This is a genomic window from Corynebacterium marquesiae, from assembly GCF_030229635.1.
Classification (GTDB): domain Bacteria; phylum Actinomycetota; class Actinomycetes; order Mycobacteriales; family Mycobacteriaceae; genus Corynebacterium; species Corynebacterium marquesiae.
The window spans coordinates 1-115,343 of the sequence record NZ_JASPII010000003.1 but is presented as its reverse complement, the minus strand read 5'-3'; the positions used below and the strand labels follow the sequence as shown (position 1 = coordinate 115,343).

Genomic DNA, 115,343 nt, shown 5'->3' with positions numbered 1-115,343 from the left:
GGCGTCGCGGTTGTTCCTGCGGCAGAGCCACCATACTGTCACCAGCCCAATGAGCATGCAGCCCATTGCGATGCTACGCAGGACGGCCAAGATGGCGTTATAGGACGCATCCGGCATAAATATTTGTACCGCCGGGAAGATAACATCGGTGGCCAAGGTGGGACCTGCCAGCGGGTTAATCACCTTGGAATTGCCGCTTACCTGCGATAGCCAGCCCCACGATGTGCCGGAAACCCACGTGATGAGGGCTACTGCGGCGATGATTTCTGCCACTGCGGCGATGCCAGATAGCACAAAGACAGCAAGTTGTCGCCACTTACTGGAGCCCTTGGGGGCATAGTGGTGGAGCATCATCCATACGATAAACGGTGCCGCAATAACCGCAGTTGCCTTCATGGCCACGGCCGTGCCCACGAGGATGAGGGCGGCGTGGAAGCGCTTATGCAATGCCGCTAGCAGTCCGATCGATACGAGCCCCACCATGAGTGATTCATTATGCATGCCGCCGATAAGGTGCAAGATAATAACTGGATTAGCTACACCAAGCCACAGTGCTACCGCTGGATCCGCACTGAGTTTGCGGGCGATGCGGGGGATTGACCAAGCGATGGTAATAAACCCGAGCAGAGAAAGAATCTTATAGAGCACCACGCCTGCAGTGACGTTATCGCCTACCAGGCTGGTGACCAGTTCTCCTATCCACAGGTGAAGGGGACCATAAGGTGTGGTGGTATTGCGCCAATCTTGTGATACCTCAAGGAGGAAGGGTCCGGGGTTAACGGCGGCACCTTCGGTATACGGATCAAAGCCATCGCGCACCATAGCACCTTGCATGAGGTAGGAATACACATCGCGTGAGGCCAATGGCCCGGCTAATAAAAGGGGAGCTACCCAGGCGATGAGGATGCGCTGGATGTCACGCAAGCCGCCCTCGGGCAGAGGATTTTTGAGCTGCGGGCGAATGATGGTGCGCCCAGCTAGCACCCACGCCGCGGCTAAGAGGAAAATACCCACCCAGTACAGCGCGAGGCCGAGATTGCGCCCATGCCCATAGGACAAGAATCCGATATTTAAGGCTTCGAGGAGTCCTCCACGGTTGCGGGTGGCGCCGCCAGAGAAGGACGCGAGCAGCAAAATGCAGGAGGCAGATAGCCCTAGCGGCAGCGCGCGCGGAATGGGAAAAGAGTACGTCTTTGCCACGGCACAACCTACTTGCGGCGAGCAGTAGCCTTGATAGCCAACTGCTCTAGGGTTTCGGTGACTGTGGGATCCACCTTCGCGGCGTGCAGGTGCTGCAGGCCCGATTGCGTTAGGGAATCGATGCGGCGCTCAATTTCTTCTGGTGCGCCCGAATCAGCGATGATCTGAGCCAGGCGCGATAGCTCCTGGGGATCTGAGGTGTGGCCAACGAGCTTGCGCAAGGTAGCAGCAGCGTGTGGATCGGACTCATCCGCGCGCTGGAGCGCTAGCGCTAAAAGTTCGGTTCGCTTGCCTTCGCGCAGATCATCACCGGCAGGTTTGCCGGTCACCGCGGGATCGCCAAAAACACCCAGCTGATCGTCGCGCAACTGGTAGGCAATGCCTATATCGTGCCCATAGCCGCGGAAGGCCGCGATAAGTTCCTCGCTCGCACCGGCGATGGCGGCGCCCAAGTGCAGCGGGCGTTCAATGGTATAAGCGGCCGTCTTATAGCGGTTGACGGAATTGGCAAGCTCTACTGATTCGGACCCTGCTGCCTCCAAAGAGATGTCCAAGAGCTGTCCACCGATAACCTCAGTGCGCATGCCGCGCCACGGGCTGCGGGCACGGTGCAGAGCGGCCGCACTCAGGCCGGAATCTTGGAACATGTCTTCTGCATAAACAAGCGCTAAATCACCCACCAAGATTGCTACGGAGGTGCCGAAGAATTCTGGATCCCCCAAGTATTCCGATTCGCGGTGTAGCTTTTCGACGCCCCGGTGCACCGTAGGATTGCCGCGACGGGTATTTGAAGCATCGATAATGTCATCGTGGATAAGAGCGCAGGCCTGGATAAATTCCAAAGAGGCGGCCGCGCGGAGCATAGCCGTGGGATCTTCTTCTCCTCGACCTGCAGCAAGGTAGCCCGCCCAAGCATAGGTAGGGCGCACTCGCTTGCCGCCGTCAAGCACGAAGGATTCCAAAAAGCTCACGGCCTTGGTTACCGGGGCACCAATTTCCGCCACCTGCTCTCGGCGTTGATCAAGGAAGGTGGCGAGTTCCTCGCGCACTGCACCGGGGATTTCCGCAAGCTCAGGAATATTCTGCATAGTCACACCCCACACGATACCGGCTAGGCTGCGCAAGAAATAACAGAGGTTTACAGCGGCAGGCTCGCGCCCAATATGGCAAAGGGGCGGGCATCGGCGGGGTAGAGATGATCACGGAGTACATCGAAGAAGCCGGCGGCTCTATAGAGACGGAAGGCACCGTTATCCTCGTTCGGCACCTCGGGTGTGGACAACAGTGCGTAGCGCGCCGGGGCATTCCATAGCAATCCCTCTAATAGTTTTCTGCCTAGGCCGTGCCCCTGGTACTGCGGCAAGACGTGAATCTCTGCCAACTCAAAGTAGTTGCGCACAATGTCCCATTGCTCTTCGGTGGGCCCGCCTTGTAGTCGGAGCCCCCGGCGAAGCTCAGCGTCCCACCAGCTATCTGGGGAGCCTAAGAACCCATAGGCCACGCCGACGATGCCATTGTCATGGGTGACAATCTGCGCGCTGAATCCGGGGCGGGTCACGTCATTTCGCCAGCTTGAGATGCGGCTATGCAAGATCGCGGGATTGTAGTGCATTGCCTCGATGTAGATTTCCACCAACTGCGGGGCTAGCAGGGAGAATTCCGGCGGGGTTAGGCGGCGAATTTCAAAGCTCACACTTCCTATGACACCAGATGTCTGTAGCGGAAGGAAAGCGAGGCCCACTTTGTTCTTTGAAAGTCACAAGAGCGAATCGAACAAGAGGGCTGCAGTTAACTTGTGGCCTGCAATTAGCGTTGATCGAATCGAACACGTGAACTATTCTTAACAGTGAAATGTCTGGCGGCTTGCTTAGGGTCGGGGACAGTTCAACGACGTTATTTATTTAGCTAAGGACAAAACAATGGCACAGATTATTTCGGCAACGCGTACTCGTTCTCTTGGGCGAGAAAGTGGCAAGCGGGCACGATTTCTCTTCCAAGCACGAGAATTATTAGACGCTGCGCGCGGTTATGCGGCTGAGGGGCGATTCGATCAAGCCTTAGAGGTGGCGTACCAATCGGCTCTACGTACTGCTGGCGCACGAGTAGCTGTATCTGTAGTGGCTCGGCGCCGCCGCCTTCCCTCCAGTGCATGGGATCGGTTAGCGCTCGTTGGTGTGGAAGACAAGCGGTGGGCTGAATCCTTTAAGGGATATTCGCGGACTCGTGCGCGCGTGTCTTCGGGGCTGGATGAAGCGCCGAGCGAGGAATATGTTTATGGCCTCATGCAGCATGCCGCACAATTTTTGGATGAAAGTGAGGCAGCGACTACTTTCGGCTCTTTTGCTGCGTAGTCACTCCGTGGGGGCGCTCACTACCTTTTGGGGAACATACTGATTATTCTGGGCGTTAGTATAGATAGAACTATTACCGCCCGAAGCTCAATCCCTAGTTGGAGGAACAGTGTCTCTTTCCGAGCAGGAGCAGCGCACGCTCCGTGAAATTGAGGAATCGTTACTTGCTGACGATCCTAAGTTTGGCGCTTCCGTTTCTGAGCCTACGTCGTTCGGCGGATCTGGCGGTGCGGTAACCCTCCGAGGTGTAGCGCTCGTCGTCGTTGGGCTGTGCATGCTTGTTGGTGGAGTTGCTCTCGCGCAGCAAAGCCTGTGGTTTATTGCGCTTTCTATCGCGGGCTTTTTGGTGATGTTTGCCGCTGGTGTGTGGATGCTGCGTGGAGACAGTTCCGGTCACTCTGTACAGAGTCATTACTCCGGTGCCCGTGCAAAGAAGCCCGCGTCTCGCAGTGGTGGAGTCAGCGGCAAGTTGGAGGAAAACTTCCGTCGCCGCTTTGAGGAGCGTTAACGCTTTATTGATGTGGTTCACCCCGGTTGGCCCAGTGAGGGCCAACCGGGGATTTTTGTGCCGCGCCAAAATTCCCCACTTTGCCCCACGGAAGGGGTGCTAGGCGGGAACTGGTGGGGTAACTATCCCGTGGGCTTAGTTAAAAGTCCTCGATAACACAGTATATGGGGTTGGTGTGTGGATTGAGGCTCATTATGTTGGTGTTGCGGGTGGGGTGAGTGGGGTGATTGTAGTGGGCTGTCAAGGCCTTTCGTGGGATTTCTTCCCACTGGAAAAACCATTATCTAGCTGCGAGTAATCGAGAGCAATCCGAGGGACACGCCGCTTTAAGTGGGTTAGGTGGGAGAAAGTGGGGTAGAGTGGGGCGCAGCGGAGGAAAGAGGGGCTCAAGGGTCTCGATTCTGAAGTAAGAGAATCCGGAGTTTTCGAGTAAGGAAGGTGGACGCCGGGATGTTTCTCGGAACCTACACTCCGAAGCTCGATGACAAGGGACGTCTTACGCTTCCGGCAAAGTTTCGCGATGAACTCGCGGGTGGCCTCATGGTCACCAAGGGGCAGGACCACTCGCTGGCCGTGTACCCGCGGGAGGAATTTGCGGCACGCGCACGGAAGGCTGCGGCGGTTTCTCGAACCAACCCAGAAGCACGTGCTTTTATCCGTAACTTGGCAGCAAGTGCGGACGAACAACGGCCGGACGGGCATGGGCGCATTACGTTGTCCGCGGGACATCGGGAATATGCCAACTTGTCCAAGGAGTGCGTTGTGGTTGGCTCTGTGGACTTTCTCGAAATTTGGGACGCAGCCGCGTGGGCTGAGTACCAGTCGCAAACTGAAGATGCTTATTCGGCAGCAGATGCCGATGACGTACTGGCGGGCTTGCTCTAAGCCTGTACAAGAGTGCGTGTAAGGACTCTGTCTGAGGCGGATGATTCTGGTGTACTTCCCCGATATCAGAAACCTGCCTCGGACAGGGCCCTATACGCACTCGCATGCTTTCCACCACTGGAAGTCAGGAATTTGAGAAAGGGGGTTGCGGGGAGACATGGCTACCAAAGACCTAAATTATGATGTGACCGAAAACCACGGCCACGTGCCAGTCATGCGCGAGCGCATGGCCGATCTCCTTCGCCCCCAAGTTGAAGCGGCGGGGGATAAGGCCGTGCTTGTTGACGCCACTCTGGGCGCCGGCGGTCACACTCGCTACTTCCTGGAATCTTTCCCCGAGGCGCGAGTCATTGGCGTTGACCGCGATAAGCAGGCGTTGCGCAATGCATCCGAACGTCTTGCGCCCTACGGCGATCGCTTCGTCGGCGTTAACGCACGATTCGATGAGCTGGGCAGCGCCATCGCGGAAGGTGACGGCGACATCTTTGATTCGGCCCGCACCGTAGGCATTGCCGGCGCTCTCTTTGATCTTGGTGTTTCCTCGATGCAGCTAGACCAAGCTGACCGCGGGTTCGCTTATAAGGCGGATGCGCCGCTAGATATGCGCATGGATCCTTCGCAGGGGATTACTGCGGCGGATGTACTCAATACCTATTCGCACGGTGGCTTAGCGCGGGTCCTCAAGACCTATGGCGATGAGCGCTTCGCTGGGAAAATTGCCTCCGCCGTGTTGAGAGAGCGCGACAAGGAGCCTTTCGTCAACTCCGCGCGGCTCGTTGAGCTACTTTATGATGTCATTCCCGCTGCGACCCGCCGTACCGGAGGGCACCCCGCCAAGCGCACCTTCCAGGCGCTGCGGGTTGAGGTCAATCGCGAGTTGGAAGCTATCGAAAATGTCCTGCCGGTCATAACCCAGGCGCTATCGGAAGGCGGCCGTGCCGTATTCATGAGCTACCAATCTTTGGAAGACCGCATCGTTAAAGCAGCCTTCAAAGAACTGACCACTTCCAAGACGCCGGCTGGGTTGCCGATGGATCTGCCGGGCACCGCGCCGAAGTTCAAGATTGTTACGCGCGGGGCGGAAAAGGCCTCTGAAGAGGAAATCGCAGAAAATTCGCGAGCCGCGTCGGTACGTGTTCGTGCCATCGAAAGACTCGAGGGAATGCCAGAATTTCTACCGTCGGGAGGCAGGCAATGAGCACCATCCCACGCCGCAACCACCTAAAGACTGACAGCCGCGATAGAGAGGCCACTCGCACCATGGGCGCCAGCCGAGACTTCACCACCGGAATCGATACCGGAGCCCCGACGGCGCTGCGCGAGCGTCCCAGCACTAAGCGTGCCCCGAGCCGCACTCGGGTACCGCACCGCAGCACGAAGCGCCTGGGTTCGAAGCAGGTAGTGAGCTTCCGTGGCCGTCAGCTGCAGCCGCAGACGAAGAAGAACGGGCTCCTTACCCGGTTGGGCGTCATTTCCCTTACGCTGCTTATCGTCGGTGTGGCCTTGGCCATGTGGCTGTCCGGTCTGTCTACCAAGCAAACCTTTGCCATCCAGCAGCTGACCGTGCAGGATTCCCAACTGGATAACCAGATTGAGACCCTCAACCGCGATGCAGAGAATCTCAGCTCTTCTGCTGATATTGCGCGCCGCGCGGACGAAATGGGAATGGCTATTCCTAAGCAGCCGGGCATTGCGGAAGTTGGCGGCGATGGAAAGATCGTCGACAAGCGCGAAGGCACCCCGGATACTGAAAAGCTCATTGATGTCAACGGTGAACCAATCCGCCCGGGCCAGGCTTCCAGCGACCCAAAGGATACGGAGGGGATGTCGGATTCCCTCAATGCCGTGCCACAGGGACAGCAGCGCACCAGCAATGGTGGCGATGCCGACCGTAAATCGGATCGTGAGACCGGCGCTGCTGGTGCTGTCCAAGACAATGCGCGACCCAATCTTCCAGCCCGTGCGCCGTATGCCAGCCGCGCCGAATAGCTAGGGAAGAATTAACGGTGAAAAAGATGATGCTCGCGCGTGGTGGCGCGGGCATTCTCACTTTTGTAGGGCACAATCAATACACGCAAGAAATTGTGGCGGAAATAGGGAAGGTGACACTGGACTGTGACTACGCCAAGTAAGGCTAGGCGCCGCCCGCGCCGCTCTGCCAGCTCCGCGGTGCCGCAAAAGAAAATGATGCGCAAACGCCTGCGTATCATCGTATCCGTGGTGCTCGTGGCGATGGTCGTCCTCGCTGGCCGCTTAGCCTGGGTACAGCTTGTGTGGGGCCCAGACCTTTCCGCCAAAGCCGTCACCCAGCGTGAGCGCGTCTATATTGAGCCGGCCCGTAGGGGAGAGATCTTAGACCGCGATGGCCAGCGCTTGGCCTACACGATGAAGTCTCGTTCCTTGACCGTCTCACCGACCCGACTGCGCGATGAGCTAAAAGACAAGGCCGAGATCGAGGCCCAAAAAGATGGCTCGACGGAGGGCATGGATGATAAGAAGCTGGATAGCTTTCTCACCAAGAAGATGGAGCAGACCCTCAAGGACATGTCTGAGGGAATCCCGAAGCTGATTGAGGATTCCGGCGCCTCGACCTCCAAGGTGGATAAGGACGACATCCTCAATAAGCTCAAAGCCGATACCCAGTATGAGGTACTGGTGCGCAATGTCGATCCGGATGTTGCCGTAGAGATCGCCAATAAGTACCACGGAGTGGCAGCGGACCGCCAAGACATCCGCCAATACCCCAACGGCGCCATTGGTGAAAACGTTGTGGGCAAAGTGTCGATGGATGGCCATGGACAGTTCGGTTTCGAGGCCGCGCGCGATACGGAACTTACTGGCATTGACGGCCAGTCCACCGAGGACGTATCCGCAGATGGCCAGGTGATCCCGGGCACGCTGCGTGACGTCGTAGATACCGTTGATGGTCGCGACGTCACCCTCACTTTGGATCTGGACCTGCAGACCTACGTTCAGCAAAAGCTGGAAAAGGCTAAGGCCAACTCCAAGGCTTCCGGTGCAGAAGCAGTGGTCCTCGATGCTGCAACCGGCCAGGTCCTAGCCATGGCAAATACGGATACAGTGGATCCCAATAAGAATGTTGAGGATCAGCTCGATGAAGGCAAGGACTTTGAAAACCGCAGCGTCTCCCATCCATATGAGCCGGGTTCTGTAGCGAAGGTGGTTACCGCGGCTGCCGCACTGCAGGAGGGTGTGACCACTCCGGATGAGGTGCACCAGGTCCCCGGTTCCATCGATATGGCGGGCGTGACGGTGAATGATGCGTGGGAACACGGTACCGAGCCGTATACCACCACCGGCATCTTTGGTAAATCCTCTAACGTTGGCACCTTGATGATCGCCGATAAATTGGGCCAAGAAAAGTACGCCGATTACCTAAAGAAGTTTGGGTTGGGCAATACCACGGGCGTTGAGCTGCCGAACGAATCGGCCGGCAGCGTCCCGGATCTAGAGCAATGGTCCGGCGGCACCTTCGCCAACCTGCCCATTGGCCAAGGCCAGTCGTGGACCACCTTGCAGATGGCGAGTGTGTATCAAACACTGGCAAATGGCGGCGAGCGCATCGAGCCGCGCATCATTGATTCTGTGAAGGGGCCAGACGGTAAGGACGAAAAGCTGGAGGAACCGAAAAAGACTCAGGTGCTAAGCCCTGAAACCGCCAAGACAACGGTGGATATGTTCCGCGCCGTCTTCCAAGACGATGACGCCGGCCTGCAAAATGGCACGGCCGGTAATGCGCAGCTCAAGGGCTATCAGCTCTCCGGCAAAACCGGTACGGCTCAAAAAGTCGATCCGAATACCGGGGCGTATTCGAATTCCGCCTATTGGATCACCTTCGCCGGTATTGCCCCGGCCGATGATCCGCGCTTCGTCGTTGCCGTCATGTTGGATGAACCCAAAACCGGCGTGGAGGACAATGGAGGCGGCGGCCAATCGGCAGCGCCGATTTTCCGCGACATCGCCTCGTGGCTGCTTAACCGTGACAATATTCCGACTTCGAAACCAGCACCGCGGCTGACCCTGCGGGCACAATAGGAGCTTAGTATGACCGTTTCTTTGGATACTCTCGCCCAGCTTTCTGGTGGGCGCGTCATTGGTGATGCCTCCGTGGAGGTCTCCGCGTGCGGGCTGGATTCTTCCCAGCTGCCTGAGGGCGCGCTTTTCGCCGCCCTGCCGGGCACACGTGCACACGGCGCGCAGTTCGCCCGCGATACTAAGGCTGCAGCTGTGCTTACCGACGCCGCCGGGCTCGACCTGCTTACCGAGGCCCAAGAGACCCGCCCCATTGTGGTGGTGGACGATATTCGTGCCGTGCTCGGACCCATTTCCGCCGAGATTTATGGCCACCCCACCCGCGACCTGACGGTTATCGGCGTTACCGGAACTTCCGGCAAGACCACCACCAGTTACCTGCTGGAGGCCGGCCTGCTCCACACCGGGCATTCCGTGGGCCTAATCGGGACCACCGGTACTCGAATCAACCGCGATCCGGTCCCCACCTCGCTCACCACGCCTGAGGCGCCGACCCTGCAAGAGCTTTTCGCGCGCATGAAGAACGAGGGCGTTACCCATGTGGTGATGGAAGTGTCCTCGCATGCGCTGGAGTTGGGACGCGTGCGCGGAACTCGGTTTGCGGTAGGCGGGTTTACGAACCTGAGCCAGGACCACCTCGATTTTCACCCCACCATGGAGGACTATTTCCAAGCTAAGGCGAAGCTTTTCGCTGGGGAACAGGCGGCGGAGCGGGCCGTCCTCTGCATCGATGATGAGTGGGGCGAGCGCATGCGCGGCGTCGCCAAGGGCGCGGGCCACAAAGTGACTACGGTTGCCACCCAAGGCGCTTCGGCCACGATAAGCGCACGCCAAACCGCCACTGAGGCCACCGGTGCCCAGGAGGTAGCCCTGAATTATGACGGTGCCGATTTCACCTTCCGGCTACCGCTGCCTGGCGAGTTCAATATCGCCAATGCTTGCTTGGCGCTCGGCATGGCCGCCGCGGTAGGAGAGGATCCGGCGGAGTTTCTGTCGGGAGTGGAGAAGGTCGCAGTCCCTGGCCGTATGGAGCGCATCGACCGCGGCCAAGACTTTGTGGCCGTGGTGGACTACGCGCATAAGCCAGCGGCCATCGCTGCGGTGCTCGACACCTTGCGCGGCCAACTGGAGGGAACCAAGGGCCGCGTCGGCATTGTCGTCGGAGCCGGCGGAGACCGTGATAGCTCTAAGCGCCCCATCATGGGCGCAGCCGCAGCCAGCCGCGCTGACCTTACCGTGGTTACCGATGACAACCCGCGCTCCGAGGACCCCGCCACCATTCGCGCGGCGGTTATGGCGGGTGCGCGTGAGGCCGCCCCGCAGGGCGATATCCGCGAGGTAGGCTCCCGCGCCCGTGCCATCGATGAGGTCGTCGATTGGGCCGAGCCGGGCGATGCCGTCATCGTCGTGGGCAAGGGCCACGAGGTGGGACAGCTCGTGAACGGAAAGACCTTGCATTTTGATGACCGCGAGGAAATGGCCCGCGCGATCGAGGAAAAGCTGGCCGGAACCCCGCACCGCGATACCCTTGGGGATGCGAAGGAGTAGACATGATTCCACTTTCTATTGCCGATATTGCCGAAATCACCGGGGGCAGCCTCGATTGCGTGTCTGACCCAGACCAGCGCGTTACCGGGTTCATCGAATTCGATTCCCGCAAGGTAACTAAGGGCGGGCTCTTCCTTGCCTTGCCCGGCGCCCGTGTGGATGGCCACGATTATGCAGAAAAGGCCATCGAGCAGGGCGCAGTGGCGGTGTTGGCGGCGCGGCCGGTGGGGGTTCCGGCGGTCGTCGTCAAGCCCCAAGGCCGCGTTACCGGTGATGCCGCCAACGCGGATATCTATGCCCATGACGAGGACGGCTCGGCCGCCGCGGTGGTGCAGGCGCTATCCGATATTGCGCGGGAGGTCACCCGCCGCCTGACCGCCGAGCAGGGCCTAGACATTGTCGGCGTGACTGGCTCGGCCGGTAAGACCTCCACCAAGGACCTACTGGCCACGATTTTCCGCGCTGAGGGTGACACCGTCGCTCCTCCCGGCTCCTTTAATAACGAGGTCGGCTTGCCGTATACCGCTTTGCGCTGCGATGAGCACACTCGCTTCTTGGTTGCCGAAATGTCTGCCCGCGGCATCGGTCATATCCGCCACTTGACCACCATTACTGCCCCTACCGTCGGCGTGGTACTCAATGTTGGTACCGCGCACTTGGGCGAGTTTGGCTCACGCGAGAATATTGCCCAGGCCAAAGGCGAGCTCGTTGAAGCCTTGCCCTCGGCCGCTGAAGGCGGCGTCGCCGTGCTCAATGCCGATGATCCCTTCGTCGCCGGCATGGCGCCGCGCACCTCGGCCAAGGTCGTCTACTACTCGGCCAATAAGCCGCCGGTTTCCGACGCCCAGTATTACGCCAGCGATATCCAGCTCGATGACGTCGCCCGCCCCTCGTTTGTGCTGCATGCGCCGGGAACAGACCCGCTTCCGGTAAAGCTGCAGGTCTTTGGCAAGCACCAGGTCTCTAACGCTTTGGCTGCGGCCGCGGCTGCTATCGAATCGGGCATGGACCCGCAGGTAGTAGCTAACGCGCTTTCCGGGCATCAGAATGCCTCGGAACACCGCATGGACGTGCGTACCCGCCGCGATGGAGTAACCACCATCGATGATTCCTATAACGCCAACCCCGATTCCATGCACGCGGCCATTGCCGCGCTGGCCTATACCTCGGCCGCCCGACCGGATGCCCGCGCCATCGCCGTGCTCGGTGAGATGGGCGAGCTCGGCGGAGAAGCAGTGGCCGCACACCGCGCATTGGGCGAGGTGCTTTCCAAGTACCACGTTGACCACCTCGTGGCCGTGGGAGACAACGATAATATGAGGGCCATGGTTGAGGCCGCACGGGCGCGGGGTATAAATACTACTATCAGCCCAGATGTTGACGCCGCTGCGGCGGCGGTCGAAGACATCGTCAGGGTAGCGCCTGCCGGCATCGAAGATTGGACGGGGCGCGAGGCCAAAGATGTAGTCCTCATCAAGTCATCGAATGCCCAGCGCCTGTGGCGCGTGGCAGAACAGCTCAATCGCCGTTAGTCCTCAGTACAAGGAGAAAGACCTCTAGCAATGACTCAGATCATTATCGCGGGCATCCTCAGCTTCCTCGTCGCGATCTTTACCACTCCCATGTTGGTCCGCTACTTTTCCGGGGTAGGCAAGGGGCAAGAAATTCGCGAGGACGGGCCGCAGCTGCACTTGCGCAAGCGCGGCACCCCCACCATGGGCGGTCTGGCGATTTTGCTGGCCATCACCGTGGCTTATCTCGTGGTGGGAATTTATGCCCGTGTGACCGGTAACGGTGGCTTTAGCCCCTCCGGTCTCTTGGTCTACTTCCTCACGATGGGGCTTGGCGGTCTGGGGTTTGCCGATGACTTCATCAAGCTGTTCAAAAAGCGCAACCTCGGCCTGAACAAGACCGCCAAGCTGGTAGGTCAGCTGGCGGTGGCGCTCATCTTCGGCATCCTGGCGCTGCAGTTCCCAGATGCACACGGATTGACCCCAGCGTCTACCAATCTTTCCTTCGTTCGCGATTTTGAAACCTTCGACATCGCCGTGGGCGGCGCCATCATCGGCACCATTGTTTTTCTGGTCTTTCTCTATCTACTCATTGCTGCGTGGTCGAACGCCGTGAACCTCACCGATGGACTCGACGGCTTGGCCGCAGGCACCACCGCGATGGTGATGGGCGCCTATGCACTGATTTCCTTCTGGCAGTTCCGTAACTCTTGCGCCGTGTCGCCAGCGGCGGGGTGCTATGAGGTTCGCGATCCGCTCGACTTGGCCGTACTGGCTGCCGCTGGCCTGGGCGGTTGCTTGGGCTTTTTGTGGTGGAATGCTGCACCGGCAAAGATCTTCATGGGCGATACCGGTTCGCTTGCACTTGGCGGCCTCGTCGCCGGCCTATCGGTGACCACTCGCACCGAACTGCTCATGATCATCATCGGCGCCATCTTCGTAATTGAGACGGTCTCCGTGGTTATCCAGATCATCGTCTTCCGAAGCACCGGAAAGCGTTTCTTCCGCATGGCGCCCATCCACCATCACTTTGAAAATGGTGGCTGGGCTGAGACCGCCGTGGTCACCCGCTTCTGGCTGCTAAGCGCCATGGCCGCTATTGCCGGCGTATGCATCTTCTACGGCGACTGGCTGTCTGCGGTTGGCTTTGCTTCCTAAGACTCACGCCTTTTTAGCTTTATCGAGGAAAGAGGAATAGAGATGACCGAGTTGCCATCCTCGTTGCGCGGGCGAGTGCTCGTGGCCGGGGCGGGAGTATCGGGACGCGGTTGCGTTGCAATGCTGGCAAGCCTCGGGGTGGATACCACCGTGGCAGATTCCAAGGAGACCGCGCTGGCGGAATTGGCGGAGGAATACGGGGTAGCAACCGTCTCCGTCGATTCTGCCGCCCAAGGCGATTTTGACCTTGTGGTTACTTCGCCGGGCTGGCGTCCCGATTCGCCCTTGTTGGTCGCCCTCCAGGACGCTGGGGTAGAGGTCATCGGTGACGTGGAGCTCGCGTATCGCCTGGATCGTGCGGGCGTCTTCGGTGCGCCGCGTACCTGGCTGGTAGTTACCGGAACCAACGGCAAAACCACGACTACCGGTATGTTGGCCCAGATTATGCAGGCAGATGCAGAGCGCACCGGCAAGCGCGCACTGGCGGTGGGCAATATCGGCGTTTCGCTTTTCGACGCCCTCACTGCCACCCCCCGCGTCGACGTTCTCTGCGCCGAGCTATCTTCTTTCCAGTTGCATTGGTCCAGCCATGTGCGCCCGGATGTGGGCGTGCTACTGAATTTGGCTGATGACCACCTGGATTGGCACGGATCGTTTGATGCCTATGCCCGCGCGAAGGCCAAGGTGCTCTCCGGTGAAGTCGCTGTGGTGGGCAAGGATGACGCCGAGGCGGTCCACTACGCCGCGGATACCGCAGACCTCTTCGGCTTTACTGCTGCTGAACCTATACAGGGAGAGGTGGGCGTAAGTGCCGGCCGTCTTGTCTCGCGGCTTAGCGAGAAGCGCGAGGATCTCGCGTCCGCAGAGGGCATTGAGCCCGCCGGTCTGGCAGGAGTTCTAGACGCTGCGGCCGCAGCCAGCGTCGCGCGTCTGGCAGGCGCCACCCCAGAGTCCATTGCGCAGGGGCTGGCCGCATATACCGTCGCCGGGCACCGCGGCGCTGTGGTCCATGAGCATTCCGGCATCACGTTCATCGATAATTCCAAGGCCACCAACCCGCATGCGGCGGATGCGGCGCTCAAGGGGCTCAATTCCGTGGTCTGGATTGCCGGCGGGCAGTTGAAAGGTGCGGAGGTGGACGGGCTCGTCGCCAAGCACGCCGCCCACATCAAAGCCGCGGTAGTCCTGGGCGTGGATAGGGAAGCGGTTGCCCGGGCCCTCGCCGCCCACGCGCCGCATGCCCCGGTGGACATCATCGAAACGCAGGAGCCTTTCGCAGCCATGAATGCTGCGGTGGAGGCTGCACTGCAACACGCCGACGCCGGGGATACCGTTCTTTTGGCGCCGGCTGCGGCATCGTTAGACATGTATACCGGCATGGCTCAACGCGGTGATGTATTCGCCGCGGCCGCGCGGGAGCTTACCCGCAACTAGAGCTATAGATTTAAGGATCAGGAGAACATATGACGGCCACCTCCCAGCAGCGCCCGCGCTCCAAGAGTTTTGGCGACCGCGTTCGCGAGCTGCGCGAGCGAGCCCGCCAGGAAGCAGGCCTTGATTACCAGCTGCTGCGCTTTATCATCTTCTTCCTCGTGGGCATCGGCGTGCTCATGGTCTTTTCTTCCTCCATGGCTACTTCCCTAACCGAGGACGGCGGAGTATGGAACCAGGCATTGCGCCAGTGCGTGATGGTGTTCTTGGGTCTCGTTGCCTTTTGGTTTGGTCTCAAGGTGTCGCCGCATACCCTGCGCAAATGCGTGCCGTGGATTGTGGGCTTGTCCATCATTTTGCTCATCGCCGTGCTGATCCCTGGCGTCGGCACCGGCCGCGAGGAGGTAGGTTCCCAGTCCTGGATTTACTTGGGACCGTTCTCCCTGCAGCCCTCGGAGCTTGCCCGCGTCGCCGTAGGCATGTTTGGTGCGACCGTATTGGCGGATAAGGAGCACAAATCCATGAAGGTGACGGATCCCTTCATGATGTACTCCCTCATCGCCGGCGTTATGTTCTTGCTCATCGTCTTTCAGGGCGATTTGGGTATGGCTTTGTCCTTTGCCCTCGTGGTTGTCTTCACCCTGATTTTCGCGGGCGTCGACTGGCGGGTCCCCGCGACTATCGGCGTCGCAGCCGTGTGTGGTTTGCTGTTTATCTTCCTTTCCGGCGGCTTCCGCTCCAACCGCTTCCACACCTATTTTGACGCCCTAGTGGGCAATATCTCCGATACTCAAGGTACGGGTTTCCAGTCCTATCAGGGCTTTCTCTCGCTTGCCGACGGCGGCTTCTGGGGCGTTGGCATCGGCCAATCCCGTGCCAAGTGGTTCTACCTGCCCGAGGCAAAAAATGACTTTATTTTCGCCATCGTGGGTGAGGAACTCGGCTGGTGGGGCGGTGCGCTCGTCATCGTGCTATTCGCCGCGTTGGGCTATGTCGGCCTGCGCACCGCGATGCGCGCGCAGAACCAGTTCCAGTCCCTGCTCGCTGCCACGCTGACTATCGGTGTGGTCACGCAGGCCTTCGTGAATATTGGCTATGTCATTGGCCTGCTGCCGGTGACCGGTATTCAGCTGCCCATGATTTCTGCCGGCGGTACCGCGGCGATCATCACGATCGGCTCGATGGGCATCCTGTGCAACGTGGCGCGTCACGAGCCGATGCAAATTTCCGCCATGCAGAACTTTGGCCGCCCGCTGTTCGACCGCCTCTTGTTCATCGGCGAGCCGCAGCCGGTGCCGAAGCCGAAGAAAAAGCAGCAGGGCCGTCACGCTCGGCCGCAGGAGCCGCGGTCCCGCGTGCGCGAGGAGCGCTTTGGTCGCTCCGTGACCGGAAGCGGCCGCCGCTATCCGCGCGCCGAGCGCCGCTATCGATAGGTGGCGCTGGTAGCCTTTAGGCTATGAATTCCACGCCTATTTCCGTCGTCATCGCAGGTGGCGGCACCGCCGGACACATTGAACCCGCCCTCGCCGTAGGCGAAGCTTTGCGCGAGCGCCACGGCGCACGCATCACCGCCCTCGGTACCGAAAAGGGCCTCGAGCGCGATATCATTCCCGCCCGCGGCGTGGACCTTAGTCTGATTACCCCCGTGCCAATCCCGCGCAAGGTCAACGCGCAGCTCTTCAAGCTACCGTTTAACCTCTCTCGTGCGGTGGGGGAGGCCAAGCAGGTGCTCAAGGACGTCGAGGCGGATGTCGTCTTTGGTACCGGCGGCTACGTGGCCGGCCCGGCTTATATCGCTGCGCGTTCGCTCGGCATCCCGTTCTATGTTCTTGAAACCAATGCTTTGGCTGGAATGGCCAATAAGCTCGGCGTGAAGATGGGCGGCATTGGGCTCAACGCCCACCCGGATTCTGGCATGCCGGGCGAGGTCGTCGGCATTCCCGTTCGCCCGAGCCTAGCGGAGGACCCGAATGGCAACCTGGCCGCAGACGCGCGCACCAAGTGGAACTTGGCCGAACTTCCCACCGTCCTCATCACCGGTGGGTCCCAAGGCGCGGTCAGTATCAACCGCGCCGTCGCTGGAGCGGTAGAGGACCTCGCACAGGACTTCCAGCTCCTGCACGCCTATGGCAAGAAGAATGACCCGCCCGCAGAACACCCGAACTACGCCGCACTGCCGTATATCGAGGACATGGGCTCCGCCCTTGCGGTAGCCGACCTCGTCGTGTGCCGCTCCGGCGCGATGACCGTTGCCGAAGTATCCGCCGCAGGCCTGCCGGCCATCTACGTTCCGCTGCCGCACGGCAATGGCGAACAGGCGCTCAATTCCCGCGAAGTGGTCGAGGCAGGCGCCGCCATCCAGATTCCGGACGCGGAGCTGACCCCAGAGCGACTCATCTCTGAGGTGCGCGGCATTCTCGATGACCCGCAACGCCTCGAGTCGATGACGCACGCCGCCGCCCATGCCAGCGCCGGAGACGTGGCAAATACCATCGCAGACCGCATCGCCGCCCGCGTATCCGAGGCCGAAAACGCAGCTGGAAGGAAGGATAAGTAAATGACCGATCCCGCACACTACGATCTGCGCCGCGTCCACCTCATCGGCATTGGTGGTTCCGGAATGTCGGGGCTCGCGCGAATCCTCGCCGCTCGCGGCGGAGTGGTTACTGGTTCCGATGTCAAAGACTCCACCCCGGTTGAGGTGCTGCGCACCATGGGCGCCAAGGTCGCCATCGGCCATGCCGCGGAAAATCTGCGACTGTCAGGTGAGCTGCCCACCGTCGTAGTTACCTCATTTGCCGCCATCCCCCAAGACAACCCGGAGCTAGTAGCCGCAAAGGATAACGATATCCCGGTAATTCGCCGCTCCGATCTGCTCGCCGCCTTGATGGAAGGTCACCAGCAGGTGTTGCTGGCTGGCACCCATGGTAAAACCTCCACCACGTCGATGACCGTGAGCGCGATGCAACACGCGGGTCTTGATCCTTCCTTCGCCATCGGTGGCCAGCTCAACCGCGCGGGTACCAATGCCCACGGTGGCACCGGGGAAGCGTTCGTCGCCGAGGCCGATGAATCCGATGCCTCTCTGCTGCGCTATAGCCCCGATGTTGCGGTGCTCACGACCATCGAGCCCGACCACCTCGACTTCTTCCACAGCGAGGAAGCCTATTTCCAAGTCTTCGATGACTTTGCTGACTTGGTCACCCCGGAGACCGGCTACCTCGTTGTGTGCGCTGAAGACGAGCACGCTGCCCGGGCCGGCGAGCGGGCGCTGGAGCGCGGCATCAACGTCGTAGCCTACGGCTCGCAGGAGAAATCTTTTACCTCCACTGTGCCGTTGGCCGCCGAGCTGGTCCGCGAAGAGACCACCGCGGAAGGCATGGACACCACCGTCAAAGTCAACCTTCCTGGTGTTTCTGAAACCGTGCGCTACGAGCTGCAGATCCCAGGCCACCACATGGTGCTCAATTCCATGGGAGCCTTGATCGCCGGTGTGCTCTCCGGCGGCACTCCAGCCGCCATCGCCGAGGGATTGGCTGATTTTGGCGGTGTGCGGCGGCGCTTTGAGTACCGGGGGAGCGTCGACAAGCAGGGCAAACCCGTGCGCGTTTTTGATGATTATGCCCACCATCCCACCGAGGTTGCGGCAGTGCTACGCGCCGCACGCGCCAAGGTCGAGGCCGAAGGCCACGGCGGGCGCGTCATCGCGTGTTTCCAGCCGCACCTGTACTCGCGCACCATGGAATTCGACGCGGAATTTGCCCAGGCACTCTCGCTTGCCGACGCCGCCGTGGTACTCGACATCTACGGCGCTCGCGAACAGCCCGTGGAGGGAATTACCTCCCGCATCATTACCGATAAGATGCCCGCTGATATGCAGGTCATCTTCGAGCCGGATTTTTCCGCCGCTGCCCGCGACGTCGTGTCGGTGGTGGAGCCAGGAGATGTGGTGCTGACCATTGGTGCTGGCTCGGTAACCATGGTGGCGGCGGAAATCCTCGATGAATTGCGGGCAAGCTAGTGCGCGTATCCGCAAAGCTCATCGCTGGGGTCATCGCCGCAATTGTCGCCGTGGCCCTCATAGCGGCCGCTGTGATGTGGACGGTTCCCGTCCTGAAGGTACGCAATTTTCAGGTGGAGGGCGTCCACCAGCTCGATCCCACACAGGTGGAGGAAGCCTCTGGGGTTCCCAAGGGCGAAAATTTGCTCCGCGTTAATGCGCGCGAGGCAGCTTCCGGTGTTGCTGGATTGGACTGGGTCGATTCGGTGACAGTCTCTCGCGATTTCCCTTCGACCTTGACCATCAACGTGTCCGAGCACAAGGCTGTGGCGTTTGTAAAGCGCGATAATAAGCCCTACCTGATCGACGACAAAGGCGAGGAATTTACCTCCGCGGAACCTCCCGCGGGCGCGGTTGAGGTTACGGGCTCTGTCGATAGTGGCTCCCCGCAAACCCAGGATGCCGTGCGAGCGATTGCAGCGCTTTCCGACGACGTCCGCAACCAAGTAGCAAAGCTCGAAGTAACGGGCGAATACTCGCTGACTTTCACCACTAAAGATGACCGGCGCATCTTCTGGGGGGCCAGCGATTCCAACGATGAGGACAAGGCGCATGCCTTTGCCACAGTGTTGAAGATGGAAGGCCGCGAGTGGAATATTTCCAACCCTGAGTTGGTCACCACCCGCGGATAGGGCGACGGGTGCCCCCGCGAGTGCTTTTTATCGCTCTTGTGGGCCCGTGCAGCACCGCTTAGGCGTGTGCGCTGCATGGGCTCTTTTCATTGCCTGAACTATGGGGCGGATGATACGGGTGTGACTTGTAAAACCGCAGGTGAGAAACCCTAAAGTGGAACTTGAGGGTCTCGACACGCGGAAAATGTGCGTGAAAATTACACCGCTGTCGTTAAAGATGGAAAGGAACGCGATTCGCCTTCGGCGGACCGCATTACATTCCTCGTTTAATGCACGTGCAGACTTACAGTAGCGAAAGGTGAGACCTACTCACATGATCTCTTCCAATAACAATCTCGCGGATATCAAGGTCGTCGGCGTCGGCGGCGGCGGCGTCAACGCCGTCAACCGCATGATCGAAGAAGGCCTCAAGGGTGTTCAGTTCGTCGCCATCAACACCGACTCCCAGGCCCTCATTTTCTCCGATGCAGACACCAAGCTCGACATTGGCCGTGAGGCCACCCGTGGCCTCGGCGCCGGCGCTAACCCTGAGGTAGGAAAGACCTCCGCAGAAGACCACAAGTCCGAAATTGAAGACGCCCTCGAGGGCTCCGATATGGTCTTCGTGACTGCTGGCGAGGGTGGCGGCACCGGCACCGGTGCTGCTCCGGTCGTGGCGTCTATCGCGAAGAAGATGGGTGCGCTGACCGTCGGTGTTGTCACCCGCCCGTTCAAGTTCGAAGGTGCTCGCCGTACCCGCCAGGCCATGGCCGGCATTGAGGAGCTGCGCGAGGTCTGCGATACTCTCATCGTCATCCCGAACGATCGCCTGATGCAGCTCGGTGGGGAAGAGCTCTCCATCGTTGAGGCTTTCCGTGCTGCCGATGAGGTGCTGCACAATGGCGTGCAGGGTATTACTAACCTGATCACCATCCCGGGCATGATCAACGTCGACTTTGCGGACGTCCGCTCCGTCATGTCCGATGCCGGTTCTGCGCTCATGGGTATCGGTTTCGCCCGCGGCGATAATCGCGCAATGACTGCCGCTGAGCAGGCCATTAACTCTCCGCTGCTGGAATCCACGATGGAAGGCGCCAAGGGTGTGCTGCTTTCCATTGCTGGTGGCTCCGACCTTGGCCTGCACGAGGTTAATGCCGCCGCCTCCATGGTGGAAGAGCGCGCAGATGAGGACGTCAACCTCATTTTCGGCACCATCATTGATGACACCATGGGCGATGAGATTCGCATTACCATCATTGCTACTGGTTTTGACGCCGAGGCCAACATGGCTCAGGCTGCTGCCGATCAGCAGCCGCAACAGGAACAGCGCAAGCCGGGTTCTCTTTTTGACAATCGTCAGCGCGAGAATGCAGAGTCCGTCACCCCGGCGCCGGCGCAGCCTGCTGCCGCTCAGCCGGTACAGGATGACTATTCCCCGCGCCACTCCTACGAGCCGCGCGCCGGCCAGGAGCGAGAGCGCTACACCCCGCAGCGCCCTACCGAGGAGCGTCGCCCAGAATCTAGCGGTCTGTTCACCAACTCTGATCGTTTCTCCCGCGAGGAACGCCGTGATGACTACCGTTTGTCCCGCCCGTCCCAGCGTCGTGACGATGACGGCGACGACGATCTGGACGTGCCTTCCTTCATGCGCTAAGCGCAAAGCGCTACGCTGGTGTGCATGCCAGTAAACGAGGAACATCGCACCACACGCCCCGTCCGCATGGTTTTTACTAGCCGTGCTGGCGGGGCGTCTGCTATTCCATACGACTCCTTTAACTTGGGGCATCACGTCGGCGATGACCCCGCCGCGGTTGCCGCTAACCGCGAGCGCTTGAAGCGCGTGACCGGTCTGGACGACATCGTGTGGATGGAACAGTTACACACCAATACCGTCACCGTCGTCGATGGTCCACGGGACGAGCCCGTGCCAGCCACAGACGCAATTGTCACCACCCAGCGACGCCTCGGGCTGGGCGTCCTCGTCGCTGATTGCACGCCGGTGCTGCTTGTCGACGTCGCCGCTGGTGTCATCGCCGCCGCCCACGCCGGCCGCCTTGGCGCCCGCAACGGCATTGTGGTCAATACCGTGCGCGAAATGCAGAAGCTTGGCGCACAGCCCGAGCGCATTCAGGTGGTTATGGGGCCGGCTGCTTCGGGAAAGAACTATGAAGTGCCCGAGGAAATGGCCACTGACGTCGAGCGTCGCTTGCCCGGCTCCAAGACACGGACGTCGAAGGGCACGTGGGGCATTGATGTGCGCGCAGGGCTGATTCGCCAGCTTATGGGGCTAGGTATCACCGCCATTGAATCCGACCCCCGTTGCACCATTGAAGACGAAGAATTCTTTTCCTATCGACGCGAAGGAACCACCGGCCGCCAGGCCGGACTAATTTGGTTGGAGGCTAAGTAATGTCAGACCGAAAGGTACAGCTAGAACAAAACCTATCGGCCACTCGTGCCGAGATTGAACGGCTAGCAGCGCAGTCAGGTCGAAAACCGCCCCAGCTGTTGCCGGTGACGAAGTTCCACCCTGCTGCGGATATTGCCCTGCTGGCGGATCTTGGGGTTACCGACGTCGCCGAAAACCGAGAGCAAGAAGCTCGGGCAAAGGCCGCTGAATTGCCCCAGTTGCATTTTCACATGATTGGCCAGATCCAGACCAAGAAAGCCAACCATGTAGCTCGATGGGCGACCAGCGTGCATTCGCTTGATTCCCTCAAGCTCGCCCACGCACTGGAGCGGGGAGTTTCCTTAGCCAAGGAACGAGGCGAGCGCGAAAGCAACTTGCCGGTATTTATCCAAGTCTCCGCCGATGGTGATGGTGCTCGAGGTGGTGTATCTCCGGACGACCTCGATGAGCTCGTCCGTGCCGTAGAAGAAGCGCAGCACCTGGAGCTTGCCGGACTCATGGTTGTTCCGCCTCTCGACGCCGACGCAGGTGAGGTATTCCGGAACGTGCGTGGAGAGGTAGATCGCTTATCGTCTGAGCTCAATCGACCGCTGAAAATGTCTGCTGGCATGAGTGCGGACATGGCCCAGGCAATTGCTGCGGGCAGCGATATCGTGCGTGTCGGAACCAGCATCATGGGACCGCGGCCAGTAGGTTAAAAACATCGCAAAAGCGCATTTCACAGCGTAAATCACATGAGTCACACCAGACACATTTTACGCGTTTAGACTTGTACAAATTTAGGTCAGAGGGAGACCCAAAAATGTCATTCATTGATAAGACGAAGGATTTCTTCGGGCTGGGCCCGGTGGACATCGAAGAGGACGATGCCTACTACAACGAGGAGCCGCGTTACTCCGAAAATAGCTCCTCGGCCTACGCACCTCGCCGCGCCCCGCAGTCCTATGAGCCGGCGCCAGTACAGGAGGAATTCGTTCCGACCATCGTGGCTATTTCGCTGACGTCTTTCAATGATGCCGCCAAGGTAGGCGAGCCTTTCCGCGACGGTGATGCTGTGGTTTTCGAGCTGACTGACGCCGAAAAGGCCACCGCCAAGCGTTTCATCGACTTCGCTGCCGGTCTCTGCTTCGGCCTGGAGGGCCGTATGCTCAACCTCACCAAGGGCATGGACACTGAGCGCAAGGTCTTTTCCATCGTGCCTAAGTCTGCGGACATTGCAAAGCACGAACTCGAGCGTGCCGCAGGCCTGCGCTAAAGCGGCACGGTTCATTTAACCCTCGCGGGGTGCCGATTGGGCACCCGCGGGGGTTTATTCGATAGGCTCGGTCATTGTGACACAACTCGGAATTATTCTTATCCTGCTCGTGCGGATCTACACGTGGGTGCTCATCGCCCGCATCATTATTGAGATGATCCAGTCCTTCTCGCGGCAGTTCAACCCTCCACGCTGGTTCATGGTTATAGCGGAGCCTTTGTTTGTGATTACGGACCCGCCGGTCAAGGCGTTGCGGCGCCTGATCCCGCCCCTGCAAATGGGTGGCGTAGCGCTTGATGTGTCGGTGCTTGTGCTGTTCGTCTTGCTCTCGATACTCACAATGATCTTGCGGATGATTTTTCTGACTTAGCACCCCCGTCGCCTCGAAACCTGTGGTAAACGTTGAGACTCGACGGGGCGTCGATTATTGTGGGCGTTTGGTTACGATAAATCGCGATAACCCGTATTATGAACCACATGTACCTTTGTGGGGAAGGTTTAGTTAGACCTGAACCGCACTCCTAAGGCCCTGGAAGCTCCGGGGTTGTACCAACCTGAAGGGGAAGAGAAGACATGCCACTGTCACCAGCTGATGTTCACAACGTCGCGTTCAGCAAGCCGCCGATTGGCAAGCGCGGCTACAACGAAGACGAGGTGGATCAGTTCCTCGACCTCGTAGAGGACGCCCTTGCCCAGCTGCAGGATGAGAACGAAGATCTGCAGGCTCAGGTCAGCGATTTGAGCTCCCAGTCTAAGACGGGTGCTGGTGCTGCTGGTACCGCAACTGCGGCTTCCACCCGCACCGATGAGGCTGCGCTGCGCAAGGAGATTGAGGCCAAGCTGCGCGCGGAGTACGAAACCAAGCTGGCGGACTCCAAGTCCGAGGTTTCCCGTGCTAAGGAGGAGACCAAGAAGGCACAGGAGCAGGTTAAGGCAGCTCAGGCTGAGGCTTCCAAGGCACAGGCGTCTGGCTCCGCTGCTGCTTCCTCTTCCGCAGACCTGAAGGCGGCCCGCGATGAGGCGGCTCAGGCCAAGAAGGACGCCGAGGCAGCTCGCGCGGAGGCAGCCCAGGCAAAGAAGGACCTCGAGGCTTCCAAGAAGGAAAACGAAGAGCTGAAGAAGTCCGCTTCCGCAGCTGGTTCCTCCAAGGCTGGTGCAGCGGCTGCGGGTATCGCAGGTGCTGGTGCTGCTCAGACCGCCGATGGCCTGGCTACCCCAGAAACCCACATGCAGGCTGCCCGCGTTCTGGGGCTGGCACAGGAGATGGCAGACCGCCTGACCTCCGAGGCTCGTGCGGAGTCCGAGTCTATGCTGTCCGAGGCACGCACTGCCGCTGAGAAGCAGCTGAGCGATGCAGATTCCCGCTCCAAGGCGCAGCTTGCCGACGCCCAGAAGAAGTACGACGCCCAGCTGCAGGATGCAGATTCCCGCTCCAAGAAGCTGGTATCTGACGCTGAGGCTAAGGCAAAGCAGACCGAGTCTGATGCTTCCTCCCGTGCTGAGGCACAAATCCGCCAGGCAGAGGAGAAGGCCGCTTCGCTGCAGGCCGATGCCGAGCGCAAGCACACCGAGGTTATGAACACCGTCAAGCAGCAGCAGACCGCACTGGAGGCTCGCATCTCCGAGCTGCGCACCTTCGAGCGTGAGTACCGCACTCGCCTGAAGACCCTGCTTGAGTCTCAGCTGGAAGAGCTGGCTACCCGCGGCACCGCCGCACCGAACGGCGAGGCTGGCAACAACTAAGCCACCCCGTTCTTCGTAGCGCCTCCGCCACCGCGGCGGGGGCGCTATTGTTGTTTTAGACCGTCGTGCTTTAGCCCGCTCCTACCGAAAGGAACCACTGTGCTCGTTGCCGCTTTAGTTCTCGCCCTCGTGGCATTCGTGGCCTTGGTCAACTTCGTTATCTCGGGAGCCGACTGGTCGTTGTATATCGTTTTCGCCGCTGCTGGACTCGGACTCGTGTGCTTCATCCTGGACTGGGTGCAGAAGCATCGCGCTGACAAAGCCCAAGCAACTGAATCCCCCGAACAAGAGGCCCTGCGCGCAGCCTTCCGCGAGGACTAACGCCGCGAGACCGCAAGCTTTCGGTTGCAGGCATGCCAATAAGGCGCACGAAGCGCCTTATTTCGCAGTCGGGTTCTAGCAATCGGGCGTTTGCCACCGAATCTGTCCGTTGGTACGGGCAAGTCGCCCGCGCAGCGGAGGGGCATTGGGATCGTCATCGTTGGCGCCATTGTGGTACGCGCAAGCTGTGGATAAGTTCGCGATATTGGTCAATCCACCGTGCAACCACGGCTCCAGATGGTGAATTTGGCATTCGTCGGCAGGCTTAGCGCAGCGCGGCCATGGGCATACCGGGTTTTCCGCGCCCGCCATCAACCGCTGCTTTGCATTGGCGAAGCGCTCCGTGCGGTACAGGTTCACCGCGCCTTCATAGGGGCTCAGCAGGGTAATGAGCCCATGCTCCTTTAATGCGCGGCGCACATACTGCGCACCCGTAAGCGTTGCTCCGTTGGTCATCTGCAAGGTGATTTCTTCACCATCACCGTTGACGATGCGCACATAGTCCTCCAGCCGCACGATGACATTGGTTACCACGGTGCTTCGTTGCCCCGTATTGTTGCCGAAGAAGGTATCTTCCACCACATTCAGCGGCTTTTTATCCTGGTTTTCCACCGCCGCGTGGAGGTCCGCAATAAACGAAGACGAGCCATCGATCGCTAGCGTCCACGGCGCATCCTTGCGTCTGATGATGCGTACACCAGGCTTCACCTTGCGCTTTTTCTTCGGGACCTTGGACTGGGCCAGCTTTTCTAGCGCCCCTGCTGTGGCCTTGGTGGTGCATAGCTGTTCGCGGAGGACCCAGGCGTCGAAAAGCGTGGGCATCTTGCGCGCATACTTTTCAATGATGGATAAAGCAACGATGGAATGCCCATTGTGCTGAGCACCTTCGATAGCACGACGACGCTTCCTAGTGAACTTGGTCGTGCCGCAGTACGCCTCTTTTAGCAATGCCAACTCGCGGGCCGTTTTTTCAGCGGCGCCTCGCGCGCAGAGGTCGTCCTCAGACATGCCTGCGCACCCGAGGACGATGTCCATCCCGGGTGCCATGGCTGCGAGGTAAGTATCTAGCGCGTTCACGATTCACAATTTATTTCCCCGCGCAAGCCCCCACAAGGGAAAATTTTTAGCCTGTGGATAACTTCTTGTGCACGAAGATTCTGGGGCGCTATACTGTGGCCTACACGCAGTGATCCGGCCATCACCGGGGAGCAATTCAGAAGAACAGCCAGTGTGGCCCAGTAGAACTGAACGGGTGGGACCGTCAACTCCTTCACCGAAACGAAGCGGAGCCTTCGGGCTCAAGCAGGGTGGTACCGCGAGCCTTGATGGCGCGTCCCTGCACCGTGTTAAGAGTGAAGGATAATTATGGCGAAAAAGGTTTACCCCAAGGTCGACATGACTGGCGGCTCCAGCCGCTTCCCAGATATGGAAGAGGAAGTCCAGAAGTACTGGAAGCAGGATGATACCTTCCAGGCTTCGCTAGAAAAGACCAAGGACTGCCCCGAGTACATCTTTTATGATGGCCCTCCATTCGCAAATGGTTTGCCGCACTATGGCCACCTGTTGACCGGTTATGTGAAGGATATCGTCCCGCGCTATCGCACCATGGCTGGCAATTACGTGCCTCGTGTCTTCGGCTGGGATACCCACGGTCTGCCCGCCGAGCTGGAGGCGGAAAAGCAGCTGGGTATCACTGAAAAGGCGCAGATCGAGGACATGGGCTTGGAAAAGTTCAATGAATACTGCGCCAAGTCCGTGCTGGAGTACACCGACGAGTGGGAAGAGTACGTCAACCGCCAGGCCCGCTGGGTGGACTTTGAAAACGGCTACAAGACCATGGATATCGACTACATGGAATCCGTCATGTGGGCGTTCAAGGAGCTTTATGACAAGGGCTTGATCTACAAGGGCTTCCGCGTCCTGCCGTACTCTTGGGCGGAGCACACTTCTTTGTCCAATCAGGAGACCCGCCTGGACGATTCCTATAAGATGCGCCAGGATCCGACCCTGACGGTTACCTTCCCAGTGGAGGGCGCGCGCGAGGGAAGCGCGGCAGAAAAGACGTTGGCGGAGCACCCTGCGCTTGCCGACGCCTCCTTCCTCGCCTGGACCACCACCCCTTGGACCTTGCCTTCGAACGAGGCCTTGGCGGTTCATCCAGAGGTTACCTACGCGCTCTTTAAGGCTACGGAGGGTGATTTCGCTGGCCGTACCTTCATCATGGCGGAAAACCTGCTGGCCACCCTGGAGAAGGAACTAGGGGCGGCCGAGGTGCTGGAGACCTTTACCGGCGCGCAACTCGAGGGCTTTACTTATGAGCCGATCTTCGGCTTCTTCCCGGATCTGCGCAACGCCTACCAGGTTTTGATCGCTGATTACGTCACCACGGAGGACGGCACCGGTGTGGTACACCAGGCTCCTGCGTTTGGTGAAGACGATATGAATACCACCAACCAATACGACATCGAGCTGGTTATCCCAGTGGATGAGGACGGCAAGTTCACCTCGCAGGTTCCGCCGTATGAAGGCCAGCTGGTCTTTGATGCGAATAAGGACATCATTAAGGACCTGAAGGCTGCTGGGCGAGTGGTGCGCCACGTCACCATCGAGCACTCCTATCCGCACTCGTGGCGCTCGGGCGAGCCGCTTATCTACATGGCGCTGCCGGCGTGGTTCGTGAAGGTGACCGAGTTCCGCGATCGCATGGTGGAGCTTAACCACAAGGAGATTGAGTGGCTACCGGAGCATATCCGGGATGGCCAGTTTGGCAAGTGGCTCGAGGGAGCACGCGACTGGAATATCTCCCGTACCCGCTACTGGGGTGCACCTATCCCAGTGTGGATGTCCGATGATGACAACTATCCGCGCATGGATGTCTACGGCTCCTTGGACGAGCTGGAGCGCGATTTCGGTGTCCGTCCGGAGTCGCTGCACCGTCCGCACATCGACGAGTTGGTGCGCCCGAACCCGGATGATCCGACCGGTAAGTCGATGATGCGCCGCGTGCCAGACGTGCTGGATTGCTGGTTTGAGTCCGGCTCGATGCCGTTTGCGCAAAAGCACTACCCATTCGAGAACAAGGAATGGTTTGAAACCCACTCGCCGTCCGACTTCATTGTGGAATACTCCGGTCAGACGCGTGGTTGGTTCTATGTGATGCACGCGCTGTCCACCGCGCTTTTTGATCGCCCGGCGTATAAGAAGGTCGTGGCCCACGGCATCGTGCTGGGCAACGATGGCCTTAAGATGTCTAAGTCCAAGGGCAATTATCCAAACGTCAACGAGGTCTTTGATCGCGATGGCTCGGATGCCATGCGTTGGTTCTTGATGTCTTCGCCTATCCTGCGCGGAGGCAACCTCATCGTGACCGAGCAGGGCATTCGCGAGGGCGTGCGCCAGGCTATCCTGCCTATCTGGAATGCCTACACCTTCCTGCAGCTTTACGCAGAGAAGGAAGCAAAGTTCGACACCAGCTCCACGCATGTTTTGGACCGCTATATCTTGGCTAAGACCCACGATGTCGTGGCCAATGTCAACGCGGCGCTTGCCGATACTGATATTGCCACGGCAACCGAAGAGGTGCGCCTGTTTGCTGACGTCCTTACCAACTGGTACGTCCGTCGCTCGCGCGATCGTTTCTGGGAGGGCGAGGACGCCCATCCTGAGGCGTTTAATACCTTGTACACCGTGCTGGAGACTGTGACTCGCGTGGTGGCACCGCTGCTACCGCACGTGGCGGAGGTTATCTACCGCGGGCTTACCGGTGAGCGTTCGGTGCACCTGGCAGACTACCCGCAGGCCGCGGATTACCCGTCTGATGCAGATCTCGTCTCTGCGATGGATGCGACCCGCGCGGTGGCCTCGGCAGCGTCCTCGGTGCGCAAGTCCAATAAGCTGCGCAACCGCTTGCCGCTGCCGAAGCTGACGGTGGCCCTCGACGGGGCGCAGCGCCTGGCAGACTTTGCCGATATCATTCGCGACGAGGTCAATGTCAAGGAAGTTGAGCTTACTGACGACGTCGATTCGGTTGGCACCTTCCAGGTTGTCTGTAACGCGAAGGTCGCCGGCCCGCGGTTGGGCAAGGACGTGCAGCGTGCCATCAAGAACCTCAAGGCGGGCAACTACGAACGCCGCGGCGATGAGGTTGTAGTGGACGGCGATATCGTGCTTGGCCCGGATGAGTACACCGAGCGCCTGCAGGCAGCGAATCCGAAGTCGACCGCGCGTATCGAAGGTCTTGATGGCCTGGTAGTACTTGATACCGAGGTGACCGAAGAGCTCGAGGCCGAAGGCTGGGCGGCGGACGTTATCCGCGGCCTCCAGGATGCCCGCAAGGCTTCTGGGTTCGAGGTCTCGGATCGCATCGCGGCCGTACTCTCTGTCCCCGAGGAGAAGAAGGCCTGGGCGGAGCGTCACGCCGACCATATCGCCGGTGAAGTGCTCGCCACCGATTTCCTGGTGACCACCGAGGCGCTCGATGGTGCGGATGTGCACGAGGTGGTGAAGGGGGTTAGCGCTACCGTCGTCAAGCAGTAGCGCGTACGTTGCCACCTAAAAAATGATTGCCCAGCCAGTGCGGCTGGGCAATTTTTTATGAGTGATAGGACTTAACGGACCGGGCCAGGCAGGTGGGCGCGCCAGCCGAGGACCACGTTAATGAGGCAGCACAGTGCGAGCACGGCGCCAATGAGGAATAGGGTGGTAAAGCCGACCAGCGGCGCGAGTGCGCTGAAGGCCATGGGGATAAAGAAGCCGGTATAGGACACCGAGTAGTAGACGGCGGTGAGGCCGGCGAGTTCTTCGGCGCGGGCGATGCGTTGGACCTCGGAGAGACCGGCGACAAGGGCGAGGCCGTAGCCTGCGCCCATGACCGCCGCGCCGGCGATTCCGAGCGGCAGGGAGCGAGTATGGGAGGCAACCGCGCCGAGGATGGTGCCCACAGTGATAACCCCCATGGCAACTGCGGAAGCGCGGGCGGAGCGGCTGGTATCGATGACCTTGCCGAGCATCTGGATGCCGACGCCGCAGCCCAAGGTGATAACGGTCATCAGGCCCGAGAAAGCGATAGGGGCATCGCCAGCGGACTTGGACAAAAGCTGGGGCAGGAGGGCATAGGCGGCGCCAGCGCAGCCGAAGACCCACGGGGCGACCGGCAGGACAATGCGCACGAAGCGGCGGTGTGCTGCGGAGGGAATGTGCAGCATACGCAGCATGTCGCGGATGCTTAAGTCAAGGAAGGTGTCTTTTACCGTAGCGCCCCGCGGCGGGCGGGTTTCCGGGGTCTTCATCAGCCAGATGGCGGTGGCAACCGTGAGGAGGATGTGCAGGATATACGCCAAGTGGGTGGGCCACGGACCCCATTGGGCCAGTACCGATGCGAGGCCGGCGCCGATGAGGAAACCTAAGGTCAGGCACATGGAGGCGTGGCGCGGCCCGGCAGCTGGATCGCCGCCAGCGCGGGTGATGAGCTCTGCCACCCATGTGGAGCCGACAGCCATGACGATGCCCAAAGCCAAGCCGCACATGATGCGGCCCACGGCGATGACGAGCGGCTCGTTCGGCGCGATGGATAAAAGGAAAGAACCCAACAGTGACAGCGGCGCGGCAGGCAGCATCGTGGGGCGGCGGCCAATGTAGTCCGAAAGCGGACCAGAAATCAGCAACGCCGGCACGATGCCGAGCACATAGGCGGCCAAGAGGCCATTGACGGTGACCTGCGAGAAGTGCGACTCCTCGCGGTACATAACTAGGAGAGGGGTGAACTCATTGCCGCCCCACGCGACAGCAACCATGCTGCCAGCGACGGGAAACCATGAGTGTTTGGCAAACTTTTCGGTCATAGTTGATTCCTCGAGTTGGTTAGGTGGGTGTCCAATGCGGAAAGGTAGGCGTCGAGGTCGCCGGCGCGGAGGGCATCGGCAAGCGTGCGGTGCTGATCCACGAAGGTGCGGGCGCGGGCTACGTTGCGGCCAATGGCTGTAGCGGTAAAACGCTGCTGGCGTTCGCGCAGCTGGTGTCCCAGCCCAGCCAGCAGGGTATTGGTACCGCCATCCATGATGATCTGGTGGAAACGCGCATCAAGATGCGTATAGGCATGCAGGTCTGCGCCATCCAACGCAGCGTCTTGTTCCGTGATGGTCGCGTCTAGCTGATCAGCGATGTCCGCGCGCTCGGTGTCAGGCATGGCGCAGATTTTCTCAGCGCAGTGCCTATCTACGAGCAAGCGTGCTTCATAGACCTCGCGAATTTCCTGCGGGCTGATCGGCACGATGAGCGCACCACGCCTGGGGTAGAGCTGTAGAAAGCCTTCGACCTCTAGGCGCAGGAACGCCTCGTGCATTGGGGTGCGGCTAATTCCCATTTCGGTAGCCAGGGAGGCCTCGGAAAGCATCTGCGAGGGATCGAAGGAACCGTCAATGATCTTCTCTTTGACGAAGTCATAGGCCCGCTCCGCGGCGGGCTGCATTCGTTCATTGGACATGCATCCATCTTGCATGCAAGCTTGTATGCAAGCAAAAATATGAGTGGGATTTGTGGGGAACGAATCTAGTAATACAAACGTGTGACGTGGCACGTATCAGGGTTGAAGAGTAAGCCGTGGCTCATGCCGACCCAGCCGATGAAGGGGGTGTCGGCAAGCGTGTGCGGGGTGTGGACGTGCCCAAGGATCCAGGCATCGGCCTCGCAGGCCTGTAGCTCAGCCACGGAAAGCGGCAGGCAGGTGCCTTTAGAAAACTCACCGCTGACGGAAGAATGTAGGAGGCCGAGGACGGGCCCGTTGCTGCGGCGGGGAGGAAGCTGGAGGCGGCGCGGGTCCGGATCGGTGGCCACCGCTGCGGTTAGAACCGTGGTGTTTCCTATGTGAAAGGTATGCATCTGCGTGCCGTGGACTGTGACCTCGGGCGGGAAGTCCAGGTTGTGGTGGGTGTCGTGGTTGCCGGAAATGAAGTGGACTTCGCTGAACAGAGTGACAGCATGGGCCATAACGGTGTGGACCTGAGGTACAAACTCGGCCGAGTTAGCGTTGCGGTCAATGATATCGCCCAAGCACACGCACGCCGTGGCACCTCTATTGGCGGCAACCTCGAGTGCCTGCAGGGCCCAGTCCAGCCCAGGAGCGCCAGGGAGACCTAAGTGGAGATCTGAAAAGACGAAGATGCTAGCGGGCATGTGCGGTCTTTCGGTTGTGCTGCCAAGACGAGGGGAAATACGTGCAATGGCGATTGTTTCCTCAGGGCTGTGGTGTCGATATCTTCGGCTCGGACAGTAAGGAGTGAGGCGAGTTGTGGACTCCGTGTGCAACTATGGAGGCTTCATAGGCTGAGGGTTACTTTCTGGAGAAAGTGTCTTTGAAAACCTAAATAGATGACTTTGCGGGCGGGTGGCGATGAGATGGAAGGAAATTAAAGCTTTAATTAACGGCATGCAAACACCCAGGAGTGCATGTGGAGGTGCGCCTATTAGACTGGGCCGCATGCAACGCTGGGTTTTACATATCGACATGGACGCGTTTTTCGCCTCCGTCGAGCAGCTGACCCGGCCTACGCTGCAGGGGCGTCCCGTTTTGGTGGGAGGCACCAGTGGGCGCGGCGTGGTGGCCGGCGCCTCCTATGAGGCGCGCGAGTACGGCGCGCATTCGGCCATGCCGATGTATCGCGCGCAGCAGCTTGTTGGGCTTCGCGCGGTGGTAGTGCAGCCGCGCCGGGCGGTGTATGCGGCGGCGTCGCGGCGCGTATTTGGCATCATCGCGCAACACGTGGAGGTAATCGAGCAGCTTTCCATCGATGAGGCCTTTATGGAACCCGCCTCCTTGGAGGGGGCGAGCGCGGAGGAGGTCAAGCGCTGGGCTGATGAGCTGCGCGGGCTCATTCGGGAAGAGACGGGTCTGCCGTGCTCCATTGGGGCGGGATCGGGCAAGCAATTTGCCAAGATCGGATCGGGCGAAGCGAAGCCTGATGGCACCTTTGTTATCCCAGCGGAGCGCCAGCTAGATATGTTGCACCCCCTTGCGGTGAACAAGCTGTGGGGAGTCGGACCGGTGACCGGGGCGAAGCTCAAGTCCATCGGCGTAGAAACCATTGGGCAGCTAGCGGCGATGACGCGCAAGGAAGTAGAGATTTCTATCGGCAGTGTGGTGGGGCTGCAGCTGTGGCAGCTGGCCCGCGGCATTGATGACCGTGAGGTGGCGCCGCGTGCTATTTCTAAGCAGATTTCTACCGAGCACACCTACCCGAAAGACTTGCAGACCGCCCCCGAGGTCGATGCGGCCATCACTCGCGCGGCGGAGGGCGCTCACCGTCGTTTGCTTAAGGATGGGCGCGGCGCGCGCACCGTAACGGTGAAGCTGCGCATGGCGGATTTTCATATCGAGTCACGCTCAACTACCTTGCCGTACGCGACTGACGACGCCGCCGTGCTTACCGCTGCCGCCTTCAAGCTTGCCCGCTACCCCGATGAGCTGGGGCCCATCCGCCTGGTAGGGGTGAGCTATTCAGGGCTAGAGGCCGCTCGCCAAGACGTGCTTTTTCCGGAGCTCGACCGCGAGATCGTGCGTCCTGCACCGGCGGATACGGACTATGAGACTGGGGTGAGCGACGACGCAACACCGGCCATTCCAGCGCCTACGGTGACGGTGGAAGAAGAAACCGATAACCAGTGGCACGCCACGCAGGATGTTTTCCACCCCGATTACGGCCACGGTTGGATTCAAGGCGCCGGCCACGGGGTGGTGAGCGTGCGCTTTGAAACCCGCACCACGGGTCCCGGCCGCACCACATCCTTCGCGGCCGACGATCCCGCGCTTGTGCCAGCAGACCCGCTCGACTCGCTGGATTGGCAGGACTGGCTGACCAGCGAGGACTAGCCCTCCTGGGCAAAAAGCTGCGCCGGATCGGTGCCGGTGGCCAGCGCCGCTGCGAGCAGGATTCGCGCTTGGCTCGGTCGGAACCATCCGGCGTTGATGGCGCCACGTTTCCCCAGGCTTGCGCCACCACCGTCTCCACCGTAAGCCAGCGCCGTCGGGCCATAGGGTGTGCGGGTAGAAATGATGACAGGGAGGCCGGCGTGGAGGGCGTCGGCAAGCGCGCGGCCCATGTCCTCGCCCATATTTCCCGAGCCCATGGCCTCCACAATGAGACCGGAGATGGAGGAGTTTACGGCGGCGTCGACCAGCAGGCGCCCCGCTCCCGGATAGGCGGGGACGATCTCGATACGCTGCGACGCCAGCGGGGCAGGATTCAAACGCGGGGTGGTGCCAGGAACACGCAGCGACTCAAACCCGCGCAGGTCACTGGTGTGCCGCTTGCGCGCACCACGCGCCGGGATGGTCTCGCCGCCGAAGCAGAGGAAAACCCCAAGGCGACCGCTGGCCGCTAGCTCGCGGGCAGCGCGCAGATTGGCGGGGCCGTCGGCCGCGGGGTGATCGTAGGCGCGCTGCGCGCCCGTAAGCACGATGGGTTTTGCCCCTCCACAGAAAATCTCCAACGCTAGCGCGGTTTCCTCCATGGAGTCGGTGCCATGGGTGATGATCACGCCACCGATATCCTCGCGCGCGGTGTGCTCGTTGACCACCGCAATGAGCTCATCGAGGTCCGCCAAAGTAATAGATGACGAGTCGAGCTGGCGAAACTGCACTACCTCGGCGTCGATTTCAGCGGCGAGGTCCGCGCCGGAGACGGTGGGAACCAAGGAACCATCGGCCACGGTGGTGCACGCGATCGTGCCGCCGGTGGCGATCAAAGCAAGTCGGGTCATGCACCTAAGGTTAAAGAAATCTTCGCCCACGCGGCGGGCGCAGCCCGGAAAAAGCTGGTGCAGCTGTAAACTGATGGGAGTTTAGAACCCAGACGTGAGGAGTTAGAAGTGAAATTCCGCAAGTTTAGCGCCGCGTGCCTCGCACTGACCGCGGCCACCGCCCTGGCCGCCTGCTCTTCCGACGACGAGCAGGACGATACCGCCGCCACCAACACCGAGGCGCAGGAATCCGCCTCTTCCGACGGCGATTCCGCCGCCCCGGCGCTGCCGTCCCCGGCGGATCTCAACGCCATCTTGGCCAAGGCCACGGATCCCAACGCTTCTGAGCAGGAAAAGACCGCCACCGTGCAGGGCGGCGAGACTGCACCGGAAATCTTTGACACCATGGCACAGTCCAAGCAGGAATCCGGTGCCGAGTTCGAGGTCGTCGATCCTGTGCTTCCGGGCTATGACCCGCAGTCCGTGCTGACCACCGTGAACTTCACCACCGCTGATGGCCAGCAGCAGACCGCTGACCAGGTGGAGTTCGTGTATGAAGATGGCACCTGGAAGCTCTCCAAGGCGTGGGCTTGCACGCTCATCCAAAACACCGTGCCGCCGGAACAGGTTCCGGAGATGTGTGCAGATACCGGCGCCGGTGCCTCCGCACCCGCCCCGGCACCGGCCGAGGGCGACGCTGCACCGGCCGAGGGCGACACTGCTCCGGCTGAAGGCGACGCCCCGGCTGCCGGCGCCGAGCAGGCGCCAGCTGAGGCCCCTGTGGAAGCCCCGGCCGAGTAACTAGGAAAAGTTCAGCTCCGTCAGGCTCGACTGCACCACGCGCAGCTCCGAGCCGGCGGCGCCATAAATGACCTTCGTATCGAAAGACACGTCACCGCCCACGGGCAGCGGCTTGCTCAGGTCTACCGTGATGGTGCCCTTGGACTGGGTGCTGGAGTCCACTACCTTGAGCTCCTTGTCCTCCAACTCCGTGCCCTGGGCCTGGCCCTCAAAAGACAGCGCGCCTAGCGAGGGCCGCTGTTCTACCTCCACGTTGAGCTTGACCTGGTCGCCCTCGATGGAAGCGACCGTATAGCGCGTGGTCTGCAGCAGGGTGGACTCGCCGGTAACGCGCGAATCCACCGTCCAGCTCGCTCCTTTGCCTATCTCCTCGGTGGGGAAAACCACGGGCAGCGCCGTCAGCTTCATAATCGCCTGTTCGACAGAGCCACGGGCTTCATCCGTGGCATTTTGGGGCGCGGCGAGGCGCAGTGAATTCATCTGGCCTGTATTTTGGCCGCGCCAGCCAAATTGAAATCCCTCGGCCGAGGAGACGTCGGTTTCCCCAGACGTTTCCGGCGCACCAGCCGTGACGAAGGCATTGCGGGTGGCCGGCAGCTGATCTTCAACGTCCTCGCTGGCCTTATCTACCTTGGCCGATAGCGGCAGGGTAGTGGCGGTGGATTCGACGTCGGAGGCCTGAAACTTCTCGGCCGCGGACTTTTTGAGCAAGTCCTGCGAAAAACCTTCGGTAACGCGGTAGTTCACGTCCTGCGTGGAGTCGATATCCCGGTATTCCAGGAGCTTTTTCTCCCCGGTGCCGGGATTGTCCACGGTGACGCGTGGGGCGTCGATAGTCAGGCCCACGGGCTGTTCTACCGCGGGTCCCGGCTTTTCATAGGAACACGCCGTAAGCGCTACGGCGGCTGTGGTCAGGGCTGCAAAAACTTTGACTCGAAACACGCTTACCAAAATACCGGACGCTCCCGTTTAGAATAGAGCGGGTGAGTCAAAAACGAAGGAGCAAGACAGGACTTATCGCCGCGGTTGTCATCGCCGTGGCGCTGGTGGACCAAGCCGTGAAACAAATAATGCTCTCCATCCTTACGGAGGGCGAGCCCCTGGCGGTTATTGGGGATTGGTTCCGGTTTACCCTGCTTTTTAACCCTGGCGCCGCCTTTTCCATGGGTGGGGAGGGATCGACGTGGCTTTTTACCACCATCCAGCTGGTCTTTGTGCTCGGCGTGGCCATTGCCGCCCCGCGCATTACCCACTCCGGCCAGGCGGTGGGCCTAGCGCTCATTGCCGGTGGCGCGCTGGGTAATTTCGCCGATCGCATCTTCCGCGCCCCTGGCTTCTGGTTCGGGCACGTGGTGGACTATATTTCGGTCGGCTCTTTCGCCGTGTTCAATATCGCGGACGCGGCCATTACCTGCGGCGTGGTGATCTTCATCATCGCCATGGTGCTGGAGGAAAGGAAGGCCGAGCATGAATAGGCAGATGCGCAGCTTCCCCATTCCTGAAGGCCTAGAAGGCATGCGTGCCGACGCCGCCTTGGCCAAGCTCCTTGGCCTTTCCCGCAGCGCCACCGCGCAGTTGTGCGCCGAGGGCAGCGTAACCATCGATTCCCAGGAGCTGAGCAAGTCCGAGCGGTTGACCTCCGGCAACGTGGTTTCGGTGCTTTTGCCGGAGCCAGAAAAGCCGTTGCTGCCGCGCGAAGAGCTGGTCGAGGGCATGGACGTGCTCTACAGCGATGCCGATATCATCTGCGTGCATAAGCCGGTGGGCGTGGCCGCGCACCCCAGCGTGGGCTGGGACGGGCCGACGGTGATCGGCGGGCTGCGCGCGGCCGGCTATACCGTGGCTTCGTCCGGGCCGACCGAGCGCCAAGGCATCGTGCACCGCCTCGATGTGGGTACGTCTGGCGTGATGGTCGTGGCTTCCTCGGAGCGCGCTTATTCCGCGCTCAAGCATGCCTTTAAGTACCGCAGCGTAAAAAAGACCTACCACGCCGTAGTCCAAGGCCTGCCAGATCCTATCGAGGGCACCGTCGATGCGCCCATCGGCCGCCACCCCAAGTCGGGCTGGAAATTCGCCGTGCTTGACGACGGCAAAGCGGCCGTCACCCATTACAGCCTCATCGAGGCCTTCCGCGAGGCTAGCCTCATCGAAGTGCACCTAGAGACCGGCCGTACCCACCAGATCCGCGTGCACATGTCCGCCACCGGCCACCCGTGCGTGGGCGATCCGATGTACGGCTCGGATCCGAACCTGGCTAAGCGTCTTGGGCTCGAGCGCCAGTGGCTGCACGCGGTAAAACTCGGCTTTACTCACCCCGGCACCGGCAAGTGGTTCGAGATTGCGGCGCCGTACCCGGCAGATCTCGAGCACGCCTTGGAGGTTTTGCGGGGATGAGGAAGGTCTACCGGCGGCGTCGGCTAGCGGCCTTGGCGGTGCTGACGGTGCTTTTCCTTGCCGCCCTTGCGCTCTTCGGTGCCTTGGGGACCCAGGCTTCTTCGCAGGTGCAAGGCGATCAGCTCGGCCCGGATGGCGAATCGCGAGCGGAGTATATTGCGCGCGTGTCCGGCAGCGACATTCCGAACGCCACTGCCTACGCCCTTGTCACCTTCGACGAGGATCTGCCGCCCGTAGCCGCCGCGGCCGCCGTTGCCGCAGCCCCGCGCATGGACGCTATCCTTATCGGCTCCACCGCCCCCATCGACGTCCCCGAACCGACCGCCGGCGAAGACCGAGCCGCCGTTATCCAGTGCGCTTTCGACCGCATCGGTGCCTCCTATGGGCAGCGTCCCACCGCGGTGAGCGCGGCCGTGGTGTGGGGGTCGGGCGCCCAGCTTGCCGAGGTCGCCTCCACCCCCTCCGTCGCCGCCGTCGAGCCCGCACCTGCGGACGCCGCCTGGGGCAGCTTCGCCATCCGCCCTCCCAGCTAATATCGCCCTCCTGGGCCCTGTGGCGCGCGGTGGCCGCCCAGCGCTTTTAGCATCTAGGGCATGGAACACATTCGGGCCTATATTGCGGCACTCAACTCGGCGATGGACATCCTCGCCGAGGCAGCCGATGCCTCCGCCACGGACCTTATCGCCGCCGGCATGCCCGATGCAGAAGCAGAATCTATCGCGCAGCTAGCACAGGTCTATTTCGGGCCCACACGCTTTCGCCGCCGCCAACGACGTGCGGTAGATGGGGCCCGCCGCAACCGGCATTCGCTGCCGACGCTGGAGGTCATCGAAAAGCATGCCCGGCGCGCACCCACCCAAGCCCGCGCCTGGGCCCTGCGCGCCGAACTCACCCACATTGCCTGCGATACGCGGGAGATGGAAAAGCGTGCCCGCAAGAAGCTGCGTGAGATGCGCGCGCCAAGTGAACCCAAGCCAGGGGTGCGGTTGCGGCGCCGCGCTGCCGGAAAGCCGTGGACGCTGTCTATTACCGGGCCTTCCGCGCTGATTGCAGAACTCCACCAGCATGCCGGTTCGCTTGCCGACGTCGCCTCCCTCTTCCGCACCGGTACCGGCGCCTCTACCTCTACCTCTACCTCTACCGTGCGCACTAATGTTGTGGTGCCACTAGATAAGTTGGTCGGCGTGGCCCATGGCAGTGATGATGTGGTGCTGACCATGACCAACGGCGCGCAGATAACCGGTGCCGAATTGGCCCAGCGCTCGCTCGCCGAGGAGGGATTTGTCACCTTGCTCCACCCCGTAGAGGGCCCAGTGAACCTGTACCGCATGCGCCGTGGGGCCACCTGGAAGCAGTTCATGATGGCTGCGGCAGAAAATCCCACTTGTCCGGTCAAGGGATGCAATAAGCCCGCCGATGAGTGCCAGGTCCACCACATCTTCAGCTGGGCCGGCGGAGGATGGACCAATGCGAAAAATCTCACCACCGCCTGTGCCTATCACAATGGCCGCAATGATGACCATCGCACCGGCCCGCCGCGCAATGGCCGCTTCGAGCGCACCTCCCGCGGGGTGCGCTGGGTCAACCCCTGGGATCCGCCCCCACCGGGCCTCGTCGATACCGGGCCCACCACGTGATTTTCGCGGCGTCACTGAGGCGTCGCGCGTTGTGGCGATCCTAAGCTAGGACCATGGCCTCAAAACAGCCCTTTTCGCAGTGGATGCCCAACTACAAGTTTGCCTATATCGCCGCGTGGGTCGCGGTGGTGGTTTCCGGCATCGCGCTTTTAGCCGGCCTTGTCACCGGCGGCACGTCGATGACGCTGGTGTTTTCCGGGATCGTGTGTGCCTATGGCATCTTTCTCGTCGTGGTGATGCCACGCTGGGCGCTGCGGGCAGAAGAAGAACAGGCGGCGCGTCGCCGCGCCCGCGCCGCCCGCGAAGAACTCAAGCGCTCCTAGCCATGCGCACCAAGTCGGCGACGTAAATCGCAACGGCCACGCCGATGATGCCGAAGCCGATCCAGCGGTGCGTCGAAAAGTGCTCGTGGGTGACAAAGAGCGCCCACAGCATCTGCATGATGGGGGGTGAGGTATTGGAGCATTCCGATCGTCGATAAGCGCAGCGTCCGTGCGCCCTCCGCAAAGCAGAGAAGCGGCAGCGCGGTAATCAAGCCGGCGCTGACCAAAAGCAGCGCGTGGCCGACGCCCTCGCTGGCGAAAGTGCCCTGGCCGCTTGTTTCTAGCCACAGGATGTAGCCCACCGCCAGCGGTGACATCACGAGCGCCTCCGCTGCGACCGAGACGGCCGAGGACACCCGAACCTGCTTTTTGAGAAGCCCATAAAAGCTAAAGCTGAACGCCAATAGCAGCGAAATATACGGCGCCTGGCCGGTAAAGAACGTCAAATACAGCACCGCGATGGCCGCAATGCCCACCGCGCCGGCCTGCCACGGCCGCAGTCGTTCCTTCAAAAACACCATGCCGAGGGCGACCGACACCAAGGGATTAATGAAGTACCCCAGCGCCGCATCGGCCACGTGGTTGCTATTAATCGCCACCACGTAGGTGCCCCAATTGACCGTGATGAATACACCCGCGGCCGCAAGCCAACCCCACGTGCGCTTGTCCATGCGCGCCATTTCGCGCCACCGGCCGCCGAGGAGCAAAAATCCCGTAACCAACACCGCGGTCCACAGCACGCGGTGAGCCAAGATTTCCAGCGGCGATGCCGGCAGCAACAGAGGGAAGAACGCAGGGAAAAATCCCCACATGATGTAGGCGGCGAGCGTGTAGAGCATCACAAAATAATAGCCCATTTTGACCGCCCCGCTATGATGAGCCGCATGGCCAAAAACTCCTCCTTCGTCCACCTGCACAACCACACCGAGTTTTCCATGCTGGACGGCATGGCCAAGGTCGATATGCTGGCAGACGAGGTGGTCCGCCAAGAAATGCCGGCCGTCGGCATGACCGACCACGGCAATATGTATGGCTCTGATGCCTTCTACCGCCGCATGACCGGCGCCGGCGTCAAACCCATCATCGGCATCGAGGCGTATATGGCGCCCGAATCCCGCTTCAACAAAAAGCGCGTGCTGTGGGGCACGCCGGACCAAAAGCGCGACGACGTCTCCGCCTCTGGTGCCTACCTCCACCAAACGATGATCGCGGAGAACGCCACCGGCCTGCGCAACCTTTTTACCTTGTCTTCGCTGGCTTCCTACGAAGGTCAGTTGGGCAAATGGCCGCGCATGGACGCCGAGCTCATCGCCGAGCACGCAGACGGCATCATTGCCACCACCGGTTGCCCCTCTGGCGACGTCCAGACCCGCCTGCGCCTCGGCCAGTTCAACGAGGCGCTGGAGGCCGCGGCCATGTGGCAAGACATCTACGGCAAGGACAACTTCTTTTTGGAGTTGATGGACCATGGGCTGGACATCGAAAAGCGCACGCGCGATGGCCTGCTAGAAATCGGCCGCAAGCTAGACCTGCCCCCGCTGGTGACCAATGACTGCCACTACGTGTTGGAGTCCCAGGCGCCTGCGCACGAGGCGATGCTGTGCGTGCAGACTGGCAAAACTTTCATGGACCCGGACCGCTTCAAGTTCGGCGGCACCGGCTACTACATTAAGTCGGCCGCGCAGATGCGCGAGACCTGGGACGATATGATTCCAGACGGCTGCGATAACACCCTGTGGATTGCCGAGCGCGTGCAAGACTACGGCGAAATCTGGGAAGAACACACCCACGATCGCATGCCTATTGCCGACGTCCCCGAGGGTCACACCCCAACCTCCTGGCTCACCCACGAGGTGATGGAGGGCCTGCAAGCGCGCTTCCCCGGCCGTGATGTTCCGGAGGAGTATATCGAGCGCGCCAAGTATGAGATCTCTGTTATCGAGATGAAAGGCTACCCGTCCTACTTCCTCATCGTGGCCGAGCTCATTAAGCACGCGCGCTCCGTGGGCATTCGTGTGGGGCCGGGCCGTGGCTCGGCGGCCGGCGCGCTCGTCGCCTACGCGCTGACCATTACCAATATCGACCCGCTGGAACACGATCTCCTCTTCGAGCGATTCTTGAATCCAGAACGCCCGTCCGCACCCGATATCGATATCGACTTCGATGACCGCCGCCGTGGCGAAATGATCACCTACGCGGCCGAGCGCTGGGGCGAGGACAAGGTGGCGCAGGTGATTACCTTCGGCACTGTGAAGACTAAGCAGGCCATTAAGGACTCGGCCAAGGTGCACTTTGGCCAGCCCGGATTCCAGATGGCCGACCGCATCAACGGCGCGCTGCCGCCTGCCATCATGGCCAAGGACATTCCGCTCAAGGGCATCACGGACCCGGACCACGAGCGCTACTCCGAGGCCGCCGAGGTCCGCCAGATGGTGGAATCCGACCCGGATGTGAAAAAGATTTATGACACGGCGCGGGGCTTGGAGGGCGTCGTCAGGCAGGCAGGCGTGCACGCCTGTGCGGTGATTATGGCTTCGGTCCGGCTCATGGACCACATTCCTATGTGGAAGCGCCCGGCCGACGGCGCTTATATCACCGGCTGGGATTACCCGGCCTGCGAGGCCATCGGCCTGCTGAAGATGGACTTTTTGGGCCTGCGCAACCTCACCGTTATCGGCGATGCGATTGAAAACATCAAGCGCAACCGCGGCGAAGAAATCCACCTAGAGCAGCTGCATGCCGACGACCCCAAGGTCTCCAAGGTTTATGACCTGCTCTCGCGCGGCGATACGCTGGGCGTCTTCCAGCTCGACTCCGGCGGCATGCAGGAGCTGCTCAAGCGCATGAAGCCGACCGGCTTTAAGGATATTGTGGCATCCCTGGCGCTCTACCGCCCGGGCCCGATGGGTGTGAACGCCCACTGGGATTACGCGGACCGCAAGAACGGCCGTAAGGAGATCACTCCGATTCACCCGGAGTTGGAAGAGCCGCTCAAGGAAATCCTGGATGAGACCTACGGTCTCATCGTCTACCAGGAGCAGATCATGCGTATCTCGCAGAAGGTCGCCAACTACACGGCCGGCGAGGCAGATGGCTTCCGTAAGGCAATGGGTAAGAAGAAGCCCGAAGTGCTGGCCCAGCAGTACGACAAATTTTGGGGCGGCATGCAAGAAAATGGCTACTCCAAGTCCGCCATGGATGCGCTGTGGGGCACCATCGAGCCCTTCGCGTCCTACGCGTTTAACAAGTCCCACGCCGCGGGCTACGGCTTGGTGTCCTTCTGGACGGCCTACCTCAAGGCCTACTATGCACCGGAGTACATGGCCGCGCTGCTGACCTCGGTGGGCGATAAGAAGGATAAGTCCGCCATCTACCTTTCGGACTGCCGCCACTTGGGCATCAAGGTGCTGCCGCCGTCCGTCAACGAGTCCGAAGAGGACTTCCAGGCGGTGGGAGAGGATATCCGCTTCGGCATGGGCGCTATCCGCAACGTGGGCTCGGAAGTGGTGGAATCCATCATCAAATCCCGCCACGATAAGGGCGCGTTTACCTCCTTTAGCGATTATCTGGACAAGATCGAGCTCGCCGCCTGCACCAAGCGCGTGACAGAGGCGCTCATTAAAGCCGGCGCCTTCGATGACTTGAACCACCCGCGCAAAGGCCTCATGCTTATCCACGAGGACGCGGTGGATGCGGTGCAAACCACCAAGAAGGCCGCGGATAAGGGACAGTTCGACCTCTTTGCCGGAATCGGCGGGGGAGAGGACGACGCGGCTTCCAACGCCTTTGCCTTGGATATCCCGGAAGACAACTGGGATCGCAAACACGAACTTGCCCTCGAGCGCGAGATGCTGGGCCTATATGTTTCCGGCCACCCGCTCGATGGCTTCGAGGAGGCGCTGGCCGCGCAGACGGATACCCCGCTGACCAAGATCCTCAACGACGAGGTGCATAACGGCCAAGAGCTCATCATCGGCGGCATCATTTCGGGCGTGGACCGTCGCTTTTCCAAGCGCGATGGCTCGCCGTGGGCCATCGTCACGGTGGAAGACCACAACGGCGCGCAGGTGGAAATCCTGGTATTCAACAAGGTGTACTCGCTCGTCGCCCCGCAGATTGTCGAGGACAATATCATCCTCGCGCGCGTGAACGTCAAGGTGCGCGATGAGCGCCGCTCGCTATTCTGCTCCGATATCCGCGTGCCGGAGCTGGGCCCTGGCGGGGGTGCGGGCCTGCCGCTGCGCCTGACCATGCGCACGGATCAGTGCACCATGGAAAATATTGCTCGCCTCAAGCAGGTCCTGCTCAAAAACCAGGGCGAGTCAGACGTGTACCTCGAGCTTGTCGACGGCTCCGAGTCCACCACCATGATCCTCGGCGACCACCTGCGCGTGGAGCGATCCGGCAACCTCATGGGCGACCTCAAGGCCACAATGGGCGCGGGCATTTTAGGCTGAATTTAAACTCGGCGGCGGCAGGCGCCCTCCACTAATCTAGACAGCACAGTCTATATCGATGGAGGAAACCTGATGGTTAACAAGATTCGCACCACCCACGTCGGCTCACTGCCGCGCACCCCGGAGCTGTTGGAAGCCAACCTGCAGCGCGGGGAGCTGCCGGCCGCGGAGTTTCAGGGGATTTTGGAGGCTGCGGTGGCGGACGTCGTCAAGCGGCAGCTCGATCTCGGCCTCGATATCATTAACGAGGGCGAGTACGGCCATATCACCTCTGGCGCGGTGGATTATGGCGCGTGGTGGAACTATTCGTTTAGCCGCTTGGGCGGGCTGACGATGACGGATACCGACCGCTGGGAATCGGCCGAGGTGGTGCGATCTAAGCCGGGTGAGCCGCGGCTGACGTCGTTTATTGATCGCCGCGACCGCGCGTTGTTCTCGGATGCCTATAATGATCCGGATTCTGGTATCTTCACCGGCCGCGCCAAGGTGACGAACCCAGAGTTCACCGGCCCTGTAACCTACATCGGCCAGGACGAGGTTGCCGCCGATGTTCGCCTGCTTGCCGACGCCCTCCCAACCGGCACCCCCGGCTTCATCGCCGCCCTTTCGCCCGGCTCGGCAGCGCGCCTGACCAACCGCTACTACGACGATGAGCATGAGCTGCTTGCCGACGTCGGCCGTGCCATGCGCACCGAATACCAGGCCATCACCGATGCTGGGCTTACTGTGCAATTCGACGCGCCCGACCTGGCCGAGGCTTGGGACCAAATCAATCCGGAGCCGTCGGTCGAGGACTTCCGCGGTTTTATTCGCGAGCGCATCGACGTCCTCAATGATTCCATCGCCGGCCTGCCCAAGGAACAAACGCGCCTGCATATCTGCTGGGGCTCCTGGCACGGCCCGCACGTTACCGACGTGCCCTTTGCGGATATTGTCGAGGAAATCCTGCGTGCCGAGGTCGGCGGATTCTCCTTCGAGGCCGCTTCGCCGCGCCACGCGCATGAGTGGCGCGTGTGGCAGGACCACGCACTGCCGGAGGATACCGTGATTTACCCGGGCGTAGTCTCTCACTCCACCAACGCGGTAGAGCATCCGCGCCTCGTGGCAGATCGCATTATTCAATTCGCTGAGGTGGTCGGCCCGGAAAATGTTATCGCGTCGACCGACTGCGGCCTCGGCGGCCGCCTGCACCCCCAGATTGCATGGGCGAAGCTGCAATCCTTGGTAGAAGGCGCTGATATCGCTACCCGAGAACTGTTCTAAAAACGCCTAAAGCCGCTCCGAAGTTCCGGAGTGGCTAGATTATTCAGTGCTTAGAAGCGCACGCCCAGCTGCTTGAGAGCATTCGTCATCGGTTCCAGTACGCCGGATTTATGGGAACCGATGGGGGTCAGCTGCAGTGCGGCGTTGGGGGCGGAGTGTTCCAGCACGTTATCCATGATGTGGGCGTGGGCAGTCGGGGCGCAGGCCAGGATGAGGGAGGAGGTAACGCAGAGAGATGCGCTTGAGCATAGATATTCCTTTCTTGTGGTTGTGTCCACTATTGCTGATGGAGGTAACGGTGCAACTAAAGGACAGTAAATTTCCAGTGAATGGGTAGACTGTCAAGACATGACTGATTCGACCATCCATGCATCCGATATCCAGCAGGCGCAGGCGCGGATTAGCTCGGAAATCGCCCCGACTCCGCTGCAGTACTGCGCCCGGTTGTCGGCCGAGACGGGCTGCGAGGTCTATCTTAAGCGGGAGGATCTACAGGACGTGCGCTCCTATAAGATTCGCGGCGCGTTAAACGGTATGTCGAATGTTCCCCAGGAAGAGCGCGGCCGGGGAATTGTTACGGCGTCGGCCGGCAATCATGCGCAAGGCGTGGCCTATGCTTGCCGCACGATGGGCATAGCCGGCAAAATTTTCGTGCCGGAGCCCACGCCGATGCAAAAGCGCGACCGCATCCTGGTCCATGGCGGCGACCAGGTGGAGCTGGTGGTGGTCGGCGCCAACTTCGATGAAGCAGCCGCGGCCGCGCACGCCGACGCCGCCGAGCGCGACGCCACCTTCATCGAGCCCTTCGACGCTCGCGATACCATCACCGGACAAGGTACGGTCGCGGCGGAGGTTCTGGCGCAGCTTTCGGCCAAGGGCAAGTCTCTCGATACCATCGTCGTTCCTGTGGGAGGCGGTGGCCTGATTTCTGGCATCACCTCCTACGTGGCGGATATGGCACCGCACACCCGGGTGGTGGGTATGGAGCCGGAGGGGGCGGCGTCGCTAAGAGCGGCGTTTGACCACGGCGGCCCGGTCGCGCTGGAGGAGGTCGACCCCTTCGTCGATGGCGCGGCCGTAAAGTGCTTGGGCGCGCTGCCCTATGAGATTTTGGACGCCAATCGCGAGCGCCTGAGCTTTGACACCGTGTCCGAGGGCGCGGTGTGTACGGACCTGCTCAATCTGTATCAAAATGAGGGCATCATTGCGGAGCCGGCCGGTGCCCTGTCGGTAGCGGGCCTGCACCAGTTGGACCTGGAGCCCGGTTCGACGGTGGTGTGCGTGATTTCTGGCGGCAATAATGACGTGCTGCGTTACGCCGAGATCATGGAGCGCTCTTTGGTCCACCGCGGCCTGAAGCATTATTTCTTGGTGAATTTCCCGCAGGAGCCGGGCCAGTTGCGCCATTTCTTGCAGGAGATTTTGGGCCCGACCGATGACATCACGCTCTTTGAATACTTAAAGCGCAATAACCGCGAGACGGGCGCCGCGCTGGTGGGCCTGCAGCTTAGCCGTGCCGAAGATCTCGAGGGCCTGCTAGAGCGCATGGGAGAATCCAAGATTTCGGTGCAGTACCTCAAGCCCGGCACCCCCGAGTATGAATTCCTCGTGGCCTAATGCAGGATTCTTATCGTCGCCCAGTAGGCCAGGTTGAACACGAAATTGAAATTAAGCGGTCCCGGTTTATTACCTTGATTGGTCGCGTCACTAATGAGGAAGAAGCCCGCGCGTTTATCGACGCCGCCCGCAGCCGCTTTCCCGACGCCCGTCACCATTGCTCTGCCTACGTCTTTCACGTCGACGGCGCGAACCCGGTGGAGCGATCCTCCGATGATGGTGAGCCCTCCGGAACGGCCGGAAAGCCGATGCTGGACGTGGTGAAGGGGTCCGGCATGCTCGATGTATGCGCGGTGGTCGTGCGCTACTTTGGCGGCATCAAGCTGGGGGCCGGCGGACTGGTGCATGCCTATGGCGGCGCGGTGAGCGAGGCCATGGAGAAGGTGCGCGCGGTAACCAGGGCGCGTCGGGAGCTTTATGCGGTGAAGTGCCCGCATGCGACGGCCGGGCGCGTGGAAGCGGACCTGCGCGGGCGCGGCTACGAGATAACCGATACCGCGTATGCGGCGGCGGTGACCTTTACGCTGGCCGTGCGCCCAGGCGGGCTGGATGAGCTGGAAGCTACGCTGGCAGCGATCTCGCAGGGCCAGCTCGAAGCGGCAGAGGCCGGCAGCGCGTGGGTTGAGGTAGGATCCTGACCATGAGTATGCAGCAACGACCGAATAACCCCATTGCGCAGCGCAAGCAGCAGGTGCGCAAGCACTCCCGCAACGCCGTCGTATGCGTGGCCGGCGGCATCGGTGTGGGCGTAGTGCTCGGCGTGCTTTCGGCAAACTTCTGGGCTTGGATGCTACTTGGTGCCATCGTTGCCGTCGCAGGTGGCGGCTATAACTGGCTGAAGATCCAGAAAATCGTCAACGAGAACCACAACCAGTACTAAATGCCGGCACCGCAACCTAGCGGCCGCCCCGTCAGGATTGATGCCTGGGTGTGGGCCGTTCGTATGTTGAAAACCCGGTCCGCGGCCGCGACCGCCGTGCGCGCCGGGCACGTGAAGATCAATGGCGAGGCCGTCAAGCCTTCCCAACAGGTGGTGCCGGGCGACCGCGTGCGCGTATGGCGCAACCACCACGAGCATGACCTCGAGGTTTTAGCGACCGTCGCCAAGCGCGTGGGCGCGCCCGTCGCGCGTACCTGCTATACGGACCACGCGCCACCGCCGCCGCCCAAGGAGTTTATGCCGTCGGTTCCCGTGCGCCCGCGCGGTGCTGGGCGGCCGACGAAGAAGGAACGCCGCGACATGGAGAAATTCCGCGGCGGTTTCCGGTAAGTTGCCGAAAATCTTGAGCAGCTAGTGGGCGGCGCGCAGGGCTTTCAGGCGCGCAGTAAGCCGCCGCTTGCGGCCTGGGCGGTCGCCGGACTCGGCGGTGGCCTCGATGTGTTGTTTGCCAAACTTGTTGAGCAGGAGGTCGTCGATAAGCCGCACTTGGCCAGGACGGAAGCGGTAGCGCATCGCGTCGTGGACGTGGGCAATGGCGGTGTCATCCAGCAGCTGCTCAAGTTGGCCCAAGTGGCGCACGCCGTTTTGCTCCAGCAGCTCCGCCAAGAAGCGGTAGTGCTCCGAGCGCGAGAGCGGGAAGCGGTTGCCCAAAATGATGGCGAGCACGCCCGGCAAGGTTTCGGCGGTAAGCTCGACGTCCTTGTCCGTTTCTGTATCGGGGGCCTTGAGGGCGGCGATCTCATCGAATTGCTGGTCGGCGAGCTCGATGAGCCCCGCGGCCAAGGTAAAGAGGCGGTCCACCTCCGGCGAGGGCGGGTTCGGTCCCTGCTTATAGCGGATATCGTGCTCAAACTCCGCCCACGCGTGCTGCAGGACGGTGCGAATCTGCACTTCAAAGGTCCAGCCGACATAGTTCGCCAGTTCTTCCATCGCGACGGCGCTATCCTCGGTCACGGTGAGCACCAAGTGGTGGGAACCATAGCCGAAACCTCCCGAAATGCGAGTTTCGGCCGCCTTGTCTACGGAGCGCTCCACGTGGAAAGACTCCCCAAAGACGTTGAGCGCTTGGGGGATGGCGGTGGAGTGATACACCGTCACGCGCACGCCCATCACATCGTGGATCTCTTGCCAGGGCTGGGGATAGACAAAATCGCCATTCTCGCGGCGCTTTTTGGCCTTCGCCTTCAGCGAGGGCCAGGTTTTTACGCGGGTAGAGACGCGGTCGAAGATGATGCCGGCGTCATTGAGGAGGTCCTCGATGGCGGTCCGGAAGTCCACCGCGGCGGTGGGGTGGCTGCGCGTCCAGTCGTGGTACTGGTTGCTCAGCCGTGACATCCTACTTTCCGGCATAGTGCTCCTTTCATAACTCCCGCGGGAATCCGTTAGACCATACTAGCGGGCGTGGGTGGAGCACGGTGCGATGGCGGGGCACGCGCGCGACGGCATCGGCGGCCAGCTGGCGGGCATAGGTGTCCGGCAGGTGGGCAAAGGCAAAGAGCGTGGCGGAGTCCGGCACTAGGTAGGTCAGCGAGTGGGAACGCAGCAGGCGACGCATGTGCTTGTCCAGCACGGTAAAGGTCTCTGGGTGGGCAATCCAAGAGGAAATCGGTGCGCCGTGGGAGCGGACCTGCAGGCCGCCGAAACGGGCGGCGGAAGGGAGTTCGCAGGCGGCGGGGCGGGTCCAAAAGCGCAGCCCTTGCGAATCGAGGGCGGCGCGCTGCAGGTTATGGGAAGCATGGTTCCATGCTCGGCGCGCGGAGATATCCATGTCTGCGAGGCCGCGGTGGCTGAGCCGGCGAAAGGTCTGCTTGCCGGGAAATACCAGCGCCATGGACAGGCTGGGGGAGAGCTGGATGGTGGCGAGGGAGTCGCAGAAGCCGTCGTCAGAAAGCCGCTGTTCTTTCAGCCAGGAGCGGGCAAAGAGCGCAGGCAGCAGGTTTGCGGTGGTGGGACGAGGCGGGCGCAGGGCGACGGTCACGGCGAGTTCTCCAGTGTGGCGGTAGGGTGCGGTCGCCTTTATTGGACTGGAGAAACCGCCGTTTGGTTCCCCGGTTGGGCCTAGAAGGGCGGCTCGGCGTCGAGTTGCAGCTCGGCAAAGAGCTTATCGGCCGGCCAGATGGCGATTTCTTGGCCCTTGGCCTGCAGTTCCTCCGCGCGCTTTTCCTTGGAGGTTTTCTTGGCCCATTCGCCCACGATGAGCAAGGTGGACTTTTTGGTGACGTTCTTTGCCACTTGGCCGCCGCGCTCGGCGATGCCCTGCCACAGCACGCCCTTGTCATAGGGGTCGAAATCGCCGGTGAGGGTGACGTGCTGTCCGTAGAGTGCGCCTTCCGGGTCGGCGTCGGGGTTCGGCTCTGGGATTGTGTCCGGGGTGGCTACGGACTGCCACGGGGCGGGCCCGCGAGACTTCTTCTGTGCCGAGCCGGCCGCACGGGTTTGGTCGCGGAAGTCGGTCCCAGCGCCGAGATCCGCGCCGGAGGTGGGGGCGGTATGGGCACGCAGAACTGGCAGGATAGCCTCGGCATCGAGACGGCCCAAGGTGAATTCGCGTGCGGTGAATAGGTCGCGGACGCTGCCGGTGTGCCCGAAGCGCTCGGCCAAGCGGGCGATGATTTCGCCGGCCGCACGGGCATCCTCGGTGGCGTCGTGGTGGCTGAAGTCCGGCGCAGACAGGTGGGCGGCGACGGTGGGCAGCTTGTGGTTGCGCACCGAAATAACCTTGGCCTTGGAAGCATCGCGGGACAGCGCGAGGGAGCAGGCCAGCGGCACGGTGGGCACCTCGGCGCCGGCGGAAAGCAGGCCGGAGCGCAGGGCGGTGGAATCGAACTGGGCGTTGTGCGCGACAAGCACGTCGCCGCCGAGGAAATCGAAGAGCTCCTTGGCGGCATCGGCAAAAGCCGGCGCTCCTTTCACATCGTCCGCGGTAATGCCGTGGATGGAGACGTTGATATCCGCGAAGTGCTCGAGGCCTGGTGGAGGGGTGCACAGCCAGGACCGGGAGGCGGTCTCCTCGCCATCGCGGAAGCGCACCGCGCCGATTTGGCAGATAGAGCCCCAGTTATCGTTGGCCGTTTCCACGTCCACGGCGGTGAAATCAAGGCCGGGGATGGTGGCGGTGGAGGAGGGGGCCTCGCCGCGCTGTGCGGCGGAAATGGCGCGGGCGACGGCCTGCGGGTCTTGGTGCGGGGCGAAGGCTATAGTGCCGGCGGCGCCCAAGTCGAGGGCGCCGAAGCCGGTGGGGGTCGGTTCACTCACGCGCACGGTGCCGATGGACTCAAGCGGGATATCCTGCGTGGCGGGGGCACCGAGGCTGGTGGCCAGCAGGGTGCGGTGAAGCACGAGTTTATCCGCTGTGACATCGATGAGTGCGCCGTGCGCGGGAAATGACACGAGGGGCCTTTCTTTAGGAATCGAAGATGGGCGGTTCAATCTGACGCAGAATCAGCGTTGAACGCGGCTGCACCGTGATCGTACCCTCTGCCTCAATGAGGGTTTCCTCCGCGGGGTAGCCACCGGAATCGGCGGTATCGACCATCAGCCTCCAGGTGGCGCCGAGATCCTTGGTGGGCAGGGTGAACTCGATTTCGCCGTCGTGGGAATTGAAGATCATGATGAAGGAATCATCGGTGATGCGCTCGCCGCGGGCGGTGGTTTCCGTAATCGCATTGCCATTGAGGTAGACCATGAGGGCGCGGCCGAAGTCGTGGTCCCAGTCGTCCTGGGTCATCAGGCGGCCTGAAGGAACCAGCCAGGCGATATCGCGTTCCTGGACATCCGAGCCGAGCGGGCCGCCGGCGAGGAAGCGCTTGCGGCGGAAGACGGGGTGGTGGTTGCGAATGGACAGCACGCGCTTGGTAAAGCCCAGCATCGCGGCGGATTTTTCTTCCTCCAGCATAGACCAGTCCATCCACGACAGCTCGTTGTCCTGGCAGTAGACGTTATTATTGCCGTCCTGCGTGCGGCCGAATTCATCGCCATGCGAGAGCATAGGAGTGCCCTGGGAAAGCAGGAGAGTGGTCAGGAAGTTGCGGGCCTGGCGGCGGCGCAGCTTGCGGATTTCTTCGTTATCGGTGGGGCCCTCCTCGCCACAGTTCCAGGAGCGGTTGAAAGATTCGCCGTCGCGGTTGTCTTCGCCGTTGGCCTCGTTGTGCTTGTCGTTATAGGACACGAGGTCGCGCAGGGTAAAGCCGTCGTGGGCGGTGATGAAGTTAATAGAAGCGGTGGGGCGGCGGTCATTATCGGCATAAAGATCCGACGACCCGGTCAAGCGGGAGGCGAATTCACCTAGGGTAGCGGGTTCGCCGCGCCAAAAGTCGCGCACGGTATCGCGGTACTTGCCGTTCCATTCGCTCCAAATGGGCGGGAAGTTGCCCACTTGGTAACCATCGTGGCCGATGTCCCAGGGCTCGGCGATGAGTTTAACCTGGCTGACAATGGGGTCTTGCTGGACTAGGTCGAAGAAGGTGGCGAGCTTGTCGACGTCGTCAAGCTCCCGCGCCAACGTTGCCGCCAGGTCGAAGCGGAAGCCATCGACGCGCATCTCCGTAACCCAGTAGCGCAGCGAATCCATTATGAGCTGTAGCGAGTGCGGGTGGCGGACATTGAGGGAATTGCCGGTGCCGGTGTAATCCATGTAATGGGCCTCATCGCCTTCGACGAGGCGATAGTACGCGCCATTGTCGATGCCGCGGAAAGCAATGGTCGGGCCCATGTGGTTGCCTTCGGCGGTGTGGTTATAAACCACATCGAGGATGACCTCGATTCCGGCCTCGTGGAAAGCGCGAACCATGGCCTTGAACTCGGAGACCACCTCGCCCGGTTTCTTGGCAAAGGCATAGTCATGGTGTGGGGCAAAAAAGCCGAAGGTGTTATAGCCCCAGTAGTTGCGCAGCCCCAGGTTGCGCAGACGATCGTCTTGCAGGAATTGGTGGACGGGCATGAGCTCAACGGTGGTAACACCAAGCTCTTTAAAGTAGTTAATGACGGCAGGGTGGGCCATGCCGGCGTACGTGCCGCGCAGCTCTTCCGGCACGTCCGGATGGGTCATGGTCATGCCCTTGACATGGGTTTCATAGATGACCTTTTCATTATCGGGAATATGGGGGCGGTGGTCGCTGCGCCAGTCAAAGAAGGGGTTAATCACCACCGACAACATGGTGTGGCCTAGCGAGTCTTCTTCGTTGCGGCCGGTGCCGGGTTCCTCGGCGTGGATGTCATAGGAGTAGAGGGAGGCATCGCCGTCGAATTCGCCGTCGAACGCCCGGGCATAGGGGTCTACAAGGAGCTTGGAAGGGTCGCAGCGAAGGCCGTTTTCTGGTTCATAGGGGCCATAGACGCGGTAGCCGTAGCGCTGGCCAGGGGTGACGTTGGGGAGGTAAATATGCCACACATGGGCGGTGACCTCCGACATTTCGATGCGTTCCTCGTTGCCTTCTTTGTCGATGAGGCAGAGCTCGACCTTGTCTGCTACCTCGGAAAACAGGGCAAAGTTGGTGCCGGATCCGTCAAAGGTGGATCCCAGTGGGGTGGGTTTGCCGGGCCAGATTTGGCGGCCGTAGCGCTCGGTTGGCGTGGGGACTGCGTCCATGGCGGGAGTGTTCATGCCCACGAGCATAACCGCTTTTTAGGCGCCGGCGCCGTGCGTAAGTCCAGCGTTAATAATGCGCACGCCGCGTAGGAGGTCTGCGCGATAATCTGTGACCGGAGACTCACCGGTGGTTTCTGCAAGCTGCCGTTGGGATTGTTCCATTAAGGTGGCGCCGAGCACGAGGTGAATGGCGGAGAGCGCGGCGGCGCGGTGGGCGCTGGTGGCAGCGAGGGTGCTGCGCGTGGCTGCAGCGGTAAAGGCCGCCAAGAGGTGGTCCCAGGCAGGGGCCTGCGGAAGGGAGAGGCCGGCAATGACTACCTCGGCGCCGTCGCGGCGGGCGAGCAGCAAATCACGAAGATTGAGGCTGATATCCTCGAGCGACTCCCCAGAAACGGGGGAGATAATCTCCTCCGCTAGGGCTGCAATGAGCGCTTGTTTATTGGCAATGTGCCAGTAGAGCGCGCCGGGGGCGACGCCGAGGGAGGAAGCAACGCGGCGCATGGTGACGTCTCCAAGCCCGTAGGCATCAAGCAGGGAAAGAGCGGCGTCGATAATACTCTCGCGGTTTATGTGCACCTTGGCAATTGTACGGACTCGGCCGGGTAGGACGGTAGTTCACAGGTTCTTTTAACGGAGTCTCAATGTCATTTCCATCGTCGGGTTGTTAGTATTGCGAAGACAAATAAGAGGTCGCCCTTGGGGTGGCTTCACATTCGCAAAATTGATTCAGGAGTTTTCCCTTGTCCTTTTTGACCCCTGCAAAGAAGTCCCTCATCGCAGTTGCGCTGGTCACCCCGCTGGCGCTAGCTGCGTGTGGTTCGGATGACAATGACGACTCCAAGAAGGCTGCCGCCACCACGGCATCCAAGTCTTCTGAGGATAAGTCTGCAGATAAATCCGAGGACAAAGATGCCGATAAGTCCGAGGATAAGGACAAGGAAAAAGAAAAGGATCAGAATAAGGACGGCGAAAACAAGGACGCCGCTGCGGGTGCAGAGGGCGAGGACGGCGCTGGCGAGGGCCCCGATCAGCTGGCTAACCCGCTGAACAATGGTGAGGATCCTTTCGCGGGAGCGAAGGACATCAAGCCGATTGAGGGCGGCCAGAATGCTAATGATGCCGATAAGCAGGCCATCGAGCAGCTGGTCCGTGGTCAGCATGAGATCGACAATGTGAAGGAATACTTCAACTACATGCCGCAGCATGCCTGCCAGGCGGTGCGCGATGAGCAGTCCCAGGAGTTCGGCCAGTACCAGCAGTACGTCGATAGCCTGCCGAACCAGTCCTTTGCCGAGTACGCTAACACTATGCGCCAGCAGGGCGGCGGCAACGCCGAGGTGGAGAAGTTCGCTAGCCAGTTGGAGTCCATCCCGCAGTCGACCAAGCTGCAGTCCGTCAACGACGTTGTGGTTAATGGCGACGATGCTTCTGCAACCGTGAGCGTGTCCAACTCTGAGGGCACTGAGACCTCTACGGTCCGCTTCCGTCGCGAGAATGGCAACTGGACCTTCTGTAACTAAGTTGTCTCTGTTAAAGCGCCGGTTACCCCGCACCCTAGGCTTCGGTGCGGGGTTACTCGCGTGTGCGCTCCTCGTTTACGGCGTGGCCGGTGCGCTGTGGGGGATTTTCCGGCCGACGCTCACCGGCCATGAGTTAGATGACGGCGGTTATGCCATCGATGCGATGGGAAGCGCCCAGTTCATCGCCTTTATTACCTTTGCCCTCATTACCGGCCTGCTTGGTTTGTTCTTGGGGTTGGGCGCGTATTTGCGCCGGCAGGGGCGGGGCTTGTCGATGCTCTTGTGGGTCGGCGTGTGTGCCCTGGCTGGGGCGGCGTCGTTTTATGTCTTTGGTGGGGTCACGGCCACGCATCCACCAGAAAACCCAGGGGAAGTCGTAGAGTTTGCGCCGAATTTCTCCCCAGCCATCTCGTGGGCGGTGGCGCCCTTTATGGCGATGTTTGCCTATTGGTCCACGGCGTTTGTGAGTGCCGATGAAGATTGGTGATGTGCGCGTCTAAGGCCATTCGACGGGGGAGGCGCCGGTTACTTCGTGTGCGATGTCATCGATGCCGTGCAGGATGTGCTTGAGCCCGCGGCCGATGGCGCTAAATAGTTGCGGCCGGGTAAGTCCCGCGGCGGTAATGGTGGCGGCATCCATCCGCACTTGCAGGCCTTCGGAGGTGTGGTGGCAAAATGCCACGGCGCCATGGTGGGCGCGATTCCAGTCATTGCAAATGAGGAATAGCCGGGTAAATTCCGCCTCGTCCAGATTGGGGTCCCAATGTCCTTTGATAATGAGGCTGGGCCCGTTGTCCAGTGCAAAGGCGAAAAGGACATCATTGACCCAGGCGTAGATGGCGGTGGCGCCGTCGCTTTGGAAGCGCTGGATCCCAATAAGCGGTAGGAGCCCGGCCAGGCTATCGAGGGTGAAGGGTTCCAAGGGGGCGTCGGCAAGCGGGGCAAGCTCCGGTGAAGCTTCGCGCACGAGGCCGGGATGGGATTGGGCGAGCAGATCCATGAGGACCTCCGCGTTGCGCAGTGCCGGTAGGAGGAACGCTGCAAGCTGTTCGCGGCTGGGGGAGGTATCGGCCGGCAGATAGCTGTGCCCAGATACGCTCACGCAGTCAGGCTGGTCATAATCAACCACGACGACCGGGGAGATGCAATCGTGATTCCATTCGTTGGCCAAGTACGCGAGCTCGGAGATCTCGCTGAGATCGACGCCGCCGCGGGGGCTGGTGTGCAGGTGGAGCACCGGTTCTTCCAGCTGGTCTACAAAGATGAAGGTGGAGCCGCCTGCCGCATGTGGAACGAGTAGCTCGCCAGTAGGCAGGGCCCAGCAGGACACGTCATTATCGCGGGCAATGGTGCGGGCATGCGAGAGCAGAAAAGAGGGTTCAATTTCGCTCATCGCTGCCACCACCTTAAAGCTGTGTTGATATCGAGTCTATAGCTCAAACCGGCCCCCTCGCTGGCGTTTGACCATTAGGATATTGGTTTAATAACAGAAATCCGATAGGGAGAAGAGGAACCGGGAATGCTTCGCACCATCGATCTGCGTGGCCAAGAGCTGCGCCCCGCCCAGTTGCGGCGAGTTTTGCCGCGCGGTGGCACCGACGTCGCCGCCGTGGTGGACAAGGTGGCGCCGCTGGTTCATCGAGTACGCCAAGAAGGCGCTGCGGCCGCCTTGGACTATGGCGAGCAATTCGATGGCGTGCGCCCAGCCCATCTGCGGGTGCCCCAAGCGGAGTTGGAGAAGGCCGCTTCCGAACTAGACCCGCAGGTGCGCCAAGCGATTGAGGTCTCCATCGAGAAGGTCCGCAAGGTTCACGCCGAGCAAAAACCGGCCGCGCACACCACCGTGCTAGCACCAGGTGCCACGGTGACCGAGGTCTTTCGCCCCATCGAGCGCGTCGGACTATACGTGCCGGGAGGCAAGGCGGTCTATCCGTCCTCGGTGATTATGAATGCCGTGCCAGCGCAGGCGGCCGGCGCGGAAAGCTTGGTGGTAGCCTCGCCGCCACAAAAAGAATTCGGCGGTCTGCCGCACCCCACGGTGCTGGCCGTGTGCCAGATGCTGGGCGTGGATGAGGTCTGGGCGGTAGGAGGCGGCCAGGCCGTCGCGCTGATGGCCTACGGAGATGATGACGCCGGACTAGCCCCAGTGGACATGATTACCGGCCCCGGAAATATCTTCGTCACCGCGGCCAAGCGGTTGGTGCGCGGCGTGGTGGGTACTGATGCTGAGGCCGGGCCGACCGAAATCGCCATTATCGCTGATGACACTGCGAATCCGGTGTATGTGGCCTATGACCTTATCTCCCAGGCCGAGCATGATCCGATGGCCGCGAGTGTGCTCATTACGGCTTCGCCAAGCCTAGCTCAGCGTGTGAATGCCGAGGTAGAAGCGCGCTACAGCGCCACCGCAAATGCGCAGCGAGCGGCCGAAGCCCTAGGCGGCGAGCAATCCGGAATTGTGCTGGTCGATTCCCTGGATGCAGCGGTGGCGGTGGCCAATACCTATGCTGCTGAGCACCTGGAGATCCACACCGCAGAGCCCGGTGCAGTGGCCGAGCGGATTAAGCACGCCGGTGCCATCTTTGTAGGGGACTTTGCTCCAGTGCCGCTCGGAGATTACGCGGCCGGCTCCAATCACGTATTGCCCACCTCCGGTACGGCGCGCTTTTCTGCCGGCCTTTCTACCCATACCTTTATGCGGCCGGTCAACCTTATTGATTATGACCGAGCTGCGTTGGACGAGATTGCCCCGCACATTATCGCTTTTGCGGAGGCCGAGGGGTTGCCTGCCCACGGTGAGGCTATCCGCGCCCGATTCGAGGAGAATTAAATGACGCACTTGAATGATCTTCCCCTGCGCGAGGAGCTGCGCGGCAAGTCTGCCTATGGGGCGCCGCAACTCCATGTGGCCTACCAGCTCAATACCAACGAAAATCCTTATCCTCCCTCGCAGGCACTAGTGGATGACTTGGTGGCGGAGACCCGGCGCCTTGCCACCACACTCAATCGCTATCCGGAGCGCGATGCGGTGGAGCTGCGTCAATCCTTGGCGGACTACGTATCTGAACAAATCGGCGTGCGCGTGAGCTATGCGCAGGTGTGGGCGGCCAATGGCTCGAATGAGATTTTGCAGCAGCTGTTGCAGGCATTCGGTGGTCCAGGCCGCAGCGTGCTCGGTTTCACCCCGTCTTATTCCATGCACCCCATCCTCGCGGATGGGACTCACACGCAGTTTCTGGAGTGCCCGCGCGATGAGAATTTCCGCATCGATATGGACCGGGCGCTCGCAGATGTGGCGCAGCACCAGCCGGATATCATCTTTGTGACTACGCCGAATAACCCCACCGGTGGGGTGACCAGCGTGGACGATATTGCCGCGCTTGCCGACGCCGCCCCGGGCATCCTCATCGTCGATGAAGCTTATGGCGAATTTTCTTCCTCGGCATCTGCGGTGACGCTGCTGGAGAAATACCCCACGAAGCTGGTGGTCTCGCGCACCATGTCTAAGGCCTTCGATTTTGCCGGCGGCCGCCTCGGTTATTTCGTGGCGGACCCGGCCTTTGTGGAGGCCGTGATGCTGGTGCGCTTGCCGTACCACCTGTCCGTGCTTTCCCAAGCAGCGGCGACGGTGGCGCTGCGCCATAGTGCGGATACGCTCGCCACCGTGGAAAAGATTGCCACCGAACGCGAGCGGGTGGCCGCTCGCTTGCGCGAACTAGGCTATACCGTCCTGCCTAGCGAATCTAATTTTCTCTTCTTCGGCCGCTTTGCTGACCAACACCGCGTGTGGCAACAGTTCTTGGATAAGGAAGTGCTCATTCGCGATGTTGGCATCGCAGGCCACCTGCGCATGACCGTGGGGCTGCCAGAAGAAAATTCGGCCTTTTTGGCCGTAGCTGAGGACCTTGCGGATACAGTAGTGGCGGATTCCCCGCTCGCAGGAGAAAGGAGCGAAGCATGAGCAACCGCGTAGGACGCGCCCACCGGGCAACGTCGGAATCGCAGATTTCTGTGGTCATTGACCTCGATGGCACGGGACAAAGCGATATTTCCACCGGACTGCCTTTCTTTGACCACATGCTCACGGCCTTTGCTACTCATGGCAGCTTTGATCTCACTGTGCAGGCTGAGGGCGATGTGGAGGTAGATGCCCACCACACTGTGGAAGATACCGCCATCGTGCTCGGCACCGCGCTGCGTAAGGCGGTGGGGGATAAGGCCGGCATTCGCCGCTTTGGCTCCCAGCTTTTGCCCATGGATGAGGCCTTAGTGGAAACGGTGGTGGATTTTTCTGGGCGCGCCTATTTTGTAATGAACGGCGAACCAGAGCACCTGCAGTGGCAGACCATCGGTGGGCATTACGCCACGGTGATCAACCGCCACTTCTTTGAAACGCTCGCCACCCACGCTGCGGTAACGCTCCACCTCAACGTGCGTTATGGTCGCGATCCGCATCACATTACGGAAGCGGAGTATAAAGCCGTAGCGCGTGCGTTGCGCGGCGCAGTGGAATTCGATCCGCGCCAGACTGGAATTCCATCGACGAAGGGAGCACTCTAGAACGCATGCACTTTATGATCTTGGTCCTCTTCCTCGTAGCAGGCATGTTGGTGGGCGGTGCGTGGTCCGCCTACCAACAGGGGTCGAAGGCAATGACAGTAGTAGCCTCTCTTTTGGCTGCGATCACCGTAGTAGCAGCAATCTCGTGGATGGTAGGAGCGTTTGGTAAATGAGCACAACCCAAGAAACTAATATCTGGAAGGTTCCGGGGTATACCCCGACCATGTTGGCCATCGCCGCAGCCTTCGGTGCTTGGTCCATCCTCCTTCCAGTGGTGCCGCTAGCGGTCATTGACTCCGGCGGCTCAGCTACCTTGGCGGGCTCATCCACGGGCATCTTCATGGCCTTCACCGTGCTTACCCAGATCATCTCCCCGTGGCTCCTACGCCGGTGGGGCTACCGCCGCGTGATGGCACTGTCCGCTTTTACCCTGGGTGTACCTGCCTTTGGCCACCTCTTGGGTACCGATGCTTGGGTTGTCCTGCTCTTTTCTGCTCTGCGCGGCGTGGGCTTTGGCGCGCTGACTGTTTCTGAGTCCGCGCTCATTGCGGAACTGGCGCCGGTACGCCTGCTGGGCAAGGCCACCGGCATGATTGGTGTTTTCACTGGCCTGGGCCAAATGGTCTTTTTGCCACTGGGATTGACCATGGCGGAAAAGCTGGGTTATGCCTCGACGTATATCACCGCCGGAGTCATTGGGTTCGTGGGCTTTGGTCTGTGCCTGCGCATTCCCAAGATCAAGGTCACGCTCGCCTCCGATACCGAAGAAGAGCCGAACCTTATCCGCGTTCCCACGTGGAAGCTAGTGCTTGTTCCGGCGCTGGCGCTAACGACGTTTTCTATGAGCTATGGCGCCGTATCATCCTTCCTGCCGCCGGCAGTACAAGAACTCGATGCAGAGCGCGGCGCCAGCTTGGCCGGCATCATGCTATCCATTGTGGGCGGCGCCGCCATGATTTTCCGCTACCTAGCGGGTATGGTGGCAGACCGCGTGGGCACTCCCGGCCGGCTCTACATCCCCGGCCAGGTAATGGCTATCGTGGGCGTGCTTGCCATTGCCGTTCCTCTTTATCTCGATGGTTCCGTATGGTGGCTCGTGCTTGGTGCCTTCCTGTTCGGTGGTGCGTTCGGTATTGCCCAAAATGAGGCGCTGCTGTCCATGTTTGATCGCCTGCCGCGCGAGCGGGTCTCGGAGGCTTCTGCCATCTGGAATATCTTCTATGACGGCGGCACCGGCTTGGGCTCGACCCTCTTGGGTGCCTTGGTTGCCGGCTACGGCTATGCGGGGGCTTTTGGGGCCGGCGTGGTCATCCTCGTCGCAGGCGTTGTGATGACGTCGGCAGATTTTGTCCTTGGGCGCACCCGCGTGAGCGAAACCAACGATATCCGGACGCGTCTGCGTCGCATGCGTAAGGTATAGCCCATGGCAAAGACGGTCGCATTATTGGATTATGGCGCGGGCAATGTGCGCTCAGCCCAGCGTGCGCTGGAACGGGTGGGCGCGGACGTCACCGTTACCGCGGACCCCAAAGAAGCGGTGGAAGCGGACGGTCTGCTTGTCCCTGGAGTGGGTGCCTTTGCTGCCTGCATGCGCGGGCTACGGGCGGTGCAGGGCCCTCGGGTCATCGGCCAGCGCTTGGCAGGAGAGCGGCCGGTGTTGGGCATTTGCGTAGGCATGCAGGTGCTTTTCGACGCCGGAGTGGAACACAACATCAACTCCATCGGTTGCGGCGAGTGGCCCGGCACCGTGGAAAAGTTGCAGTCTGCGGTGCTGCCGCACATGGGGTGGAATACCGTGGAAGTACCCGTCGGCAGCGATATGTTTGCCGGACTACCGGAAGACGAACGTTTCTACTTCGTACATTCCTACGGCGTTCGCCGTTGGGAATTGGAAACGGAAATTACCCGTCCGCCGCAGGTGAGCTGGGCGGAGCACGCGGGCGATAGGTTCGTCGCGGCGGTAGAAAACGGTGTCCTGTGGGCGACTCAATTCCACCCTGAGAAATCCGGGGACGCCGGTGCTCAGCTTTTGGAAAACTGGATGCGCACGCTCTAGGTAGGATGAAGAATATGACTTTTACGCTTTTGCCAGCAGTCGATGTATCTCAAGGCCAAGCCGTGCGCTTGGATAAAGGCGAAGCAGGCACCGAGACCTCGTATGGTTCCCCGCGCGATGCCGCACAAAAGTGGCAGTCCCAGGGTGCGCACTGGTTGCATTTTGTGGATTTGGATGCGGCTTTCGGCCGGGGCTCCAACCACGAGGAAATGGCGATGATTACTCGCGATCTAGGGGTAAATGTGGAGCTTAGCGGCGGCATTCGGGACGATGCCGCGGTGGAGCGAGCACTGGCTACCGGTGCGCAGCGCATTAGCATCGGCACGGCTGCTCTAGAGCGGCCGGAATGGATCGAGGATATCCTCGCGCGCTACGGAGATAAGATCGCCGTGGACCTTGCCGTGCGCGAAGATGGCGGCGAATGGCGTACCGCCGGCAATGGCTGGGTCTCCGATGGCGGCGATCTGTGGGAGGTACTCGAGCGCCTCGATGCCGCCGGATGCCAGCGCTTTGTGGTGACAGACGTATCTAAAGACGGCACGCTCACCGGACCTAATATTGAGCTCCTGCGCGAGGTAGCGATGGCGACGGAGGCAAAAATCACCGCCTCCGGTGGCATTTCTAGCGTGGAAGATCTGTGCGAGCTCGCGCTTTATGAAAATGAGGGCATCGATTCCGCCATTATTGGCAAGGCCCTGTACGAGGGGAAATTCACCCTCGACGAAGCACTCGCTGCGGTGGCCGAGGTAGAGCCGCTGCCGGCGGAAGAAACCATTGACCCTTTCGACCCTGAGGACAACTAAGTCATGATGGAACCCCGCGAGTTGGTGGCCTTCGCGGAGGCGGCCGTAGACCAAGTAGAACCCATTTTTCGCTCCGGCCTCGGAGCTGCGCCCGCCCGATTTAAGGGGCAGGGAGATTTTGCCACCGAGGTAGATCTCGTCATCGAGCAACAGCTGCGCGATATCTTGACCCAGATGACCGGCATCCCGGTCTATGGAGAAGAATCAGGCGGCAGCGTGCTCGATACCGTGTGGGTGGTAGATCCGATCGATGGCACCGCAAACTACTCTGCCGGAAACCCCATGGCCGGCATCTTGGTGGCACTCATTCATGAGGGTTCGCCTGTTGCCGCGGTATCTGACTTCCCGCTTCTGGGGCGCCGTTTGGTCACCTGCGATGGCGCCCCACTGCGCTCGGTAGGTGGGCCGACCACTGGCTTCGGCGGAGGGGACGATGCGATGGGTTTTGATGAGGCGCGCGGTCACGTGGGGTGCTCTTCGCACCTGCCCACCGAAATTTTCCACGAGCTGCGCGAGACCGGACTGCGCCCGCGAATGACCGGTTCTGTGGGGCTTGATAATGCCTTCGTCGCGCAGGGCGTGTTCGATGGCGCGATTAACTTCTCTCCGCACCCATGGGATAACGCCGCGGGAGCACTGCAGATTCAGGCCGCTGGAGGCGTTGTTACCGATCCGGAAGGCAATTCGTGGACTGCGCAGTCGCGCGGCATGGTGGCAGGCACCCCGCAGGTTCATGCCACCATCCTTGATATCTTGTCTCGTCATACCGGTTCATTTCACCGTTAAGACTAAATACCCGAAAAGGAGGCGGCCGCCATGGCTGTAGCCGTACGCGTGATCCCCTGCCTAGACGTGGACCAAGGCCGCGTGGTCAAGGGCATCAACTTTGACAACCTGCGTGATGCCGGCGACCCAGTGGAGCTGGCCGCGCGTTATGACGCCCTAGGAGCCGATGAACTTACCTTCTTGGATGTCTCTGCTTCTAAACAGGGCCGCTCCACCATGCTCGAGGTCGTGCGCCGCACCGCAGATCAGGTATTCATCCCATTGACGGTGGGTGGCGGAGTTCGCAGCGTTGATGACGTTCGAGAATTATTGCGCGCCGGGGCAGATAAGGTCTCTGTAAATACCGCGGCCATTAAGAATCCGGAACTGCTGCGCGAAATGGCTGAGATTTTCGGAGCCCAATGCATCGTGCTGTCCGTTGATGCCCGCCGGTGCCACGAAGAGTATGCGCCATCCGGCTTTGAGGTCACCACGCACGGCGGTACGGAATCGGCCGGGATCGACGCCATCGAATGGGCGCGCCGCGGCGAAGGACTCGGCGTAGGGGAGATCCTCCTTAACTCGATGGATGGCGATGGCACAAAGGAAGGATTTGACCTTGAATTGCTGCGCGCCGTGCGCGCAGCGGTGACCATTCCCGTTATCGCCTCTGGCGGCGCGGGAAACGCCGCAGACTTCCCACCGGCAGTTGCAGCCGGCGCCGATGCCGTCTTGGCAGCAAGCATTTTTCACTTCGGTGAGGTAGAAATCAGCGATGTGAAAGAGGCTCTAGACGCTGCGGGCTACGAGGTGCGCCGATGAGTAGCCCGGGCGACTTTGAACTTAACGGGGACATCGCCAAGCAGCTCAAGCGCAATGACCAAGGCTTGGTGCCGGCCATTGCCCAGGCTGAGTCTGGTGAGGTGCTGATGCTGGCCTGGATGGATGACCACGCTTTGGCCCATACCCTCGCTACCCGCAAGGCAACGTATTTTTCGCGCTCGCGCAATGAATATTGGGTCAAGGGAGAAACTTCTGGAAATACCCAAGAGGTGCTGGGCGTTCGCCTTGACTGCGATGGAGATACTATTCTGCTGACCGTGCGGCAGCGCGGCGTCGCCTGCCATACCGGTGACCGCACGTGCTTTGACGCCACTGATCTCCTAGGAGGGCAACCGTGAAGGCTAGACGCCTTGGACCACTACTTATCGCTGTAGGAGCCATCGTATTGTGGCTGTCCTCCCGTGCTGCGTGGGTGGTAGCCTCCAGCGAAGACGACAAGGCCGGCTCTGCGGCCAATGACATCATCGGCTCGGCCTGGTCGCTGGAAATCATGGCCTTGACCCTAGTTCTGGTAGCCGGTGCCGTCGCGGGGATGGCGCTGCGGCGCGTCGGTAGGCGAGTGGTGGGCATTGTGTGCGCCCTCGCTGCGGCGGCTAGTGCATGGACCCCGGTGAGCCTGCTGACTGCGGGCGCGGACGCCGAGCGTGCGCAGAAGATCTTGCAGGGAGCCTCAGCCAATGAAAACGCCGTAGACTCTGCCCAGATTTCTGACTGGGCCACGGTCGTTTCCACCGAGGTGCATTCCCTAGGACCAATTCTGGCCCTAATAGGTGCGGCAGCGGCCCTCTTCGGTGCGGTCATGCTTGCGCGCAATCCAGGCGTGGATAAGGCGAAGGCGTCTAGCAAATACGAAACCCCGGCGGCACGGCAGGCAAAGTTGGAAGAGGATTTGGAAACCTCTTCCGACTCTGGGCGCGTGATGTGGGACGCCCTTGATAGTGATATCGATCCCACTGATATGGACAAAAAATAGCCCCGTTTCCTGTGTAATTTCCGGAACGGCACGCGAGCGGGTTAACCTAAGTGTGATTTTAATCGCCCGTGGAGGGAGGTGCTGATGCCTACGCCCATTGCCGTTGACCACCTTGTTGCAGGAGTCTTGGAGGACGTCGCTGCGCGGGAAGCCCGCGTGTCTTTCAAAGAGGTGAAAGCCCGCTCGCGTGACATGGAGCCTCCCCGGGATGCCCGCGCGGCTTTGCTGCGCACAGGCTGCTCGGTCATCACAGAGCTCAAGCGTGCCGTACCCTACGGCGGCGAAATCGCTCATGTTGGCTCTGCGGAACAGATGGCGGAATGGGCCCGCACCTTTGAACACTGCGGCGTACATCTCATGGCATGCCAGACCGATTTCCGCCGCTTTCACGGTTCTTTAGAAGATATGGCAGCTGCCCGTGCTGCGATTGATATCCCCATGATGTCGCGCGATCTCATCGTGGACCCTTATCAAATTCATGAAGCCCGGTGCTTTGGGGCCGATGCTATTCCGTTGCAGGTTGAGCTCTTAGAGCAAGCTCGCCTGGAGGCACTTTTGGACCGGGTGGAATCGCTCGGGATGGCCGCCATCGTTGAGGTGCGCAACTGCGCCGAGGTCGACCGCGCAATCAAGGCGGGAAGTAGCATCATCGCCATTAATGCATGGTCGTTGGCTTCGGATGCCATTAACCGCGAGGCGTTTAACGATATCGCCCCGGGCTTACCCGAATCCATCCTGCGCATCGCAGTGGGCGGGGTAAATAACGCGCGCAACCTGTTTCACTATGCTTCACGCGGCGCCGATGCAGTTTTGGTGGGTGAATCAGTTATGGCTGCCCAGGATCCTATGGCGCTGGCGCGCTCTTTGGTGGCTGCCGGGCAGCATCCAGCGTGTCCCGCGCGCAAGATAGAATAAGACCCCAACTAGCTGGTGGGGTGGGGGATAAGGCACACTGGCTACGTGCACTCAGAAATTCTTGCAAATATTCCGTCTCCGCCGCAGGGCGTGTGGCAGTTGGGGCCCATTCCCATTCGTGCCTATGCGCTGTGCATCATCGTAGGTATTATCGTCGCCTTGCGAATGACCTTACGCCGCTACACCGCACGCGGCGGTAACCCAGACACAGTTTGGGATGCCGCCATCGTGGTCATCCCAGCCGGCATCATTGGCGGGCGGCTCTACCACGTCATCACCGATAACCAGAAGTACTTCTGCGATGGCTGCAATCCCGCGGACGCGCTGAAGATCACCAATGGCGGACTGGGCATTTGGGGCGCCGTAGCCTTGGGCGCATTAGCTTTGTGGGTGCTTTTCAAAGTGAAAAAGGTGCCGCTCGGCCCCTTTGCTGACGCGGTGGCGCCAGGCCTCGTCCTCGCGCAGGCGATTGGACGCCTAGGTAACTGGTTTAACCAAGAGCTCTATGGGCGCCCGACCGACGTTCCGTGGGCTTTAGACATCTATTATCGTGTCAATGAAAATGGCGGCTATGCTCCCGTTTCCGGACACTCCACGGGTGAGGTCATGACCTCGGTGCACCCGACTTTCTTGTACGAGCTCGTGTGGAATGTTCTAGTCTGCCTTTTCCTCTTGTGGGCTCACAAGGCTTGGAAGTTGGGGCACGGGCGCGTCTTTGCCCTCTATGTCATGGGCTATACATTGGGCCGCTTCTTTATTGAAGGTATGCGTTCCGATGAGGCGACCCATATCTTTGGGGTCCGCGTGAATCTCATCGTATCCCTAGTGATTTTTATCATCGCCGCGGTTGTCTTCTTTATGCTTGATAGGCCCCGCCAGGGCCCAGAGTCCCCCGAAGAGGTGGATCCTAAGTATTGGGCAGCGCACCGCGCACATGATGAGGACCGCGATGAGCACGCGGTATCTGACGGGCAGCAACCGGGTTCTTGATCGACGTAAACACTGCCCAAGTGTGCCCGGTTGGTTTTGGTTTTGTGGGAAATAGGACATTTTGGGGTGCCCGTTCAGAAAATGGGCCCGAGAAATTGTGGCCCCAATCCTTTCGAAGGAGTAGGTTGGGGAGTGTTCAGTTTCCCCGACGGAATAGGCCAATAATGCTGGATAGAAGAACGAAGATTGTTTGTACTCTCGGCCCTGCCGTTGCTAGCGAGGATGGTATCTTGCGCCTCGTACAGGATGGCATGGACGTTGCCCGCCTGAATATGTCTCACGGCGAGCATGCAGACCACGAGGCGAATTACAACTGGGTGCGCCAAGCCACCGATAAGACTGGCCGCGCCGTAGGTATCTTGGCGGACCTCCAGGGCCCTAAGATTCGCCTTGGCCGCTTTATTAATGACGAGGAGCAGTGGGATAACGGCCAGATCGTCCGCATTACCGTGGACGATATCGAAGGCACCCATGACCGCGTCTCCACCACCTACAAGGGCCTGGCCAAGGACGCCAAGCCAGGTGACCGCCTGCTGATCGACGACGGCAAGGTTGCCGTTGTTTGTAAGGAGGTCGACGGCAACGACGTTGTCTGTGAGGTCACCGAAGGTGGGCCAGTTTCCAATAACAAGGGCGTTTCCCTCCCTGGTATGGATATCTCCGTGCCGGCTTTGTCGGAAAAGGATATCGCTGACCTGCGCTTCGCTTTGAAGCTCGGCGTTGACCTCGTGGCACTTTCCTTTGTCCGCTCCCCAGCAGATGTGGATAAGGTCCATGAGATTATGGACGAAGAGGGGCGCCGCGTTCCGGTCATCGCCAAGCTGGAAAAGCCTGAGGCAGTAGACGCGCTCGAGTCTATCGTGCTGGCATTCGATGCCATTATGATTGCCCGTGGCGACCTCGGTGTTGAGGTGCCGCTGGAGCGCGTGCCGCTGTTCCAGAAGCGCGCTATCCAGATTGCTCGCGAGAACGCTAAGCCGGTCATCGTGGCTACCCAGATGCTGGATTCCATGATTTCTAACCTGCGCCCGACCCGTGCAGAGGCTTCCGACGTTGCTAACGCCGTTCTCGATGGCGCTGATGCCGTTATGCTCTCTGGTGAGACTTCCGTGGGTATTGACCCGCAGAACGTCGTGCGCACCATGTCCAAGATCGTGGCTAATGCTGAAGATGGTGGCAAGGTTCCACCGCTGTCCCACGTTCCGCGCACCAAGCGTGGTGTTGTGTCCTATTCCGCCCGCGATATTGCCGAGCGCCTCAATGCAAAGGCCATCGTAGCCTTTACTACCTCCGGCGATACCGCTAAGCGAGTGGCTCGCCTGCACTCCCAGCTTCCGCTTTTGGCGTTTACGCCGGACCCAGCGGTTCGCTCCCAGCTGGCTCTGACGTGGGGGGCTGAGACCTTCTTGAGCCCGGATGTTAAGTCCACCGATGACATGATGGAAGCCATCGATGATGCATTGCTGGAGATGGACAAGTACGAGGAAGGTGACATGATTGTCGTCATCGCTGGTACCCCTCCAGGAATCGCTGGTAACACCAACATGATTCAGTGCCACCTGTTGGGTGAAACCAAGAAGTAATTTTTTCGGTACAAGCGCCGCGACCCTCTTTTAACACGTTCCACGGGTCGCGGCGCTTTTCTATATCAATTTATACAAAAGTAGTTTTATATTTACCTCGCGTACACTCGGCGGCCGCTTTTTTTACATGCAGTTGCATTAGTTTATGTGTGTTCTTGTTTCAGCTTCTCTACACATTCAAAGGACAACTGCACAATGACCTAAATCAGGCCGACTTGGCCTCAGTGGCTGCGCTTACCGCCATCCATTTTCATTTAATTGTCAATAAGCGTCGACGGGGATAGGCTGAGTGCATGGCACACGAGCACCACGACCACGATCACTCCAGCACGCCGCTGCGCGCACTCTTGATTGCGCTAGGCATTACCGGCACCGTCTTCTTCGCGGAGCTGATCGGCGGCTGGTTGGCGGGTTCGATGGCGCTGATGGCGGATGCGATGCACATGCTTTCCGACGCTGCGGGGTTGATCATCGCGGTGTTAGCGGTGTTGGTTGGTCGCCGACAAGCATCGGCTCAGGCCACGTACGGCTACCGACGAGTGGAGGTGCTTGCTGCACTGGCGAACGCAGTGATGGTGCTGGCGATCTCGGTGTGGATTGTCGTCGAGGCGGTGCGCCGCCTGCAGAGCCCGGCCGAAGTGCAGGGAAAAACGATGCTGATCATCGCGGTGATCGGCCTGGTGGCGAATGCGCTATCGGCGTGGGTTCTGCACCGGCACCGCAAATCCTCGATCAACGTGGAGGGCGCGTTCTTGCACGTGTTAGTGGATATGCTCGGCTCGATCGCAGTAATCGTGGCCGGCATCGTGGTACTGACCACGGGGTTTGTGGCGGCGGACGTGATCGCCTCCCTAGCGATCGCGGCGATGGTGCTGCCGCGCGCCTGGCAGCTCATGCGGCTTTCGGCGAGCGTGCTGCTCGAGCAAGTCCCGGCGGACTTCGACGCCAGTGCGATCGAGCCCGCGCTGCGGCAGGTCGAGGGCGTTGCTGACATCCACGACCTGCACCTGTGGAGCCTGGACGGCGTGAACGTGCTCACGACCGTGCATATCGTGCGCGACGGCACCGTCGGCACCGGCCCGCTGTTGGATGCCGCCCAGCAGGCCCTGCGCGAACACGGTATCGAGCACTCCACCATCCAGATTGAGCACCCAGAGCACGAATCCCACGAGACGGTGTGCTGATTCCCTTCTAACCTGACTTAGGCCAATTTTGTGCGGAAGTTCGCGGCCGGTGATTACTTGGATGGTGGCGGTGAGGTCGGGCGGGAATGGTACGGCGGCGTGGATGGTTTCGCCTCCAACGACGAGTTGAAAGCTGCGGTATTTCTTGAGTGTTCTCACGAGGCGTTTGAGGGATTGACCACTGCGGGTCTCCATCAGGTGGGTCACGGCTAGTGCTGCCATCACAATATTGGGATGTGCTGTGATCGAGTTTTGTTCCTCGCATAGATTGGGCGTGCTTTCAGGTCTGATTTCGACATCCGATACGACATTTTCAATGTGGAATAGCCTGCGGTAATGCCCGATAACCTCCTGGGCGGGAAGAGCGGTCAGGTCGGTTTCATAGCCTTTAATTCCGGCTAGGGTTCGGTGTTTGGCAGCAAGAGCGTAGTTGACCTTCTTGTTCGGGGTGGAAAGATAGAAATAGCGGTTGCGCTTAATGGCGATTTCGCCGTCAACAGCGCGTTTGGCTTTTGCGACTTGCTCTTTGATTCCGCGCAGGCTGCGTCTGGCCCGATCATAGGAGTACTGGAAGTGGGTCATCGTATTCGGGGTTGGGTGTTTGCGCCCATCGCTTGCCGAGGCTTGTGTCCAGATCTGGCCGTGGGCGTAGGCTTCACCAGGGATTTCCCGCCGCCAGGTTTCAATCACCTCAGGCACGGTGGGGTTTCACCGACAAAATGTAGTGCAGACCTGCATCTATCAATGCTTGCTTGTTCGGAGGGTGTCAAGTTGTTTGTGTGTGGGGCTAGGTTTATAGGTATTTGTCGAAGCTGTCGGGGTAGGCCACGGTCATTTGGTTAATGGCTTGTTTCCAGCCGGAAACTCGGGTCCCTTCCATGAGTCTGCCGGTTGTCGCTGAGACCCGTTTGCCCTGCTTCGCTCTCTTGGCAGCTCGTCTGTCTTCGATATTGCAGATCATCAACCATAGCGTCTTGAGCGCTGATTCATTGTTAGTGAACTGCACCCTGTTGCGGGTAGCTTTCCGCAGTTCATTGTTGAATGATTCAATCGAATTCTTCGTGTAAATGACCTTGCTGGCTGCTGGTGGGAACTGGAGAAACGGTACGAAACGCGCCCATGCATCTCGCCAGACTTTGACTGAGCGTGGATACTTTTCTGCCAATTCAGAGGCTTCAAATTCGTCTAAGGCAGCCTTAGCTGTGGACTCGTCCGTGGCGGTGTAAATCTTTTTCAACGCGGCCGATACGCCCCGACGATCCCCGTTAGCTACCCATCGGTTAGCGGCACGAATCAGGTGCACGATACAGGTTTGCACCATAGAGTTCGGCCAGGTTGCCTTTACTTCTTCCGGCAAGCCTTTGAACCCGTTACAGCAAACGATAAAGACGTCTTTAACCCCACGGTTAGAAAGATTGGCGCATACCTGCGCCCAAAATGAAGCGCCTTCTTCTTTGGCCATCCACAATCCCAAAATGTGTTTGATACCGTCCAGATCCACACCGATTGCCATGTACGCGGACTTATTGACCACTAGGCCGCCATCGCGGACTTTAATGCGCAGCGCGTCCAGGAAAATAACTGGGTAGAACTCGTCTAGCTGGCGGTTTTGCCAGACCATGACCTCATCGAGGACGGCATCGGTGACTGCGGAAATCGTCTCATGGGAAATATCAACCCGCATCGCAGCTGCCATATGATGCTGGATGTCCCTAATTGTCCTCCCACCGGCCTACAAGCTGACGATCATGTCATCGACATCAGTCAAGCGCCTAGAACCTTTAGGGATCATAGTCGGCAAGAATGTGCCAGCCCGATCTCTTGGCACATCAACGGTGACTGGCCCGTAGTTAGAATCCACGGTCTTTGGATACGATCCGTTGCGGTGATTGTCTGTTCTAGCTGCAGCTTTAGCGCTCCTGTCGCCAGACTCGTAGCCCAGGTGGGCATCCATTTCAGCGTTGAGTCCCCTGGTAATCGAGGCTTGCAACATGCCGCGAACCAGGTCGTTGGCATCCGTTGTAGACGTGCCTAGGTCATCAATCAGCTTCGCGATTTCAGGGTTAGCAAGAAGCTTCTTTTCAATCGCATCAATCTTGGCCTTATCAGCCGGATCTCGTCTCGCCACAGTAGTCATTCTGGTCCATCTCCTCATGCAGGTTAGGTACCCACACACAAACCATCAGACACTCTCTATTCCGAAGCCACTCCGGCGGCGTGGGCCGCGCACAACAAGGACCGCGATAAGCTGCAGGACATTAGCCGTGAGATGCTCGGCAGCGCCCTCGACTTGGTCATGGCCGCTGGCCACCCGTTCTACGATAATGACCACCAGAAGGTCGATACTCCTGACTATAGCTTCATGTACGAGGACGACTACGCCAAGCTTTCCGGAGGCGAGACCGACTGGAATTACTTCGAGTCCAACGATGACTTCAAGAAGATGGCGCAAGGTGACGTCAAGCCGTAGCAGAAGTATTGGGGTATCGCGCAGGTAGGTTTCACGTTGCAGAACTCCCGCTCGGGCGAGGCAAAGGCTCCGTACTCTGACCCGCTTAACGACGTCGTCGATCTCCCCACCATGACGACTGGCGCCCTCAATGCGCTGGGACAGGACGAGGATGGCTTTTCCATCATGATTGAGGGCGGTGCCATCGACTGGGCCGGCCACGGAAATAACCCAGTGCGCGATATCGAGGAGACTCAGGACTTTAATAAGTCGGTTGATGCTGCCATCAAGTAGGTAGAGGAGAACTCCTCGTGGGAGGACACTTTGCTCGTCGTGACCGCGGATCACGAAACCGGTTATCTATCCGGTGCGAATGAGGCAGCGACGGACGACAACCCTGATGCGGAAGACCGCTTTAACGCCATGGAAGACGAAAAGGGCAAGGTCGCTCGGCACGGTTGGTACTCCGGGCAGCACACCAACCAATTGGTGCCATTCTTCTTCAAGGGTGCAGGCTCTGAGGACATCATGGCTAATACCTCCGGTACGGATTCGGTGCGCGGCGATTTCATCGATAACACCTTGGTGGCCAACTTGGTCTTTGATGAGTGGTGGAATGGTGACGCCGGCTCTGCCGACGAGCCAGAGCAGCCGGGAAGTACTACTAATCCGGCGGATGATGCAGGAAAGAAGGGCAGCAGCAAGGGCTTTGCCGCAGGTCTAGCTACAGGCCTAGGAATCTTGGGCGCTGTCGTTGGCGGACTCGGTTTCCTAGCCACGCAGATGGGTGTGCTCAATATTGACCTAAAGCCCATCTATGAGCAGCTAAAGCGCGTCGGCCTGCGCTAAACAAACGGAAGTAGGCCTAACGCCACGTTAAAGTCCTGCCCTCAGCTGCAGAAGCGGAGGGGCAGGACTTTTCTTAGCTCTGGGAAATCGGAGTTGGTTGGATCTTCCAGACCTCGTTGGCATAGTCCGCGATGGTCCGGTCGGAAGAAAAGCGGCCAGAGTAGCAAATATTGAGCCACGCCTTCTTGGCCCAGGCAAGTTGGTCTGCCTCGTATTCGGCAGCCATGCGGTCGCGGGTCTCGCGGTAGTCGGCGAAGTCACCTAGGACGTAGTACTGGTCTTGAGCGTGCTCCCCGAAGCCGTCGAGAAGCGAGGCGCGCAGATCGCCGAAGATACCGGCATTGTCTGCGCCCAGGGTGCCGTCGACAAGCGCATCCAGTACGCGGGCCAAGCCTGGCACGCTCTGGTAAAGCTCGCCCGGGTTGTACTCTGCGCGCAGCTGCGGCAACTCCTCATTGCGGGCGCCGAAGATATAAGCGTTGTCCTCGCCAACCGCCTCGACGATTTCTACGTTTGCTCCATCCATGGTGCCCAAGGTCAGGGCACCATTCATCATGAACTTCATATTGGACGTGCCGGAGGCTTCCTTGCCAGCCACAGAAATCTGCTCGGAGATATCAGCGGCTGGGATGATGTGCTCGGCGGGAGAGACGTTGTAATTCGCTACGAAGACGACGCGGATGATGTCCTTGGTGGCCGGGTCGTTATTGACCAGGTCTGCGATGGTGTTGATGAGCTTAATAATCGCCTTAGCGCGGTCGTAGCCCGGTGCGGCCTTGGCACCAAAGATGAAAGTACGCTTCGGCACAGTTTCGCCCTCGTCCTTGATGCGGAAGTAGAGGTCAAGGACGTAGAGGGCGTTCATCAGCTGGCGCTTGTACTCGTGCAGGCGCTTAATCTGCACGTCAAAGATGGAATCAGGGTCGATTTCAGCGCCTTGGTGGACGTTTACCCACTGCGCAAAGTCGCGCTTATTGGCCTGCTTGATGGCGATCAGTTCTCGTAGTAGGTCAGCATCGTCGGCCTTATCGGCGAGTCTGGCCAGCTGGGTGAGGTCAGTAACCCACGCATCGGAACCAGCCTGCTGGGTGAGCAGTTCTGCCAGGCGGGGGTTGCACATCTTCAGCCAGCGGCGCGGGGTGACGCCATTGGTCTTATTGTTGAATTTTTCTGGCCAGAGCTCATGCCATTCGGACAGCGTATCGGCCTTGATGATTTCGGTATGCAGGGCGGCGACACCGTTGATGGAGTAGGCGGCGTAGCAGGCGATCCAGGCCATGTGAACCTGTCCGTTGGACACCGGCGCCATGTAGTCAATGCGACCCTGATCCAGGCCGCGATGGGCCATATCTTCGCGGAAGCGGCGATCGATTTCTTCCACCAACTGCCAGATGCGCCAGAACAGCTTTTGGAAGATGGACACTTCCCAGCTCTCCAGTGCCTCCGCGAGCACGGTGTGGTTGGTGTAGGCGAAGGTCTCGGTGACGATCTTCCACGCCGCATCCCAGCTCAGACCATGGTCATCGAGCAATATGCGCAAGAGCTCTGGGATGGCGAGCACTGGGTGAGTGTCATTGAGCTGGATGGAGTTGTACTGCGCAAAATCGATGAGGTCCTCGCCGTGCTGGGCAATGTAGTTATCCACCATGGTCTGCAGGGATGCGGAGACAAAGAAGTATTGTTGGCGAACGCGCAGTACCTTGCCCTCGTAGGTGGTGTCGTTGGGGTAGAGCACGCGGCAGATATCCATGACGCGCTCGCGATCGACAATGGCCTCCGTAAAACGCTGGGAGTTGAAGGCGTCGTAATCGAATTCAGCGATGGGTTCGGACTTCCACAGGCGTAGCGTGCCTACGTTATCGGTTCCATAGCCGGTGATAGGCATGTCATAGGGAATGGCGCGCACGTCCATGTCATCGAAGTGGACATGGCGTTGCTCGGAGGCGCGGCGGATGATGAAGTCATAGCCGTTTTCCATCCATGCATCAGGCTGTTCCTTCTGGAAGCCATTCTCAAAGGACTGGCGGAAAAGGCCGTAACGGTAGAGCAGGCCATAACCGGTGACGGGGTAGTCCTGGGTGACAGCGGAATCGAGGAAGCAGGCGGCAAGGCGGCCGAGGCCACCGTTGCCGAGCGCGGCATCGTGCTCGGCGTCGAGGACATCGCTCAGCTCGTGATCGGCAGCGGTGGCCGCTGCCTTGGCATCGTCGACCAAGCCCAGGTTGGTGAGGTTATTGAGCAGCGCGCGGCCCTGCAGGAACTCCGCAGAGAAGTAGTGCTGCTGGCGGGTGGCAGCGTAAGCCGAACGGGTGCGCTCCCAATTATCGGCAATCTGCTCCATGACGGCGCCGGATAGGCCCGACCAGAACTTGCGGTAGGAAGCGCTGTGCGGGCTCACACCGGAGGCCGCACGAACATGGGAGGGAACGGTGGATTCGAAAACAGAGTGCCGTGGCTGGTTCATGTGAAACCTTAAGTTAGTGGGAAGTCACGAAACGCTTGCCAGCTTAATAGGATTGGCGCAGCCTCGCAGGGGGAATAGGGAAAGGCGCGTCGGGTACCTAGGACTTAGCCAAGTAGGCCAATGCCGCACCATATGCTGCCCGGGTGGAGGCATAGACAGTCGGGGCATAGTCCGGAAGGAAGGTCGCCTGGTGGTTGACAGGTGGATCCTCTAACTCATTTTCCGGGGTGCAGCCGATGTGCCAAAAGACATAAGGTACGCCCCATGCCTGTGGTAGATAGCAAAAGTCCTCAGAGGCGGTAGAAGGGGAGGCGATGACCGAATCGGAGCCGAAGGCTGCATCGAAAACCTCGGCCACTGGTGCGTGGGCCGTAGCGTCGTTATCGGTGACCTCGCCGTGAGCGTAGTACTCAAAGGTCGGGTCTTGCTCGCTTCCGGACGCCACACACTCGGCCTTGACCATGCGCTCGAGGGAGGCATAGATCTTTTCCGCGAGTGCGGGATCGTAATAGCGCGTATTGAGTACGAGCTCGGCGGATTCGGGAATGATGTTGTTTTTATCGCCGGAGTGTAGCTCGCCTACAGAGATGACAAAAAACTCGTGTGGGGCAACTTCGCGGCCCACGATAGCTTGGAGGCGGGTGACGATCATGGCCGCGATATAGGTGGGGTCGATGGAGTTATGGGGCATGGAGGCGTGGGCTGATTTTCCAAAGACGCGAATGCGCAAGGAATCGCAGCCGGCCATGATGGGGCCTGCGGTGTGGCGCACAGTACCGGCGCGGCCGGGCATGATGTGTTGTCCTAGGCAAATATCGGGACGAGGCACACGCTCGATGAGGTTATCGGCCAACATGTCCTTAGCCCCCACGGAGGATTCTTCGGCCGGTTGGAAAAGGGCGAGGAAGGTCCCGGACCAGGAGCTCCGAGAGGCGTCGAGAAGCGCGCAGGCACCCAGCAGCGCCGTGGTGTGCATATCGTGCCCGCAGGCGTGCATCTTTCCATTAGTGGCGGAATAGGACACGCCGGTGGCTTCCTCGACAGGCAACCCATCGAAGTCTGCGCGCAGCAAAGCAGTGGGCCCATCGCCGTTGCGGAAAATAGCGACCATACCAAAGCCGCCGATGTGTTCTACTACTTCGCAGTCAAAATCGGCGAGCTTGGCGCGGATGCGAGCGGCGGTGCGCTCCTCTTCATGCGAAAGCTCGGGGTGGCGGTGCAGGTCTTCGTAAAAGTCCTGCTGCCACCCCAGATCAGCTTCTTGAGAAGTGACAAGCTGGGCGATGCGGGCAGAATCAGACATGGTTTCACACCTTAGGGATTGGGTAGGGTTGGCGCTATGCCGGTTATTCAATTTGATGTTTTGGTTCCCAACGCGCAAGCAGAGCGCGTCGCGGAAATCTTTACCACCGCCACGGACAAGCTGGTGGAGAGTGGTTCGCTTTGCTCAGCTGACGTTACCCGCCCAGAGGCACCACAGTTTCCAGAGGGGTTGGAGGAGCAGCTGCGGCAAAATTATCGCGACGAGCATGAGGACCGCGACCTTGAGGACGCGAGCGTGCACCGCTACGACATTGCGGTGGCGGGCGTGAGTGGCTCGGTCAACCAGCTGGGCATGGTGCTCTCGCGCCTTCTCACCCCGCACGCAGTGCTGCCCAAGGACCACGTATTGCTTGAAGACGAGCTGGCACATGAACGGCCCGCTATCTTCCCGTGGTCACTGTCCATTCGGCCTTAGAGCTGCTTAACGATGTCCCCGGCGGCCGCCGCTAGCTGCTGGGCCAACGAGCCTTCTTGGCTAAGGGGAGCGCAGTAGGCGTCGGTGTCGTGCTCGAAGGAGCCGGCGATAATGCCCACGGGAGTTCCGGTTTGTCGGGCGAGATCCGTGATGGTACCGACTGCCTTGCCGGTCAGAGACTGTTCATCAAAGCGGCCCTCGCCAGTAATGACGAGATCGGCAGCGGCGATCTTTTCCGGAAGGCCCAGTGCTGCGGCTACGTGCGTGCCGCCGGACAGGACGCGCACGTGTTCGTCTGAGCCCCAGAGGGTGCGCGAGAGCCAGGACAGGCCAATGGGAAGGCCACCCGCGGCGCCATAATAGGCAGAATCTGCATCGGTGCCGGTAACCTCGCAGGCTTGGAGCATGGCGCCGGCCAGCAGCGCTACTTGTTCGCCTTCAGCTCCCTTTTGGGGGCCGTACATGGTTGCCGCCTGCACTGGGGTAGCGCGGGTATCTGCCAGCAGTGTGAAGTCGAGCATGCCGGCCTTGATATTGAGCTGCGCGGTATCGATGTGGTCCAGCTGAACGAGAGGAGCGCCGCCCTTGGGCAGGGCATAGCCGCGGGCGTCGTGCGCGGCGGCGCCGAGTGCGGTGAGGACGCCCATCCCGGCGTCAATGCTGGCGGTGCCGCCTAGTCCCAGCACGATCGAGGTAGCGCCTCGTGTTTCTGCGTCCGCGATCAGCACGCCGGTGCCATAGGAATCGGCGTGGAGCGGATCAAGGCTGTCCTGCACGGCTGGCAGCCCGGTGGCAGAGGCGACGTCAATGAACGCAGTGGTTCCGGCGAGAACATAGCTTGCCTGAGTCAAGCGGCCAATGGCGTCGGTAGTGGGCAGGGTAATGGTCTCGGCGGATTGTCCGCCGGCCGCTGCTGCCTGCGCAAGGACGGCAGCGGAGCCCTCGCCGCCATCGGCCATGGGTAGGGTGGTCACTGTGGCGTCGGGAAGCACCTGGCACACTCCCATAGCAATGCTGGCTGCGGCCTCGGGCGCGGAGGCGGTGCCTTTAAACGAGTCTGGGGCGACGACAATATGCATGCCCGCAATTATAAAGCCCGTGTGCAATGGGGCACTGCGCGGCTTAAGTTTCGAACGGTCTACAGAAAATATCTATCTTTATTGTGGCTGGTAAAAGGTGTTGTGTATCTCCCTAAACCCTCGAACCTGCTTGCATTATCGGTAGTGTGATAGGAAACTGGTATCTGTTCTTACAAGTCCACAGAATGGAATGCACACCATGTCAGTAGATAGCCAAATCTCTGAGTACTACGACAAATTGCTCAAGCGCAATGCGGGAGAACCAGAATTCCACCAAGCGGTTTCTGAGGTCCTGGATTCGCTGAAAATTGTCCTGGAAAAAGACCCGCAATACGCGGACTACGGCTTGGTGGAGCGCCTGTGCGAGCCTGAACGCCAGCTCATCTTCCGTGTGCCGTGGATCGACGATAATGGCGAAATCCAGGTCAACCGCGGCTTCCGTGTTCAGTTCAACTCCGCGCTCGGCCCCTACAAGGGAGGCCTCCGATTCCATCCCTCGGTCAACCTGGGCATCATCAAGTTCCTCGGTTTTGAGCAGATCTTCAAAAACTCCCTGACCGGCCTGCCCATCGGCGGCGGCAAGGGCGGTTCTGACTTTGATCCCAAGGGCAAGTCCGAGGTAGAGGTCATGCGCTTTTGTCAGTCCTTTATGACGGAGCTGCACCGCCACATTGGCGAATACCGCGACGTGCCAGCCGGTGACATCGGCGTCGGCGGCCGCGAGGTCGGGTTCCTCTTTGGTCAGTACCGCCGCCTGACCACGCAGCACGAATCTGGCGTCCTCACCGGCAAGGGATTGACCTGGGGTGGTTCCCTGGTTCGTACTGAGGCCACGGGCTTTGGCACGGTCTACCTCACCAATGAGATGATGAAGACGCACGGCGAGTCTTTCGACGGCGCCAAGGTTATCGTCTCCGGTTCTGGCAATGTGGCCATCTACGCTGCCGCTAAGGCCCAAGAGCTCGGAGCCACCGTAGTGGCCATGTCAGATTCCTCCGGCTACATCAATACCCCTAATGGCATGGACATTGAACTGCTCAAGGACGTGAAGGAAAACCGCCGTGAACGCATTTCCACCTATGCCGAAGAAGCTGGAAACGGCGTGGAATTCCACCAGGGTGGAAATATCTGGGAAGTACAGGCAGACGTGGCTTTGCCGTGCGCAACGCAAAATGAGCTTGATGGTGAATCCGCAAAGAAGCTCGTCGACGGCGGCGTGCGCTACGTAGCCGAAGGCGCCAATATGCCGTCTACCCCAGAGGCGGTTCATGTCTTCCAAGAATCTAAGATCAACTTCGCGCCGGGCAAGGCCGCCAACGCTGGTGGCGTTGCTACCTCTGCGCTAGAAATGCAGCAAAACGCATCCCGTGACTCCTGGTCCTTTGAATACACCGATGATCGCCTCCATTCGATCATGTCTAATATCTTTAAAAACATCGATAGCACGGCTAAAGAATATGACCGTGAAGGCGATTACGTTGCCGGTGCAAATATTGCTGGCTTCAAGAAGGTAGCGGACGCCATGCTGGCACAGGGCGTCATTTAGTAGCTCGCTTTTACTTTTAAGCTCCCCTTCTGCGCTGCCTTTGTGTAGTGGAGAAGGGGAGCTTGTGGCTTTTTAGAAGCGCCATTAATTCCGTGCGCGGGCCGATAGTTGGAGATGATCGGCTCTGGAAGTGAAATCTGCAGTATACACTCGGTGCGTGGCCTCCACGTCTGGCACGTGAGGGCATGTAAAATTCGCAGCATGTACCGTGTCTTTGAGTCCCTAGATGAACTAGTCCAGCACTTGGAAGAGGCCCATAGCCTCCCCATGACCTCTAATTGCATGGTTCCGCGCCATGAAATGCTCGCGCTTCTCGACGACCTCCGAAACGCCCTGCCCGTTGAAATTGATGACGCGCAGGATGTCTTGGATAAGCAGGATGAAATCCTCCACGGCGCCGAAGAGCGTGCGGACCAGACCATCAATGACGCTAATGCGCAGGCCGACGATATCGTGGGCCATGCTCGCGAGGAGGCGGATGCCACGGTCTCCCACGCAGAACAGCATGCCGCCAAGCTAGTGGCTGATGCTGAAGCTCGCGCTCAGTCCATGGTGGAACAGGCCCGCGCGGAGGCTGACCGCACCATTGCTCAGGCCAATGATGAATATGAACGTTCCGTTGCAGAAGGTCGTGCTGAGCAAGAGCGCATGGTTTCGGAATCCGAAGTTGTCCGCCGCGCTGATGAGGAAGCACACCGCATTGTGGAGTCCGCCCATACCGAGTCCAACCGTCTGCGCAGTGAATGTGATGAGTTTGTAGACGGCAAGCTAAGTGAATTTGAAACCACCCTCAATGGGCTGCTGCGCACCGTAAGCTCTGACCGCTCTGCACTGCGCGGCGGTGCCGGCGTCCGTTCCCGCGGCGGCGACTACCAGCCCTCGGGTCGTGCCGGTGGCGTTGCGGGAGGCCCCCGTTACGCAGAAGGCGAGGCATACGAGCGTCGCTATAACGAGCGCTAAACCTTTAAATTCTTTCTGCCTTTAAGCTTCATTTCCTGGATGGCACTGGGCTCTGGAGCTTGAGGGGTGAGGGATGGTTTGGTCCCTTATATCAGGCACGGCTAAAGGCTCTGGTGGGTGGGCAGACGGTTTGTCGTACACCGTCTGCCCACCCACCAGAGCCTTAATGTTTTCCTACCAGCGCGGGCAGTTCAGGAGGTTGTGCGGGAGCGCGGCAGTGTGGTGGGCACTGCCGTATTTGCTGCATGGGGAGCAGCTGTTAATGGCGTGTGTGTGGACGTGGCGCTGCCTTCTTCCCTCGAGGTGAGATGCGCAGGCGCGGCGGATTGGACGGCCATACATGCTGCAATGATTGTGGTCACTAAGCCGGGGAAAAGGAATGCAACGAGTGCGGTAAAGAAATAGGAAGACAGTGACGTCAAAGAACTATCCCTAAAGTTTTGCGGAAAGCACACGGCGCACATACTCACTAACGCACCTGTGGCAACTAGCATGGTGCCTACAGAAATAAGTGCGGTAGGAATGGTTTCTCGTGAGAACCAGGTAATGGCGCCTGCGCTTAGGGAAAAGATGAGTGCGCCGGTAAGCACCGAAAGGTCCATGCCAGTGGGCAATACCAGGATGGTGCCAGCTATCAAACCGGCAACGATGCTGCAGATGAGTGCAGTAAAAAGGCGAATCCCACTAGCGCCATAGATTCCTGAACGGTCCGGCTGTGGAGTGGCGTGCACGAGCGTGCCGGCAATGGTTAATACCGCGGCAGGAAGGCAGCTAAAAACGGCGAATCCGAGCGCGATGCTTTGCGGATCCGTGGAGGCTAGCGCCAAGTGGTAGGTCATGCCTCCACCCTAAGGACGGCTTTTGCTTGGGAAAAGGCTATTCCGGAAAGGTATAGGCCCTTTTACTTTAAACGACAGACTCTTGACAGAAAGTTTGCCTGTGCTGGCCGCTAGGCGGAGTTTGCGGGGCAAGGTAGACTACCTAGTGTTATGACATCACCGTTGAAGTTCGATGTGGGCGAATTGTTGAACGCCCAAGGCGCTGACGCACTGCCGGAGCAACGCACCCAGACCGGCCCCGCACCTGAGAGGATCGGCGTCGAGATGATCGCTATTCCGAAGGGCGAGGAGCTCACTGTAGACGCCACCTTGACCCCTCTAGGTGCAGGTGTCTTGGTGGATGCCAACGTATCTGGACGGCTGACAGGGGAATGCTCCCGGTGCTTGAAGGAACTGCACCCAGAGCTGGACTTGCACGTCACGCAGGTCTTTGCCGTCGATGAATCTTTCGTCTCTGGCGATGATCCTGCAGCCGATGATGAGGGCTCCGGAGATGAGATTCCGAAGATCGAGGATGATGAGCTGGACCTTTTGCAGGCCGTGATCGATGAGGCAGGTCTTAACCTTCCCTTCGCGCCGGTGTGTGAGGACGACTGTGAGATTGACACGCCTGAAGGGGTGACCACCGGTATCTCTGGTGAAAAAGAGGAAGACAAGGTCGATCCCCGCTGGGCTGGTTTGGAGAAGTTCCTATGAGCCGCAAAAAGAAGCTAACCGGGGAAGAAGCACTGGCAGCTGAATTTGCTGCAGTAGACCACAGTCCATTGTTGGAATCGCTCGGCGTGGAATTGCAACCAGAACACCTGCGTTTGGCGCTTACTCACCGGTCGTTTGCCAATGAGAATGGGCATTTGCCTAATAACGAGCGCTTGGAGTTTTTGGGCGATGCGGTGCTGGGCCTGTCGGTGGCCTCTCAGCTCTACATCACCTATCCCTCCCGTCCGGAATCGGATATTTCCAAGATGCGTGCTTCGATCGTCTCGCGCTACGGGCTATCGGATATTGCTCGTGAGATAAACCTCGGCCCGCACATATTGTTGGGTAAAGGCGAGCAATCCACTGGTGGCCGCGATAAGGATTCCATCCTTGCCGATACCACCGAGGCAATCTTTGGCGCTATCTACCGCGAGCATGGATTCGAAACTGCGCGAGATGTCATCCTGCGCTTGTTTGCGGAAAAAATCGAAAATGCCACTGTCAGCGGCCGCCACTTGGATTGGAAGACCACTTTGCAGGAGCTGTGCGCCGAGCTTAAGGCACCGATGCCGGTCTACTCGGCTACCTCCACCGGCCCAGAACATGACCAAACCTTTAACGCGGTAGCTACCGTAGCTGGTCTAACCGTGGGCAATGGAGTGGGACACAATAAGAAGCTGGCCGAGCAGCAAGCGGCTCAGGAGGCGTGCCAGACTTTGCGTGAGACTCCTCTCTTGGTGCAGGGCACTGCGCATAAAGAAGGCTAAGCATGCCGGAACTGCCGGAAGTCGAGTCCGTACGCCGGGGTCTTGAGCCCCACCTGGTGGGGCGGACTTTTGAGTCTGTGCACGTCCTTCACCCGCGTGCCAACCGTGGCCAAGATGAGCCACTTTCCGGTCTTCTTGTCGGTAAAGAGATCGCCGCTGTGGCCCGGCGAGGCAAGTTTATGTGGCTGGAATTTGTGGGCGAAGATTTCATGGATCCCCACCGCGACGTCCTTTTTGTCCACTTAGGCATGTCGGGCCAGGTTCGAATCGGCACGACCGATTCGCCGCATCTGCGCATTAGTGCTCAGCTAAGCGGTGGGGTAGAGCTTAGCTTTGTAGACCAGCGCACCTTTGGCTATTGGCTCTATGCACCGTGGGCGAAGATCTCGCACATCGGCATTGACCCGTTGGAACCAGACTTTGACATTGTGGCTACCGCACGGCGCCTGCGGGCAAAGAAAACTGCAGTAAAGACCGCACTGTTGGATCAAACCTTGGCTTCTGGAATCGGCAATATCTATGCCGATGAATCCCTGTGGGCAGCACAGATTCCGCCCCGCAAAAAAGCATCGACGTTGCGGCAAAAGGATGCCGTAACCCTGCTCGAATCGGCCCAAGAGGTTATGGCCGCCGCCCTAAAAGTGGGTGGCACGAGCTTCGATTCCTTGTACGTCAACGTGAACGGCGAATCGGGATACTTCTCGCGGTCCTTGGCCGCGTATGGGCGGACTGGCCAGCCCTGTCAGCGTTGCGGAACGCCCTTGGAGCGCTGCGTAATTTCAGGGCGTTCCACCCATTTCTGCCCCCATTGTCAATAAGTTATGGCGCATGAGGTTCACGTTGTGAACCTCAAGGCAGTAAATTATTCTGCATGGATTTTCTTGAAAATGTCGTAACGACATTTAATGACGGCGTCTGGTCGTGGATTCTGCCCTGGCTGCTCATCGCTGCGGGCCTATTCTTCGGCATCCGTACCGCTTTGGTGCAGGTGCGCATGGTGCCAGATATGTTCCGCGCCGTCGTCGAGCGGCCCAAGGGGGAAGGTCGCGATGAGGACGAGGACTACGGCGGCATCTCTGCTTTCAAGGCCTTTACTATTTCGGCCGCCTCCCGCGTCGGCACCGGTAACGTGGCCGGCGTGGCCGTGGCCATTTCCGTGGGCGGTCCAGGTGCTGTCTTTTGGATGTGGCTCATCGCCATCCTTGGTGGTGCAACTGCATTCATCGAATCCACGCTGGCGCAGCTGTGGAAGGTGCGCGATGGTGATGGTTACCGTGGCGGCCCAGCCTACTACATGAAGCGCGGTTTGGGCTGGGGCCCGCTTGGCGTTCTTTTCTCCATCGCTATCGCCTTTACCTTTGGTTTGGTCTACAACGCCTTCCAGACCAACGCCATCGCGGATGCGGTGTCCTTCTCCTTTGACCGCGATGACACCATGTTCCGCTCCATCATCGGTGTTGTTATCGCCGTGGTTGCAGGCCTCATCATCTTTGGCGGTGTTAACCGCATTGCCAATATCACCCAGATCATCGTGCCTTTTATGGCGGTGGCCTACCTGCTTGTCGGCGGCTTTGTAGTCATCACGAACTTTGACAAGGTGCCGGGAATGATTGGAGATATTGTCGGTCACGCACTGGGCATTAAGGAAATCGCAGGCGCCGGTCTCGGTGCGGCCATGATGAAGGGTATTCAGCGCGGACTGTTTTCCAACGAAGCTGGCGAGGGCTCTGCTCCGAATGCAGCGGCTACCGCGGCAGTCTCGCACCCTGTCAAGCAGGGCCTGGTGCAAACCCTTGGTGTGTACTTCGACACCTTGGTGGTGTGTACCATCACCGCCTTCGTCATCTTGCTGGGGCCGGAGATTGCCTACGGCGCTGAAGCAGAAGGCGTCTCCTTGACTCAGGCGGCTTTGTCTTCTGAGGTGGGCGAGTGGGGTATCCACTTCGTCAGCTTCATCCTTTTCTTCCTGGCTTTCTCCTCCATCCTGGGTAATTACTATTTGGCGGAATCTAACCTGGAGTACCTCACCCAGAGCAAGCCTGCGCTGGTAATCTTCCGCCTCGTTGTGCTCTTCTTTGTCTGGTTCGGCGCAGTGGGCTCTCTGCCGCTGGTCTTTGCCTTGGCAGATACCGGTGCGGCAACCATGGTGATTCTCAATATCATCGCCATCGTGCCACTATCCGGTGTGGCGATTAAGTTGCTCAAGAATTACAACAAGCAGCGCAGCCAAGGCATTGACCCGGTATTCCACCGCGATATGATGCCGGAGCTGAAAGGCGTAGAGTGCTGGGACGGATCGGATCCTGTCACTCGCCGCAGCGAGGAGGATCGCCGCGTGTTGCGTGATAAGGGACACCACGACCGCTATTAGAAATTAGGGAGGCCGCATGGCACTGGAAAGAATGACCGCTTTTGTCCATGGGCACGTTCAAGGCGTGGGCTTTCGGTGGTGGACGCGCTCCCGTGCCCTTGAACTCGGCTTGAATGGGCATGCCACTAATCTGGCTGATGGCCGGGTGCAGGTGGTAGCTGAAGGTCCGCGGGAGAAATGCGAGGAATTGCTGGGACTCCTCAAAGAGCAGCCGAGTACGACCCGCCGCCCGGGAACGGTGGATCTGGTCGTCGAACAATGGGCTGCCCCTAAGGGCGAATCTGGCTTCAGCGAACGCTAACTCGCAGCACAAGCCCGCCCAGCCGAATCTCGAGGCTCGGCTGGGCGGCTGCGTTCAAGGCTTGCTAAACTTACCCAAATGCACCTGAAATCGCTGACGCTGAAAGGCTTCAAATCATTCGCGTCGGCGACGTCTCTGAAATTCGAGCCAGGAATTTGCGCCGTCGTCGGACCGAATGGCTCCGGCAAGTCCAATGTGGTCGACGCCCTGGCCTGGGTTATGGGTGAGGGAAGCGCCAAGACGCTACGCGGTGGAAAGATGCAGGACGTCATCTTTGCCGGCGCTGGTGACCGCAAAGCGCTGGGGCGCGCCGAGGTCACCCTCACCATTGATAATGCGGACGGTGCGCTGCCAATCGAATACTCGGAAGTGTCGGTCACCCGCCGGATGTTCCGCGATGGCGCCAGCGAATACGAAATCAATGGCTCCAAAGCGCGCCTGATGGATATTCAGGAGCTGTTATCTGATTCCGGTATTGGCCGCGAGATGCATATTATCGTCGGCCAAGGCAAGCTTTCTGAGATCCTAGAATCGCGGCCTGAGGATCGGCGCTCGTATATCGAAGAAGCCGCGGGTGTGCTCAAGCATCGCCGCCGCAAGGAAAAAGCGCAGCGCAAGCTCACCGGCATGCAGGCCAATTTGGATCGCCTGCAGGACCTTACTGATGAGTTGGGCAAGCAGCTCAAGCCTTTGGCCCGTCAGGCTGAGGCCGCGCAGCGCGCTGCCACTGTACAGGCTGATTTGCGCGACGCTCGCCTGCGGCTTGCCGGCGATAGGGTAGTGCGCCTGCGCAGCAAGTTTCAGGAGGCCGAGCGCGCGGCCGAGGTCCTAGCCGAGCAAGTAGAAGAAGTTACTGCGCAGCTAGAAGAGGCAACGGGTTCCCAGCTAGAAGTGGAAGCCCAGCTGGAGGAGATTAACCCCAAGGCGGATTCCGCCCAAAAGCTGTGGTTCGACCTATCCACGCTTTCCGAGCGCATTTCCGCCACCCAGCGCATCGCGGAGGAACGAGCGGCCAATGCCGGCGCCCAGGTGGCCTATTCTGGCCAGGACCCGGATGACCTAGAGGCCCGTGCTGCCCACGCGGACGAAGAACATGCGGAGCTTCTCGCCGCGGCAGAGGAAGCTGCGGAGCGCTTGGAGGCTATCCGCGAGGAGGTAGCAGAGCGTCGTGAGGCATTCGAGGCCGCTGAGCGCGAGCACATGGCGCAGCTGCGTGCTATTGCGGATAGGCGTGAGGGCGTCGTCCGCCTCATCGCCGCAGAAGAAAAGGCGGCAGGCCAGGTAACTTCGGCAGAAGAGGAGCTGGCGCGTCAAGAAGAGACCTTGACTTCTACCAAGCAGCGCACCCAAGCTGCCCAGGCGGAAGCCGATGAGGTAGCGGATAAGTTGCAGTCTTTGGCCGGTGAGCGTGAGCCGCTCGAGGAAGCCCATGTGCGAGCGGCCAGTGAATCGGGTGCGGCCGATAAGCGTTTGGAGCAGCTACGCGATGAGCAGCGCGAGCGCGAGCGCGCCGTCTACACGTTGCGCTCCCGCATCGATACCTTGGCTCAAACTGCGCCGGAAAAGATTGAGGTAGGCGAGCATTTCCAACCGTTGGCCGAGTTCATTACCACCAAGTACGAGACCGCGGTAGCCGCCGCGTTGGGTGCTTTTGCAGAGGCCCAGGCGGGCGAGATTTCTGCCCAGCTGATTGCGGACTTGGAAAAGGGCACGCGCTCTGCGCTTATCGACGTCTCCGTGGCCGCCCCTTCCTCTTCCTGGCGCGTGGATGCGTCTTTGCCCGCAGGCACCTCGTGGTTGCTCGACCACATTGCGGTGGTTCCAGAGGTATCCGCCGCGCTGCACCGCCTCCTTGCGGATGTCGTGCTCGTCTCCGATGTCGCGGAGGCGAAAAAGCTGGTGGCCGAGGACCCGCGCCTGCGTGCGGTCACCGAATCCGGCGTGGTGCTGGGTGAAGGTTGGGTAGAAGTAGGCACCGGTGCTTCATCCACCGTCGAGGTTTCCGCCCGCATCGCGGAGGCAGAGGAGCAGTTGGAATCTGCCACGCAGGAGCTGGAAGAACTATCGGGCACGCTTGAGGGCGCGAAGATCGCGGCGGAGGATGCCCGAGTGACTGCAGCCTCGGCAAAGGCCGCCTTGCGCGAGCACGATACTGAAGTTGATGCGTGGAAGCGCGACCACCAGCGCCTGCTCAAGCAATACGAGGCCAATAAGAATGAGCACGAGAAGGCCGCGGCGCGCGCGACCGAGATCGAGGTTAAGCTGACCGAAGCCCGCACGCAGCTTGCCGACGCCCGCGATAGGCTCGCCCGCGTCGATGCGGACGAACAACCCGACGAACCCTCTTCGGTGGAGCGCGATGAGGCCTCCGCAGCATTAGAGCAGGTCAAGTCCATGGAAATGGAGGCGCAGGTTGCAGCCCGCTCTGCCCAAGACCACGTGGGGCAGGTAGCGGGGAAGGGAGAGGCGTTGCGTCGCCAAGCGCAGCATGAACGCCAAGCCAAGGCCCGCCATGAGCAAGCAATGGCGCGGCGCAAGGCCCAGGGAGAATTGGCCGGTGCGGTAGCCAAGCATTCCCGCGATCTGGCCGCGCGCGCCACGCAGCTCCTCGAGCGCGCGACCTCTGAGCGCGATGACTACTTTGCACAGCGCACCTCCCTAAACTCGCAGCTGCAGCAGGTCAAGCAGCACGTCTCGGCCGCGCGGCAGCAGCTGGACCGGCTGACCAACCGCGCCCATGACTCCGAAATTGCTCGCTCCCAGGCGCAGGTGCGTGTAGACGAAGCAGAGGCCAAGATTGTGGAACAGCTGGGCATTGCGATTTCAGATCTCTTGCAGGACTACACTCCAGGCGAAGATTTCGACCGCGGGGCGGAAAACGCGCGCTTGAAGCAAGCAGAAAAAGACCTCAATTCCCTAGGCAAGGTCAACCCGCTCGCGTTGGAAGAGTATAAGGCTTTGGAGGAGCGCTATTCCTTCCTTTCCACTCAGCTGGAGGATGTCATCCAAGCCCGCAAGGATCTGGCGGGCGTTATCGAAGATGTAGACGCGCAGATCTTGCAACTGTTTACCGATGCGTGGCACGACGTCGAAGCAGAATTTCCTAAGGTTTTCCAGACCCTTTTCCCCGGTGGCGAGGGGCGCCTTATCCTCACCGAGCCGGAGGACATGCTCACCACCGGCATCGAGGTGGAAGCGCGCCCACCGGGCAAGAAAGTCAAGCGCCTGTCCTTGCTATCTGGTGGCGAGAAGTCGCTTACTGCGCTTGCGATGCTGGTAGCTATCTTCCGCGCCCGCCCCAGCCCGTTCTATGTCATGGACGAGGTTGAGGCAGCGCTTGATGACGTCAACCTGCGCCGCCTCATTGCCCTCTTTGAGGAGCTGCGTAAAGATTCACAGCTAATCGTCATTACGCACCAAAAGCCGACGATGGATGTCGCCAACGTCCTTTATGGCGTAACCATGCGCGGCGATGGTGTTACTCGCGTGATTTCGCAGCGCATGAATCCCGCAGGCAGCGCCCCTGGAACGGAGCAAGCCAGCGAGGATGCCACTCGCTTGGGCGTAGATGCTCCCCGTGGTGACGAGGCGGGGAAGTAGCCTGGGCTCGTCGACTTCCCGCAGAAATCCTTCCGCTATAGAAGGGGGTTTGGCGTGCCGCGAGCTGAGAAGACTGGCACTATAGAGGCATGAATTCTTTATGGTTATGGATCGGCATTGCGATCGTCGTCATCGTGCTGATTATTCTTTTCGTAGTAATCGGCAAAAAGCGCGGCGACGCCAAGAAGGTGTCCTTTGATAAGCCTGCTGAGGAAGAACCGAAGCAGCTGACCCAGGAGCAAAAGTCCGGCAACTATCAAGCCAAGTCCGGCTTTAACTTTGCTCCTGCTGGCGGCGCTAAGGAAGCGCAGAAAGCCCCGGTTCAGGCGGACAAGTCAGCTCCAGCGCAGCAGGCAGCGAAGACAGAGCCGAATGCTACAGACATTGCCAACGAGCAGCTCAGCGGCAAGACCTCACAGTCTAAGGAAAAGCCGCAGGCACAGGCTAAGGCTAAGCCACAGGCACAGACTAAGCCGCAGGCTGATAAGCCACAGTCTGCTCAGCCCACGACTGATGCCGCGGCAAACAAGCCCGTGGCCGACAAGCCTATGGCAGACAAGTCTGTGGCAGAGAAATCAGAAACCAAGCCGGCACCTCAGCAGGGGAAGCCGGCGAAGACCGACAAGCCGGCAGAGCCTACTAAGCAGGACCAGGCCCAAGCGCCAGCGGAGGAGAAGAAGCAAGCGGCAGAATCTTTCGCTGATAAGACAGAAAAACCACAGTCCAAGGGAACTGGCGCTGCGGCCGCGGCGACGACTGCTGGCGCGGCAGGCGTAGCGGGTGCGGCAGCTGGGGCGTCGGAAAGCGAAGAATCGCACGCGGACCGTGCCCCGGAAGCGGCTGGACAGCCAGAAGCTGCACCCAAGCCGGAAGAGCCGGCAGCTGCCGAAAAGGCAAAAGAGCCGGAAGACGTTGTCTCCGTGGAAAATGCCGAGGTAGAAGAGGAGTCCCCAGTCTTCGATGAGGTTGTTGAAGACAATGACGCGGAAGACATCGAGGAGCGGGTGGACGACCGCGAGGAAGCCGAAGAAGCCGCAGCTGCTGCCGAGGCACAAACCGGTGCAGCCGAAGCCGCCAAGGAACAGACCGAAGTTCCAACAGGCGAACCTGCCCCAGCACCAGCTCCGCAGGATGATATCGCACCCGCCGGTGGGCGTCTTGGCCGTTTGCGCGGGCGCCTTTCGCGCTCGCAAAATGCCATCGGCCAAGGGCTCATGGGAATTTTGTCCGCAGGCGATTTGGATGAGGAAGCCTGGGAGGAAGTCGAAGATACGCTCATCATGGCGGATTTGGGCACCAAGTCCACGATGAAGGTGACTGACTCCCTGCGCGAGAAGATTGCAGAGCGCGGCGTTTCCAGCGAGGATGAAGCCCGTGCCATGCTGCGCGAATGCCTGATTGAAGCAGGCCACCCAGAGATGGATCGCTCCATTAAGGCCATGCCGAATGAAGGCAAGCCAGCAATCGTAATGGTCGTCGGTGTCAATGGCACCGGCAAGACCACAACCACCGGCAAGCTTGCTCGCGTGCTAGTAGCCATGGGCCATAAGGTCCTTTTGGGAGCGGCCGATACTTTCCGAGCTGCGGCCGCTGATCAGCTTGAGACGTGGGGCCGCCGAGTTGGCGCCGATACCGTGCGCGGCAAGGAAGGCGCTGACCCAGCATCGGTAGCCTTCGATGCGGTAGCAACCGGCGTGGAACAGCAAGTAGATGTGGTCTTGGTCGACACCGCAGGCCGGCTCCATACCTCCACGGACCTGATGGACCAGTTAGGCAAGGTCAAGCGCGTGGTAGAAAAGAAGACCGATGTGGACGAGGTCCTGCTGGTATTGGATGCCACGGTGGGGCAGAATGGCCTTACGCAGGCACGAATCTTCCGCGAGGTAGTAGATATCACCGGTGTGGTTCTCACCAAGCTGGACGGCACCGCTAAGGGCGGAATCGTCTTCCAAGTACAAGAAGAATTGGGTGTTCCAGTCAAGCTTGTGGGCTTGGGCGAAGGCGCCGATGATCTCGCGCCATTCGAAGTTGAAGGCTTCGTCGACGCTCTGTTGGGTGAGAAGTAGCAGCCAACCTTGCAACTCCCCCTGCATATCTGGTGTCACGTACGTGCGCCACGGTGTGCTGGGGGAGTCCTTCGTTTTCATGGGCGAGTTATAGCGTGCAACAATCTCGCGAATTCTTTTCTCTCTCATCTCGCTGTCGGTTCGCAGACTATGCAAAAAGTCCTATGCAATTGGCGCGGGAATAAGTCCTGCTGAGTGCCTGTGAATTCTCTGTCTGCGAGCGTAATTGTGGCGGTTGTGCTTGCCTTTTATGTAGCGCAGGGGAATGCTGCAATGTGGTTTGACCTTGGCAGGAATGGTAGCCTGAAAGGGCTGTATTTAATGCGAAATTCGCATTAAACCTAGACCAAGGTTCGTGAGGCAAGTATTTCGTGACGCTACTTTATGCAGTCCTCCTCGCGGCGCTGGCAGTGATCTTGGCACCGGTAACCGTAAAGGTTATTGACCGAAAGGCAGGCTATCCACTGGCTGGCCTTTTTCTTATTGCAGCGGTCCTCATCGCCAAGGAATTTCCTGCCATTGCAGCCGGGGAGGAATTAAGTTTCCACGCCACTTGGGTGCGTGATTTCATCGCACCAGGCGTCGACGTAAGCTTTGCTCTCCGCGGGGACGCGTTGAGCATCTTCTTCGCTATGTTGGCGCTGATCATTGGCGCCGTCGTTTTCACGTATTCGGCGGCCTATTTGCCCAAGAATGAGGGCAACACCAGCTTTTATACCTTGATGACAGCGTTCACGCTGTCCATCTTGTTGCTGGTTCTGGCCAATGACGTGGTGGTTTTGTTCCTTGCCTGGGAGCTAGTCTCCTTGGCTTCGTTTATGTTGATTGCTCGCTCCGGTTCAGGCGGCGAGGCTGGTTCGCAGCGCACACTGATCCTAACCTTTATTGGTGGATTGACCCTGCTGACCGGCTTGGGTATTGCCGCGACGGTGACTGGATCGACTACCGTTTCTGATATCTTGGCGTCCCCTGTATGGACGGAACGCCCAGGGATAACGGCAGCCGTAGCCGTGTTGATTGCGGCGTCCGCCTTTACTAAGGCGGCACAGTTCCCATTCCATTTCTGGTTGCCAGAGGCTATGGCCGCCGCCACCCCGGTATCGGCCTTCCTTCACGCAGCAGCGGTGGTCAAGGCCGGTGTATACCTGCTTATTCGTTTTTCCACCATCTTCCACGATGTGGCGGTGTGGAATTGGTTGCTCATCGTCGTAGGCATGGGCACCGCGGTGATGTCCGCGGTATTTGCAGTGCAGAAGACGGATCTGAAAAAGCTAACGGCCTATTCCACCGTCTCCCATCTGGGCTGGATTGTTGCCACCATTGGCGTGGGTACCCCGTTCGCTATCGCTGCAGCGTTGGTCCACACTCTGGCGCACGCGCTGTTTAAGTCCTCGCTGTTTATGCTCATTGGCGTCATCGACCACGAGGCTGGGTCGCGCGATATTCGCCGCCTAGGACCACTGTGGAATAAGATGCCGTGGACATTTGGCTCCGTAGTAATTGGTGCGGCCTCGATGGCTGCGGTGCCACCGCTTCTGGGCTTTGTGTCCAAAGAGGGAATGCTCACGGCGTTTGAGGACGCCCCGATTGGTGGCGCGGGCCAGGTAATCCTGCTCATCGTTGCTGGCATCGGTGCCTTTTTCACCTTTACTTACTCCGCAAAGATTGTCTTCGGCGCATTCTTTGATGGACCTCGCGACATGGAACATGTCCATGAAGCCCCCGTGTCGCTCTGGCTGCCCGCCGCTTTGCCGGGCTTTATGTCTCTGCCGCTGGTATTTGTGCTCGGGGTCTTTGATGCCCCGATTGATGATGCAGTGGCTGCCGTGGGATTGGAGCATCATTCGCACCTTGCCCTCTGGCACGGGTTCAACGTTCCTTTCCTTATCTCGCTAGTGGTCCTCATCGTCGGTATTGCCGGTATCTTTGCCCGCAAGAAGATGTGGGCAAGCTTTGAAGCTCACGAGTTCATGCCGCGCAGCGGCAATGATTTGCTGTATTCTCTGATGAAGGGTTGCTCCCAGTTGGGGCGCGTTCTGGGCAAGATGTCCGATTCGCATAATCCATCCCGACATATGGTGCCGATTGTCATTTTGATTATCGTGCTGGCAGCTACCACCCTCATTCGCGATGGCGTCGACGGCGTAGCACTGCAGCCACGGGTGGCTGGCCTGGATAACCCATGGGACTTGCTGCCACTGGGCATCATCGCCCTAGCGATGTTTGGTCTGGTGCGCACCCAGAACCGCTTGACCGGTGCCATCATGATTGGCATTGCTGGCTCGGGCGTGACCCTGCAGATGTTCCTGCTTGGCGCACCTGACGTGGCGCTGACGCAGTTTATGGTGGAGGCCCTGTCCGTCATCGTCATGATGATGGTGCTGCGCTACCTGCCAGAAACCTTCCAGCCGGTGAAGAACAAATCCCGCAAGACCGGCTCCATCGTCATTGCGGTCTTGGCCGGTGCGGCTGCGTTCCTAGGTGTGTGGGGACTCATGGGCCGACACGAGCGCTCCGATTTGGCCATGTGGTACCTGGACAATGCTCCGGACATCACCGGCGGCGACAATGTTGTCGCTACGATCATCGTGGAGTTCCGTGCACTCGATACCTTGGGCGAGCTTTCCGTACTGGGCATGGCTGCGGTGGTTATTGCAGCAATCACTACAACGTTGCCGCGGTTCCCGTTCAAGTCGGGTACACGCCCAGCGCCGTTTGGCCAGTCCCAGCTGAACTCCGTGCCATTGCGCAAGGGCGTGCACGTTGTTATCCCGCTGTTGGTCATTATGTCCGTCATCGTTTTCTTCCGCGGGCACAATGCCTCCGGCGGCGGCTTCCCCGCGGCGCTGATCATGGGTGCAGCAATCGGGCTTATCTATCTGTCCCGTGGCTCTGATGAAATTGTTTTCGGCCGCATGACTCCGATTCGCCTAACCGGTATCGGCATCATCACCGCCTTGATCGCCGGCTTTGTAGGCTACTTGCACCACGGCATTGGCAATGGTGGCTTCCTGGCTGCAATCCATGCCGAAGCCTTTGGCCAACACTGGACCACCTCTCTCATCTTCGACTTGGGCATCTACCTAGCGGTGCTGGGTATGTTGACTATGGCGATTAACGCATTGGGCGGTTACCTGCGCCCAGGAACGGAGCGTGAATTCTTGCCATGGGTTCATGATGATGATTCCGCGCTGCCGACGACTCCACGCATTTCCCTTGAAGACGTCGACGATCCGTACCCAGATCCGATCAACCCTTCGACCGACCCGTTGGCCTTGCTGACGCCTTCGGAAGCAAAGACGAAGAGGAAGAGTAAGCGCTCCGCGGCTATCCGGGGAGGGGAGAAGTAATGATCCTTGCATTGACTATTGCTTTGCTCATCGGTAGTGCTGTCTATCTCATTCAGCAGCGCGGCTTGGTACGCATCGTGCTGGGCATGATGGCTTTTGGCCACGGTGCCAACCTGATGCTGCTGGCTACGGGCGTGTATTCCTACCGCGGAGAGTCCTTCCCATCTCAGGTTCCGCACGATCAGATGGCAGATCCGCTGCCGCAGGCCTTCGTGCTGACCGCCGTTGTTATTTCCATGGCAACCTCGACCATCTTGTTGACGATGGCGGCCATGGGCAAGAACGACGACACCGATGTGGTGGAACCAGTTGATGACAACACCATCGACCATGCCTTTTCGACCTTGGGTCGAGACGCCCAAAATCGCCAAATTTTGGAGGATTCCACCAATCAGCTTGACCGAATTGGTCAGGTGGACCACAACACTCCCGTTGCAGAACGCGGGGCAACTGAACAGAAGGAGGATGACAAATAATGGCTGATGCTGTAGCTCAACTCCTTCCGCTATTTCCAGCGGTCCCGCTGATCGCAGCGGCCTTCGCACTGCTGGCACCGTGGCGTGCTCTACGCGATTCCATCATGCTTATCATCCCGGGTATTGGAATTTTCGCCGGCCTGGGCCTGCTCATCTACACCATGAACAATGGGGTAGTAGCCCATACTGTTGGCCTTTACCAAGGCAATGTGGGTATCCCGTTTGCTGCGGATGCCTTCTCCGCGTTGATGATCGTTACTACGATGATCGTCGCGTTTGGTGCCAACTGGTTTGCCATTGTGGGTGGGGAGACAAAGTCTCGCTACTATCCTTCGCTCACCCTGATTTTGATCACCGGTGTGTGCGGTGCATTGCTAACCGCTGACCTCTTTAACTTCTTCGTTTTTATTGAGGTCATGCTTCTGCCGTCCTACGGCCTTATCACCATGTCTGGTACGTGGTCGCGCTTGGCAGCCGGCCGTGCCTTCGTCTTGGTTAACCTTTTCGCCTCCACCTTGTTGGTTGTTGGCGTGGGTTATATCTATTCGGTTACCGGTGCGGTCAACCTAGGCGCACTGAAGGGCGCAGCGGCAGGCAATGGGCCGGTGACCGTGGCAGCAGGCTTGATCCTCATTGCGATTACCGCCAAGGCCGGCGTGTTCCCCGTGCAGTCGTGGCTGCCACGCACCTACCCAGGAACCTCCGCCGCGGTGATGGGCCTATTTTCCGGCTTGCACACCAAAGTGGCCGTCTACATGCTCTACCGCCTCTACGTGCAGCTATTCGATCTGGAACAGCGCTGGAATCTGTTGATCATCGTCATCATGATTATCTCCATGATGATCGGTGCCTTCGGCGGCCTAGCGGAAAATTCCATCCGCCGCGTCCTCGGTTACCAGATGCTCAACGGCATGCCTTTCATCTTGGTCATGCTTGCGTTTACCTCTGATGACCCACGTCGCGCACTGGCAGCTGGCACCATGTACACGATTCACCACATGGTGACCGTTGGTTCGCTGATCTTGGCCTCTGGTGCCATTGAGGAGACCTACGGCACGGGCGTGCTCAGCAAGCTTTCCGGTCTCGCTCGCCGCGACCCCATCATCGCGTGGATTTTCGCTGCCGGTGCATTCTCCGTCGTGGGCTTCCCACCGTTCTCCGGAATGTGGGGCAAGTTGATGATTGTCTTCGAGATCGCCCGCGTGGGTGGTGCTTGGGCCTGGATTGCCATCGCAGCCATCATCATCGCTTCTTTCGCTGCCTTCTTGGCCATGCTGCGCGTGTGGCGCAAGGTCTTCTGGGGCAAGGGTCTGCCGGAGGACAAGGTCCCGGATGAATTGGTCATCCGCAAAAAGCTCATGGCTCCATCCGCGGCTCTCATCCTTGGTTCGCTGTGCATGTTCATCTTCTCCGGCATCGTCCTCGATGTTGTGGATGCTGCAGCGGAGCAGCTGCTGGACACTAACGCATATACTGAAACCGTCTTGGGAGATGAGCCGATTGCCGTTCCCAATATCGATGAAATCCAGGAGGGCCGTTAAATGAACGCAATTGTGTATGCATTGTGGCTCATCAAGGAGATTTTCGTAGCCGGCATTAGCTTGGCACTGGCGGCCTTCAAACCGGATAACGAATACAATCCGGTTATTATTCGCTACCCCCTGCGTGTGACTAGCGCCTGGGAAATCTTCTGGTTTACGTCTTCCATTACCGCAACCCCGGGCACGCTCTCGCTCGGTTTGCGTGAACCACCCCGCCAAGGACTGCCGCGTATCGTGCTGGTACAGGCCGTCCAAGGATCCGACCCGGCGGGAATCGTGGCTGATCTGGCTGAGATGGAACAGCGCCTCGCCCCGCGGGTTAAGGACATCGATTATGGCGTGCCGGGCCAAGGGGAGACTACAGAATTGGATGAGGCTTTCTACGAGTATCCGCTCGAGTCTGTGGGACGCTATATGCGCTCGCCTGACTTGGCGCGGGCGGAGGACACTCCGCTTTCAGAAAGCCAGGCGGACGTCGAAAAGCCAAAGCGCCGAGCCCGCAACGTACAACGCAGAAAGGAGACCGAGCGATGATTGACTTTGCCACATTGTCCCCATTCGGCTGGGTCGTATTTGTATGCGTATTCATCATTGGCATCGCCACGTGGTGTGGCGTGCTGCTAGCGCTTCGTACTCGCGATGAACTCACCCGCGCCATTACCTCGGATATAGTTTTCTACGGCATGATCTGCATGTATTTAGCGTGGTCGATGACCAATAACGCCCCGATGGCGTATTACATTGCACTCCTTGGTGCCATTGCCGCCGGTGTGCTACCGACGCTATCGATGGCCCGCATTATTTCGAAGGGCAGGCGGTAAACCATGGCCATTTCTGAAATTATCGCCTCGGTCCTGCTTATCATCGCTACCCTCTTGGTGGTCGCTACGGTGGTCTCCCTCTGGCGCGCGCCGGATGCTTTGACCCGTGCTAACTTGCTGGGCCCCACTGTGGGACTTGCGGTACCGCTGATTATCGTGGCCAAGGTAGTCGTGGACTTTGGCCGCGATGGCTTTTCCCTGTGGCTGCTCATCCAGGCACTGATCGCCTGCTTCGGCGTATGGATCATCGGCTCGGTAGGGTCCTTTTATCTGGGCCGTTCCATCTACGGCGTAACCGTCACCGACGTCAAACACGCCAAACACAACAATAGGAAAATTCAGACCGTGCACGCAGAGGAAGACGATATCTAGTCCTCTCCAGCCCCTTCTGGTGGCGAGCCGTTTCTGTTCCTGCGCGTGGCTGCGGGGAAGACAGAACAGCTCGCCGCTTTTCTGGTTGCACAGGAGGTCTTCTGAACCCACCAGCTCTCTGAATACGCAATGTGGAAAAAGTTGCACAGCAATTGCTGTGCTCGGGCTAGAATGGGTGCACGTTATTCGGTGCCTGTAGACCCGCCCCGAAGAGTTAGCAAGGAGTAACAATGAAACTCATCACGGCCATCGTTAAGCCCTTCACACTGCCGGAAATCCGCCAGGCTTTGGAGCAGCAGGAAGTACGCGGCCTCACTGTTACTGAAAGCCAGGGCTTTGGGCAGCAGCGTGGACACAGCGAGGTATACCGAGGGGCAGAATACGCCACCGACTTTGTGCCCAAGGTGAAGCTGGAGATTGTTGCGGCCGATGACCACGTCGAAGACATCATTAATGCCATTGTGGATGCTGCCTACACGGGCAAGATCGGCGATGGCAAGCTGTGGGTAACCCCGGTTGAAGATGCCATTCGTGTGCGCACCGGCGAGCGCGGCGAGGCGGCGCTCTAAGTCCGCATGCATACCGCCGCACAGATTCGCGCCGAGGCCCATGCCTCGGCGCTTCGTGTATTGCGCAGTCTCGAGCTTCCACCGGGAACAGCGCTCGCTGCCACCGGATCCTTTGCGCGCAATGAGATGACTCCGCACTCTGATATTGATGTCATCCTCATCTATCCGGAAGGTCACGAGCCAGATCCGGCTTTGGTGGAGCAGCTGTGGTACCCCGTGTGGGATGCCAAGTACCGCCTGGATTATGCCCTGCGCACCCCGCAAGAGTGCGGGGCGATTGCCGCCGAAGATGCCTCTGCCGGCTTTGCCCAGTTGGATTTGGCCTTTGTAGCAGGGCGCAAGGTTCTGGTGGATGAGGCGCGGGCGCAATTGCTCGCAGCGTGGCGGCGCCAGCTGCAGCGCGGCTTTGATGATTTCTTGGATACCGCGATTACTCGGTGGAAGCGTTCGGGCGCTGTGGCAGCGATGACGAACCCGGACTTGAAAAATGGGCGCGGGGGATTGCGCGATATTCAGCTCTTGCGCGCGATGGCTTTGGGCAACCTGTGCGACTTTCCAGATTTGGACGTTGAGCAGCGGCTGCTTCTCGACGCCCGCACGCTCCTGCACGTCACAGCCCGGCGCCACCGGGATATCTTGGATCCCGAGTTCGCCGCAGATGTAGCTGCGGACCTGGGGTTTGAAAGTCGTTATGCCTTGACAGCGGCTTTGGTCAGCGCTGCAGCCACGGTCAATAAGGCGGTGGAGCGCGGCCTTGCTACCGCCCGTGGGGTGCTAGGCCGTAATGCTTCAGTGACCGGCCGGGGCCGGCGCCGCCCGCTCGATGTGGACGTGGTGTCCGAGGGCGGCAACATTTTCCTTTCCCGCAATCCAAATGTAGAGGACCCGTGGCTGCTCACCCGCGTGGCGGCTGCCGCGGCACGCACGGGATATATCATCGCCGAGACCACGTGGCACCAGCTGCAAGGCCTGCCCGAGCTGCCGCTACGCTGGCCGCGGGCAGCGGTGGATGATTTCTTCGCTATTTTGTCCTCGCCGCGATGCACGCCGCGCGTCATACAGGACTTGGACCGCTATGGCCTATGGGAACGCTTAGTCCCAGAATGGGGGCATGTGCGCGGCTTGTTGCCGCGCGAGCGCAGCCACGTCAATGCGGTGGACCATCATCTCATCGCAACGGTAACGCGGTGCGCGCAGATGCGTACCTCGGTGGCTCGTCCTGACTTATTGCTGCTGGCCGCGCTTTACCATGACATAGGCAAGGGCTACGGGCGCCCTCATGCCCAAGTAGGTGCGGAGATGATTACCCGCCAGGCAGCCCGTATGCGGTTGAGCGTCGCCGATAGGTCGCGCGCCCAAACCCTAGTGGCAGAACATACCACCTTGGCGCGGTTAGCGGCGACGATGGACCCGGCTTCCGATGCCGCTCGCGATGCCCTCTTGGCTGCCGCGCATTATGACCAGCTGACTATATCCCTGTTAGCGGTGTTGGCTGAGGCTGATGCCCAATCGACCGGGCCTGGCGTGTGGACACCGCGAGTGGAGCAAGCACAGAAGCTGATCGTCGCGCGGGCACTTGAGGCGCTCAAACCACGTGTTCTCGACCGCCCGGCTGTGCACGTACCGCTATCTAGTGAAGGCGTTGCGCTCAAAGTGGATTGGGAAGACCAAGAAGTCAGTGTGTCGTGGTGCGGTACCTCTCAAGGGGAGCTAAAGCGCATCTTCGCCTTGCTATCGGCGTTGGGGTGGACCATCGTGCGGGCGAATATCGTTCGGGAGGAGGACGGTGCCTATAAGGCGGAGTTTTTCATCCGCACGGTGCAACAGACTCTAAAGGAGGCGGCCCAGGAGGTAAGGTTTATCCAGTCTTATAACTCCCGTACTTATACGGAGCTGCCAGATATCGAGGGAGAAGTAACCACCGCGGCTTTTGATGTGGGCGGCATTTTGGTCATCCGGACGGTGGAGCGCATCGGCGCTTTAGGGCACTTGGTAGAGGCATTGCCGGACTTTGTATGGCTGCGCCATGAGATTTTGGGCGCGACGATGATCGTCAATGTGTACCTCGCCGGGCAGGGTTCTCGCACTACCGTGGTGGGGAATGTGACCAGGGCCCTGGCTAGGGACTAGGATTGAATAGTTGAACTTTAGATCGATCTAAATTAAGGGAGCGCATCCGTAGTGTTTGACTCACTATCAGACCGCCTACAGTCAGCCCTGGCGGGCCTGCGCGGTAAGGGCAAACTGACCGAGGCTGATATCAATGCCACCGCTCGCGAGATCCGCCTCGCGCTGCTGGAAGCCGACGTGTCTTTGACCGTCGTCCGTGGCTTTATCAAGCGCATCAAGGAACGCGCCCGCGGCGCGGAAGTCTCTGAGGCGCTCAACCCGGCGCAGCAGGTAGTCAAGATCGTCAATGAGGAGCTCATTGAGATCCTTGGTGGCGAAACCCGCCGCCTGAATTTGGCTAAGAACCCGCCGACGGTGATCATGCTCGCCGGCCTGCAGGGTGCTGGTAAAACCACCCTGGCCGGTAAGTTGGCCAAGCACCTAGCTAAGCAGGGCCATACCCCGATGCTGGTGGCCTGTGACTTGCAGCGTCCGGGCGCGGTGCAGCAGCTGCAAATTGTCGGCGAGCGCGCTGAGGTGCCGACCTTCGCACCGGATCCGGGAACCTCTCTGGACTCCAACGAGCATGAAATGGGCACCTCGCACGGGGACCCAGTGGACGTCGCCAAGCAGGGCATTGCTGAGGCTAAGCAGAAGCAGCACGATGTGGTGATCATCGATACCGCTGGCCGCTTGGGCATCGATGAGACCCTGATGACGCAGGCGCGCAATATCCGCGATGCCGTCAACCCGGACGAAGTCCTTTTTGTCATCGATTCCATGATCGGCCAGGACGCCGTGCAGACGGCCGAGGCCTTCCGCGATGGCGTGGACTTTACCGGCGTCGTTCTCACCAAGCTGGACGGTGACGCCCGTGGTGGTGCGGCTTTGTCTATCCGTGAGGTCACCGGCAAGCCCATCATGTACGCCTCTACCGGTGAGAAGCTCGATGATTTCGATGTCTTCCACCCGGAGCGCATGTCCAGCCGCATTCTGGGCATGGGTGATTTGCTCTCCCTTATCGAGCAGGCTGAAGCCACCCTGGACCATCAGAAAGCCGAAGAGGCAGCCTCCAAGCTGGGCTCTGGCGAGCTGACGCTAAATGACTTCCTTGAGCAGATGTTGATGATCCGCAAGATGGGTCCCATCGGCAATCTGCTGAAGATGATGCCCGGCGGCAAACAGATGAATGAAATGGCCGCCATGGTGGATGAAAAGCAGCTGGACCGCATCCAGGCGATTATTCGCGGTATGACGCCGCAGGAACGCGAGGATCCGAAGATTCTCAATGCTTCGCGCCGCAAGCGCATTGCTAATGGTTCTGGTGTTAGCGTTTCCGAGGTCAACCAGCTCATTGAGCGCTTCAACCAGGCTAAGAAGATGATGTCCAAGATGGCCGGCCAATTCGGCATGGGCGGCATGGGTGGTCGCTCCGCTACCAAGAAGAAGCCTAAGGGCCGCAAGGGCAAGAATGGCAAGCGAAAGAAGGGCAAAGGCGGCGGTGGCAACCGTGGCCCGAAGATGCCGGGCGGTATGCCGGGCATGGGCGGAATGCCAGGAATGCCCGGTGGCGGCGGCATGCCGTCCATGGAGGAGCTGCAGAAGCTCCAGCAGCAAATGGGCGGCGGCGGTGGCATGCCAGGTATGCCCGGCATGCCAAAGATGCCGAAGGGAATGGAAAATATCGACCTCAACAACCTGGACTTTGGCAAGGGCACAAAATAGTCTTTCTAGCCCGTAGTCAGAGCAAAGGGGCTTCCGCATTCGCGCGGAAGCCCCTTTCTAATGCTTGCGGTTGTCGACGTCCCCTTTAAACCGGCTTCGCGAAAGCGCAGCCGGTTGTGGATCTTAAGAGCTAGACTGCTTCATCTTGGCCAGCGTTGGGGTAGGGGACTGGGTTGGCATGTTGCTTGCCGGCATTGGTAGGCGCTGCGGGCGCTTGCTCCACGGCTCCTGCAGCCTGCTCCGGTGGAATATCCGGGGCTTCCTGCTGGACTTTTTCCCCGTTGAGGAAGGGCTTTAAGGCCTCGCGGATCATTGGCATTGCAGATTCCGCAAAAGCATTGGTGATGTGGTGCATGTCGCGGTAGACCATCGTATTGCCGATGATGACCGGGCAGTCACCATTGGCATCGCAGAACCACGGAGCGGTATCAATCGAGAGCATATTCTGGTACTTCGACAGCACGACCGCACCGGGATCATAAGGCTGGTAGACCTGCTCAACGCGCATGCCGCAGCCGTAGGCATCTTCGGTAGCGACGTAGCATTCATCAAACTCACGTGGGCGGCCTTCTTCATCGAATCCCCACGGGTTATCGCGGAAGCCCAAGAAGGGGATATCGCGTTCGGCCAATTCATCCCAGAATGCCTGGTAGCCGGCGGGCACGGCATCGGGGCCGGTGCCGTATTCATTTTGCGGGCGAGTGGTATTCGAGATGACTAAGGCCGGGTTCGCCTCTTCGATGTGATCCATGACCAGCTTGCCCCACTCGGCACATTCTGGGGTCACGGTGACATCGTCACCCAATTCAATCGGGCAGCCCTGGCGCAACAGCGGTACCAGCTTAAAGCCCATTTCCTTGCCCAAGCGGTCAAGGGCGGAAGAGTATTGTTCCGCGTGCGAACCGCCTACCAAATACACCTCCTTATCCGAATTCACGTCACCGAAAGTGCATGGAGTTTGCTTATCTTTCCGGGTTTCGAAGAAAAAATCGGCAGGCATACTTTGCGGTATGAAGCACCAGTTAGCTGCAACTGGTGGCTGGATGCCGCGGGCCAATATCGGATCGGGTTTAATCTCCACGTTATCTGGCGGGGTGATGTCATTGATGAACGTGGTAGCGCCGGGGTAGAGCGCGGGATCCAAAAGCTCGGCGTCCGCATCGTCGAGGGTACGTATCCACAGTGGCTGGATTGCCAGTAAGCCGACGACGGACGCGGCCACTAGTACGCCGCCGACACCGCGAGCGGCACCGGCTGGCTTCTTTAGAGTGGAAAGTCCCTTGCGTACTGGCAAGTCCTCGGCGGTAGGGCGCTTGCGATGTTGGCGCAGCGGCCGTTCCAAGAAGCGATGGGTAAGGTCCGCCAGCAAAAGCGAGATGGCGATGATGATAACGCCCAGCCACCACGAAGGGGTTTCTTGGCCCAAGTAAGAGGTGGACAGGATGAGCAGCGGCCAGTGCCATAGGTACAGTGGATAGGCTATATCGCCCAACCAGCGAGCTTGCTTGGACGCCATAGCCTTGGAAATCTTGCCACCGCCGCCCAAGATAATGAGTACAGCGCCTCCCAGCGGCAACAGGGATAGTGGACCAGGATATGCGGTGGTATCTGCGATAATCGCACCGGTGAAAACCAGCATCAGCAGGCCAAGACCGGTAAAGAGGTCATAGAACCGAGGTGGGATCTTCCACGAGGAACCGTAAATAGCTAGTACCGCTCCTAGGGTCAGCTCCCAAGCACGCGACCACGTGGAGTAATAGTTCTCTGGGGTGCCGTAAAGACCATGGCGCGAAGCGTAGGCAAAGGAGACGATGGTGACCATGATGAGGATGGGGCCAGCAATCTGATTCACAGTGGGGAAACTGCGCTTGCCAAGTCGCTTCTGCTTGGGCCGGAGTTTCATGATGGCAGCCAAGGTGAGGGCGAAAGCGATGCCCATGATGTAGAACTGGCCCTGTACAGCCATGGACCACATGTGCTGTAGCGGGGAAGTATCGGCAGCAGCGGCGGTGTAGTCCGCGTTTTGTTCAGCCAGCTCCCAGTTCTGGTAATACAGCATGGTCGCTGTGATCTGCTGGGTTAGCTCCGTGCGCATGAGCTGTGGTGTAAAAACGCGTACCAAGAGGTAGGTTACGCCGATGACCAAAACCAAGCTCGGAACCAAGCGGCGCAATGTACGCCAGATAGGCCACCACGGATTGAGCGAGGCGTTGGGCTTGCTTGCGTAGCGCAGCTGGGAGCCCAAGAAGAAGTAGCCGGATAGCAGCAGAAATACGTCGACGCCGCCGGAAACGCGTCCGACGAATACGTGGTAGATAACTACTAGGCCGATTGCAATACCGCGCAGACCATCAAGGTCATAGCGGTACCGGAAATTTCGTGGTGATTCTTTAGTCATAAACTGTCTTTTCGTGCGCCGTTTCTAATGGGTGGGGTAGAAGACGCGCCATATATATGAAACCAAGTGTCTATATTCGGCCCTTAAGGGTACTCTGCTTCTTTATCGTTGGCATAACGCACCAGCGTGTGTGACGTAGCAGTTTTTGAATTCGCCGTTCTTCGCGCTAACATACTTCAAGTTATCTTCTCGGTTGTGCTGAGCTAGATGAACTACAGAACGTAATATTCTGCGTAGCACCGTTCCCGTCTACGGTCGGCCGGTATGTCACGCGCAGATAAAATCCAAGGGTTGAACCGGCGCATTATGTAGTGCGCGTCTGTACTGCCCAGTGACTAGAAAAGGAGCCATCATGGCTGTCAAGATCAAGCTGCAGCGCGTGGGCAAGGTCCGTGCTGCTGAGTACCGCGTCGTTATTGCGGATGCCCGTACCCGTCGTAACGGCAAGGTCATCGAGAACATCGGTATCTACCACCCGAAGGAAGAGCCCTCCCTCATCCAGATCGATTCCGAGCGTGCACAGCACTGGCTGTCCGTTGGCGCACAGCCAACTGAGCCGGTTCTCGCTCTGCTGAAGGTAACCGGTGACTGGCAGAAGCACAAGGGCCTCCCGGGCGCAGAGGGCACCCTGAAGGTTGCTGAGGAGAAGAAGTCCAAGCTGGAGATCTTTAACGAGGCACTGGCTGAGGCTAACAATGGCCCGACCATCGAGGCCATCACTGAAAAGAAGAAGAAAGCCAAGGAAGAAGCTGAGAAGAAGGCTGCTGAGGAAGCTGCTGCAGAGGCTGCCGCTGCTGCCGCCGGAGAAGCTGACGCTGAGGCCGAGGAGAAGGCTGAGGAAGCTTCCGAGGAGTCCGCAGAGTAATCTGCCTCCCTTGTTAAGCGCATAGCGCTTTAGCTTCGGCCCCCGCCGCTACGATCACTGATCGTAGTAGCGGGGCCTTTATAGTTTGGGGGAAGAACGCCGGCACACGATAGCGACCGCGCACGCTAATCCTTGGCGGGGCTGCGTGCGCGGTCGCTGCTGACAGTGACGCGCTAGGAAACTTGCGGCATCCATGTCGGGGATAGGCCAGTTCGCCTTTAGTTCTGTGGCTTGTAGCTGGAGTAGCGGCTGTAGACGTTAGAGGGGTCCTTAAAGTCCATGCCGCGCAGGGCGCCTGCAACAACAGGTGTGAAAAGCTCGAGGATCTGCTCGCGTGGAAGCTGTGACATGGGGCCGTTGATGGCAAGTACGGTAAATCCGTGTATGGTCGACCAGGCCAGCAGAGCATTCTGCATGAAATACGTAGCGTCAGTGGTATTGTCCAGTGCTTCCGCGTGGTGGGACAATAGGGCGAAGAAGTCGCGAATCTGCTGTAGGTGATCCATCTTTGGATCATCTTCCGTATTGGGATCTACGCCAAGCATGAAACGCAGCGCCTTCCACTCCAGCATGCAGCGGAAGAACTTGGTCTCATCCAAGGCAAACTCGAGGTAAGCGTACCCAATCTGCATCAGGTGCTCTGGAAAATCTAGGCCCTCTGCGGTCTCGGTAGTTTCGTGTAAACGCCGGACCAACTCATCGGTGGCAAGTTCAGCGACCTTATCGTGCAGTTCTTCTTGGTCCCTGAAGTGGCGGTATGCGGAGGTAGGGGACACTCCTGCTTCGCGGGTTACCGCACGGACAGTAATTGCGTCGGGGCCGCTTCTTTTACCTAGTTGAACAGCGATACGGAGCAGCTCATCGTGGAGGTTTCCATGATGGTAGGGCTTATTGTGAGTTTCTTTAAAATTCATATTATCACCAAAACCTATGCGTGTATAAATTATTTGGTTAGCATGGTGAGCAGTAAAATCGCGGGGGTAGAAGGGCCGCCGCTCTCGCTTGTAGCCTCGACCTTATGTACCTCATATGCAGGAAGGTGCACGATCGAGCCGGGGGTGAGCGTGATGGTTTCACTGCCGTAGCTGAAGTCAAGCTCACCGCGCAACGCCTGTACGGTGATGGGATGTGCGGCCTTATGGTCGGGCAGGGACTGTCCAGGTGCAAAGCTAAAGAGAATGAGGTTGGCACCATCGGCGCTCAAGACGCGCTGTACGCCCGGGCGCGGGCGGTGCGGATCGGTATCTGGCGCGATGTCCAGCAGGTTTAGCGCGGACATCACGGCTTCCTCGCCTGAATGAGAAGCTGCGCCAAACGTATCTGGGGAGTTGGTTGGTAGATCGCTCATGAGCCCACTTTAACGACAATGAGACTCAAATTCTGGGCTTGCTTTCCAAAGCGCCAAAATTAATGACTGACAAGGGCAAAGAGGTCTGTGTTGTAGACTTTCCGCTATGGAATTGATGATTGGTCGCGTGATTAAATCGCACGGCGTGAAAGGTGAAGTCGTAGTAGAAGCCACTACGGATGAACCGGAGGTGCGCTTTGCGGTAGGGGAAGTTCTTCATGGCACGCAGGGCAAGAAGGAGCACACACTAACTATCAAGGCGGTCCGGAGCCATAAGGGAAGGCTGCTCATTACCTTTGAAGAGATCAAAGACCGAACAGTGGCGGATAGCCTACGTGGTACTAAGTTCTTTGGTGCTCCGCTCGACAGTGATGATGATGGCTTTTATGACCACGAGTTGGAAGGGCTGCGCGTTCTTTTAGCTGGCAAGGAAGTTGGTAAGGTCACATCAATCATCCACGGCGGAAGCCAGGATTTGTTGGAGGTAGAACTCGACAACAGCAAGGAGGCGCTCATTCCCTTCGTGCATGCCATTGTTCCTGAGGTGAACCTGGAGGCTGGAACGTGCACCATCGATCCGCCGGAAGGACTGCTTGACCTATGAGGCTTGACGTCATCACCATCTTTCCGGAGTACCTAGACCCGTTGCGGCATGCGCTTTTGGGAAAGGCCATTGAACAAGGTCGCCTTGAAGTAGGTGTGCACGACCTGCGGCAGTGGGCTACGGATGCGCATAAGTCTGTCGATGACTCGCCGTTCGGCGGTGGCCCCGGCATGGTTATGAAGCCAGAAGTTTGGGGGCCGGCGCTCGATAGCGTCGCCGCGCGGGAAAGTGCGCCTAATTTAGAGTCTGCGCTGCCACACCTAAACCGTCCGCGCCACGATGAATTAGAAGGGGTAGAAGCACAAGCCTATGCGGTTGATGCCACGGCCGATGAGGATAGCGACCTCCCACTGCTTATCGTGCCGACGCCAACGGGAAAACCGTTTAGCCAAGCAGATGCGCGGGCGTGGTCCAATGAGGAGCACATTGTTTTTGCCTGCGGGCGTTATGAGGGCATCGATCAGCGCGTGGTGGATGACGCCGCTCGGCGCTACCGCGTGCGCGAGGTTTCCATCGGCGATTATGTGTTGATCGGTGGGGAAGTGGCAACGTTGGTGATTGCTGAGGCAGTAGTGCGACTCATCCCCGGTGTACTGGGAAATAAGCGCTCTCATGAGGAAGATTCTTTTTCTGATGGGCTCTTGGAAGGCCCGAGCTATACCAAGCCGCGAGAGTGGCGTGGCCTAGCCGTGCCGGACGTGCTCACCTCGGGAAACCACGGTTTGGTAGACACATGGCGGAGGGAACAGGCTTTGCTGCGCACGTGGCAACGCCGTCCCGAACTTTTGGAGGCGGCTGAGCTCGATAAGGACGACAAGGCCTTCATCGCGCAGTTGGAACAAGAAGCCAACACACAGGGTGAAGGCTAATGGAGGTAAGCGCTGACCTCTCCGTACTCCTAGTAACCCAGGAGTGGGAGAATAGCCTCGAAGCATTGCCGGAGACGCTGCGGGCACGGGGCTTTGAGCCGCTAAGCATTTTCGCTCTCCAGGTAGCGGAGGAGTGCACTGAAAGCAGCCCGCTAGCGCAGGAATATCACTTCAGATTCGGCCAGTGGCCACAAGGAATTCCGGTGTGGCGGCTCATCGTAAACGCAGAGACCACGCAACCGCTGGCCACTGTGGCTTCCTTAGTAGCAGACTGCTTGCCGCCGGCAGCCTCATGGGTGGGCAGTGCGGAAATCGGTTTTACGGAGATGGGGCTTGGTGCCCCGGCTGTGTGGCGGACGGATTCTGGGTTATAAGCGGAATCTGGAAAACTATTTAGCGCTTTTTCATGCCTACACTGCAGCGCATATGCCTTCTAGGGCTATAGTAAAGGGGACATCCCCTCCAGATTCCTATTCCCAAGGCGGTCCCTAAAATATGACGGCTCCCAACGGCAATAACTACGGTGGATATAACCAACAGCCGCCCCAGTACAATCAGCAGTATTATTCCCAGCCACAGCAAAGCGGTGGCGTAGGTGGCGCCACGATCGCCGCGATTATCGCAGCCATTGTGGCGGTCATCGCGGTGGCAGCCATGGTCATCATGTTCGTGACCAATACCAAAGATGATGCATCGACTAGCGCGGCCGCCGATAGTCAATTCCAGCAGGCTGATGCCAATAGCGGCTCCGGCTCCGGATCTAGCAAGCACTCCGGTTCCTCGTCCCAGGACGATGCTGAGGATGGGGATGAAGATTCCAGCCCGGTCACGGTGACCAAGACCCAGGACGCCCCAGCACCAGCACCGGCGCAGGCAGCGTCTTCTGGCAGTAGCAATGGGCACTCTTGGAGTGACTTCACTAGCTACTATCCAGCGACCACCAAGACCTCCAGCGGCTTTGCCAGCAACGTCTATACCGCGTTTATGAATAACTGGGTCGCTGGCGGCGGAACCGGCGCTACCTTGAGCGTCTACTCGCCGGCCACCGGTGGTACCTACACCATGTACTGCTCCGGCAGCTCTTCGCGCGTTTCCTGTGCCGGCGGCGATAACGCCCGCGTGGTTATCTACTAAGAACGCACCATAGCAACCTCCTTTCCTTCCTAGGGAAAGGAGGTTTTGTGCGTCTTGGGGGCGTCGGCAAGCGAAGGCGGTGGAGGGGCCGTGCGGTAAATTGGGTGGGTCTAATCCCAAACCTCGAGAAAGAGTGAGGAGACCACGTGAATATTGCGGCCACTATCGCCGCCGAGCTCAACGTCAAGGAATCGCAGGTTTCTACCGCGTTGCAGCTGCTTGCGGAGGGCAATACAGTGCCCTTTATCGCCCGCTACCGCAAGGAGGCCACCGGTGGGCTGGATGACTCCCAGCTGCGCACCATTGAAGAGCGCGCGAACTATCTAAAGGAACTACAAGAGCGCAAGGAGACCATCCTTGCGGCGATTGAAGAGCAGGGCAAGCTTGGCGACGCCCTCAAGGAGCAAATCCTTGCCTGCGAGACCAAAGCGCGCCTAGAAGATTTGTATCTGCCGTATAAGAAGCGCCGCAAAACCAAAGCCGATATCGCCCGCGAAGCCGGCCTTGAGGAGCTGACCGATAAGCTCATAGCGGATCCCAACGCCGCTCCAGAAGAGTTGGCACAGGCCTTTACCACCGAGGGCTTTGAGGGCACCAAGAAGGCGCTCGACGGCGCCCGGGCCATCTTGGTGGACCGCTTCGCGCTCGACGCGGATCTGGTGGGTGAAGTACGCGAGCGTATGTTCACTGAAGGCTCCATGGGCGCGCACGTTATTGAGGGCAAGGAAGCCGAAGGCGCGAAGTTTAAGGATTACTTCGATTTCAACGAGCCCTTCCACAAGCTGCCTTCGCACCGCATTTTGGCGCTGCTGCGTGGCGAGAATGAGGGAGTGCTGCAGCTGCAACTAGATGCCGGCGATGACGCCGATTACGAGGATGTAATCGCCTCCCGCTTCGAGCTGGATCGCTCCTCCAAATGGCTTGCCGACGCCGTCCATTGGGGCTGGCGCACCAAGCTCTATATTTCCTCCAGCCTGGACGTTCGCATGCGGCTGAAAGAGATTGCGGAGGAAGGCGCGCTGAAGATCTTTGCCACCAATTTGCGCGACGTGCTGCTCGCGGCACCTGCTGGCCAGCGTGCCACCATCGGCTTGGATCCGGGTTATCGCAATGGTGTGAAGTGTGCGGTAGTGGACAAAACCGGCAAGGTGCTCGATACCGCCATTGTCTACCCGCATCAGCCGCAGAACCAGTGGAGTCAAGCAGTTCAGACGCTGTCGACCCTGTGCGCCAAGCATTCTGTAGACCTTATGGCCATCGGCAACGGCACCGCCTCCCGTGAGACCGAGAAGTTTGCCCAGGAAATTGCGGACCTTATCAAGCAAGCTGGGGGTCAGCGACCCACTCCTGTGGTGGTCTCGGAGTCCGGCGCCTCGGTCTACTCAGCTTCGCCGCTTGCAGCGGAGGAATTCCCCGACATGGATGTCTCGCTGCGCGGTGCGGTTTCCATCGCTCGCCGCTTGCAGGATCCTTTGGCTGAGTTGGTCAAGATCGATCCTAAGGCTATTGGTGTGGGGCAGTACCAGCACGACGTTAACCAGACCGCGCTCGCTCGCACCCTTGATGGCGTCGTGGAAAGTGCGGTAAACGGTGTGGGCGTAGATCTCAATACCGCTTCCGTCCCGCTGCTTGAGCGTGTGGCGGGTGTCAATTCCACCATCGCCGCCAATATCGTTTCCTACCGCAATGAACACGGTTCTTTCGCTTCCCGCAAGGAACTGAAGAAGGTACCGCGTCTGGGGCCTAAGGCCTTTGAACAGTCTGCGGGCTTTCTCCGCATCAGCGGCGGTACCGATCCGCTGGATTCCTCTGCCGTACACCCGGAGGCCTATCCTGTCGTCTCCCGCATCGCGGAGAAGACGGGCCTGGGTATTTCTGAACTTATTGGCAATACCCGCGTACTCAGCACGCTGGCGCCAGCAGACTTTGCAGACGAGAATTTCGGCATTCCTACGGTGACCGATATCATCGCCGAGCTGGATAAACCCGGACGCGACCCGCGCCCTGAGTTCAAGACCGCCACCTTTAAAGAAGGCGTACATAAAGTCTCCGATCTCACCCCAGGCATGATTCTTGAGGGCACGGTGACAAACGTGGCGGCATTTGGCGCCTTCGTGGACGTCGGAGTCCATCAGGATGGCCTCGTCCACGTTTCTGCCATGAGCCACAAGTTTGTCTCCGATCCGCACGAGGTCGTGCGCTCTGGCCAGGTGGTCAAGGTAAAAGTCATGGAGGTCGACGTTGAGCGGCAGCGCATCGGGTTGTCTTTGCGCCTAGATGATGAACCGGGGCAGCAGACTCCCAAGCGCCGCGGCGATGCGCAACATGCTGCAAACTCTGGTGGCAAGGGAGAAGGTAAGCGCTCCGGACACAAGTCCGGGCGCGGTTCCCGGGGAGGCTCGCGCGGCCGCACTGGTGGTCGAGGTGGCTCCGGCGGAGGTGGAGCCATGGCCGATGCCCTGAAGAAGGCAGGCTTCTAGTGGCCGTTGTCTAGCCCTTTTACCTGCCGCTTTTGCTCCCATCGTTGCGTACGGTGGGAGCTTTTGCATCCCTAAGGGAGAATTCCTCCACGCCGTGGAACCCAATACATGCCCATACCGTCTCATAATGGTAAGTTTGGCAAAACTAATTAAAAGGCGCGTGGCGCCATGTCAATTGCAAGGAGAAGGAAAATGAGCAAAGCGGCTAAATCCAGCCATGGCAGGGGCGTGTTGGGTTGGCACCGCGTATTGGATTGGCGTCCACGCAGTGCATTGGCGCGGGTACTCATCGTGTTCTTCCTAGTAGCGCCCATCATTATTGCCGGAACCATGATGTGGGCGATGTGGGACCCGTCCAAATACATGCGCAAGATTGACTTAGCGGTGGTGAATGAAGACGCGGGCGTCAATAAGCAAGGCGCATATACCAATTATGGCGATCAGGTGGTGAAAGGTCTGCTGGATACTGACTACCTAAATTTCGCAGAGGTGAATAAGGAAGAGGGGGACCAGGGGCTGATCAAGGGCAAGTACCTGCTGGTGGTGACCATCCCCCAGGACTTTTCCCAAAAGGCAGTGACCATCATCAGTGATAAGCCCACCAAACCTGAAATTCACTTCGCTAGCAATGACTATTTCGGCACGAACGGCTCCGTTATTTCTTCGAGCCTAATCCCGCAGGTGCAAACCAGCGTGGAAAATGCAATCTCGAAAAAATATGCTGACCAGGTAATCGAAGGGCTCAATAAGCTAAGCGATGGATTAGGCACTGCCGCCGAAGGCGCTGGACGTCTCGATGAAGGTGTCGGCAAGCTGCAAGAAGGCGGCGGTCGTGCGGTCGCCGGCATAGGTGAGCTGGGAGTCGGCGCAGGAAAGCTGCATGATGGAACTGGTGCGCTCCTTGATGGCACTACCCGCCTCAATGAGGGGGTCGGGCGACTCGATGATGGTGCCGCTCGTCTGGATGATGGGGCAACGCAACTTGCTGAAGGCTCCGATAAGCTGCTCGCTGGCACTGGCCGTCTCGCCGATGGTGCAGGCCAGATCGATGGTGGAGTCAATCAGCTCACGGGAATGCTCATCCCAGTGCTCAAACAGGCCCAAGTCGTGGTTCCCGCGCTTTCACAACTGGTAGAGGTACTGCGTAACTTGGGGATGGGGCAACAGGCTGAACGGCTCCACTCGCTCGTATCCAAGCTTGATCCGGCGACGAATGGAAACATGGTGGAGAAACTAGAACAGCTTTCTCATGGTACTGGCCAGCTGTACTACAACCTTTCAGATCCCAACTCGGAGTATCTGGGAGGCATGAACAAGCTCAATGGCGGGGCGCACCGTCTCGCTGATGGCACCAAAGAGCTGCACAGCGGCGTTGGAGAACTCAGCAACGGCGCTGCTCAGCTGCACGATGGCACGAGCCGCCTCCATGATGGAACCGGCACCCTGAAGGCGGGAACAGACCGCTTGGCGGCCGGCGGTGCCGAGCTCAAGGGAGGCATGGATAAGCTAAAGGCTGGTTCTGGTGAGCTCTCGCAGAAGTTGGCAGAGGGTGCAGACAAAGCGCCATCTATCTCCAAACCGGAAGACTCGGCTCAAAACATGGCCGTTCCCATCAACTTCACCGCTTCCAATGTGCACCCAGTCCAAACAGTAATAAGCCCCGCGGACCCTACCCACAAAGACGTCACCGGTGGCGCCTCTTTGCTCTTAGTACTCGTCTTTGGCTTCCTTGTCATGCTGCTGGTGGCTATGGTGTTTCCCTATTACCTCGGCCGTAAGGGAATTCCAGTCACGCATCCTGCGCGCAGGATACTTCTTGCGTTCTTCACGCTGTCTGCACTCAACTTCATTGTCCTTGCCTTTATGGCGCTGATGTCAGCGACTTTGGGGTGGTCACCGGCTAGCTGGCCGATGATTCTCGGGGTAGTAGCGGCCATCGCGGCGGTGGGCGCGGCGACTTACCAGTTTTTCCACGTGACTTTTGGCCGAAAGATTGGTGGCATCTTCGCCTCGGGACTCTTTGCCCTCGGCGTGATGGTCTTTGGCGGCGTGTGGCCGGTGGCCGCGATTCCCCGCCCATTGAGCATTATGCACTCTTTCCATCCGATGACCTACGCAAAAGATGCTTTCACGCGTGCCACTGATGGGATTCATGATGCGACCTTCTGGACTGGAATGGCAGCCCTGCTCGGATTCACCCTCATCGCACTTTTCGCCTCGTATGTGGTCTTCCGCGCGCGTCACTTGGGTACGGCGAAAATCCTCGATGAGCACCTTGTCCGCTCCCAAGCTGCTGTGGCGGCGTAATTTGGGCAGGGAAGGAAAGTGGTGCCGGGGAGGAAATTTGGTTCCTGCCGGTGGATGTGGAAAAATAGTGCACCGTTCTATGTAACGGGCACGAACCGGTTAGGCTTCACGCCGCTAGGGTCCTCTGTCCCAAACTGAAAAGGAATATTGGCATGTCCAACATTATTGACAAGGTCGATGCAGCACAGCTGCGCGACGATATCCCGTCCTTCCGCCCAGGCGATACCCTCGACGTTAACGTAAAGGTTATCGAGGGTAACAACGAGCGTGCACAGCTCTTCAAGGGCATCTGCATCCGTCGTCAGGGCTCCGGCATCCGTGAGACCTTCACTGTCCGTAAGGTTTCCTTCGGTATCGGCGTTGAGCGTACCTTCCCGGTTCACTCCCCGAACCTGGAGTCCATCAAGGTCTCCCGCCGCGGCCGCGTTCGCCGTGCGAAGCTCTACTACCTGCGCGACCTGCGCGGTAAGAAGGCTCGCATCAAGGAGCGCCGCTAGTATTAGCGCGCTGCGCGCCAACATCCCCCTTACGCCCCTGTGGGTGCAAGGGGGATTTTCTATGTCTCATTCCAGGGCGGATTCTAGTGGGTTAAGGGTCAAAATGTGTGTCTGGCTCGGCGTGTCGCGGGGGTTAGATTTGGCCTTTTTGAATGCCGATTGAGT

Annotated in this window: 105 protein-coding genes and 3 pseudogenes (1 of these 108 running past the window's edge); 82 read left to right on the top strand and 26 right to left on the bottom strand. The window is 59.5% G+C overall.

Annotation, left to right across the window (positions count from 1 at the left end; all coding sequences use genetic code 11):
• The 3 genes in view from QP971_RS03180 to QP971_RS03170 are tightly spaced (at most 50 nt apart) and all read right to left on the bottom strand, a layout consistent with a single transcriptional unit that may run on beyond the window.
• A protein-coding gene (locus QP971_RS03180; protein ID WP_269953156.1) for an alpha-(1->6)-mannopyranosyltransferase A crosses the window boundary here: on the bottom strand, positions 1–1,200 show its 5' portion. It extends 291 nt beyond the left edge of the window; 1,200 of the gene's 1,491 nt are visible here — the first part of the coding sequence; its start codon is at positions 1,198–1,200; its stop codon lies beyond the left edge, outside the window.
• Positions 1,201–1,208: 8 nt separating this feature from the next.
• Positions 1,209–2,288: a polyprenyl synthetase family protein gene (locus tag QP971_RS03175; RefSeq protein WP_239273636.1), complete on the bottom strand. Its 1,080-nt coding sequence runs from the start codon at positions 2,286–2,288 to the stop codon at positions 1,209–1,211.
• A gap of 50 nt (positions 2,289–2,338) precedes the next feature.
• Entirely contained in the window at positions 2,339–2,893 is a 555-nt protein-coding gene (locus tag QP971_RS03170) for a GNAT family N-acetyltransferase (protein WP_239273574.1), read from the bottom strand.
• A 226-nt stretch (positions 2,894–3,119) separates the two neighbouring features.
• Here QP971_RS03170 and QP971_RS03165 point away from each other — a divergent pair, with 226 nt between their 5' ends.
• From QP971_RS03165 to QP971_RS03065, 21 genes are all read left to right on the top strand, one after another.
• Positions 3,120–3,551: an SAV_6107 family HEPN domain-containing protein gene (locus QP971_RS03165; RefSeq protein ID WP_239273575.1), complete on the top strand. Its 432-nt coding sequence runs from the start codon at positions 3,120–3,122 to the stop codon at positions 3,549–3,551.
• Positions 3,552–3,660: 109 nt separating this feature from the next.
• Positions 3,661–4,059, top strand: coding sequence for a DUF3040 domain-containing protein (locus QP971_RS03160; RefSeq protein ID WP_284810853.1), 399 nt, complete (start codon positions 3,661–3,663; stop codon positions 4,057–4,059).
• Between the two features lie 450 nt (positions 4,060–4,509).
• On the top strand, positions 4,510–4,944 hold the full coding sequence (gene mraZ / locus QP971_RS03155) for a division/cell wall cluster transcriptional repressor MraZ (RefSeq protein ID WP_005324499.1): 435 nt from the start codon (positions 4,510–4,512) through the stop codon (positions 4,942–4,944).
• Between the two features lie 157 nt (positions 4,945–5,101).
• On the top strand, positions 5,102–6,142 hold the full coding sequence (gene rsmH, locus QP971_RS03150; RefSeq protein ID WP_269953154.1) for a 16S rRNA (cytosine(1402)-N(4))-methyltransferase RsmH: 1,041 nt from the start codon (positions 5,102–5,104) through the stop codon (positions 6,140–6,142).
• Positions 6,139–6,933, top strand: a complete 795-nt coding sequence (gene ftsL, locus QP971_RS03145; protein WP_269953153.1) for a cell division protein FtsL — start codon at positions 6,139–6,141, stop codon at positions 6,931–6,933. Before rsmH ends, ftsL begins: the two co-directional genes overlap by 4 nt.
• Positions 6,934–7,128: 195 nt before the next feature.
• A complete protein-coding gene (locus tag QP971_RS03140) occupies positions 7,129–9,000 on the top strand; it encodes a peptidoglycan D,D-transpeptidase FtsI family protein (protein ID WP_431831073.1) in 1,872 nt (623 codons plus the stop codon).
• A 9-nt stretch (positions 9,001–9,009) separates the two neighbouring features.
• Positions 9,010–10,545: a UDP-N-acetylmuramoyl-L-alanyl-D-glutamate--2,6-diaminopimelate ligase gene (locus QP971_RS03135; protein ID WP_269953152.1), complete on the top strand. Its 1,536-nt coding sequence runs from the start codon at positions 9,010–9,012 to the stop codon at positions 10,543–10,545.
• 2 nt (positions 10,546–10,547) lie between these two features.
• Complete coding sequence (locus tag QP971_RS03130) at positions 10,548–12,077, top strand: UDP-N-acetylmuramoyl-tripeptide--D-alanyl-D-alanine ligase (RefSeq protein ID WP_239273581.1); 1,530 nt, start codon at positions 10,548–10,550, stop codon at positions 12,075–12,077.
• A 30-nt stretch (positions 12,078–12,107) separates the two neighbouring features.
• Complete coding sequence (gene mraY, locus QP971_RS03125) at positions 12,108–13,214, top strand: phospho-N-acetylmuramoyl-pentapeptide-transferase (protein ID WP_239273583.1); 1,107 nt, start codon at positions 12,108–12,110, stop codon at positions 13,212–13,214.
• A 42-nt stretch (positions 13,215–13,256) separates the two neighbouring features.
• Positions 13,257–14,648, top strand: a complete 1,392-nt coding sequence (gene murD, locus QP971_RS03120; RefSeq protein WP_239273585.1) for a UDP-N-acetylmuramoyl-L-alanine--D-glutamate ligase — start codon at positions 13,257–13,259, stop codon at positions 14,646–14,648.
• Between the two features lie 29 nt (positions 14,649–14,677).
• Positions 14,678–16,078 (top strand): FtsW/RodA/SpoVE family cell cycle protein, encoded by a 1,401-nt coding sequence (locus QP971_RS03115; protein WP_284810852.1) that lies wholly within the window; start codon positions 14,678–14,680, stop codon positions 16,076–16,078.
• 23 nt (positions 16,079–16,101) lie between these two features.
• Positions 16,102–17,202, top strand: coding sequence for an undecaprenyldiphospho-muramoylpentapeptide beta-N-acetylglucosaminyltransferase (murG, locus tag QP971_RS03110; protein WP_239273587.1), 1,101 nt, complete (start codon positions 16,102–16,104; stop codon positions 17,200–17,202).
• A complete protein-coding gene (gene murC / locus QP971_RS03105) occupies positions 17,203–18,666 on the top strand; it encodes a UDP-N-acetylmuramate--L-alanine ligase (protein ID WP_239273588.1) in 1,464 nt (487 codons plus the stop codon).
• Positions 18,666–19,337 carry a cell division protein FtsQ/DivIB gene (locus tag QP971_RS03100; RefSeq protein WP_284810851.1) on the top strand — a complete coding sequence of 224 codons (672 nt, stop codon included), beginning with the start codon at positions 18,666–18,668 and terminating at the stop codon, positions 19,335–19,337. The genes murC and QP971_RS03100 overlap by 1 nt, the downstream gene beginning before the upstream one ends.
• 313 nt (positions 19,338–19,650) lie before the next feature.
• Complete coding sequence (ftsZ, locus tag QP971_RS03095) at positions 19,651–20,970, top strand: cell division protein FtsZ (RefSeq protein WP_284786832.1); 1,320 nt, start codon at positions 19,651–19,653, stop codon at positions 20,968–20,970.
• A gap of 24 nt (positions 20,971–20,994) precedes the next feature.
• Complete coding sequence (gene pgeF / locus QP971_RS03090) at positions 20,995–21,726, top strand: peptidoglycan editing factor PgeF (RefSeq protein WP_198491692.1); 732 nt, start codon at positions 20,995–20,997, stop codon at positions 21,724–21,726.
• The gene (locus QP971_RS03085) at positions 21,726–22,424 is read left to right on the top strand and encodes a YggS family pyridoxal phosphate-dependent enzyme (RefSeq protein ID WP_284810850.1); all 699 of its coding nucleotides are present in this window, start codon (positions 21,726–21,728) and stop codon (positions 22,422–22,424) included. The genes pgeF and QP971_RS03085 overlap by 1 nt, the downstream gene beginning before the upstream one ends.
• Positions 22,425–22,528: 104 nt before the next feature.
• Positions 22,529–22,981 carry a cell division protein SepF gene (locus tag QP971_RS03080; protein ID WP_005324522.1) on the top strand — a complete coding sequence of 151 codons (453 nt, stop codon included), beginning with the start codon at positions 22,529–22,531 and terminating at the stop codon, positions 22,979–22,981.
• 76 nt (positions 22,982–23,057) lie between these two features.
• Positions 23,058–23,351, top strand: a complete 294-nt coding sequence (locus QP971_RS03075; protein ID WP_225746728.1) for a YggT family protein — start codon at positions 23,058–23,060, stop codon at positions 23,349–23,351.
• Between the two features lie 203 nt (positions 23,352–23,554).
• Positions 23,555–24,724: a DivIVA domain-containing protein gene (locus QP971_RS03070; protein ID WP_284810849.1), complete on the top strand. Its 1,170-nt coding sequence runs from the start codon at positions 23,555–23,557 to the stop codon at positions 24,722–24,724.
• A 99-nt stretch (positions 24,725–24,823) separates the two neighbouring features.
• The gene (locus tag QP971_RS03065; RefSeq protein ID WP_269953146.1) at positions 24,824–25,045 is read left to right on the top strand and encodes a zinc-binding dehydrogenase; all 222 of its coding nucleotides are present in this window, start codon (positions 24,824–24,826) and stop codon (positions 25,043–25,045) included.
• 75 nt (positions 25,046–25,120) lie between these two features.
• On the opposite strand, the gene QP971_RS03060 is transcribed toward QP971_RS03065, so the two are convergent.
• Positions 25,121–26,122, bottom strand: a complete 1,002-nt coding sequence (locus tag QP971_RS03060; protein ID WP_284810848.1) for an HNH endonuclease signature motif containing protein — start codon at positions 26,120–26,122, stop codon at positions 25,121–25,123.
• A 288-nt stretch (positions 26,123–26,410) separates the two neighbouring features.
• Here QP971_RS03060 and ileS point away from each other — a divergent pair, with 288 nt between their 5' ends.
• Entirely contained in the window at positions 26,411–29,581 is a 3,171-nt protein-coding gene (ileS, locus tag QP971_RS03055; protein ID WP_284810847.1) for an isoleucine--tRNA ligase, read from the top strand.
• Positions 29,582–29,652: 71 nt separating this feature from the next.
• Here ileS and QP971_RS03050 read toward each other — a convergent pair whose 3' ends face one another.
• The 3 genes from QP971_RS03050 to QP971_RS03040 all read right to left on the bottom strand — a co-directional run bounded on the left by QP971_RS03050 (position 29,653) and on the right by QP971_RS03040 (position 32,215).
• Positions 29,653–30,885 (bottom strand): MFS transporter, encoded by a 1,233-nt coding sequence (locus tag QP971_RS03050; RefSeq protein ID WP_239273597.1) that lies wholly within the window; start codon positions 30,883–30,885, stop codon positions 29,653–29,655.
• Positions 30,882–31,526: a GntR family transcriptional regulator gene (locus tag QP971_RS03045; protein ID WP_284791549.1), complete on the bottom strand. Its 645-nt coding sequence runs from the start codon at positions 31,524–31,526 to the stop codon at positions 30,882–30,884. Before QP971_RS03045 ends, QP971_RS03050 begins: the two co-directional genes overlap by 4 nt.
• Before the next feature lie 65 nt (positions 31,527–31,591).
• A complete protein-coding gene (locus QP971_RS03040) occupies positions 31,592–32,215 on the bottom strand; it encodes a metallophosphoesterase (protein ID WP_284791550.1) in 624 nt (207 codons plus the stop codon).
• A gap of 304 nt (positions 32,216–32,519) precedes the next feature.
• Between QP971_RS03040 and QP971_RS03035 the strand changes: the two genes are divergently transcribed.
• Positions 32,520–33,908, top strand: coding sequence for a DNA polymerase IV (locus QP971_RS03035; protein ID WP_284810846.1), 1,389 nt, complete (start codon positions 32,520–32,522; stop codon positions 33,906–33,908).
• Here the strand turns inward: QP971_RS03035 and QP971_RS03030 are convergent.
• The gene (locus QP971_RS03030; protein ID WP_284810845.1) at positions 33,905–34,798 is read right to left on the bottom strand and encodes an asparaginase; all 894 of its coding nucleotides are present in this window, start codon (positions 34,796–34,798) and stop codon (positions 33,905–33,907) included. The genes QP971_RS03035 and QP971_RS03030 overlap by 4 nt on opposite strands.
• 108 nt (positions 34,799–34,906) lie before the next feature.
• Here QP971_RS03030 and QP971_RS03025 point away from each other — a divergent pair, with 108 nt between their 5' ends.
• The gene (locus QP971_RS03025; RefSeq protein ID WP_284810844.1) at positions 34,907–35,578 is read left to right on the top strand and encodes a WKL family lipoprotein; all 672 of its coding nucleotides are present in this window, start codon (positions 34,907–34,909) and stop codon (positions 35,576–35,578) included.
• Here QP971_RS03025 and QP971_RS03020 read toward each other — a convergent pair whose 3' ends face one another.
• The gene (locus QP971_RS03020; protein WP_284810843.1) at positions 35,579–36,520 is read right to left on the bottom strand and encodes a hypothetical protein; all 942 of its coding nucleotides are present in this window, start codon (positions 36,518–36,520) and stop codon (positions 35,579–35,581) included. It abuts the gene before it with no gap.
• 41 nt (positions 36,521–36,561) lie between these two features.
• Here QP971_RS03020 and lspA point away from each other — a divergent pair, with 41 nt between their 5' ends.
• Genes lspA through QP971_RS02995 form a run of 5 tightly spaced genes read left to right on the top strand, consistent with a single transcriptional unit; the run spans position 36,562 to position 39,932 of the window.
• Positions 36,562–37,053: a signal peptidase II gene (gene lspA, locus QP971_RS03015; protein ID WP_049377622.1), complete on the top strand. Its 492-nt coding sequence runs from the start codon at positions 36,562–36,564 to the stop codon at positions 37,051–37,053.
• On the top strand, positions 37,046–37,972 hold the full coding sequence (locus QP971_RS03010; RefSeq protein ID WP_284786846.1) for an RluA family pseudouridine synthase: 927 nt from the start codon (positions 37,046–37,048) through the stop codon (positions 37,970–37,972). Before lspA ends, QP971_RS03010 begins: the two co-directional genes overlap by 8 nt.
• Positions 37,969–38,505, top strand: a complete 537-nt coding sequence (locus tag QP971_RS03005) for a hypothetical protein (protein WP_284810842.1) — start codon at positions 37,969–37,971, stop codon at positions 38,503–38,505. Before QP971_RS03010 ends, QP971_RS03005 begins: the two co-directional genes overlap by 4 nt.
• A 60-nt stretch (positions 38,506–38,565) precedes the next feature.
• Complete coding sequence (locus QP971_RS03000) at positions 38,566–39,609, top strand: HNH endonuclease signature motif containing protein (RefSeq protein WP_284810841.1); 1,044 nt, start codon at positions 38,566–38,568, stop codon at positions 39,607–39,609.
• A gap of 53 nt (positions 39,610–39,662) precedes the next feature.
• Entirely contained in the window at positions 39,663–39,932 is a 270-nt protein-coding gene (locus tag QP971_RS02995) for a permease (protein ID WP_284810840.1), read from the top strand.
• On the opposite strand, the pseudogene rarD reads toward QP971_RS02995, so the two are convergent.
• A pseudogene (gene rarD / locus QP971_RS02990) lies at positions 39,919–40,771 on the bottom strand (EamA family transporter RarD). The gene QP971_RS02995 and the pseudogene rarD sit on opposite strands and share 14 nt — an antisense overlap.
• A 45-nt stretch (positions 40,772–40,816) precedes the next feature.
• On the opposite strand from rarD, the gene dnaE reads away from it, so the two are divergent.
• Both dnaE and QP971_RS02980 read left to right on the top strand, forming a co-directional pair.
• Positions 40,817–44,389, top strand: coding sequence for a DNA polymerase III subunit alpha (gene dnaE, locus QP971_RS02985; RefSeq protein WP_284810839.1), 3,573 nt, complete (start codon positions 40,817–40,819; stop codon positions 44,387–44,389).
• A 72-nt stretch (positions 44,390–44,461) separates the two neighbouring features.
• Positions 44,462–45,652 carry a cobalamin-independent methionine synthase II family protein gene (locus QP971_RS02980; protein ID WP_284810838.1) on the top strand — a complete coding sequence of 397 codons (1,191 nt, stop codon included), beginning with the start codon at positions 44,462–44,464 and terminating at the stop codon, positions 45,650–45,652.
• Between the two features lie 50 nt (positions 45,653–45,702).
• Here the strand turns inward: QP971_RS02980 and QP971_RS02975 are convergent, their stop codons facing one another.
• Positions 45,703–45,828 (bottom strand): hypothetical protein, encoded by a 126-nt coding sequence (locus QP971_RS02975; RefSeq protein WP_284791561.1) that lies wholly within the window; start codon positions 45,826–45,828, stop codon positions 45,703–45,705.
• A gap of 172 nt (positions 45,829–46,000) precedes the next feature.
• Between QP971_RS02975 and ilvA the strand changes: the two genes are divergently transcribed.
• From ilvA to QP971_RS02955, 4 genes are read left to right on the top strand one after another with little or no spacing between them, the layout of a single operon-like run.
• Positions 46,001–47,269 (top strand): threonine ammonia-lyase IlvA, encoded by a 1,269-nt coding sequence (gene ilvA / locus QP971_RS02970; protein WP_284810837.1) that lies wholly within the window; start codon positions 46,001–46,003, stop codon positions 47,267–47,269.
• On the top strand, positions 47,269–47,907 hold the full coding sequence (locus QP971_RS02965; protein WP_269953135.1) for a YigZ family protein: 639 nt from the start codon (positions 47,269–47,271) through the stop codon (positions 47,905–47,907). The genes ilvA and QP971_RS02965 overlap by 1 nt, the downstream gene beginning before the upstream one ends.
• Before the next feature lie 2 nt (positions 47,908–47,909).
• Positions 47,910–48,149 carry a hypothetical protein gene (locus QP971_RS02960; RefSeq protein WP_225746746.1) on the top strand — a complete coding sequence of 80 codons (240 nt, stop codon included), beginning with the start codon at positions 47,910–47,912 and terminating at the stop codon, positions 48,147–48,149.
• Positions 48,150–48,539, top strand: a complete 390-nt coding sequence (locus QP971_RS02955) for an RNA-binding S4 domain-containing protein (RefSeq protein WP_284810836.1) — start codon at positions 48,150–48,152, stop codon at positions 48,537–48,539.
• A gap of 21 nt (positions 48,540–48,560) precedes the next feature.
• On the opposite strand, the gene QP971_RS02950 is transcribed toward QP971_RS02955, so the two are convergent.
• The 5 genes from QP971_RS02950 to QP971_RS02930 form a co-directional block, all read right to left on the bottom strand.
• Positions 48,561–49,559 (bottom strand): GTP pyrophosphokinase, encoded by a 999-nt coding sequence (locus tag QP971_RS02950; protein ID WP_269953133.1) that lies wholly within the window; start codon positions 49,557–49,559, stop codon positions 48,561–48,563.
• A 10-nt stretch (positions 49,560–49,569) separates the two neighbouring features.
• On the bottom strand, positions 49,570–50,187 hold the full coding sequence (locus QP971_RS02945) for a hypothetical protein (protein ID WP_005328828.1): 618 nt from the start codon (positions 50,185–50,187) through the stop codon (positions 49,570–49,572).
• Positions 50,188–50,267: 80 nt separating this feature from the next.
• On the bottom strand, positions 50,268–51,599 hold the full coding sequence (locus tag QP971_RS02940) for an exonuclease domain-containing protein (protein ID WP_284810834.1): 1,332 nt from the start codon (positions 51,597–51,599) through the stop codon (positions 50,268–50,270).
• A 13-nt stretch (positions 51,600–51,612) separates the two neighbouring features.
• The gene (gene glgX / locus QP971_RS02935; protein ID WP_284786857.1) at positions 51,613–53,811 is read right to left on the bottom strand and encodes a glycogen debranching protein GlgX; all 2,199 of its coding nucleotides are present in this window, start codon (positions 53,809–53,811) and stop codon (positions 51,613–51,615) included.
• Positions 53,812–53,832: 21 nt separating this feature from the next.
• A complete protein-coding gene (locus tag QP971_RS02930; RefSeq protein ID WP_284786858.1) occupies positions 53,833–54,372 on the bottom strand; it encodes a TetR family transcriptional regulator in 540 nt (179 codons plus the stop codon).
• Positions 54,373–54,536: 164 nt separating this feature from the next.
• Here QP971_RS02930 and QP971_RS02925 point away from each other — a divergent pair, with 164 nt between their 5' ends.
• Together QP971_RS02925 and QP971_RS02920 are read left to right on the top strand one after the other, a co-directional pair.
• Complete coding sequence (locus QP971_RS02925; RefSeq protein WP_284810833.1) at positions 54,537–55,316, top strand: hypothetical protein; 780 nt, start codon at positions 54,537–54,539, stop codon at positions 55,314–55,316.
• Position 55,317: 1 nt separating this feature from the next.
• The gene (locus QP971_RS02920; protein ID WP_284810832.1) at positions 55,318–55,803 is read left to right on the top strand and encodes a hypothetical protein; all 486 of its coding nucleotides are present in this window, start codon (positions 55,318–55,320) and stop codon (positions 55,801–55,803) included.
• A gap of 9 nt (positions 55,804–55,812) precedes the next feature.
• Here the strand turns inward: QP971_RS02920 and QP971_RS02915 are convergent, their stop codons facing one another.
• Positions 55,813–56,709, bottom strand: a complete 897-nt coding sequence (locus QP971_RS02915; RefSeq protein ID WP_284810831.1) for a type III secretion system chaperone family protein — start codon at positions 56,707–56,709, stop codon at positions 55,813–55,815.
• A gap of 126 nt (positions 56,710–56,835) precedes the next feature.
• On the opposite strand from QP971_RS02915, the gene hisD reads away from it, so the two are divergent.
• The 15 genes from hisD to QP971_RS02840 all read left to right on the top strand — a co-directional run bounded on the left by hisD (position 56,836) and on the right by QP971_RS02840 (position 69,988).
• Positions 56,836–58,146 (top strand): histidinol dehydrogenase, encoded by a 1,311-nt coding sequence (gene hisD / locus QP971_RS02910; RefSeq protein ID WP_284810830.1) that lies wholly within the window; start codon positions 56,836–56,838, stop codon positions 58,144–58,146.
• Entirely contained in the window at positions 58,147–59,277 is a 1,131-nt protein-coding gene (locus QP971_RS02905) for a histidinol-phosphate transaminase (protein WP_284810829.1), read from the top strand.
• Positions 59,274–59,876 (top strand): imidazoleglycerol-phosphate dehydratase HisB, encoded by a 603-nt coding sequence (gene hisB / locus QP971_RS02900; protein ID WP_284810828.1) that lies wholly within the window; start codon positions 59,274–59,276, stop codon positions 59,874–59,876. Before QP971_RS02905 ends, hisB begins: the two co-directional genes overlap by 4 nt.
• A 5-nt stretch (positions 59,877–59,881) precedes the next feature.
• Entirely contained in the window at positions 59,882–60,049 is a 168-nt protein-coding gene (locus QP971_RS02895; protein WP_005324605.1) for a CG2302 family histidine operon protein, read from the top strand.
• Positions 60,046–61,296, top strand: coding sequence for an MFS transporter (locus tag QP971_RS02890; RefSeq protein ID WP_269953124.1), 1,251 nt, complete (start codon positions 60,046–60,048; stop codon positions 61,294–61,296). Before QP971_RS02895 ends, QP971_RS02890 begins: the two co-directional genes overlap by 4 nt.
• A gap of 3 nt (positions 61,297–61,299) precedes the next feature.
• Entirely contained in the window at positions 61,300–61,932 is a 633-nt protein-coding gene (gene hisH, locus QP971_RS02885) for an imidazole glycerol phosphate synthase subunit HisH (RefSeq protein ID WP_269953123.1), read from the top strand.
• Between the two features lie 14 nt (positions 61,933–61,946).
• Positions 61,947–62,735 carry a bifunctional 1-(5-phosphoribosyl)-5-((5-phosphoribosylamino)methylideneamino)imidazole-4-carboxamide isomerase/phosphoribosylanthranilate isomerase PriA gene (gene priA, locus QP971_RS02880; protein ID WP_284786866.1) on the top strand — a complete coding sequence of 263 codons (789 nt, stop codon included), beginning with the start codon at positions 61,947–61,949 and terminating at the stop codon, positions 62,733–62,735.
• Positions 62,736–62,738: 3 nt separating this feature from the next.
• Positions 62,739–63,521, top strand: coding sequence for an inositol monophosphatase family protein (locus QP971_RS02875; RefSeq protein ID WP_284786868.1), 783 nt, complete (start codon positions 62,739–62,741; stop codon positions 63,519–63,521).
• Between the two features lie 30 nt (positions 63,522–63,551).
• A complete protein-coding gene (hisF, locus tag QP971_RS02870; protein WP_284786869.1) occupies positions 63,552–64,322 on the top strand; it encodes an imidazole glycerol phosphate synthase subunit HisF in 771 nt (256 codons plus the stop codon).
• Positions 64,319–64,681 carry a phosphoribosyl-AMP cyclohydrolase gene (gene hisI / locus QP971_RS02865; protein WP_284810827.1) on the top strand — a complete coding sequence of 121 codons (363 nt, stop codon included), beginning with the start codon at positions 64,319–64,321 and terminating at the stop codon, positions 64,679–64,681. The genes hisF and hisI overlap by 4 nt, the downstream gene beginning before the upstream one ends.
• A complete protein-coding gene (locus QP971_RS02860; protein WP_284786872.1) occupies positions 64,678–65,316 on the top strand; it encodes a TIGR02234 family membrane protein in 639 nt (212 codons plus the stop codon). Before hisI ends, QP971_RS02860 begins: the two co-directional genes overlap by 4 nt.
• Positions 65,317–65,400: 84 nt before the next feature.
• The gene (locus tag QP971_RS02855) at positions 65,401–66,231 is read left to right on the top strand and encodes an indole-3-glycerol phosphate synthase TrpC (protein WP_239273631.1); all 831 of its coding nucleotides are present in this window, start codon (positions 65,401–65,403) and stop codon (positions 66,229–66,231) included.
• 45 nt (positions 66,232–66,276) lie between these two features.
• Positions 66,277–67,221, top strand: a complete 945-nt coding sequence (lgt, locus tag QP971_RS02850; protein WP_284810826.1) for a prolipoprotein diacylglyceryl transferase — start codon at positions 66,277–66,279, stop codon at positions 67,219–67,221.
• A 167-nt stretch (positions 67,222–67,388) separates the two neighbouring features.
• Positions 67,389–68,804 (top strand): pyruvate kinase, encoded by a 1,416-nt coding sequence (gene pyk, locus QP971_RS02845; protein WP_284810880.1) that lies wholly within the window; start codon positions 67,389–67,391, stop codon positions 68,802–68,804.
• Between the two features lie 293 nt (positions 68,805–69,097).
• A complete protein-coding gene (locus tag QP971_RS02840) occupies positions 69,098–69,988 on the top strand; it encodes a cation diffusion facilitator family transporter (RefSeq protein ID WP_005324622.1) in 891 nt (296 codons plus the stop codon).
• Between the two features lie 30 nt (positions 69,989–70,018).
• On the opposite strand, the pseudogene QP971_RS11370 reads toward QP971_RS02840, so the two are convergent.
• Together QP971_RS11370 and QP971_RS02835 are read right to left on the bottom strand one after the other, a co-directional pair.
• Positions 70,019–70,745, bottom strand: a pseudogene (locus tag QP971_RS11370) (IS1634 family transposase); the annotation flags it as partial.
• Positions 70,746–70,781: 36 nt separating this feature from the next.
• Positions 70,782–72,125: pseudogene (locus tag QP971_RS02835) on the bottom strand (IS256 family transposase).
• A gap of 132 nt (positions 72,126–72,257) precedes the next feature.
• Here QP971_RS02835 and QP971_RS02830 point away from each other — a divergent pair.
• The 3 genes from QP971_RS02830 to QP971_RS02820 are packed head-to-tail and all read left to right on the top strand — an operon-like array spanning position 72,258 to position 73,286.
• The gene (locus QP971_RS02830) at positions 72,258–72,458 is read left to right on the top strand and encodes a hypothetical protein (protein ID WP_239234729.1); all 201 of its coding nucleotides are present in this window, start codon (positions 72,258–72,260) and stop codon (positions 72,456–72,458) included.
• Between the two features lie 36 nt (positions 72,459–72,494).
• Positions 72,495–72,731 (top strand): alkaline phosphatase, encoded by a 237-nt coding sequence (locus QP971_RS02825; protein ID WP_239661089.1) that lies wholly within the window; start codon positions 72,495–72,497, stop codon positions 72,729–72,731.
• Between the two features lie 39 nt (positions 72,732–72,770).
• Positions 72,771–73,286, top strand: a complete 516-nt coding sequence (locus QP971_RS02820; protein ID WP_284810825.1) for a hypothetical protein — start codon at positions 72,771–72,773, stop codon at positions 73,284–73,286.
• Positions 73,287–73,359: 73 nt separating this feature from the next.
• Here the strand turns inward: QP971_RS02820 and QP971_RS02815 are convergent, their stop codons facing one another.
• A complete protein-coding gene (locus QP971_RS02815; RefSeq protein WP_284810824.1) occupies positions 73,360–75,750 on the bottom strand; it encodes a glycogen/starch/alpha-glucan phosphorylase in 2,391 nt (796 codons plus the stop codon).
• A 97-nt stretch (positions 75,751–75,847) separates the two neighbouring features.
• Positions 75,848–77,053, bottom strand: a complete 1,206-nt coding sequence (locus tag QP971_RS02810) for an amidohydrolase (RefSeq protein ID WP_284810823.1) — start codon at positions 77,051–77,053, stop codon at positions 75,848–75,850.
• Between the two features lie 36 nt (positions 77,054–77,089).
• On the opposite strand from QP971_RS02810, the gene QP971_RS02805 reads away from it, so the two are divergent.
• On the top strand, positions 77,090–77,488 hold the full coding sequence (locus tag QP971_RS02805) for a hypothetical protein (protein WP_239283049.1): 399 nt from the start codon (positions 77,090–77,092) through the stop codon (positions 77,486–77,488).
• On the opposite strand, the gene QP971_RS02800 is transcribed toward QP971_RS02805, so the two are convergent.
• Entirely contained in the window at positions 77,485–78,567 is a 1,083-nt protein-coding gene (locus QP971_RS02800) for a glycerate kinase family protein (RefSeq protein WP_284810822.1), read from the bottom strand. The genes QP971_RS02805 and QP971_RS02800 overlap by 4 nt on opposite strands.
• Positions 78,568–78,766: 199 nt before the next feature.
• On the opposite strand from QP971_RS02800, the gene gdhA reads away from it, so the two are divergent.
• Both gdhA and QP971_RS02790 read left to right on the top strand, forming a co-directional pair.
• On the top strand, positions 78,767–80,113 hold the full coding sequence (gdhA, locus tag QP971_RS02795) for an NADP-specific glutamate dehydrogenase (RefSeq protein WP_284810821.1): 1,347 nt from the start codon (positions 78,767–78,769) through the stop codon (positions 80,111–80,113).
• A gap of 201 nt (positions 80,114–80,314) precedes the next feature.
• The gene (locus tag QP971_RS02790) at positions 80,315–81,073 is read left to right on the top strand and encodes a DivIVA domain-containing protein (protein WP_049378308.1); all 759 of its coding nucleotides are present in this window, start codon (positions 80,315–80,317) and stop codon (positions 81,071–81,073) included.
• A gap of 191 nt (positions 81,074–81,264) precedes the next feature.
• Here QP971_RS02790 and QP971_RS02785 read toward each other — a convergent pair whose 3' ends face one another.
• Positions 81,265–81,912: a hypothetical protein gene (locus QP971_RS02785; protein ID WP_284810820.1), complete on the bottom strand. Its 648-nt coding sequence runs from the start codon at positions 81,910–81,912 to the stop codon at positions 81,265–81,267.
• A 150-nt stretch (positions 81,913–82,062) separates the two neighbouring features.
• On the opposite strand from QP971_RS02785, the gene QP971_RS02780 reads away from it, so the two are divergent.
• From QP971_RS02780 to ffh, 16 genes are all read left to right on the top strand, one after another.
• On the top strand, positions 82,063–82,608 hold the full coding sequence (locus QP971_RS02780; protein ID WP_284810819.1) for a YceD family protein: 546 nt from the start codon (positions 82,063–82,065) through the stop codon (positions 82,606–82,608).
• Entirely contained in the window at positions 82,605–83,375 is a 771-nt protein-coding gene (gene rnc / locus QP971_RS02775; protein ID WP_049378305.1) for a ribonuclease III, read from the top strand. The genes QP971_RS02780 and rnc overlap by 4 nt, the downstream gene beginning before the upstream one ends.
• 2 nt (positions 83,376–83,377) lie before the next feature.
• Positions 83,378–84,193 (top strand): bifunctional DNA-formamidopyrimidine glycosylase/DNA-(apurinic or apyrimidinic site) lyase, encoded by an 816-nt coding sequence (gene mutM / locus QP971_RS02770; RefSeq protein ID WP_284810818.1) that lies wholly within the window; start codon positions 83,378–83,380, stop codon positions 84,191–84,193.
• A 53-nt stretch (positions 84,194–84,246) separates the two neighbouring features.
• Entirely contained in the window at positions 84,247–85,746 is a 1,500-nt protein-coding gene (locus tag QP971_RS02765) for an alanine/glycine:cation symporter family protein (RefSeq protein ID WP_284810817.1), read from the top strand.
• Between the two features lie 16 nt (positions 85,747–85,762).
• On the top strand, positions 85,763–86,047 hold the full coding sequence (locus QP971_RS02760) for an acylphosphatase (RefSeq protein WP_269953112.1): 285 nt from the start codon (positions 85,763–85,765) through the stop codon (positions 86,045–86,047).
• A gap of 78 nt (positions 86,048–86,125) precedes the next feature.
• Entirely contained in the window at positions 86,126–89,647 is a 3,522-nt protein-coding gene (gene smc / locus QP971_RS02755) for a chromosome segregation protein SMC (protein ID WP_284786884.1), read from the top strand.
• Positions 89,648–89,736: 89 nt separating this feature from the next.
• Complete coding sequence (gene ftsY, locus QP971_RS02750; protein ID WP_284810816.1) at positions 89,737–91,713, top strand: signal recognition particle-docking protein FtsY; 1,977 nt, start codon at positions 89,737–89,739, stop codon at positions 91,711–91,713.
• 371 nt (positions 91,714–92,084) lie between these two features.
• Positions 92,085–95,063, top strand: coding sequence for a DUF4040 family protein (locus QP971_RS02745; protein ID WP_284810815.1), 2,979 nt, complete (start codon positions 92,085–92,087; stop codon positions 95,061–95,063).
• The gene (locus QP971_RS02740) at positions 95,063–95,539 is read left to right on the top strand and encodes a sodium:proton antiporter (protein ID WP_049378298.1); all 477 of its coding nucleotides are present in this window, start codon (positions 95,063–95,065) and stop codon (positions 95,537–95,539) included. Before QP971_RS02745 ends, QP971_RS02740 begins: the two co-directional genes overlap by 1 nt.
• Positions 95,539–97,080 carry a monovalent cation/H+ antiporter subunit D family protein gene (locus QP971_RS02735; protein ID WP_284810814.1) on the top strand — a complete coding sequence of 514 codons (1,542 nt, stop codon included), beginning with the start codon at positions 95,539–95,541 and terminating at the stop codon, positions 97,078–97,080. Before QP971_RS02740 ends, QP971_RS02735 begins: the two co-directional genes overlap by 1 nt.
• Positions 97,081–97,614 (top strand): monovalent cation/H+ antiporter subunit E, encoded by a 534-nt coding sequence (locus tag QP971_RS02730; RefSeq protein ID WP_239273124.1) that lies wholly within the window; start codon positions 97,081–97,083, stop codon positions 97,612–97,614.
• Entirely contained in the window at positions 97,611–97,901 is a 291-nt protein-coding gene (locus QP971_RS02725; RefSeq protein WP_023021278.1) for a hypothetical protein, read from the top strand. The genes QP971_RS02730 and QP971_RS02725 overlap by 4 nt, the downstream gene beginning before the upstream one ends.
• 3 nt (positions 97,902–97,904) lie before the next feature.
• Positions 97,905–98,273 (top strand): Na+/H+ antiporter subunit G, encoded by a 369-nt coding sequence (locus QP971_RS02720; protein WP_284768205.1) that lies wholly within the window; start codon positions 97,905–97,907, stop codon positions 98,271–98,273.
• A 230-nt stretch (positions 98,274–98,503) separates the two neighbouring features.
• Entirely contained in the window at positions 98,504–98,842 is a 339-nt protein-coding gene (locus QP971_RS02715; RefSeq protein ID WP_239273121.1) for a P-II family nitrogen regulator, read from the top strand.
• Positions 98,843–98,848: 6 nt separating this feature from the next.
• A complete protein-coding gene (locus QP971_RS02710; protein ID WP_239273120.1) occupies positions 98,849–100,972 on the top strand; it encodes a [protein-PII] uridylyltransferase in 2,124 nt (707 codons plus the stop codon).
• 51 nt (positions 100,973–101,023) lie between these two features.
• Positions 101,024–102,676, top strand: a complete 1,653-nt coding sequence (ffh, locus tag QP971_RS02705) for a signal recognition particle protein (protein WP_225746779.1) — start codon at positions 101,024–101,026, stop codon at positions 102,674–102,676.
• 130 nt (positions 102,677–102,806) lie between these two features.
• Here ffh and QP971_RS02700 read toward each other — a convergent pair whose 3' ends face one another.
• On the bottom strand, positions 102,807–105,074 hold the full coding sequence (locus QP971_RS02700) for an acyltransferase family protein (RefSeq protein ID WP_284792130.1): 2,268 nt from the start codon (positions 105,072–105,074) through the stop codon (positions 102,807–102,809).
• Positions 105,075–105,426: 352 nt separating this feature from the next.
• On the opposite strand from QP971_RS02700, the gene rpsP reads away from it, so the two are divergent.
• Entirely contained in the window at positions 105,427–105,939 is a 513-nt protein-coding gene (gene rpsP / locus QP971_RS02695) for a 30S ribosomal protein S16 (RefSeq protein ID WP_284810813.1), read from the top strand.
• Between the two features lie 218 nt (positions 105,940–106,157).
• Here rpsP and QP971_RS02690 read toward each other — a convergent pair whose 3' ends face one another.
• On the bottom strand, positions 106,158–106,853 hold the full coding sequence (locus QP971_RS02690; RefSeq protein ID WP_284810812.1) for a TetR/AcrR family transcriptional regulator: 696 nt from the start codon (positions 106,851–106,853) through the stop codon (positions 106,158–106,160).
• Between the two features lie 29 nt (positions 106,854–106,882).
• Positions 106,883–107,287, bottom strand: coding sequence for a cupin domain-containing protein (locus QP971_RS02685; protein WP_284810811.1), 405 nt, complete (start codon positions 107,285–107,287; stop codon positions 106,883–106,885).
• Between the two features lie 106 nt (positions 107,288–107,393).
• Here QP971_RS02685 and rimM point away from each other — a divergent pair, with 106 nt between their 5' ends.
• From rimM to rplS, 7 genes are all read left to right on the top strand, one after another.
• Positions 107,394–107,891: a ribosome maturation factor RimM gene (gene rimM / locus QP971_RS02680; RefSeq protein ID WP_284810810.1), complete on the top strand. Its 498-nt coding sequence runs from the start codon at positions 107,394–107,396 to the stop codon at positions 107,889–107,891.
• On the top strand, positions 107,888–108,760 hold the full coding sequence (gene trmD, locus QP971_RS02675; RefSeq protein ID WP_225746784.1) for a tRNA (guanosine(37)-N1)-methyltransferase TrmD: 873 nt from the start codon (positions 107,888–107,890) through the stop codon (positions 108,758–108,760). Before rimM ends, trmD begins: the two co-directional genes overlap by 4 nt.
• Positions 108,760–109,134, top strand: a complete 375-nt coding sequence (locus QP971_RS02670) for a hypothetical protein (RefSeq protein WP_284810808.1) — start codon at positions 108,760–108,762, stop codon at positions 109,132–109,134. The genes trmD and QP971_RS02670 overlap by 1 nt, the downstream gene beginning before the upstream one ends.
• Before the next feature lie 121 nt (positions 109,135–109,255).
• Complete coding sequence (locus QP971_RS02665; protein ID WP_284810806.1) at positions 109,256–109,894, top strand: hypothetical protein; 639 nt, start codon at positions 109,256–109,258, stop codon at positions 109,892–109,894.
• Positions 109,895–110,040: 146 nt separating this feature from the next.
• Positions 110,041–112,374, top strand: coding sequence for a Tex family protein (locus QP971_RS02660; protein WP_284810804.1), 2,334 nt, complete (start codon positions 110,041–110,043; stop codon positions 112,372–112,374).
• A 192-nt stretch (positions 112,375–112,566) separates the two neighbouring features.
• Positions 112,567–114,681, top strand: a complete 2,115-nt coding sequence (locus QP971_RS02655) for a YhgE/Pip family protein (protein ID WP_284810802.1) — start codon at positions 112,567–112,569, stop codon at positions 114,679–114,681.
• Positions 114,682–114,833: 152 nt separating this feature from the next.
• Positions 114,834–115,178: a 50S ribosomal protein L19 gene (gene rplS, locus QP971_RS02650; protein ID WP_005325245.1), complete on the top strand. Its 345-nt coding sequence runs from the start codon at positions 114,834–114,836 to the stop codon at positions 115,176–115,178.
• Positions 115,179–115,343: the final 165 nt, after the last annotated feature.

Bases quoted from the DNA above. Each gene is read 5' to 3' on its own strand.
- QP971_RS03175 (WP_239273636.1), bottom strand. From the start codon at position 2,288: ATGCAGAATATTCCTGAGCTTGCGGAAATCCCCGGTGCAGTGCGCGAG.
- QP971_RS03165 (WP_239273575.1), top strand. From the start codon at position 3,120: ATGGCACAGATTATTTCGGCAACGCGTACTCGTTCTCTTGGGCGAGAA.
- mraZ (WP_005324499.1), top strand. From the start codon at position 4,510: ATGTTTCTCGGAACCTACACTCCGAAGCTCGATGACAAGGGACGTCTT.
- rsmH (WP_269953154.1), top strand. From the start codon at position 5,102: ATGGCTACCAAAGACCTAAATTATGATGTGACCGAAAACCACGGCCAC.
- ftsL (WP_269953153.1), top strand. From the start codon at position 6,139: ATGAGCACCATCCCACGCCGCAACCACCTAAAGACTGACAGCCGCGAT.
- QP971_RS03140 (WP_431831073.1), top strand. From the start codon at position 7,129: ATGATGCGCAAACGCCTGCGTATCATCGTATCCGTGGTGCTCGTGGCG.
- QP971_RS03135 (WP_269953152.1), top strand. From the start codon at position 9,010: ATGACCGTTTCTTTGGATACTCTCGCCCAGCTTTCTGGTGGGCGCGTC.
- QP971_RS03130 (WP_239273581.1), top strand. From the start codon at position 10,548: ATGATTCCACTTTCTATTGCCGATATTGCCGAAATCACCGGGGGCAGC.
- mraY (WP_239273583.1), top strand. From the start codon at position 12,108: ATGACTCAGATCATTATCGCGGGCATCCTCAGCTTCCTCGTCGCGATC.
- murD (WP_239273585.1), top strand. From the start codon at position 13,257: ATGACCGAGTTGCCATCCTCGTTGCGCGGGCGAGTGCTCGTGGCCGGG.
- QP971_RS03115 (WP_284810852.1), top strand. From the start codon at position 14,678: ATGACGGCCACCTCCCAGCAGCGCCCGCGCTCCAAGAGTTTTGGCGAC.
- murG (WP_239273587.1), top strand. From the start codon at position 16,102: ATGAATTCCACGCCTATTTCCGTCGTCATCGCAGGTGGCGGCACCGCC.
- murC (WP_239273588.1), top strand. From the start codon at position 17,203: ATGACCGATCCCGCACACTACGATCTGCGCCGCGTCCACCTCATCGGC.
- ftsZ (WP_284786832.1), top strand. From the start codon at position 19,651: ATGATCTCTTCCAATAACAATCTCGCGGATATCAAGGTCGTCGGCGTC.
- pgeF (WP_198491692.1), top strand. From the start codon at position 20,995: ATGCCAGTAAACGAGGAACATCGCACCACACGCCCCGTCCGCATGGTT.
- QP971_RS03085 (WP_284810850.1), top strand. From the start codon at position 21,726: ATGTCAGACCGAAAGGTACAGCTAGAACAAAACCTATCGGCCACTCGT.
- QP971_RS03080 (WP_005324522.1), top strand. From the start codon at position 22,529: ATGTCATTCATTGATAAGACGAAGGATTTCTTCGGGCTGGGCCCGGTG.
- QP971_RS03070 (WP_284810849.1), top strand. From the start codon at position 23,555: ATGCCACTGTCACCAGCTGATGTTCACAACGTCGCGTTCAGCAAGCCG.
- ileS (WP_284810847.1), top strand. From the start codon at position 26,411: ATGGCGAAAAAGGTTTACCCCAAGGTCGACATGACTGGCGGCTCCAGC.
- QP971_RS03050 (WP_239273597.1), bottom strand. From the start codon at position 30,885: ATGACCGAAAAGTTTGCCAAACACTCATGGTTTCCCGTCGCTGGCAGC.
- QP971_RS03045 (WP_284791549.1), bottom strand. From the start codon at position 31,526: ATGTCCAATGAACGAATGCAGCCCGCCGCGGAGCGGGCCTATGACTTC.
- QP971_RS03040 (WP_284791550.1), bottom strand. From the start codon at position 32,215: ATGCCCGCTAGCATCTTCGTCTTTTCAGATCTCCACTTAGGTCTCCCT.
- QP971_RS03035 (WP_284810846.1), top strand. From the start codon at position 32,520: ATGCAACGCTGGGTTTTACATATCGACATGGACGCGTTTTTCGCCTCC.
- QP971_RS03030 (WP_284810845.1), bottom strand. From the start codon at position 34,798: ATGACCCGACTTGCTTTGATCGCCACCGGCGGCACGATCGCGTGCACC.
- QP971_RS03010 (WP_284786846.1), top strand. From the start codon at position 37,046: ATGAATAGGCAGATGCGCAGCTTCCCCATTCCTGAAGGCCTAGAAGGC.
- QP971_RS03005 (WP_284810842.1), top strand. From the start codon at position 37,969: ATGAGGAAGGTCTACCGGCGGCGTCGGCTAGCGGCCTTGGCGGTGCTG.
- QP971_RS03000 (WP_284810841.1), top strand. From the start codon at position 38,566: ATGGAACACATTCGGGCCTATATTGCGGCACTCAACTCGGCGATGGAC.
- QP971_RS02995 (WP_284810840.1), top strand. From the start codon at position 39,663: ATGGCCTCAAAACAGCCCTTTTCGCAGTGGATGCCCAACTACAAGTTT.
- dnaE (WP_284810839.1), top strand. From the start codon at position 40,817: ATGGCCAAAAACTCCTCCTTCGTCCACCTGCACAACCACACCGAGTTT.
- QP971_RS02980 (WP_284810838.1), top strand. From the start codon at position 44,462: ATGGTTAACAAGATTCGCACCACCCACGTCGGCTCACTGCCGCGCACC.
- QP971_RS02975 (WP_284791561.1), bottom strand. From the start codon at position 45,828: ATGGATAACGTGCTGGAACACTCCGCCCCCAACGCCGCACTGCAGCTG.
- ilvA (WP_284810837.1), top strand. From the start codon at position 46,001: ATGACTGATTCGACCATCCATGCATCCGATATCCAGCAGGCGCAGGCG.
- QP971_RS02965 (WP_269953135.1), top strand. From the start codon at position 47,269: ATGCAGGATTCTTATCGTCGCCCAGTAGGCCAGGTTGAACACGAAATT.
- QP971_RS02960 (WP_225746746.1), top strand. From the start codon at position 47,910: ATGAGTATGCAGCAACGACCGAATAACCCCATTGCGCAGCGCAAGCAG.
- QP971_RS02955 (WP_284810836.1), top strand. From the start codon at position 48,150: ATGCCGGCACCGCAACCTAGCGGCCGCCCCGTCAGGATTGATGCCTGG.
- QP971_RS02950 (WP_269953133.1), bottom strand. From the start codon at position 49,559: ATGCCGGAAAGTAGGATGTCACGGCTGAGCAACCAGTACCACGACTGG.
- glgX (WP_284786857.1), bottom strand. From the start codon at position 53,811: ATGAACACTCCCGCCATGGACGCAGTCCCCACGCCAACCGAGCGCTAC.
- QP971_RS02915 (WP_284810831.1), bottom strand. From the start codon at position 56,709: ATGAGCGAAATTGAACCCTCTTTTCTGCTCTCGCATGCCCGCACCATT.
- hisD (WP_284810830.1), top strand. From the start codon at position 56,836: ATGCTTCGCACCATCGATCTGCGTGGCCAAGAGCTGCGCCCCGCCCAG.
- QP971_RS02905 (WP_284810829.1), top strand. From the start codon at position 58,147: ATGACGCACTTGAATGATCTTCCCCTGCGCGAGGAGCTGCGCGGCAAG.
- hisB (WP_284810828.1), top strand. From the start codon at position 59,274: ATGAGCAACCGCGTAGGACGCGCCCACCGGGCAACGTCGGAATCGCAG.
- QP971_RS02895 (WP_005324605.1), top strand. From the start codon at position 59,882: ATGCACTTTATGATCTTGGTCCTCTTCCTCGTAGCAGGCATGTTGGTG.
- QP971_RS02890 (WP_269953124.1), top strand. From the start codon at position 60,046: ATGAGCACAACCCAAGAAACTAATATCTGGAAGGTTCCGGGGTATACC.
- hisH (WP_269953123.1), top strand. From the start codon at position 61,300: ATGGCAAAGACGGTCGCATTATTGGATTATGGCGCGGGCAATGTGCGC.
- priA (WP_284786866.1), top strand. From the start codon at position 61,947: ATGACTTTTACGCTTTTGCCAGCAGTCGATGTATCTCAAGGCCAAGCC.
- QP971_RS02875 (WP_284786868.1), top strand. From the start codon at position 62,739: ATGATGGAACCCCGCGAGTTGGTGGCCTTCGCGGAGGCGGCCGTAGAC.
- hisF (WP_284786869.1), top strand. From the start codon at position 63,552: ATGGCTGTAGCCGTACGCGTGATCCCCTGCCTAGACGTGGACCAAGGC.
- hisI (WP_284810827.1), top strand. From the start codon at position 64,319: ATGAGTAGCCCGGGCGACTTTGAACTTAACGGGGACATCGCCAAGCAG.
- QP971_RS02855 (WP_239273631.1), top strand. From the start codon at position 65,401: ATGCCTACGCCCATTGCCGTTGACCACCTTGTTGCAGGAGTCTTGGAG.
- QP971_RS02840 (WP_005324622.1), top strand. From the start codon at position 69,098: ATGGCACACGAGCACCACGACCACGATCACTCCAGCACGCCGCTGCGC.
- QP971_RS02830 (WP_239234729.1), top strand. From the start codon at position 72,258: ATGCTCGGCAGCGCCCTCGACTTGGTCATGGCCGCTGGCCACCCGTTC.
- QP971_RS02815 (WP_284810824.1), bottom strand. From the start codon at position 75,750: ATGAACCAGCCACGGCACTCTGTTTTCGAATCCACCGTTCCCTCCCAT.
- QP971_RS02810 (WP_284810823.1), bottom strand. From the start codon at position 77,053: ATGTCTGATTCTGCCCGCATCGCCCAGCTTGTCACTTCTCAAGAAGCT.
- QP971_RS02805 (WP_239283049.1), top strand. From the start codon at position 77,090: ATGCCGGTTATTCAATTTGATGTTTTGGTTCCCAACGCGCAAGCAGAG.
- QP971_RS02800 (WP_284810822.1), bottom strand. From the start codon at position 78,567: ATGCATATTGTCGTCGCCCCAGACTCGTTTAAAGGCACCGCCTCCGCG.
- gdhA (WP_284810821.1), top strand. From the start codon at position 78,767: ATGTCAGTAGATAGCCAAATCTCTGAGTACTACGACAAATTGCTCAAG.
- QP971_RS02790 (WP_049378308.1), top strand. From the start codon at position 80,315: ATGTACCGTGTCTTTGAGTCCCTAGATGAACTAGTCCAGCACTTGGAA.
- QP971_RS02785 (WP_284810820.1), bottom strand. From the start codon at position 81,912: ATGACCTACCACTTGGCGCTAGCCTCCACGGATCCGCAAAGCATCGCG.
- QP971_RS02780 (WP_284810819.1), top strand. From the start codon at position 82,063: ATGACATCACCGTTGAAGTTCGATGTGGGCGAATTGTTGAACGCCCAA.
- rnc (WP_049378305.1), top strand. From the start codon at position 82,605: ATGAGCCGCAAAAAGAAGCTAACCGGGGAAGAAGCACTGGCAGCTGAA.
- mutM (WP_284810818.1), top strand. From the start codon at position 83,378: ATGCCGGAACTGCCGGAAGTCGAGTCCGTACGCCGGGGTCTTGAGCCC.
- QP971_RS02765 (WP_284810817.1), top strand. From the start codon at position 84,247: ATGGATTTTCTTGAAAATGTCGTAACGACATTTAATGACGGCGTCTGG.
- QP971_RS02760 (WP_269953112.1), top strand. From the start codon at position 85,763: ATGGCACTGGAAAGAATGACCGCTTTTGTCCATGGGCACGTTCAAGGC.
- smc (WP_284786884.1), top strand. From the start codon at position 86,126: ATGCACCTGAAATCGCTGACGCTGAAAGGCTTCAAATCATTCGCGTCG.
- ftsY (WP_284810816.1), top strand. From the start codon at position 89,737: ATGAATTCTTTATGGTTATGGATCGGCATTGCGATCGTCGTCATCGTG.
- QP971_RS02740 (WP_049378298.1), top strand. From the start codon at position 95,063: ATGATCCTTGCATTGACTATTGCTTTGCTCATCGGTAGTGCTGTCTAT.
- QP971_RS02735 (WP_284810814.1), top strand. From the start codon at position 95,539: ATGGCTGATGCTGTAGCTCAACTCCTTCCGCTATTTCCAGCGGTCCCG.
- QP971_RS02730 (WP_239273124.1), top strand. From the start codon at position 97,081: ATGAACGCAATTGTGTATGCATTGTGGCTCATCAAGGAGATTTTCGTA.
- QP971_RS02725 (WP_023021278.1), top strand. From the start codon at position 97,611: ATGATTGACTTTGCCACATTGTCCCCATTCGGCTGGGTCGTATTTGTA.
- QP971_RS02720 (WP_284768205.1), top strand. From the start codon at position 97,905: ATGGCCATTTCTGAAATTATCGCCTCGGTCCTGCTTATCATCGCTACC.
- QP971_RS02715 (WP_239273121.1), top strand. From the start codon at position 98,504: ATGAAACTCATCACGGCCATCGTTAAGCCCTTCACACTGCCGGAAATC.
- QP971_RS02710 (WP_239273120.1), top strand. From the start codon at position 98,849: ATGCATACCGCCGCACAGATTCGCGCCGAGGCCCATGCCTCGGCGCTT.
- QP971_RS02700 (WP_284792130.1), bottom strand. From the start codon at position 105,074: ATGACTAAAGAATCACCACGAAATTTCCGGTACCGCTATGACCTTGAT.
- rpsP (WP_284810813.1), top strand. From the start codon at position 105,427: ATGGCTGTCAAGATCAAGCTGCAGCGCGTGGGCAAGGTCCGTGCTGCT.
- QP971_RS02690 (WP_284810812.1), bottom strand. From the start codon at position 106,853: ATGAATTTTAAAGAAACTCACAATAAGCCCTACCATCATGGAAACCTC.
- QP971_RS02685 (WP_284810811.1), bottom strand. From the start codon at position 107,287: ATGAGCGATCTACCAACCAACTCCCCAGATACGTTTGGCGCAGCTTCT.
- rimM (WP_284810810.1), top strand. From the start codon at position 107,394: ATGGAATTGATGATTGGTCGCGTGATTAAATCGCACGGCGTGAAAGGT.
- trmD (WP_225746784.1), top strand. From the start codon at position 107,888: ATGAGGCTTGACGTCATCACCATCTTTCCGGAGTACCTAGACCCGTTG.
- QP971_RS02670 (WP_284810808.1), top strand. From the start codon at position 108,760: ATGGAGGTAAGCGCTGACCTCTCCGTACTCCTAGTAACCCAGGAGTGG.
- QP971_RS02665 (WP_284810806.1), top strand. From the start codon at position 109,256: ATGACGGCTCCCAACGGCAATAACTACGGTGGATATAACCAACAGCCG.
- QP971_RS02655 (WP_284810802.1), top strand. From the start codon at position 112,567: ATGAGCAAAGCGGCTAAATCCAGCCATGGCAGGGGCGTGTTGGGTTGG.
- rplS (WP_005325245.1), top strand. From the start codon at position 114,834: ATGTCCAACATTATTGACAAGGTCGATGCAGCACAGCTGCGCGACGAT.